Source organism: Sphingomonas pseudosanguinis (assembly GCF_014196255.1).
GTDB classification, from domain to species: domain Bacteria; phylum Pseudomonadota; class Alphaproteobacteria; order Sphingomonadales; family Sphingomonadaceae; genus Sphingomonas; species Sphingomonas pseudosanguinis.
The window spans coordinates 57,672-147,232 of record NZ_JACIDH010000009.1 but is presented as its reverse complement, the minus strand read 5'-3'; the positions used below and the strand labels follow the sequence as shown (position 1 = coordinate 147,232).

The 89,561-nt window shown below is 65.3% G+C and carries 88 protein-coding genes, 11 pseudogenes and 1 other annotated feature (1 of these 100 only partly in view); of the genes and pseudogenes, 44 read left to right on the top strand and 55 right to left on the bottom strand.

All coding sequences use genetic code 11. From position 1 onward, the window contains the following. Nucleotides 1-280: 280 nt before the first annotated feature. The 5 genes from ppdK to lldP form a co-directional block, all read right to left on the bottom strand. A complete protein-coding gene (ppdK, locus tag GGR48_RS11415) occupies nt 281-2,986 on the bottom strand; it encodes a pyruvate, phosphate dikinase (protein ID WP_076711937.1) in 2,706 nt (901 codons plus the stop codon). Nucleotides 2,987-3,088: 102 nt separating this feature from the next. Continuing rightward, the gene (locus GGR48_RS11410) at nt 3,089-4,531 is read right to left on the bottom strand and encodes a DcaP family trimeric outer membrane transporter (protein ID WP_234422624.1); all 1,443 of its coding nucleotides are present in this window, start codon (nt 4,529-4,531) and stop codon (nt 3,089-3,091) included. A gap of 50 nt (nt 4,532-4,581) precedes the next feature. Continuing rightward, complete coding sequence (gene lldD, locus GGR48_RS11405; protein WP_076711936.1) at nt 4,582-5,715, bottom strand: FMN-dependent L-lactate dehydrogenase LldD; 1,134 nt, start codon at nt 5,713-5,715, stop codon at nt 4,582-4,584. Continuing rightward, nucleotides 5,712-6,491 (bottom strand): FCD domain-containing protein, encoded by a 780-nt coding sequence (locus GGR48_RS11400; protein WP_234422623.1) that lies wholly within the window; start codon nt 6,489-6,491, stop codon nt 5,712-5,714. Before GGR48_RS11400 ends, lldD begins: the two co-directional genes overlap by 4 nt. Continuing rightward, entirely contained in the window at nt 6,488-8,161 is a 1,674-nt protein-coding gene (lldP, locus tag GGR48_RS11395) for an L-lactate permease (RefSeq protein ID WP_076711934.1), read from the bottom strand. Before lldP ends, GGR48_RS11400 begins: the two co-directional genes overlap by 4 nt. On the opposite strand from lldP, the gene GGR48_RS17940 reads away from it, so the two are divergent. The 5 genes and pseudogenes from GGR48_RS17940 to GGR48_RS11375 all read left to right on the top strand — a co-directional run bounded on the left by GGR48_RS17940 (nt 8,160) and on the right by GGR48_RS11375 (nt 11,321). Further along, nucleotides 8,160-8,504 carry a hypothetical protein gene (locus GGR48_RS17940; protein WP_158069235.1) on the top strand — a complete coding sequence of 115 codons (345 nt, stop codon included), beginning with the start codon at nt 8,160-8,162 and terminating at the stop codon, nt 8,502-8,504. The genes lldP and GGR48_RS17940 overlap by 2 nt on opposite strands. Before the next feature lie 38 nt (nt 8,505-8,542). After that, nucleotides 8,543-9,310 (top strand): annotated as a pseudogene (locus tag GGR48_RS11390) (IS110 family RNA-guided transposase); the annotation flags it as partial. Between the two features lie 50 nt (nt 9,311-9,360). Further along, a pseudogene (locus tag GGR48_RS11385) lies at nt 9,361-9,573 on the top strand (IS21 family transposase); the annotation flags it as partial. Continuing rightward, nucleotides 9,570-10,238: pseudogene (gene istB, locus GGR48_RS11380) on the top strand (IS21-like element ISSsp5 family helper ATPase IstB); the annotation flags it as partial. The pseudogenes GGR48_RS11385 and istB, both read left to right, overlap by 4 nt. A gap of 267 nt (nt 10,239-10,505) precedes the next feature. Further along, nucleotides 10,506-11,321, top strand: a complete 816-nt coding sequence (locus GGR48_RS11375) for an IS256 family transposase (RefSeq protein ID WP_206362499.1) — start codon at nt 10,506-10,508, stop codon at nt 11,319-11,321. Here GGR48_RS11375 and GGR48_RS11370 read toward each other — a convergent pair. From GGR48_RS11370 to GGR48_RS11355, 4 genes are all read right to left on the bottom strand, one after another. Further along, nucleotides 11,296-11,544 (bottom strand): hypothetical protein, encoded by a 249-nt coding sequence (locus GGR48_RS11370; protein WP_076711786.1) that lies wholly within the window; start codon nt 11,542-11,544, stop codon nt 11,296-11,298. The two genes, GGR48_RS11375 and GGR48_RS11370, sit on opposite strands and share 26 nt — an antisense overlap. Before the next feature lie 295 nt (nt 11,545-11,839). Further along, entirely contained in the window at nt 11,840-12,583 is a 744-nt protein-coding gene (gene tpiA, locus GGR48_RS11365) for a triose-phosphate isomerase (protein WP_076711785.1), read from the bottom strand. Next, nucleotides 12,580-14,079 carry a glycerol kinase GlpK gene (gene glpK, locus GGR48_RS11360; protein WP_183952008.1) on the bottom strand — a complete coding sequence of 500 codons (1,500 nt, stop codon included), beginning with the start codon at nt 14,077-14,079 and terminating at the stop codon, nt 12,580-12,582. Before glpK ends, tpiA begins: the two co-directional genes overlap by 4 nt. Nucleotides 14,080-14,096: 17 nt before the next feature. Next, the gene (locus GGR48_RS11355) at nt 14,097-14,909 is read right to left on the bottom strand and encodes an MIP/aquaporin family protein (RefSeq protein WP_076711783.1); all 813 of its coding nucleotides are present in this window, start codon (nt 14,907-14,909) and stop codon (nt 14,097-14,099) included. A gap of 156 nt (nt 14,910-15,065) precedes the next feature. On the opposite strand from GGR48_RS11355, the gene GGR48_RS11350 reads away from it, so the two are divergent. Continuing rightward, nucleotides 15,066-16,628, top strand: coding sequence for a glycerol-3-phosphate dehydrogenase (locus GGR48_RS11350; RefSeq protein WP_076711782.1), 1,563 nt, complete (start codon nt 15,066-15,068; stop codon nt 16,626-16,628). 12 nt (nt 16,629-16,640) lie between these two features. Beyond that, a complete protein-coding gene (locus GGR48_RS11345) occupies nt 16,641-17,447 on the top strand; it encodes a DeoR/GlpR family DNA-binding transcription regulator (protein WP_083748311.1) in 807 nt (268 codons plus the stop codon). Nucleotides 17,448-18,142: 695 nt separating this feature from the next. Here GGR48_RS11345 and GGR48_RS11340 read toward each other — a convergent pair. Both GGR48_RS11340 and GGR48_RS11335 read right to left on the bottom strand, forming a co-directional pair. Further along, nucleotides 18,143-18,502, bottom strand: a pseudogene (locus GGR48_RS11340) (DDE-type integrase/transposase/recombinase); the annotation flags it as partial. 18 nt (nt 18,503-18,520) lie between these two features. Then, a pseudogene (locus GGR48_RS11335) lies at nt 18,521-18,958 on the bottom strand (IS5 family transposase); the annotation flags it as partial. 67 nt (nt 18,959-19,025) lie between these two features. Between GGR48_RS11335 and GGR48_RS11330 the strand changes: the two are divergent. From GGR48_RS11330 to GGR48_RS11320, 3 genes and pseudogenes are all read left to right on the top strand, one after another. Beyond that, a pseudogene (locus tag GGR48_RS11330) lies at nt 19,026-19,391 on the top strand (IS110 family transposase); the annotation flags it as partial. 53 nt (nt 19,392-19,444) lie between these two features. Further along, nucleotides 19,445-20,673 (top strand): IS3 family transposase gene (locus tag GGR48_RS11325; protein WP_089413675.1). Its coding sequence is split into 2 segments (ribosomal slippage): nt 19,445-19,733 and nt 19,733-20,673, totalling 1,230 coding nucleotides; the frame shifts between segments, so codons are not numbered across the junction. After that, nucleotides 19,726-19,842 (top strand) — a sequence feature (AL1L pseudoknot). It overlaps the preceding gene by 117 nt. Before the next feature lie 39 nt (nt 20,674-20,712). Further along, a pseudogene (locus GGR48_RS11320) lies at nt 20,713-21,375 on the top strand (IS110 family RNA-guided transposase); the annotation flags it as partial. A 240-nt stretch (nt 21,376-21,615) separates the two neighbouring features. On the opposite strand, the pseudogene GGR48_RS11315 reads toward GGR48_RS11320, so the two are convergent. From GGR48_RS11315 to GGR48_RS18430, 4 genes and pseudogenes are all read right to left on the bottom strand, one after another. Continuing rightward, nucleotides 21,616-21,954: pseudogene (locus GGR48_RS11315) on the bottom strand (transposase); the annotation flags it as partial. A 58-nt stretch (nt 21,955-22,012) separates the two neighbouring features. Beyond that, nucleotides 22,013-22,372 (bottom strand): annotated as a pseudogene (locus GGR48_RS11310) (IS6 family transposase); the annotation flags it as partial. A 38-nt stretch (nt 22,373-22,410) separates the two neighbouring features. Beyond that, on the bottom strand, nt 22,411-22,674 hold the full coding sequence (locus GGR48_RS17935; protein WP_206362492.1) for a hypothetical protein: 264 nt from the start codon (nt 22,672-22,674) through the stop codon (nt 22,411-22,413). Between the two features lie 253 nt (nt 22,675-22,927). Next, a pseudogene (locus GGR48_RS18430) lies at nt 22,928-23,023 on the bottom strand (integrase catalytic subunit); the annotation flags it as partial. Nucleotides 23,024-23,308: 285 nt separating this feature from the next. Here GGR48_RS18430 and GGR48_RS11300 point away from each other — a divergent pair. After that, entirely contained in the window at nt 23,309-24,451 is a 1,143-nt protein-coding gene (locus GGR48_RS11300; RefSeq protein ID WP_231733184.1) for an MFS transporter, read from the top strand. Between the two features lie 122 nt (nt 24,452-24,573). Here the strand turns inward: GGR48_RS11300 and GGR48_RS11295 are convergent, their stop codons facing one another. Beyond that, the gene (locus GGR48_RS11295; RefSeq protein ID WP_231733182.1) at nt 24,574-25,230 is read right to left on the bottom strand and encodes a recombinase family protein; all 657 of its coding nucleotides are present in this window, start codon (nt 25,228-25,230) and stop codon (nt 24,574-24,576) included. Between the two features lie 66 nt (nt 25,231-25,296). Here GGR48_RS11295 and GGR48_RS11290 point away from each other — a divergent pair, with 66 nt between their 5' ends. The 3 genes from GGR48_RS11290 (at nt 25,297) to GGR48_RS11280 (ending at nt 29,013) form a co-directional block, all read left to right on the top strand. Beyond that, complete coding sequence (locus GGR48_RS11290) at nt 25,297-28,194, top strand: Tn3 family transposase (protein WP_183952007.1); 2,898 nt, start codon at nt 25,297-25,299, stop codon at nt 28,192-28,194. A gap of 44 nt (nt 28,195-28,238) precedes the next feature. Beyond that, nucleotides 28,239-28,421 (top strand): hypothetical protein, encoded by a 183-nt coding sequence (locus GGR48_RS11285; protein ID WP_244954860.1) that lies wholly within the window; start codon nt 28,239-28,241, stop codon nt 28,419-28,421. A 208-nt stretch (nt 28,422-28,629) separates the two neighbouring features. Beyond that, on the top strand, nt 28,630-29,013 hold the full coding sequence (locus GGR48_RS11280; RefSeq protein ID WP_183952006.1) for a hypothetical protein: 384 nt from the start codon (nt 28,630-28,632) through the stop codon (nt 29,011-29,013). 124 nt (nt 29,014-29,137) lie between these two features. Here the strand turns inward: GGR48_RS11280 and GGR48_RS11275 are convergent, their stop codons facing one another. From GGR48_RS11275 to GGR48_RS11255, 5 genes are read right to left on the bottom strand one after another with little or no spacing between them, the layout of a single operon-like run. Beyond that, nucleotides 29,138-30,469, bottom strand: coding sequence for a sensor histidine kinase (locus tag GGR48_RS11275; protein WP_183952023.1), 1,332 nt, complete (start codon nt 30,467-30,469; stop codon nt 29,138-29,140). A gap of 2 nt (nt 30,470-30,471) precedes the next feature. Next, nucleotides 30,472-31,149 carry a response regulator transcription factor gene (locus tag GGR48_RS11270; RefSeq protein ID WP_183952005.1) on the bottom strand — a complete coding sequence of 226 codons (678 nt, stop codon included), beginning with the start codon at nt 31,147-31,149 and terminating at the stop codon, nt 30,472-30,474. Nucleotides 31,150-31,156: 7 nt separating this feature from the next. Then, nucleotides 31,157-32,533, bottom strand: a complete 1,377-nt coding sequence (locus GGR48_RS11265) for an efflux transporter outer membrane subunit (RefSeq protein ID WP_183952004.1) — start codon at nt 32,531-32,533, stop codon at nt 31,157-31,159. Beyond that, complete coding sequence (locus GGR48_RS11260) at nt 32,530-35,652, bottom strand: efflux RND transporter permease subunit (protein ID WP_183952003.1); 3,123 nt, start codon at nt 35,650-35,652, stop codon at nt 32,530-32,532. The genes GGR48_RS11265 and GGR48_RS11260 overlap by 4 nt, the downstream gene beginning before the upstream one ends. Beyond that, nucleotides 35,652-36,629 carry an efflux RND transporter periplasmic adaptor subunit gene (locus tag GGR48_RS11255; RefSeq protein ID WP_183952002.1) on the bottom strand — a complete coding sequence of 326 codons (978 nt, stop codon included), beginning with the start codon at nt 36,627-36,629 and terminating at the stop codon, nt 35,652-35,654. The genes GGR48_RS11260 and GGR48_RS11255 overlap by 1 nt, the downstream gene beginning before the upstream one ends. Before the next feature lie 135 nt (nt 36,630-36,764). On the opposite strand from GGR48_RS11255, the gene GGR48_RS11250 reads away from it, so the two are divergent. From GGR48_RS11250 to GGR48_RS11235, 4 genes are all read left to right on the top strand, one after another. Beyond that, complete coding sequence (locus tag GGR48_RS11250) at nt 36,765-37,550, top strand: COG4705 family protein (protein WP_183952001.1); 786 nt, start codon at nt 36,765-36,767, stop codon at nt 37,548-37,550. Nucleotides 37,551-37,788: 238 nt separating this feature from the next. Beyond that, nucleotides 37,789-38,478, top strand: a complete 690-nt coding sequence (locus GGR48_RS11245; protein ID WP_240456054.1) for a hypothetical protein — start codon at nt 37,789-37,791, stop codon at nt 38,476-38,478. Nucleotides 38,479-38,901: 423 nt separating this feature from the next. After that, a complete protein-coding gene (locus GGR48_RS11240) occupies nt 38,902-39,243 on the top strand; it encodes a hypothetical protein (RefSeq protein WP_183952000.1) in 342 nt (113 codons plus the stop codon). Nucleotides 39,244-40,333: 1,090 nt separating this feature from the next. Then, the gene (locus GGR48_RS11235) at nt 40,334-41,017 is read left to right on the top strand and encodes a helix-turn-helix domain-containing protein (protein WP_183951999.1); all 684 of its coding nucleotides are present in this window, start codon (nt 40,334-40,336) and stop codon (nt 41,015-41,017) included. Between the two features lie 123 nt (nt 41,018-41,140). Here GGR48_RS11235 and GGR48_RS11230 read toward each other — a convergent pair whose 3' ends face one another. The 13 genes from GGR48_RS11230 to GGR48_RS11170 all read right to left on the bottom strand — a co-directional run bounded on the left by GGR48_RS11230 (nt 41,141) and on the right by GGR48_RS11170 (nt 53,039). Beyond that, nucleotides 41,141-41,371 (bottom strand): helix-turn-helix domain-containing protein, encoded by a 231-nt coding sequence (locus GGR48_RS11230; RefSeq protein WP_183951998.1) that lies wholly within the window; start codon nt 41,369-41,371, stop codon nt 41,141-41,143. Nucleotides 41,372-41,496: 125 nt separating this feature from the next. Further along, complete coding sequence (locus GGR48_RS11225; RefSeq protein WP_183951997.1) at nt 41,497-41,943, bottom strand: hypothetical protein; 447 nt, start codon at nt 41,941-41,943, stop codon at nt 41,497-41,499. 39 nt (nt 41,944-41,982) lie between these two features. Further along, nucleotides 41,983-42,327: a hypothetical protein gene (locus GGR48_RS11220; RefSeq protein ID WP_183951996.1), complete on the bottom strand. Its 345-nt coding sequence runs from the start codon at nt 42,325-42,327 to the stop codon at nt 41,983-41,985. Between the two features lie 52 nt (nt 42,328-42,379). Beyond that, nucleotides 42,380-42,934: a helix-turn-helix transcriptional regulator gene (locus GGR48_RS11215; protein WP_206362494.1), complete on the bottom strand. Its 555-nt coding sequence runs from the start codon at nt 42,932-42,934 to the stop codon at nt 42,380-42,382. Between the two features lie 23 nt (nt 42,935-42,957). Beyond that, nucleotides 42,958-43,584 (bottom strand): SOS response-associated peptidase, encoded by a 627-nt coding sequence (locus GGR48_RS11210; protein ID WP_183951994.1) that lies wholly within the window; start codon nt 43,582-43,584, stop codon nt 42,958-42,960. 223 nt (nt 43,585-43,807) lie between these two features. Continuing rightward, a complete protein-coding gene (locus GGR48_RS11205) occupies nt 43,808-44,443 on the bottom strand; it encodes a hypothetical protein (RefSeq protein WP_183951993.1) in 636 nt (211 codons plus the stop codon). 307 nt (nt 44,444-44,750) lie between these two features. Continuing rightward, the gene (locus GGR48_RS11200) at nt 44,751-45,266 is read right to left on the bottom strand and encodes a Ros/MucR family transcriptional regulator (RefSeq protein ID WP_183951992.1); all 516 of its coding nucleotides are present in this window, start codon (nt 45,264-45,266) and stop codon (nt 44,751-44,753) included. A 148-nt stretch (nt 45,267-45,414) separates the two neighbouring features. After that, nucleotides 45,415-45,753 carry a hypothetical protein gene (locus GGR48_RS11195; protein WP_183951991.1) on the bottom strand — a complete coding sequence of 113 codons (339 nt, stop codon included), beginning with the start codon at nt 45,751-45,753 and terminating at the stop codon, nt 45,415-45,417. An 83-nt stretch (nt 45,754-45,836) separates the two neighbouring features. After that, nucleotides 45,837-46,079, bottom strand: a complete 243-nt coding sequence (locus tag GGR48_RS11190) for a hypothetical protein (protein ID WP_183951990.1) — start codon at nt 46,077-46,079, stop codon at nt 45,837-45,839. Nucleotides 46,080-46,139: 60 nt separating this feature from the next. Further along, entirely contained in the window at nt 46,140-46,976 is an 837-nt protein-coding gene (locus GGR48_RS11185; RefSeq protein WP_183951989.1) for a CsgG/HfaB family protein, read from the bottom strand. Nucleotides 46,977-47,270: 294 nt separating this feature from the next. Then, nucleotides 47,271-50,504: a MobF family relaxase gene (mobF, locus tag GGR48_RS11180; protein ID WP_183951988.1), complete on the bottom strand. Its 3,234-nt coding sequence runs from the start codon at nt 50,502-50,504 to the stop codon at nt 47,271-47,273. Beyond that, nucleotides 50,504-52,849 carry a type IV secretion system DNA-binding domain-containing protein gene (locus GGR48_RS11175; protein WP_183951987.1) on the bottom strand — a complete coding sequence of 782 codons (2,346 nt, stop codon included), beginning with the start codon at nt 52,847-52,849 and terminating at the stop codon, nt 50,504-50,506. Before GGR48_RS11175 ends, mobF begins: the two co-directional genes overlap by 1 nt. Continuing rightward, a complete protein-coding gene (locus GGR48_RS11170) occupies nt 52,839-53,039 on the bottom strand; it encodes a hypothetical protein (RefSeq protein ID WP_221211486.1) in 201 nt (66 codons plus the stop codon). The genes GGR48_RS11175 and GGR48_RS11170 overlap by 11 nt, the downstream gene beginning before the upstream one ends. 660 nt (nt 53,040-53,699) lie before the next feature. Between GGR48_RS11170 and GGR48_RS11165 the strand changes: the two genes are divergently transcribed. Next, nucleotides 53,700-53,921: a hypothetical protein gene (locus GGR48_RS11165; protein ID WP_183952024.1), complete on the top strand. Its 222-nt coding sequence runs from the start codon at nt 53,700-53,702 to the stop codon at nt 53,919-53,921. A 179-nt stretch (nt 53,922-54,100) separates the two neighbouring features. On the opposite strand, the gene GGR48_RS11160 is transcribed toward GGR48_RS11165, so the two are convergent. Then, nucleotides 54,101-54,286 (bottom strand): hypothetical protein, encoded by a 186-nt coding sequence (locus GGR48_RS11160; protein ID WP_183951986.1) that lies wholly within the window; start codon nt 54,284-54,286, stop codon nt 54,101-54,103. Next, nucleotides 54,283-54,501 carry a hypothetical protein gene (locus GGR48_RS11155; protein ID WP_183951985.1) on the bottom strand — a complete coding sequence of 73 codons (219 nt, stop codon included), beginning with the start codon at nt 54,499-54,501 and terminating at the stop codon, nt 54,283-54,285. The genes GGR48_RS11160 and GGR48_RS11155 overlap by 4 nt, the downstream gene beginning before the upstream one ends. Before the next feature lie 588 nt (nt 54,502-55,089). Here GGR48_RS11155 and GGR48_RS11150 point away from each other — a divergent pair. From GGR48_RS11150 to GGR48_RS11140, 3 genes are read left to right on the top strand one after another with little or no spacing between them, the layout of a single operon-like run. Next, nucleotides 55,090-55,416, top strand: a complete 327-nt coding sequence (locus tag GGR48_RS11150; protein WP_221211485.1) for a hypothetical protein — start codon at nt 55,090-55,092, stop codon at nt 55,414-55,416. A 9-nt stretch (nt 55,417-55,425) separates the two neighbouring features. Further along, nucleotides 55,426-57,261 carry a cation:proton antiporter gene (locus tag GGR48_RS11145; protein WP_183951983.1) on the top strand — a complete coding sequence of 612 codons (1,836 nt, stop codon included), beginning with the start codon at nt 55,426-55,428 and terminating at the stop codon, nt 57,259-57,261. Continuing rightward, entirely contained in the window at nt 57,258-57,902 is a 645-nt protein-coding gene (locus GGR48_RS11140) for an OmpA family protein (RefSeq protein ID WP_183951982.1), read from the top strand. The genes GGR48_RS11145 and GGR48_RS11140 overlap by 4 nt, the downstream gene beginning before the upstream one ends. 168 nt (nt 57,903-58,070) lie before the next feature. Here GGR48_RS11140 and GGR48_RS11135 read toward each other — a convergent pair whose 3' ends face one another. The 3 genes from GGR48_RS11135 to GGR48_RS11125 all read right to left on the bottom strand — a co-directional run bounded on the left by GGR48_RS11135 (nt 58,071) and on the right by GGR48_RS11125 (nt 60,435). Beyond that, nucleotides 58,071-58,649: an FKBP-type peptidyl-prolyl cis-trans isomerase gene (locus GGR48_RS11135; RefSeq protein ID WP_183951981.1), complete on the bottom strand. Its 579-nt coding sequence runs from the start codon at nt 58,647-58,649 to the stop codon at nt 58,071-58,073. Nucleotides 58,650-58,851: 202 nt separating this feature from the next. After that, nucleotides 58,852-59,319, bottom strand: a complete 468-nt coding sequence (locus tag GGR48_RS11130) for a YaiI/YqxD family protein (RefSeq protein ID WP_240456056.1) — start codon at nt 59,317-59,319, stop codon at nt 58,852-58,854. Between the two features lie 54 nt (nt 59,320-59,373). Then, the gene (locus GGR48_RS11125) at nt 59,374-60,435 is read right to left on the bottom strand and encodes an SDR family oxidoreductase (protein WP_183951980.1); all 1,062 of its coding nucleotides are present in this window, start codon (nt 60,433-60,435) and stop codon (nt 59,374-59,376) included. A gap of 92 nt (nt 60,436-60,527) precedes the next feature. Here GGR48_RS11125 and GGR48_RS11120 point away from each other — a divergent pair, with 92 nt between their 5' ends. After that, the gene (locus GGR48_RS11120; protein WP_183951979.1) at nt 60,528-60,908 is read left to right on the top strand and encodes a winged helix-turn-helix transcriptional regulator; all 381 of its coding nucleotides are present in this window, start codon (nt 60,528-60,530) and stop codon (nt 60,906-60,908) included. Here the strand turns inward: GGR48_RS11120 and GGR48_RS17930 are convergent. The 3 genes from GGR48_RS17930 to GGR48_RS11110 are packed head-to-tail and all read right to left on the bottom strand — an operon-like array spanning nt 60,877 to nt 62,119. Beyond that, nucleotides 60,877-61,041 carry a hypothetical protein gene (locus GGR48_RS17930; protein WP_221211484.1) on the bottom strand — a complete coding sequence of 55 codons (165 nt, stop codon included), beginning with the start codon at nt 61,039-61,041 and terminating at the stop codon, nt 60,877-60,879. The two genes, GGR48_RS11120 and GGR48_RS17930, sit on opposite strands and share 32 nt — an antisense overlap. Nucleotides 61,042-61,049: 8 nt before the next feature. Continuing rightward, nucleotides 61,050-61,469, bottom strand: a complete 420-nt coding sequence (locus GGR48_RS11115; protein WP_183951978.1) for a hypothetical protein — start codon at nt 61,467-61,469, stop codon at nt 61,050-61,052. 32 nt (nt 61,470-61,501) lie between these two features. After that, nucleotides 61,502-62,119 carry a TetR/AcrR family transcriptional regulator gene (locus tag GGR48_RS11110; RefSeq protein ID WP_183951977.1) on the bottom strand — a complete coding sequence of 206 codons (618 nt, stop codon included), beginning with the start codon at nt 62,117-62,119 and terminating at the stop codon, nt 61,502-61,504. 108 nt (nt 62,120-62,227) lie between these two features. On the opposite strand from GGR48_RS11110, the gene GGR48_RS11105 reads away from it, so the two are divergent. From GGR48_RS11105 to GGR48_RS11085, 5 genes are all read left to right on the top strand, one after another. Then, nucleotides 62,228-63,055: a hypothetical protein gene (locus GGR48_RS11105; protein WP_183951976.1), complete on the top strand. Its 828-nt coding sequence runs from the start codon at nt 62,228-62,230 to the stop codon at nt 63,053-63,055. A gap of 2 nt (nt 63,056-63,057) precedes the next feature. After that, nucleotides 63,058-63,891 carry a MipA/OmpV family protein gene (locus GGR48_RS11100; RefSeq protein ID WP_183951975.1) on the top strand — a complete coding sequence of 278 codons (834 nt, stop codon included), beginning with the start codon at nt 63,058-63,060 and terminating at the stop codon, nt 63,889-63,891. A 166-nt stretch (nt 63,892-64,057) separates the two neighbouring features. Further along, nucleotides 64,058-65,062, top strand: coding sequence for an SDR family oxidoreductase (locus GGR48_RS11095; RefSeq protein ID WP_183951974.1), 1,005 nt, complete (start codon nt 64,058-64,060; stop codon nt 65,060-65,062). 20 nt (nt 65,063-65,082) lie between these two features. Beyond that, entirely contained in the window at nt 65,083-65,307 is a 225-nt protein-coding gene (locus GGR48_RS11090) for a hypothetical protein (protein WP_183951973.1), read from the top strand. Between the two features lie 9 nt (nt 65,308-65,316). Further along, nucleotides 65,317-65,517 (top strand): hypothetical protein, encoded by a 201-nt coding sequence (locus tag GGR48_RS11085; protein WP_183951972.1) that lies wholly within the window; start codon nt 65,317-65,319, stop codon nt 65,515-65,517. Nucleotides 65,518-65,614: 97 nt separating this feature from the next. Here the strand turns inward: GGR48_RS11085 and GGR48_RS11080 are convergent, their stop codons facing one another. Continuing rightward, entirely contained in the window at nt 65,615-66,484 is an 870-nt protein-coding gene (locus GGR48_RS11080) for an MBL fold metallo-hydrolase (RefSeq protein ID WP_183951971.1), read from the bottom strand. Between the two features lie 71 nt (nt 66,485-66,555). Here GGR48_RS11080 and GGR48_RS11075 point away from each other — a divergent pair, with 71 nt between their 5' ends. From GGR48_RS11075 to GGR48_RS11035, 9 genes are all read left to right on the top strand, one after another. After that, complete coding sequence (locus tag GGR48_RS11075) at nt 66,556-66,870, top strand: ArsR/SmtB family transcription factor (RefSeq protein WP_183952019.1); 315 nt, start codon at nt 66,556-66,558, stop codon at nt 66,868-66,870. Nucleotides 66,871-66,874: 4 nt separating this feature from the next. Further along, nucleotides 66,875-67,393, top strand: a complete 519-nt coding sequence (locus tag GGR48_RS11070) for a rhodanese-like domain-containing protein (RefSeq protein ID WP_183951970.1) — start codon at nt 66,875-66,877, stop codon at nt 67,391-67,393. Between the two features lie 7 nt (nt 67,394-67,400). Beyond that, nucleotides 67,401-68,180 carry a sulfite exporter TauE/SafE family protein gene (locus GGR48_RS11065; protein ID WP_183951969.1) on the top strand — a complete coding sequence of 260 codons (780 nt, stop codon included), beginning with the start codon at nt 67,401-67,403 and terminating at the stop codon, nt 68,178-68,180. Nucleotides 68,181-68,434: 254 nt separating this feature from the next. After that, entirely contained in the window at nt 68,435-68,803 is a 369-nt protein-coding gene (locus tag GGR48_RS11060) for a nuclear transport factor 2 family protein (RefSeq protein ID WP_183951968.1), read from the top strand. A gap of 101 nt (nt 68,804-68,904) precedes the next feature. After that, nucleotides 68,905-69,393 (top strand): MarR family winged helix-turn-helix transcriptional regulator, encoded by a 489-nt coding sequence (locus GGR48_RS11055; protein WP_183951967.1) that lies wholly within the window; start codon nt 68,905-68,907, stop codon nt 69,391-69,393. A gap of 2 nt (nt 69,394-69,395) precedes the next feature. Next, complete coding sequence (locus tag GGR48_RS11050; protein ID WP_183951966.1) at nt 69,396-70,262, top strand: SDR family oxidoreductase; 867 nt, start codon at nt 69,396-69,398, stop codon at nt 70,260-70,262. A gap of 77 nt (nt 70,263-70,339) precedes the next feature. Beyond that, the gene (locus GGR48_RS11045; RefSeq protein ID WP_240456057.1) at nt 70,340-72,364 is read left to right on the top strand and encodes a glycoside hydrolase domain-containing protein; all 2,025 of its coding nucleotides are present in this window, start codon (nt 70,340-70,342) and stop codon (nt 72,362-72,364) included. Nucleotides 72,365-72,469: 105 nt separating this feature from the next. Beyond that, complete coding sequence (locus GGR48_RS11040; RefSeq protein WP_183951965.1) at nt 72,470-74,989, top strand: TonB-dependent receptor; 2,520 nt, start codon at nt 72,470-72,472, stop codon at nt 74,987-74,989. A 5-nt stretch (nt 74,990-74,994) separates the two neighbouring features. Then, complete coding sequence (locus GGR48_RS11035; protein WP_206362496.1) at nt 74,995-76,083, top strand: YdcF family protein; 1,089 nt, start codon at nt 74,995-74,997, stop codon at nt 76,081-76,083. A 25-nt stretch (nt 76,084-76,108) separates the two neighbouring features. Here GGR48_RS11035 and GGR48_RS11030 read toward each other — a convergent pair whose 3' ends face one another. Continuing rightward, a complete protein-coding gene (locus tag GGR48_RS11030; protein ID WP_183951964.1) occupies nt 76,109-76,438 on the bottom strand; it encodes a hypothetical protein in 330 nt (109 codons plus the stop codon). A gap of 137 nt (nt 76,439-76,575) precedes the next feature. Here GGR48_RS11030 and GGR48_RS11025 point away from each other — a divergent pair, with 137 nt between their 5' ends. Then, nucleotides 76,576-76,833: a hypothetical protein gene (locus tag GGR48_RS11025; protein ID WP_240456058.1), complete on the top strand. Its 258-nt coding sequence runs from the start codon at nt 76,576-76,578 to the stop codon at nt 76,831-76,833. A 115-nt stretch (nt 76,834-76,948) separates the two neighbouring features. Here GGR48_RS11025 and GGR48_RS11020 read toward each other — a convergent pair whose 3' ends face one another. The 4 genes and pseudogenes from GGR48_RS11020 to GGR48_RS11005 all read right to left on the bottom strand — a co-directional run bounded on the left by GGR48_RS11020 (nt 76,949) and on the right by GGR48_RS11005 (nt 78,214). Then, nucleotides 76,949-77,293, bottom strand: a complete 345-nt coding sequence (locus GGR48_RS11020; RefSeq protein WP_183951962.1) for a hypothetical protein — start codon at nt 77,291-77,293, stop codon at nt 76,949-76,951. A gap of 4 nt (nt 77,294-77,297) precedes the next feature. Continuing rightward, nucleotides 77,298-77,588, bottom strand: a complete 291-nt coding sequence (locus GGR48_RS11015; protein WP_183951961.1) for an I78 family peptidase inhibitor — start codon at nt 77,586-77,588, stop codon at nt 77,298-77,300. A gap of 199 nt (nt 77,589-77,787) precedes the next feature. Then, a pseudogene (locus GGR48_RS18390) lies at nt 77,788-77,997 on the bottom strand (DUF3253 domain-containing protein); the annotation flags it as partial. Then, nucleotides 77,894-78,214 (bottom strand): hypothetical protein, encoded by a 321-nt coding sequence (locus tag GGR48_RS11005; RefSeq protein WP_183951960.1) that lies wholly within the window; start codon nt 78,212-78,214, stop codon nt 77,894-77,896. The pseudogene GGR48_RS18390 and the gene GGR48_RS11005, both read right to left, overlap by 104 nt. Before the next feature lie 133 nt (nt 78,215-78,347). On the opposite strand from GGR48_RS11005, the gene GGR48_RS11000 reads away from it, so the two are divergent. The 3 genes from GGR48_RS11000 to GGR48_RS10990 all read left to right on the top strand — a co-directional run bounded on the left by GGR48_RS11000 (nt 78,348) and on the right by GGR48_RS10990 (nt 80,612). Then, complete coding sequence (locus GGR48_RS11000; RefSeq protein WP_183951959.1) at nt 78,348-78,815, top strand: hypothetical protein; 468 nt, start codon at nt 78,348-78,350, stop codon at nt 78,813-78,815. Between the two features lie 255 nt (nt 78,816-79,070). Then, complete coding sequence (locus tag GGR48_RS10995; RefSeq protein ID WP_183951958.1) at nt 79,071-80,048, top strand: hypothetical protein; 978 nt, start codon at nt 79,071-79,073, stop codon at nt 80,046-80,048. A 33-nt stretch (nt 80,049-80,081) separates the two neighbouring features. Further along, nucleotides 80,082-80,612 (top strand): hypothetical protein, encoded by a 531-nt coding sequence (locus tag GGR48_RS10990; protein WP_183951957.1) that lies wholly within the window; start codon nt 80,082-80,084, stop codon nt 80,610-80,612. A 513-nt stretch (nt 80,613-81,125) separates the two neighbouring features. On the opposite strand, the gene GGR48_RS10985 is transcribed toward GGR48_RS10990, so the two are convergent. The 4 genes from GGR48_RS10985 to GGR48_RS18145 form a co-directional block, all read right to left on the bottom strand. Further along, a complete protein-coding gene (locus tag GGR48_RS10985) occupies nt 81,126-82,358 on the bottom strand; it encodes a replication initiator protein A (RefSeq protein WP_183951956.1) in 1,233 nt (410 codons plus the stop codon). Nucleotides 82,359-82,488: 130 nt separating this feature from the next. Further along, complete coding sequence (locus tag GGR48_RS10980; RefSeq protein WP_183951955.1) at nt 82,489-83,538, bottom strand: ParB/RepB/Spo0J family partition protein; 1,050 nt, start codon at nt 83,536-83,538, stop codon at nt 82,489-82,491. A 65-nt stretch (nt 83,539-83,603) separates the two neighbouring features. Then, nucleotides 83,604-84,800: an AAA family ATPase gene (locus GGR48_RS10975; RefSeq protein ID WP_183951954.1), complete on the bottom strand. Its 1,197-nt coding sequence runs from the start codon at nt 84,798-84,800 to the stop codon at nt 83,604-83,606. 86 nt (nt 84,801-84,886) lie between these two features. After that, nucleotides 84,887-85,186: a VapC50 family PIN domain-containing toxin gene (locus tag GGR48_RS18145; RefSeq protein ID WP_240456059.1), complete on the bottom strand. Its 300-nt coding sequence runs from the start codon at nt 85,184-85,186 to the stop codon at nt 84,887-84,889. Between the two features lie 34 nt (nt 85,187-85,220). Here GGR48_RS18145 and GGR48_RS18140 point away from each other — a divergent pair, with 34 nt between their 5' ends. After that, a complete protein-coding gene (locus tag GGR48_RS18140; protein ID WP_240456060.1) occupies nt 85,221-85,361 on the top strand; it encodes a hypothetical protein in 141 nt (46 codons plus the stop codon). A gap of 109 nt (nt 85,362-85,470) precedes the next feature. On the opposite strand, the gene GGR48_RS10965 is transcribed toward GGR48_RS18140, so the two are convergent. Both GGR48_RS10965 and GGR48_RS10960 read right to left on the bottom strand, forming a co-directional pair. Beyond that, the gene (locus GGR48_RS10965; protein ID WP_183951953.1) at nt 85,471-85,926 is read right to left on the bottom strand and encodes a helix-turn-helix domain-containing protein; all 456 of its coding nucleotides are present in this window, start codon (nt 85,924-85,926) and stop codon (nt 85,471-85,473) included. Nucleotides 85,927-86,017: 91 nt separating this feature from the next. Then, on the bottom strand, nt 86,018-86,578 hold the full coding sequence (locus GGR48_RS10960; protein WP_183951952.1) for a GNAT family N-acetyltransferase: 561 nt from the start codon (nt 86,576-86,578) through the stop codon (nt 86,018-86,020). On the opposite strand from GGR48_RS10960, the gene GGR48_RS10955 reads away from it, so the two are divergent. After that, entirely contained in the window at nt 86,577-86,870 is a 294-nt protein-coding gene (locus GGR48_RS10955) for a DUF6916 family protein (protein ID WP_183951951.1), read from the top strand. The two genes, GGR48_RS10960 and GGR48_RS10955, sit on opposite strands and share 2 nt — an antisense overlap. Nucleotides 86,871-86,921: 51 nt before the next feature. Here the strand turns inward: GGR48_RS10955 and GGR48_RS10950 are convergent, their stop codons facing one another. Further along, entirely contained in the window at nt 86,922-87,503 is a 582-nt protein-coding gene (locus GGR48_RS10950; protein WP_183951950.1) for a phage tail protein, read from the bottom strand. A gap of 488 nt (nt 87,504-87,991) precedes the next feature. Here GGR48_RS10950 and GGR48_RS10945 point away from each other — a divergent pair, with 488 nt between their 5' ends. Further along, on the top strand, nt 87,992-89,561 hold the beginning of the coding sequence (locus GGR48_RS10945) for a putative Ig domain-containing protein (RefSeq protein WP_183951949.1). 9,740 nt of this gene lie beyond the right edge of the window; 1,570 of the gene's 11,310 nt are visible here — the first part of the coding sequence; it begins with the start codon at nt 87,992-87,994; its stop codon lies beyond the right edge, outside the window.

The window sequence follows — 89,561 nt, the reverse complement described above, 5'->3', positions numbered from 1 at the left end:
TCGAGAAAGCGCAATCGGGAACAGGTTTTGGGAAATGGTGCCGCCCGAGAGGTGAAGTGCCCTCCCTCACCTTCTGTGATCCTGGCTGGGGTTCCCAATTGAGAATGCCGACCAGCGTCAAAGAGCCTTTTCATTATCAGTCGAACCACATACGAGTCAGGCGGTTATGGTAAGATGACCACTTTGGTCGATCCCTACCGTCCAAGACGGACGGGTCGAGGTTCTTTGGAGCGGGCACCACCCGCACGCTGCACCAGCAGATACGGCTTGCGGCAAACGCTCATCCAGGAACGGATGAGTCAGACCGAACCCGGACTACATTGCAGCTTCTAGCCAAGGCTACCTGCGCCGCCGCGAGCCTTGCGATCGGGACGCGGTAGGGGCTGGCCGAGACGTAATCGAGCCCGACCTTCTCGCAGAAGGCAATCGACGCCGGATCGCCGCCATGCTCGCCGCAGATGCCGAGCTTGATGTCGGGGCGGGTCTTGCGGCCGCGCTCGGCGGCGAGTTCGACCAGTTCGCCCACCCCCTCGACGTCGAGGCTGACGAACGGGTCGCGGGCATAGATGCCCTGTTCGACATAAGCACCGAGGAAGCGGCTGGCGTCGTCGCGGCTGACGCCCAAGGTCGTCTGGGTCAGGTCGTTGGTGCCGAACGAGAAGAATTCACCGGCTTCCGCGATCTCGCCGGCTTTCAGCGCGGCGCGCGGCAGTTCGATCATCGTGCCGACCAGATACTCGATGGTCCGCCCCTTGTCAGCGAACACGTCCTGCGCCGCCTTGTCGACCACCGCCTTCATCAGTTCCAGCTCGCGACGGGTGGCGACCAGTGGGATCATGACCTCGGGGATCGGGGCCTCGCCTGATTTCTCGGCGACGATCACCGCCGCCTCGAAGATCGCGCGCGCCTGCATCTCGTAGATTTCGGGATAGGTGACGCCCAGGCGACACCCGCGATGGCCGAGCATCGGGTTGAATTCGTGGAGCTCGCCCGCGCGGCGCTTCAGCTGATCGACGCCGATCCCGGCGGCCTCGGCCACTTCGGCGAATTCGGCTTCCTCGTGCGGCAGGAATTCGTGGAGCGGCGGGTCGAGCAGGCGGATGGTGCAGGGCAGCCCGACCATCACCTCGAAGATTTCGACGAAGTCGCTGCGCTGTTCGGGCAGCAGCTTGTCGAGCGCGGCGCGGCGGCCCGCCTCGTCCTCGGCAAGGATCATCTGGCGGACCGACGTAATGCGCGACTGTTCGAAGAACATGTGCTCGGTGCGGCACAGACCAATGCCCTCGGCGCCGAAGTCGCGCGCGGTGCGGCAGTCGAGCGGGGTTTCGGCATTGGCGCGCACCTTCAGGCGGCGCACCCCGTCGGCCCATTCCATCAGCGTGCCGAAGTCGCCCGCCAGTTCGGGCTGCACGGTCGCGACCGCGCCCGCCATCACCTCGCCGGTCGCACCGTCGATCGTGACGATATCGCCCTCGCGGATTTCGCGGCCGGCGACCTTCATCACCCCCGCCTTCGCATCGATCGAGATGCTGCCCGCGCCCGAGACGCAGGGACGGCCCATGCCGCGCGCGACGACGGCGGCGTGGCTGGTCATGCCGCCGCGCGCGGTCAGGATGCCGCGCGCCGCGTGCATGCCATGAATGTCTTCGGGCGAGGTTTCGGTGCGGATCAGGATCACCGCATCACCCGCGTTCGAGCGGCGCTCGGCGGTGTCGCTGTCGAACACCGCGATGCCGCTGGCGGCACCCGGCGAAGCGGGCAACCCCTTGGTCAGCACGTCGCGGGTCGCATTCGGGTCGAGCGTCGGGTGGAGCAGTTGGTCGAGCGCCTGCGGATCGACGCGGGCGATCGCTTCCTCGCGGGTGATGAGGCCCTCTTCAGCCATGTCGACCGCGATCTTCAATGCGGCCTTGGCGGTGCGCTTGCCCGAGCGGGTCTGGAGCATCCACAGCTTGCCCTGCTGCACCGTGAATTCGATGTCCTGCATGTCGCGGTAGTGCCGCTCGAGCCGGTCGAACACGGCGGCGAGTTCGGCATAGGCCTCGGGCATCGCCTCTTCCATCGACAGCGGCTTGGCCGATGCCGCCTCGCGCGCCGCCCTGGTCAGATATTGCGGGGTGCGGATGCCCGCGACCACGTCTTCCCCTTGAGCGTTGATGAGGAATTCGCCGTAATAGGCATTGTCGCCCTTCGACGGATCGCGGGTGAAGGCGACGCCGGTGGCCGAGGTGTCGCCCATGTTGCCGAACACCATCGCCTGCACGTTGACGGCGGTGCCCCAGTCGCCCGGAATGTCGTTCAGCCGGCGATAGACCTTTGCCCGGTCCGCCTGCCACGACCCGAACACCGCACCGATCGCGCCCCAGAGCTGGTCATGCACGTCCTGCGGGAACGGCTTGCCCCACAGTTCGACGACGATCTCCTTGTACTGGCCAACAAGCGCGCGCCAGTCGTCGGCGGTGAGGTCGGTGTCGAGATAATAGCCGCGATCTTCCTTGGCGATCTCCAGCGCTTCCTCGAACCGGCCGTGGTCGAGTTCGAGCACGACGTCCGAATACATCTGGATGAAGCGGCGATAGCTGTCCCACGCGAAGCGCGGATCGTCGGATACCTTGGCGAGCCCCTCGACCGTCGCGTCGTTGAGGCCGAGGTTCAGCACCGTGTCCATCATGCCCGGCATCGATACCCGCGCGCCCGAGCGGACCGAGACGAGCAGCGGGTCGGCCTCGTCCCCGAAGCGCTTGCCCGTGATCCCCTCGATATGCGCGATGCCGGTCGCGACCTCGTCGCGCAAGCTGTCGGGGAAGGTCTGGCCGTCCTCGTAATAGCGCGTACACATCGTCGTCGCGATGGTGAAGCCCGGCGGCACCGGCAGGCCGATCGACGCCATTTCGGCAAGGTTCGCGCCCTTGCCCCCCAAAAGCGTCTTGTCGCCCGATCCCCCGTCCGACACCCCGCCGCCGAAGCGATAGACATATTGCGTCATTGCTCGTTCCCCATGCTCTCCGCGCGGGTGGTCCCGCGTCGGGGTATCTGATTCAATCGGCGGTCGTATTTCGTTCGGCACACGAACCGTCGACCGGCCGGTTCAAAATCCTTGTTTCACCGTAAAGTGCAGCCGTTCGAGCATGCCGCTTGCGCCGTTCACAAGTTCGCGGTGCGACACGCGCAGCTCGACGCCGAGGTCGAGGCGTGGCAGCGGCGACACGAACAGGTTGACCGCGGTGTCCCACACCTGGCGCGTCGACAGCGGCGAGGCCGTGGCCGGGTTCCAGATCCGTTGGAACGACCCCATCCAGGTACTGCGCAGCGTGCCGATCCAGAAATGGCGGACCCCGGCAAAGCCTGCGAGCAACGGAACCGGCACGAGCCGATCGTTCACCGTGTCGTAGATCGCATCGGCCGCGACGTTGGCGCCGACATAGCGCCCCAGCCCGCGACCGCCGGTCATCATGAAACGGATATCGTCGCCCTTGCCGGTCGGCAGCGGTGCAATCCCGGCCAGCGACACTCCATAGCCCTGTGCCGTTACCGCCGGTCGACCGTTGGCGGGGTCGACCCGCATCGATCGAAACAGCCCGGTCAGCGACAGGCTGGCCCCCTTCGCCGACCAGAGCAATTGTCCGGTCAGGTCGGGAACGCTGTCATCGTCATTGTCGGCCAGTGCGGGCGCACCGGCCATCGCCGACACGGTTTCCGGGTTCTCGATCGAAGCGGAGATGGTCCACCCGTTGCCGACCGGATGACTGTAGCGCAGCAGCATCTGCCGAACCAGCACGGTGCCGTCGGTTACCCCGACGAAATCGGCCGTTTCAGGCAGGGCGGCAACATATTGAAAGTTGCTCCAGTCCTGCCCAATCGCGAACCCGCCATAACCAGCGACCGCGCGACGCAATCCGAAGGTATAGGGGTTGAGCGCGCGCTCGCCGCCGGACACCGCCGGAGCAACCTGAAAGTCCGCTTCGATCAGCGTCGTCAGCCACTTCTCGCCGATCGGCGTCGCGGTCTGGAACGCGATCCGCGACTGTTTGGCCGACGCATCGGCGAGAATGCCAGATCGCCGCCCACCGACCGGGATCGATTGCGGCAGCGACAGTTCGCGGCCCAGCGGATTGGTTGCAGTGTCGCCATTACCGTAACGGCTGAAGATCAGGTCGCCCTTGATGAAGCCGCTGATGTGAAAATTGGTTTCGCCGATGCGGAAGCCGTATCCGGCGGGTAGCGCCGATGGTCCGCCCTGCGCCAAGACCGACGGCGCACCCGCCGGCCGGTGCAGCGGGTCGGAGAGGCCCTGCTGCCGCGGCGCGTCGGTGGCCGGAGGCGACGCGGCGGCCATGACCGGCGGCGTTCCGCGCGGCTCCTTCGCGGTCAGCGCGCGTTGTACCGTGTCGAGCTGGCGCTGCAACTCGTCCACCTTGCTGCGCAGCGCCTTATAGTCTGCGGCGGTCTGCGCAACGGCAGGCGTCGTGCCCGCCAGCATCAGCCCCGAAAGCAAGACGGCACGGGTCGTCCGCTGCCTGAAATGCGGCATCCTGTATCCCCTGTACTGATGGTCCGGCGCCCGCGCCGGTGAGATCCGCGTCAGCGCGCGATGATGGTTGAATCGATTTCCGCGATCGTCCGTACCCCGGTCAGCGCCATTGCAACGCGCATCTCCCGGTCGAACAGTTCGAGGAGGTTGGCGACACCGGCCTGCCCGTCGGCGGCGAGTGCATAGATGAACGCGCGGCCGAGCATCGCGGCATCCGCGCCGAGCGCCAGCATCCGCACGACGTCGAGCCCCGAGCGTATCCCGGAATCGGCTAGGATCGACACCTGCCCCTTTACCGCATCGGCGATGGCGGGCAGCGCGCGCGCCGACGACAGCACGCCGTCGAGCTGCCTCCCGCCATGGTTTGACACGACAATGCCCTGCGCGCCGAAGCGCACTGCTTCCCGCGCATCCTCGGCGTCGAGGATGCCCTTAATGACGATCGATCCTTTCCAGGTATCGCGAATCCATTGCAGGTCGCGCCAGCTGATCGACGGATCGAAGTTCGCGCCGAGCCACCCGATGTAATCGGCAAGCCCGGTGGCGGCCCCGCGATAGGCCGAGATGTTGCCCAGATCGTGCGGTCGCCCGTGAATCCCGACGTCCCATGCCCAGCGCGGATGGGTGACCGCCTGCAGCATCCGCCGCCACGCAGCATTGGGCCCTGACATGCCGGAATGCGCATCGCGATAGCGCGCGCCCGGCACCGGCATGTCGACCGTAAAGACCAGCGTCTCAACCCCCGCCGCCTGCGCGCGTTCGAGCGCGTCGCGCATGAAGCCGCGATCCTTCAGCACATAGAGCTGGAACCAGATCGGCGCACTCGACTGGCGCTGCACCTCGTCAATCGCGCAGACCGATACCGTCGACAGGGTGAAGGGCACCTGCTTGGCCGCTGCCGCGCGCGCGGCCTGAACCTCACCGCGTCTCGCATACATGCCGGTCAGCCCGACCGGAGCCAACACCACCGGCATACCAAGCGACTGGCCAAACAGGGTAGTGGAAAGATCGATGTCGGCAACATCGCACAGCACCCGCTGGCGCAGCGCCACGTCGGACAAGTCGGAGACGTTATGGCGAAGCGTATGTTCGGCATAGGCGCCACCGTCGATATAGTGGAACAGGAACGGCGGTAGACGACGGCGGGCCGCTTCGCGATAATCGGTGGTGGCAGAAATAATCATCGGATCGTTCCCAGATCTGGTGCGGCGGCGGCGCGTTCGGCGCGGGCAAGGTCGTCCTCGACCCGTCGGACCGTCGTGCGCACGAATTCGAGATGGACGTCGGCGGCATCGCGCGCGCCCTCGGCATCGCCAGCGACGATCCGCTCCATGATCGCGCGGTGCTGCGCCGACAATTCCTCGAAGGTGCGCGGCACCGCGTAGATTTTTTCGCGGGTCTGCGAGATGCTGGTATGGAGCAGCCCGAACAGACTCGACATGACATGGGTCAGCACCGCGTTGCGTGAGGCATGCGCGATGGCGAGGTGGAACGCGGCGTCGGCATGCGCCTCGGCAGCGACATCACCGGCGGCATGCAGCTTCTCCATCGCGTCGAACCGGCGGCGGATACGGTCTTTATCGACTGCGTCGGCCCGCCGTGCGGCGTGATAGGCGGCGGTGCCGTCCAGCGACTCGCGCACCTCGAAAATGTCGTGGCCGTAGCCCGGATTGCCCTCGACCAGCGGAGCGAGCGGTTCGGCGATCATCGCCTGCGTCCACTGCGCCGACGGTTCGGCGAGGATTGCGCCGGCGCGCGGGCGGATGATGATCCGTCCCCGCGATACCAACCGGTTCATCGCCTCGCGCAGAATGTTGCGCGATACCCCAAGCGTGTCCGCCAGCGCGCGTTCGGACGGGAGCCGCGCTCCCGGTAGCAGCTTGCGCTCGACGATCAACGCCTCGATCGCGGCTTCGGCCCGGCCCGATGCGCTGGGTGCTGCGTTCCCGACCGCGCTCACGGGATCATCCATGGCACGAGGTACGCCTGGATCGTCGTGATGACCCCTACCAGCGCGCACAGCGGCAGGCTGTGGCGCACGGTGAAGCGAAACAGGTCCGACTCCTTGCCCACCAGCCCGACGGCAGCACAGGCGATCGCGATCGACTGCGGCGAGATCATCTTGCCGGTGACGCCGCCGGTGGTGTTGACCGCGACCAGCAGCACGTCGCTGACCCCGATCTGATGCGCGGTATTGGCCTGGAGCGCGGCGAACAGCGCGTTGGCCGAAGTATCCGATCCGGTCAGGAACACGCCCAGCCATCCCAGGAACGGCGAGAAGAAGGTAAACGCCGATCCGGTATGCGCCAGCGCCAGTGCCAGGGTCGCCGACAGTCCCGAATAATTGGCGAGGAACGCAAAGGCGAGGACCATGCCGATCGAGTAGATCGGAATTGCGAGGCTTTTCAGCGTATCGCCGAACGTCCGCACGGCCTCTGCGGGCTTCATCCGCAGGAAGGCGATGGTGACGATCGCCGCCAACATGATCGCGGTGCCGGTCGCCGACAGCCAGTCGAACTTGTAGACCGCTTCGTACGGCGTGACCTGCTTCACGATCGGCGGCACCTTGGCTACCAGCTTGTCGAGAAAGGGTACGTGCAGCTTAAGGACAAGATGCGCGAGCGGTCCGTCGGCGGCGAACAATGCCTTGACCGGGGCGATGCTCCACAGCGTCACGAACACCGTTAGGATCAGGAACGGCGACCATGCCCAAGCGATCTTCGCCGGCGAATGGCGCACGGTCTGCGTCGTGATCGGTGCGACCGGTACCGCGCCGTCGGCGGCGACCTCGGCCGCATCAAAGCGGAAGATGCGCTTGGGCTGCCAGAAGCGCAGGAACACCGGCAGCGCGATCAGCGAGGCGAGGGCGGCGGTGATATCGGGCAGTTCCGGCCCGATGAAGTTGGCGGTCAGGAACTGGACGATCGCGAACGAACCGCCCGCGACGAGGATGGCGGGCCATGTCTCGCGCACGCCGCGCGGACCATCCATGATGAGGATCAACCAGAAGGGCACGATGACCGAGAGCAACGGCAACTGCCGCCCGGCCATCTGTCCGATCAGGAACGGATCGATGCCGGTCACCTGACCCGCGACGACGATCGGAATGCCCATCGCTCCGAACGCCACCGGCGCGGTATTGGCGATCAGGCACAGCCCAGCGGCATAAAGCGGGCGGAACCCCAGTCCGACCAGCAGCGCCGAGGTAATCGCGACCGGCGCACCGAACCCGGCTGCCCCTTCGAGAAATGCACCGAACGCGAAGCCGACCAGCAAGAGTTGCAACCGCTGATCCTCGGTCACGGTCAGGATCGACTGGCGGATAATGTCGAATGCTCCGGTCGCGACCGCGATCCGGTAAAGGAACACCGCGCCGAGGATGATCCACGCGATCGGCCAGAGACCATAAAAGAACCCGAACACGCCAGCGGCCAGCGCACTGTTGATTGGCATGCCATACAGCCCGATCGCGACCGCCAGCGTCAATGCAACGGTGATGGTGCCGGCGATATATCCTTTCAGGCGAAAGACCGTCAGCGCCAGAAAGAAAAAAACGATTGGAATAGCCGCGACCATACTGGACAGCCAGATATTACCAAGCGGATCGTAGTTCTGTGCCCAGACTCCCATGGCATCCCTCTCCTTGAATCTGGTAGTACCAGAAATTTATTTTCAAAGGAAAAATTGGGCATTTTGTTGGGGCAGTCAATTACGTCTGCTGATAACCTATTTCTTTCTGGTACTACCATTAGGCGGCATCAGCAATGGCGGCTTATGCGTGGAAGACCGACAGCGTCATTGGGATTGCTCCTCCTGTATCCGTAAGGGAGGCAACATCGAAGCGATCATTCCGGTCTTGGAACGGGTGGCAACTGGCGACCCGTTGAAACGGATTTTCGAAATGCCATCCCAATCGGGACGGTCGCCGGGCTTAGACCCCATGACTGCCGGAGCCTCGGAGGCTCGAATCTGAGATGCTGATGATGGATTTGTCAGCAGCGGAGACGAGTCATGACGGAGGCAGTGAAATACGTTGGTCTGGACGTTCATAAGGAAACCATCGCGGTCGCGGTTGCCGATGGGGAACGCGGAGGCGAGGTACGTTTCGTCGGCACGGTCGCCAACGAGGACGATGCGATCAGGAAGCTGGTCAAGCGGCTGACTGGACCGGGCGTGACGTTGAACGTCTGCTACGAAGCTGGTCCCTGCGGGTATGGCTTGCATCGGCTGCTGACGAAGCTGGGACAGAATTGCATCGTCATCGCCCCCTCGATGATGCCGCGGCGCCCAGGTGACCATGTAAAGACGGACCGGCGTGACGCGATGACCCTGGCGCGGCTGCTACGCGCTGGCGAACTCACCGCAATCTGGATACCGGACGAAGCGCACGAGGCGGTACGCGATCTCATCCGCGCGCGACGCAGCGCGCAAGATGATGCCATCGGAGCCAAGCAGACAGTGCGCAGCTTCCTGTTGCGTCATGATCGTCGTTTCGGCGGCAAGGCGGCCTGGACGAAAATGTACTGGCGGTGGTTGTCCGAGCAGCGGTTCGATTTTCCCCACCAACAGCTGGCATTCGAGGAAATGCAGAAGCGGGTGCTGGAGGCGCAGGCACGGGTTGGGCGCTTAGAAGCGGCGCTGACTGAAGCGGTGGACGCATGGTGTTTTGCGCCGCTGGTCCGCAATCTACAGGTCCTGCGCGGTATCAGGCTGGTCAGCGCTGCGACGCTGGTCGCTGAAGTAGGCGATCTCACCCGCTTCGACAATCCCAAGCAACTGGACACCTCGAAGAACCGTGTGATTTCGGCATGATGGAGGCGTGAAGGCTCACCCTCGCCGATCTCCAGGCGGCGGTCGAACAGGCCATCGATCTTGGCGCCATCGGCTTCGATGCCGTCAAGCACCTCGTCCTGTGCCGGATCGAACGCGTACCGCCCAGGCTGGACCTGGACGTCTATCCCTTCCTGCCACGCACCACGGTCGAGAAGACCTTTGCCAGAGCCTATCTGAGCCTGCTCTCCGACCGGCAGGAGGCCGCATGAGCGATCAGGCCCCGGAGATCCTTCTCGCTCACCATCTCAAGGCGCTCAAGCTGCCTACGTGCCTGCGTGAGCATCACAAGCTCGCGCGGCAATGTGCCGCTGAAGGCGTCGATCATATCCGCTTCCTCGCCCGCCTCGTCGAGATGGAAATGATCGACAGGGAGCGTCGCATGGTCGAGCGGCGCATCAAGGCCGCGCGCTTCCCCGCCGTCAAAAGCCTCGACAGCTTCGACTTCGCCGCCATCCCCAGGCTCAACAAGATGCAGGTGCTCGAGATGGCGCGCTGCGAGTGGATCGAGCGGCGTGAGAACGCCATCGCTCTGGGGCCATCAGGCACCGGAAAGACGCACGTAGCGTTGGGGCTCGGACTGGCAGCATGCCAGAAAGGACTGTCGGTGGGCTTCACCACCGCGGCAGCGCTGGTCAGCGAAATGATGGAGGCCCGCGACGAGCGCCGTCTTCTGCGCTTCCAGAAGCAGATGGCCGGATACAAGCTGCTCATCATCGACGAACTGGGCTTTGTGCCGCTCTCCAAGACCGGCGCCGAACTGTTGTTCGAGCTGATCTCCCAGCGTTACGAACGCGGCTCCACCTTCATCACCAGCAACCTGCCCTTCGACGAATGGACCGAAACCTTCGGATCTGAGCGTCTCACAGGCGCGCTTGGCCGGCGTGCCGCGGGCACCCGACTGTGATGGGCAATCCACGGTGTACGGTGGGGCAGGTTCGTCCGATGCCCGAGCTTAGACGGAGGATAGGCCCAGCGACGGATACGGGTAGTGCGGTGACCAATCCGCGGATGAGAGCTTGATCAATCGTCGTCGATCAGGAGTCCGCGGCACACCCGCCAAGGTTCAAACAGTCGCTGGCGTTGACGTCAGCGGAGGAGTAAACTCGGCCAACATCTCAGATGGCAGTCATGAGAGGGTGTCATTCCGCCCTCAGCCGGAACCGACCCCAACCTGTCTTCATCCCAGGTCAGCCGCGCCGCAGCCCTGCTCGATGAGGAGCTGGAGGCATGGCGCAATCGCCCGCTCGGTGAGATCCGCTACCTGATCCTCGACGCCCGCTACGAGAAGATGCGCGCAGGAGGCATCGTGCGCGACGCAGCCGTCCTCTCGGCAATCGGTATCGGCCCCGACGAACGGCGACGGGTGCTCGGCGTCAGCGTCGCCCTGTCGGAGGCCGAGGTCCACTGGCGTGGCTTCCTCGACGACCTGGTCGCACGCGGCATGCGCGGTGTGGAGTTCATCGTCTCCGACGATCATGCCGGTCTGCGTGCCGCCCGCCGCGCCGTGCTCGGTGCCGCTACCTGGCAGCGCTGCCAGTTCCATCTGGCCGCAAACGCCGTCCACCATGCCCCCAACATCGCCATCCGCGAGCGTATCGGTGCCGAACTGCGCAGCATCTGGAATGCACCGACGCTCGCCAAGGCCCAGGTCGCGCTCGACGAGCTCGTTGCCGGCTACCGCGATACGGCCCCCAGTCTCGCGACATGGCTGGAAAACGCCGTTCCCGAAGGCCTGGCTGTATTCACGCTGCCCGAACATCATCGCCGACGCCTGCGCACTTCGAACCTCATCGAGCGCGCCGTCCAACAAGAGCTCAAGCGGCGCACCGTCAAGGTCCGGGTCTTCCCCAACGACCAGGCGCTCCTACGCCTCGTTTCCGCCGTTCTCGTCGAGATCGACGAAACATGGGCCTCCGATAATAAGGCCTATATCAAATGGGAATGCCGGAATGGGTGATCATGCCCCGCGGCAATTTCCAGACGTCAGGTTGCACAATCTCGCGCGCGGCCAGCTTCAGCCATTCGTTCAAGGCAAAGACTTCGGCGGCCGCCGTCTTGTCGCCCTTGATTTCCTTCAGCCTTGCCCTGGCGGCCTTGTCGCTAATGAGCAGCTCACCGTCTTCGGCCAGTTCGGCAAACAATCCGTCCTCACTGCCGTGCTCTTCTTCCATTGCGAGCATGTCGGCAGCAACCCGCGGATGAGAGCGTGATCAATCGTCGTCGATCAGGCGCCCGCGGCACACCCGCCAAGGTCAATGCGACCGCTGGTCTTGTGGCCAGCGAAGGAATAAACTCGGCCAGCGTCTCGGATGGCAGTCATGAGAGCGTACGTTTCCGAACATCCTCTCACCGGCCCCCTCTGAGTGTTTGCGCCATCGTGAACTGGTCGCATCGAGCCCGCGCAATGATCGTCATCATGAGGCCGAAGGACCGGGAACGCCGTGGCAGGGGTCGTCGTGGTCATTCAATGCCGGGTCACCGGAACGTGACGGTAGCGGATACCGCGGCGATGATGGCCTGGAATGCCTCGCGGTCCAGACTGGCGCCACCGACCAGCACGCCGTCGACATCCTGTTCCCGGGTAAAGGCCGCGGCGTTGGCCGCATCGACCGAGCCGCCGTACAGGATCGGCACCGCCCTCCCGGCGACATCGCCCAAGGCCGCGATCAATGCCGCGCGCAGGGCGGCATGGACCGATGCGACGCGCGATGGCGCGGGTGTCCGCCCCGAACCGATCGCCCAGACGGGTTCGTACGCGACGACGATGCCCGCCGGCGCACCACCGGGCAGCGACGCGCGCAACTGCGCCGCGACCGTGCCGGGATCCTCCCCCTCGTCCTCCTCGCCGACGCAGATCAGCGGGCCCAGCCCTGCCGCCACGGCGGCGGCCGCCTTGCGGGCAACCAGCGCGTCGCTTTCGTTGCATTGGCGGCGGCGCTCCGAATGGCCGACGATCACCAGCCGCGCGCCCGCCTCCGCGATCAGCGCCGCCGAGACCGCGCCGGTATGCGCCCCGCAAGGTGCGGCGTGGCAATCCTGCGCGCCGACGACGATGCCCGCGACGCCCCGGTCCACAGCCAGCGCGATCAGCGGGAACGGCGGACACACCGCCACTTGGACACCCGGCCCCGCCGCCGCGGCAAAGCGGGGCAGTGCCGAGAGAAGCTCACGCGATCCGTTCATCTTCCAGTTGGCGACGACGAGCTTATTCATGCTCATGCCCGCGGCCCGGTCAACGTCTTCGCCAGCGCCGCGTGCCAGCCGGCGACCAGGGTCGCACGCGCGGCCGGACCCATTCTGGGCTCGAAACAATCGCCGCGCACCCAGGTCCTGGCCAGCGCATCGAGGTCGGGCCACACGCCGGTGGCCAGACCGGCGTGGAACGCCGCGCCCAGTGCCGTCGTCTCCAGATGCCGCGGCCGCTCGACCGGCACGTTCAGCATGTCGGCGAGGAACTGGCACAGCCAGTCGTTGGCGGCCATGCCGCCGTCGACCCGGATCATGGCGGGCGGCGCGCCGCCATCGGCGATCATCGCATCGGCCAGGTCCATCGTCTGATACCCGACCGCCTCCAGCGCCGCGCGCGCCAGATGCGCCTGGGTCGTCCCCAGCGTCAGGCCGAAGATCGCGCCGCGCGCATCCGGATCCCAATGCGGGGCGCCTAGCCCGACGAACGCGGGGACCATGAAGACGCCGTGGCTGTCGGGCACCTGCGTCGCCATGTCGTTGGTCTCGCGCGCATGGGTGATGACGCCGATGCCGTCGCGCAGCCACTTCACCGCCCCGCCGGCGATGAAGATTGATCCCTCCAGCGCATAGGTGATCCTGCCGTTCAGCCGATAGGCCGGCGTGGTCAGCAGCCGGTTTCCGGAGGCCACCGCCTGTTCGCCGGTATTGAGCAGCATGAAGCAGCCGGTGCCGTAGGTCGATTTGGCCATGCCGGTTTCGAAACACGCCTGGCCGAACAGCGCCGCCTGCTGATCCCCGGCGATGCCCGCCACCGGGATCGCGGCATCGAACAGGCCGTCGGCGGTGTGGCCGAAGATGTGGCTGTTGTCGTGCACCGCCGGCAGCAGCGCCATCGGCACGTCGAACAGGGCGCATAATTCCGGATCCCAATGCTGGGCATGGATATCGTACAGCAAGGTGCGGCTGGCGTTGGTCACGTCGGTGGCGTGCACCGCGCCGCCCGTCAGCCGCCACAGCAGGAAGCTGTCGATCGTGCCGAACGCCAGCTCGCCTCGTTCCGCGCGCAGACGGGCACCGTCGACATGGTCGAGGATCCAGGCCAGCTTGGTCGCGGAAAAATACGGATCGAGCAGCAGTCCCGTCTTCGCGCGCACGGCCGGTTCATGCCCTTCCCGCTTCAGCCGCGAACATAGATCGGCGGTCCGCCGGTCCTGCCACACGATCGCGTTGTGGATCGTTTCGCCGGTCGCGCGGTCCCACACCACCACGGTCTCGCGCTGGTTGGTGATGCCGATCCCGGCGATGCCGGCCGCGCCGACGCCGCTTTGCGCGATCGCGTCCCGCGCGGTCGCCAGTGCGTCGCGCCAGATGTCTTCCGGATCGTGCTCGACCCAGCCGGGGTGCGGATAATGCTGCGCGAACTCGGTCTGCGCGGTGGCGACCGGCTGCGCATCGGCATCGAACACGATCGCGCGGGTGGAGGTGGTGCCCTGGTCGATCGCCAGGATGTGCTTGGGGCCGGCCATGTCTCTCTCCTTGAAGGTCATGCCGCGACGCTCGTGCGCGGCGGCAGATAAGGCTTCACCAGATACTGGTACATGCCAGCGCCGATCACGCCGCCCAGCAGCGGTCCGGCGATCGGCACCCACCAGTAATTGTCCGGTCCCGGCAACGCGGCGTCGCCCCACCCGGTCAGCCAGCAGAACAGCCGCGGTCCGAAATCGCGCGCCGGATTGATCGGCCAGCCTTCCAGATAGCCGGCCGCCGCGCCGATGCAGGCGACCAGCAGTCCGATGACGAGCGCGCTGGCGTTGGCCATCGGAGCGGAGGTATTGAATTCGTCGGTGATCGCGAAGATGCCGAGCAGCAGAATGCCGGTTAGGATCACCTCGTCCCAAAAGGCGTGGAGCGGCGTGATGTGCGCGCCGGGCGCGGTGAAGAACACGCCGGCGGCACCGCCGCCCGCACGGGTCAGCCCGTGAGTGACGTTGTAGGCGTCGATCACCGGCCCGAACAGCTGATGGACCAGCGCCGCACCGATCATCGCCCCCACCACCTGCGCAACGACATAGGGCAGCACCTTGGCGCGCGGAAAGCCGCGGAACAGCGTCAACGCCAGCGTCACCGCCGGGTTGGCATGCGTGCCCGATACCGCGCCGGTGACGTAGATCGCGATCGTCACCGCCAGCCCCCAGGCGATGCAGACGCCCCAATAGGCGGTGGCATAGGGACTGGGATCGTAGAGGATCAGCATCGCCGCCGCCGAATCGCCCAGCGTGATGATGATCGCCATCGCCAGCGCCTCGGCGATCAATTCGCCCCTCAACGTGGTGCCTGCCATTGCCTGCCGGGTCATGCCGCTCTCTCTCCCACATCGAGTTCGTAGCTCGTGACCGGATTGTCACGCTATTTCGATCGAACGTCAACACTTTCGTTTGAAAGTTCGTATTGGCAGGTGCATATTCGTTTTCAGACATCCCTGCCGGTCGATCCGGCGATGAGGAGGCGATCAGTGGTTTACCAGACAGCATCCACACAAAGTTCACGCGCACGGCACGACGTCGATCTCCTGATCGTCGGCGGCGGCATCAACGGCGTCGGCATCGCCCGCGATGCGGCGGGGCGCGGCCTGTCCGTCGCGCTGGTCGAGAAGGACGATCTCGCCAGCCATACTTCGTCGGCATCGACCAAGCTGATCCATGGCGGACTGCGATATCTGGAATATTACGAGTTCCGGCTTGTGCGCGAGGCGCTGATTGAACGCGAGCGGTTGTGGGCCATGGCCCCGCACATCATCTGGCCCCTGGAGTTCGTGCTGCCGCAAGGCCAATCGCCGCGTCCGGCCTGGATGGTGCGGCTGGGGCTATTCCTCTACGACCATCTCGGCGGTCGCAAGAAGCTGCCAGCGACCCGCACCGTCTCGCTGGATCGCGATCCGGTCGGCAACGGGCTGAAGCCGGGTTCGCCGCGCGCGTTCGTCTATTCGGATTGCTGGGTGGAAGACAGCCGGCTGGTCGCGCTGAACGCCCGCGACGCGGCGGATCGCGGCGCGACGGTGTTGACGCACACCCGGCTGGCCGCGGCACGCCGCGAGGGTACAGGCTGGATCACCACGATCGAAGATGCGCACGGGACGCGCGATCTGACGGCGCGCGCGATCGTCAATGCCGCGGGGCCATGGGTGGCCGATGTGCTGGGCGACGTGCCCGACGCGCGCCGGGATCGCGGCGTCCGGCTCATCAAGGGCAGCCATATCGTCGTGCCGCGGCTTTACGAGGGTGCCCACGCGTTCATGCTCCAGAACCCCGACCGGCGGATCGTCTTCGCCATTCCCTATCAGGAGCGGTTCACGCTCATCGGGACGACCGACGAGGCATGGGAAGGCGCACCGGGGCGCGCGACGATCGGCCAGGGCGAGATCGATTATCTGCTGGAGACGGTCGCGCGCTATTTCGAGCGGCCGGTCGCGCAGGCCGATATCGCCTGGACCTATTCGGGCATCCGCCCGCTGTACGACGATCATGCCGCCAACGCATCGGCGGTGACGCGCGATTATGTGCTGGATCTGGACGGCAGCACCGATCGCGCGCCGATGCTAAGCATCTTCGGCGGCAAGATCACGACCTATCGCAAGCTTGCCGAGCATGCGATGGGCGAACTCGCGCCCTTCTTTCCCGAAGCGGGCAAGGCGTGGACGGCGGGCGCCGTCCTGCCGGGCGGCGACATGCCGGACGCCGATTTCGATCGCTACGTAACCACGCTCGTGGCGCGCTATCCGGCGATGCCGTCCGCGTTGCTGCGCCGGCTCGCGCGCGCCTACGGCACCTGCACCGAAACCGTGATCGGCGATGCGCAGACCCCCGCTGATCTGGGCGAAGATTTCGGGGCCGGGCTGTACGCGCGGGAGATCGACTATCTGCGCGACCGCGAATGGGCGACCAGCGCGGAGGACATATTGTTCCGCCGCGGCAAGCTGGGCCTGCACGTCGCCGAAGGTACCGCCGAACGGATCGACGCCTATCTGGCGGATCGGCTAGGGTCGGGTGCGAGCAACCGGATGTCGGCTGCATCCTGACGGAGAACATGTGTGGAAACGACCGGTCGCGACGAGCAGGACGTAACCGCGGACGGCATTGTCGCCCGGCACTTCCAGATTCTCGAACTCGCACGCAGCGCCGGGAAAGTCGCGGTGGAGGAACTGGCCGACCGGCTTGGCGTCACGCCGCAGACGATCCGCAAGGATCTGAACATTCTCGCGCGCAAGTCGATGCTGTCGCGCGTCCATGGTGGCGCAGTCGTAACATCGGGTGTCGACAATATCGACTATGTCACCCGCCGCGCCGTCGCTACCGGGGCGAAGGCGGCGATCGGCAGGGCCGCGGCCGCGCTGATCCCCAACGGGGTGTCGCTGTTCATCAACATCGGCACCACGACCGAGGCGGTGGCTAACCACCTCGTCCACCATCGTGACCTGATGGTGATTTCGAACAACCTCAACGTCGTGGATATCCTGGCCGACCGCGACGGAATCGACATGGTCGTGGTCGGCGGCCAGGTCCGTCGCCACGACCGTGCGGTCGTCGGTGCGCTCGCGATGAACTTCATCCGCGCGTTCAAGGTCGATTATGCGCTGATCGGCATCTCCGCGATCGACCCGGACGGCAGCCTGCTGGATTTCGCGGTGGACGAAGTGCAGGTCACGCGAACGATCATCCAGCACGCGCGCAAGGTGATCCTGGTAGCTGATTCGAGCAAGGTCGGGCGTCCCGCGCCGGTGCGTGCCGGCGATCTGCACGACATCGATTATCTGGTGACGGACAATCTGGTCGGTCCCGCGCTGACCGCGGCGTGCGGGGAAGCGGACGTGAAGGTCATCGAAACGGATGATCGTTGAACATAGCAGCTGGACCACGCTGCAGTCATGACGATGTATCGCCGAACGCACATCGTCGCGATGATATGATTATGGTGACGATAGGGGTCGAAGGCGGACAGCATTGCCGACGCGATGTCGCTTTTCGACAACTCGGCGGGTGTGGCTTGACCGTCGCGCTGCTGCGGCAAGTTCGTGTCGTAGGCGGTCTGGATGCGACCGCCCCCCCGTGCCGCTGCGAGCGTTGCCCATGCGGCATCGGCGGCGCGCGTAGCTTCGCGTACCGCGGTATCGATCTGGAACCGTTCGGCGCGGTATATCGCCTCCGCTTGTGGTACGCGGGAGGATACCAGCGCGCCGGTCAGCAGGGGAACACACGTTACGCAGCGGCGACGGTCGCCAGCATCTCTTCGCATCGGCAAGGTTGACAACGACGCTGGCGCGCTGCGCCTCCAGTTGCGCCACGTCGCTACGGGTGGCCTGACCCAGCCCCCAGCGCGCGCGGATTGCGGACACCCGCGCGTCGAGCCGGTAGATGCCAACCCGCGCGACCTCGACCGCCTGCGGGTTGTAGAGTAGATCGGCATAGGCGGTAACGACACTTTCAATGATGACGCCTCGGTATCGCGTTTGCCGCGCTTCTCGCCGGATACTCGGTGCAGGGCTCTGTTGCAAAAAGCTGGCGGGTCTGAGCGCGGCCGTTGCCCCGATCGGTTTCAGGTGGTGTATACGTTGAACTGTCTCTCGATCAGACGCACTTCTCCCATGATGCCGCCGCCATATTGGAAGATGGCCGCCTGACCTTTGCGAAGGGCGTGCATGACCTCGAATCCCTTGATCGTCGCATAAGCCGTTGTCAAAGTCTTGAATCCGCGCACTGGCTTGATCAGCTGTTTTAGCTTGCCGTGATCAGCTTCGACCACGTTGTCGAGATATTTGACCTGCCGGTGCAGCGTCTCCTCCGGCAGCTTGCCTTCCTTCTTGAGGTCGGCGATCGCCGGACCATAGGTGGGCGCTCTATCGGTGTTGATCTTCAAAGGCTTTTCCCAATCCTTCAACCGTTGAGGGCCTTGCCCAGGGTCACGACTCATTGATCAGAGCCAGAAGATGACGGTGGCGGCGAGGGCGATAGCGGAAAAGAAGACGGTCGGGCATCGATCGTAGCGGGTAGCGACGCGGCGCCAGTCCTTCAGACGACCGAACATAATCTCGATACGGCTCCGGCTTCAGTAGCGGCGCTTGTCATATTTGACGGGGATGATCAGGGATTTTCGCCCCGGAATGCAAGGCGTTATGCCCTTTGCCTGAACGGCATCCCTGTACCATTCTGCGTCATAGCCGCGGTCGCCCAGCATCCACTGCGCCTTGGGTAGATCGTCAAGCAGCGCGGCAGCGCCGGTGTAGTCGCTGACCTGGCCCGCGGTCATGAAGAAGCTGAGCGGTCTGCCTTCTGCATCGGTGACGGCGTGCAGCTTCGTATTCATACCGCCTTTGGTGCGACCGATGAGGCACCCAAGGCCCCCTTTATGGATGGCTCGCCCCTTATCCGAATCGTTGTCATCCTACGACAGCAGGTCGTTTGAGGAAGGAGCAAAGGTCATGGACGTATCGGTTCTGGGAATTGATCTAGGCAAGAACAGCTGCAGCGTGGTTGGGCTGGATGCGACCGGCAAAGTCGTCGTCCGCCGACGGATGCGCCGCGACACGGTCATCACATACGCCGCAGGCCTGCCGGCTTGCGTCGTAGCGATGGAGGCCTGCTGCGGAGCTCATCACATGGGACGGGCGCTGGCACGACAAGGCCATGCCGTTCGGCTGATGTCGCCGGAATATGTCCGTCCATACGTTAAGGCGCAGAAGAACGACGACCGCGACGCTGAGGCAATCGCGGAAGCGGCAACACGGCCGACCGTGCGGTTCGTCGAGTTGAAAACCGAGGAACAACTCGACATGCAAACGCTGCATTGAAGCGTCCCGGATTTCCTGGAGGCTCCCACTTGTGAGTAGGAGCATCGAGAATGAGCAAGACGACAAACAAGTTTTCGCCTGAGGTCCGCGAGCGGGCTGTTCGGATGGTGAGCGAGCACCGGGCGGATCACCGTTCGGAATGGGACGCGCTGGTGTCGATCGCCGGCAAGATCGGCTGCACGGCGGAGACGCTGCGGCGTTGGTGCCGCGACGACGCTGGCCGGCGCGCGGAACCAGCGGCACTGGCCGATGATGACCGTGCCAGATTGAAGTTGCTCGAGCGGGAAGTGAAGGAGCTCCGCCGGGCAAACGAGATCCTTCGGAAGGCGTCGGCATATTTTGCGATGGCGGAGCTCGACCGCCCCGGGCGATGAAGATGGCGTTCACCGACGCTCATCGGGAGGAGTTGGGGATCGAGCCGATCTGCCAGGAACTGGCGGTCGCCCCCTCCTCGTATCATCAACACGCCGCGCGCCTGGCCGATCCGGGCAAACGTTCTCCTCGCGCCCGGCGTGACGACGAGCGGAAGGACCATATCCGGCGCGTCCACGAGGCCAGCTTTGGCCTTTACGGATCGCGCAAGGTGTGGCGGCAGCTGCTGCGCGAGGGCGCCACCATCGCCAAATGCACGGTCGAGCGGCTGATGAAGGCGATGGGGCTGGCCGGTGTCCGGCGTGGCAAGTCCTGCATCACCACGGTTCCGGATCGCAAGGCTCCATGTCCACTCGACAAGGTCAATCGGGAATTCAAGGTCCAGCGCCCGAATGCCTTGTGGGTCGTGGACTTCACCTACGTCCACACCTGGGCGGGGTTCGTCTACGTGGCGTTCGTCATCGATGCGTTCGCCCGCCGGATCGTCGGATGGAAAGTCAGCAGCCGTGCTACCGCCGGCTTCGTGCTGGATGCCCTCGAGCAGGCCATCCATGCCCGGCGTCCCACCGCCGACGATGGTCTCATCCATCATTCCGACAGGGGCTCGCAATACCTCGCCATGAGCTACACCCAGCGCCTGGCAGAGGCAAAACTGGTGCCCTCGGTTGGCAGCGTCGGGGATTCCTACGACAATGCTCTCGCCGAGACGATCAATGGCCTGTTCAAGGCCGAGGTCATCTGGCGGCAGCGCTCATGGCCGAGCCTCGCCGCTGTCGAGATGGCGACGTTGCAGTGGGTGGACTGGTTCAACAACCAACGCCTCTTCGGCCCGATCGGCTACGTCACGCCTGCCGAGGCCGAAGCTGAATACTATGCCGCCCAGCAGGAAACCGCTATCGCGGCGTGACTCAAACCAAACTGCCTCCGGAAAATCCGGGACGCTTCATACCGCATCCGTGACCAGCTTGTCGGTGATCGCACCTCGTTGATGAACCAGATCAGGAGTCTTCTTCTGGAGCGCGGCTACATAGTCCCGCAAGGACGCGCAAAGCTTGCCGTCCGGCTGGGTGAGATGCTCGATGGTGACGAGCCAGTGCTGGGCTCTCGTATCCATCGGCTCGTCAGTGATATGCGCCTGCTCTGGATTGCCCTTGATGACCGGATCGCAGATCTCAATGCCGAGTTTACCGAGGCTGCCCGCTCGGATGAGCGAACGCGGCGCCTCCTGACTATTCCTGGTATCGGCGCGCTGAACGCGACGGCGCTGGTAGCTGCAGTTGGCGACGCTCGAACTTTCGCACGGGGCAGGGATCTTGCCGCCTGGCTTGGGCTCGTGCCGCGTCAAGCAACGACCGGGGGTAAACCGCGATTGCTCGGCATCACCAAGCGCGGAAGCCGCTATCTGCGGAAAAACCTGATCCAGGGTGCCCGGGCATCACTACCGACGATGAGCAAGAGCGACACACGACTCGGCGCCTGGCTGCGCGGCCTTTTGTCGCGTTCCCATCACAACACCGTCGTGGTGGCGCTAGCGGCCAAGATGGCGCGCATCGTCTGGGCGCTCCTGCGTCATGAGCGTACTTACGATCCAGCCGCACAAGCGGCGTGAACGAGATCAGCCGATGCACCTTGCACCGGCTGGATGATGTCTGCGGGAGGTAAGTGAAAGATGGCCTGACAGTCGACCGGTGACCTGGAACCCTATGGCTTAAAATGGCACTCGATGCCGGCCCCTTTATGAGGACCAGGACGCGCGGATCTCCATCTTGGCCAACGACCTCGCGTCGAAAGGCCGGATACGTTTTCGCAGACTGCTCAGAACATCAGACACAAACCGCTTGCCGACGGGGCGAGCCATACGTTTAACCCGCAGGCTGGACGCCGTGCGGTGCGCCTTCAGATAGGTCGCGTCGATCATGATCGTCTTCGGCGTGGCGCTCGCGGCTGCCAGTCCTTCCATTATGCGGAGGAAGACACCCCTTTCGCCCCATCGCTTCCACCCGTTGTAGAGCGTCTTGTGTGGGCCATACTCCCGAGGGGCATCGCACCAACGCAGCCCGTTGCGGTTGACGAAAACGATGCCGCTCAACACTCGCCGGTCATCAACCCGTGGCTTGCCGTGGCTCTTGGGAAAATACGGTTCGAGCCGCGCCATCTGCTCGTCCGTCAGCCAGTACAGGTCGCTCATCCTCTGTCTCCTCACGGAGCCTGAATCAGATCGAGCCGCTCAGATCAATGGGTCCTGACCCCAGGAAGCGCCTGGCGGCTTTCATATTCCGCGTCGCCGACAGGTAAAAGTCGATGGTGTCGCCCTCCTTGTCGACCGCTCGATAGAGGTAGGCCCATTTGCCTTTGACCTTGATGTACGTCTCGTCGACGCGCCAGCTTCGTGAAAGCCCCGGCCGCTTCCAGTACCAGCGCAAACGCTTCTCGATCTCGGGCGCATAGTGCTGAACCCAGCGGTACAGCGTTGTGTGATCGACACTGACGCCCCGTTCCTCCAATATTTCCTCAAGGTTCCGGTAGCTGATGCCGTATTTGCAATACCAACGAACGCCCCAGAGAATGATCTCACCCCTAAAATGCCGCCATTTGAAATCGTTCACGCCCGCTCCGCCTCCAGCTCAAAGCCGCCAGATCGGCATCACGCCAATTTTTGCAACAGAGCCCCGATAAGCGCTTCTTCCTCGATACCGCGGGTTGCACGGGCGTAGCGCTGCCGCTTGACCCGGTCGATTATGCCGAGGTTTTGTCGATCCTGCTCGACAACGCCGGCAAACCCGTTTCGTGGCATCAGACGAAACAAGGGCCGCAAAATCGAGCGCTTCCTGAGTGAGGACGAAATGGCGCGGCTCGGGAAGGCGCTGGCTGACGCTCGTGATAAGAAGCCGTTGGAGGTCGCGGTCATATCGCTGCTGGCGCTGACGGGCTGCCGGCGCGGCGAAATTCTCAATCTGACTTGGGGCGAAGTTCAAGGGCGGAAGCTGAAGCTGACAGACTCGAAAACGGGTCCGCGCATCGTGTGGCTAGGTCATGAGGCGAGAACGGTGCTCGATAGTTTGCCGCAAGGTAAAAAGGAGGCGCACGTATTTGCGTTTGAAGTCCGGTCGTCTTCGGCAGTCGATGGTGACCGGCCCCCACTGAGTGGTCCGTGATGATTGTTAGTGCATTGTCGCCTCCGTTGCCATTGGCGCCTGGAGGTGGAGCGAAGCGGAACCGGAAGGCGGCAATGGCGGCGAAGCTGCTTCTGGGGTCGGTTCCGGCTGAGGGCGAAATGACACCCTAAGCGAAATGGCCGGGTTTGGCTGGAGAACGGACTGGTGGCTTTCCGACAGCGATCCTCTACTCGCTGCCATCTCGAGTTCGCCCGGTTTTTCTGTACGCAGCGGGCTTTGCGGAAGCACTGCCCTGAATATCTTCCGGTCGAGCGCCCGCCGGGCAAATAAGTTGCTTCAGCACCCGGCCTCAGACAAATGCCTGTTATGGAGGGACCCGGGACGGTAGCTGTACGGATCAGATCGGGCTGGGGCTGGCTTGTGCTGGTGACCTTAACTGTCTCCACCATTGGTGACGAGATCTCCCTCATCACTCTGATGTTTCGGGCTGCCGAGAACGAGACGCGTTTTGCCGTGCCCATGCTGCTGATTGCGCAGCTGCTACCTGGTTTAATCGCTGCTCCGTTCATCGGTCGCTTTGTCGATAGGCGTGATGCTGGCAGAATACTTGTCGTCACCGGCCTAGCACAAGCGGCGCTTCTCGCCTGGATTGCCGGCAACACGGCGATGTTGCCGACGCTCGTTGGCGCAAGCGTGCTCAGCATCTGCTTCGCCATCAGCGGAACGGCGACCTTCGCGCTTATACCCGTACTGGCGACAGCACTTGGCATGCCGCTCAGCCGCGCGAATTCCGTGCTTGAGCTTGTGCGCGGTGTTGGGATGCTTGCAGGTCCGGTAGCGGGCGGTATCCTGATTGCGTGGATCGGCGCGCGCAGTGCTTTGCTCATTGATGCTGCCAGCTACGTCTTGCTCGCCACCGTGATCCTGGCCAGCGGCTTGCGCCGGCCGATAGCGCCGGATGAGCAGGAACCTCGTACATTGCTCGCCGAGTACTGGCCGATCCTCCGCAACCGGCGGATCACGGTGATGACAGGATCGCTGGCTTTGGAGGTCTTTGCCTCTGCCATCGCAGATGTAGCATTCGTGTTCCTGATCACAGTGACGCTGAAGCAAGGCCCCCTCGCATTTGGCCTGGTAACCGCTTGCTGGGCCGCCGGCATGATCCTGGGCGCTCTCGCGGCAGGTGCGCGGCCGATGCGCCGACCTGCTCCTTTGGCTTTCGTTGCGGCCACTATGATTGGCGTAACCATGCTGGTGATCGGCAGCGCCGCTTTGGTCGGCGCGGCCACCATCATGTTGATCGGGATGGTTTTCGTATTCGGCGGAGTTGCCAACAGCGTGCACAATGTGGCGGTACGCACGATGCTGCAAAACGAAACGCCGACCGACCACCATGGGAAGGTTGCAGCTATTTACGGCGCAGTCACGAGCAGCGCCGTCATCATTGGCTATGTCACGGGTGGGCTGTTCACCCCGAGCAACGCGGTCGGTGCTTATCTGATTGCCGGTACGCTGGGTACAGCCGCCGGCTTGGCGGGATGGGGGTTGTTCAGCAGGTTTGCCCGTTAGACTGGCGTCGCGTCCGACAAGCGGCACCCAATCTGCTGGTCGATGAATGTACGGCAGCTTCAGCGACAGGCCGATATGGGGCGACTGGCGCCCTCTCGGCGGGGGCGGGAGGTGAAAACTGATTACTCTGCTATTTCAATGTCAGGGGCCGTGTCCAACCGCGCCCGCCCCACGATCGCGGCGACGGTGTTCTTGCTGAGGCCGAGGTCGCGCGCGATCCAACGATAGCTGCGACCTTCGGCAACGAGCGCCAGCACCTTGGGGGCGAGCCGGTCGGACTTGGGGCGGTCGCCGGACTGTCGCCCGAGTTTGCGACCCCGCGCCCGCGCCGCGGCGAGACCGGACCGAACGCGCTCGCTCAGCATGTCGCGCTCGAATTGCGCGATGCCGGCGAGCATCGTAGCCATCATTCGCCCGTGCGGTGTATCGACCTCGAACGTCATGCCGCTCATCGCGACTACCGATACCCGCCAACCCGACAGCCGGTTCAGCGTATCGAGCAGGTCCTGGGTCGAGCGTCCCCACCGGCTGAGTTCGGTGACAAGGATCGCATCGATGTGGCGGGCCTGCGCCAGTTTCATCACTTCGGCGCGCGCCGAGCGGTTGGCCTTCATCCCTGAGGCGGTTTCGCGGAAAACGTCGATGACCTCATAGCCGCCACGCTCGGCGAAACCGGCGAGGTCACGCAGCTGCCGCTCACACGACTGGTCGGCGGTCGAGACCCTGGCGTAGATGGCGGCGCGTTGTCCCAATTGAACCTTCCTGAAATCAGGCTTCAAAAACCCTTGATTTGCGTGGGGTGAGTGTTGTCCAAAACAGACTTCTGTTCAACCGGGACACTGGCCATGCCGCGCCGCCATATCCTGAGTGCCCGGCAGCAGTCGGTGCTGCTTGACCTGCCGACCGACGAAGCGTCGCTGCTGCGGCACTACATCCTGGCGGATGACGACCTGATCCATATCGACCGGCGACGCCGCCCGGAGAACCGGATCGGCTTCGCGCTGCAACTCTGTGCGTTGCGCTATCCCGGCCGGATGCTGGCACCGGGCGAGGTCATCCCGCTGGCGGTGTCCGCCTTCCTCGGTGTCCAGCTCGGCATCGTCGGCGACACGCTCGTTCGCTATGCCGTCCGCCGCCAGACCCGCCAACAGCACATGGAAATGCTGCGCCGGACCTACGGCTACAGGACGTTCCCCGGTCAGGGCGTACCGGCACGCGTGTTCCGCGACTGGCTGCTCGCCGAAGCCGAACACGCGCGCTCTAACGACGATCTCGCCCGGCGCTTCATCGCCCGCTGCCGCGATACCATGACCATACTGCCGGCGATCACCACCATCGAGCGGCTGTGCGCCGACGCGCTGGTCGCGGCCGAGCGCGGTATTGAGAAGCGGATCGCCACGCGCCTCGATCGCGTCGCCTGTACCCGGCTCGATCGACTGACGACCGAGATGCTGCCGGGCGCGATCAGCCGCTTCATCTGGCTGCGCCGGATCGAGCCGGGCAACAATTCCGCCGCGGCGAACCGGCTGCTCGACCGGTTGGAGTTCCTGCGCGCGATGAACCTCGGCGCTGACCTGATCGCCGGCGTCCCGCCGCACCGCGTCGCCCGGTTGCGCCGGCAGGGCGAACGCTATTTCGCCGATGGCCTGCGCGATCTGAACGCCGACCGGCGTCGCGCCATCCTCGCGGTCTGCGTCATCGAATGGGCCGCCGCGACCGCCGACGCGGTGATCGAGACGCATGACCGGATCGTCGGCCGGACCTGGCGCGAGGCGAAGCAGCTGCACGATGCGTGCCTTGCGGAAACCAGAGGCGCGGTCACCGCGACGCTGGACGGGTTCGCGGCGCTCGGCCGATCGCTGCTCGACGCGCATGGCGACGGCGCGTCGCTGGAAGATGCGGTCGCGCGCGTCTCGGGCTGGGATCGTCTCGACCATCTCGTCGCGACCGCCAGGACGCTGACCGACACGCTGGGCGACGATCCGCTGACCCATGTCGATCGGGGCTATCACCGCTTCCGCCGCTATGCGCCGCGTATGCTGCGCTGCCTCGACCTCGCAGCCGCCCCGGTCGCCCGGCCCCTTCTCGACGCGGTGACCGCCATCGCCGCCCGGGGTGAACTCCCGGCGACCGACGATTTTCTGCGCCCGCATTCCAAATGGCGTCGCCAGTTGCGGATGAAGGGCGGTAACGATGCGCGTCTCCGCGAGGTGGCGGTGATGTTCCACCTGCGCGACGCGCTGCGCTCGGGCGACATCTGGCTCGACCGTTCGCATCGCTACGGCGACCTGCGGCATGTCCTCGTCCCGATGACGGTCGCGCACACCATGAAGCTGGCGGTCCCACCTGACCCGCATGTCTGGCTCGCCGATCGCCAGGCGCGGCTTGCCGATGGCCTCGCCCGCCTCGGTCGCACCGCGCGCAACGGGACGATCCCGCATGGCAGTATCGAAGGCGGCACGCTGCGCATCGACCGCCTCACTGCCGACCCGCCGGACGGGATCGAGGAGCTGGTGCTCGACCTGTACCGCCGCCTGCCGCCCGTCCGCATCACCGACCTGCTGCTCGAAGTCGATGCCGCGCTCGCCTTCACCGACGCCTTCACCCATCTGCGCACCGGCGTGCCGTGCGGCGACCGGATCGGCCTGCTCAACGTCCTGCTCGCCGAGGGGCTGAACCTTGGCCTGCGCAAGATGGCCGAGGCCTGCAACACCCACGACTATTGGCAACTTTCCCGCCTCGCGCGCTGGCATGTCGAGAGTAAGGCGATCGACCAGGCACTGGCCGCCGTGGTCGCCGCGCAGGGCGACCTGCCGATGGCGCGGATCTGGGGCATGGGCACCACCGCGTCCGCCGATGGTCAGTTCTACCCTGCCGCGCGGCAGGGCGAGGCGATGAACACGATCAATGCCCGCTACGGCAACGACCCCGGCATCAAGGCCTATACGCACATCAACGACCGCTTCGCGCCGTTCGCGTCGCAGCCGATCCCCGCGACCGTCAGCGAGGCACCCTATCTGCTCGACGGTCTGACGATGAACGAAGCGGGGCGGCGGATCGAGGAACAGTATGCCGACACCGGCGGGTTCACCGACCACCTGTTCGGGATCAGCGCGATGCTCGGCTACCGCCTCGTGCTGCGCATCCGCGACCTGCCGTCCAAGCGGCTGTACGTCTTCGATCCTGCCGCCACGCCGACCGAGCTGCGCCCGCTGGTAGGCGGCAAGGCACGCGAGGCGCTGATCGTCTCCAACTGGCCCGACCTGTTCCGCTGCGCCGCCACCATGAGCGCCGGCCAAGTCGCGCCGAGCCGCATCCTGCGCAAGCTCGCCGCCTATCCGCGCCAGAACGACCTGGCCGCCGCGCTGCGCGAGGTCGGTCGGATCGAACGTACGCTGTTCATCATCGAATGGATTCTCGACACCGGTATGCAGCGGCGAGCCCAGGTCGGCCTCAACAAAGGCGAGGCGCACCATGCGCTGAAGAACGCCCTGCGCATCGGACGTCAGGGCGAGATCCGCGACCGTACCACTGAAGGCCAGCACTACCGGATCGCGGGCCTCAACCTGCTCACCGCCATCATCGTCTACTGGAACACCCTGCACCTCGGCCATGCCGTCGAGGCCTGGCGTCGCGAGGGGCTGGATACGCCGGACCATCTGCTCGCCCATGTTTCCCCACTCGGATGGGCGCACATCCTCCTCACCGGCGAATATCTCTGGCCCAAGGACGCAAACGCTTAGGGTGTCATTTCGCCCTCAGCCGGAACCGACCCCAACCGGTCGGGATGCTGGGCGATATCACCCCGCGTGCGGCCGCCAAGACCGCCGCAGGCCGCGATCGTCTTGCTGTCTGGCTCAAACACCTCGAAAACCGCAGCGGCGCAAAGCCCGATCCGAGCGACCCGATGGCGACCTACGACTGCAAATGGATGTGGCGCGAACTTGGTATCGAGAAACTGCGCCGCTAACTGCCCGCTGACGCTTACCGTGAATCTGTGTCCCTACAATGCACAGGGGCCTGATTAAAAGCGATGCTCGTCGAAGTTCCTGGCCACCACGGCCCCCCCCACAAACGAACGGCCAGCGAGACGGCAGGGGCAGTCCCAATGGGATCATGTATCGGGAATTATAAAAGGGCGAAGCCAGCGGTTAACCATTCGATTCTATGATCGGCCGATGGCTCAAACGCTCGACGAACATCATCGGCAGATCGCGGCGGGTATCGCTGAGGTTCGTGAGCATTGCAGCCGGCCCATCCCTGACATAGCCGCGCTCAGCACGGCTCGCCTGCGCCTCAGCCGGACAAGCGCAGCACGATCACAGTATGTGCGCGATGTCTTGTTTCCCAAGCTGCGGGCGGGGGCTGACGGCGTCCTGCTTTCGCAACTTGATGACATGCAACGTGCATTTGCTGCAAAGCGACTCGCATCGAGTGAACACGTCACCACTTGGAGCAGCAAGGCTATCGCCGAAGATTGGGAGGGATACCGCCAAGCCGCTCGCCGCATCTGGGCTATGATGGAAGAACAAATGGATCGTGAGCGCAGAATATTCGGATAGCTCGCCCGCATGACCGGAGTGCGGCAGGTACATTTCCATTGGGATGGTGAATTGGGAAAGGCCGGTCGTTCTCAAAACCCGGTTCTGACGGGATTTCGAGAAACCTTGAGGGTCGGAATCATCCTCATCGACCGCCCGCAAGGCGAATGGTGACGCCGAACCCGCTTCCGCTCTCCGACAGGATGGCATTGCCGCCATGCCCGACAGCGATCGCACGGACCAGCGCGAGGCCAAGCCCGTGCCCATCGGTGGTACGCGACGCTTCCGCGCGGGCGAAGCGCTGGAACAGGCGCTCCGCGTCGGCGGGAGAAACGCTTGGTCCGTCGTCCTTCAGCGTCACCTCGATCGCGTCGCGCGTCGTTCGGGCGGACAGCGTTGCCGTTGTGCCGGCCGGGGTATGGCGCAGCGTGTTCTCCAGCAGATTCGATAGCGCCTGCGCCAGCAGGCGACGGTCGCCCTCGATGCGAAGACCGGGAGCGACATCGGTCTCGAGGTAATGACCGGTGGCTTCGAAGTCGGGGCGGTACGTGTCCGCCATATCGTCAAGCAGCGCCGACAGGTCGATCGCGGCGAACGCGCGGCGTTCCGCCAGTCCTTCCACCTCGGCGATACGGAGCAATGCGGCGAAGATCTCCAACAGGTCGTCGGCTTGCCGGCGGGCGGCATTGATCGCCTCCGCATCCCCGGCCGCGGCGCGATCCAGCTGATTGCACAGGCGGGTGAGCGGCGTGCGCAGGTCATGCGCAACGTCGGTCGAGACCTGCCGTAGATTGTCCATCAGCGCCGTTATGCGGTCGAGCATCCGGTTGAGCGTCGCGGCAAGGCGATCGAACTCGCTGTCGGACCCGTCGCGCGGTACCCGCTGCGTCAGGTCGCCGGCGATGATCGCCTGCGCGGTGGCATCGATGCGTGACAGGCGCCGCCGCGTCAGCCATCCGACCAATATCGCCGCGCCGATCCCCAGCGCCAGCACCGCGCCCAGCGCGCCCGCGAACAGCAGCGCCAGCGTCCGATCGATCGCGGCCAGGTCGTGGCGGTCGGCGACGACGACTAGAAGCCCGCCGGCCAAGGGCGTGGCGAGGGCCTGGCCGACGCCGGTGGTATTGCCGCGGCGAAAGCCGAAATGCTCCTGGTAGCCGGGTTCGGGCGGCGCGAGCGGGGCGATGGTGGCGGCGACCGTCCGCCCGTTGCGGTCGACCAGCAGATAGTCGAGACTGGCTTCGTTCCGCGCATCCTCGCGCAGGCGGATGGCTTCGGCCACCCCCGCCAGTCCCGCTTCGCTCGCCTCGGCAGCGAGCGCGCGCGTTTCCACCGCGACGCGGTGGTCGAGCTGTTCCTCCAGCGCCTCGTGCGTCACCTCATAGGCGACCCCTCCGATCGCGAGCGTCGCCGCGGCGAAGGCCAGCGCGACCAGCACGACGATGCCGAAGGTGGAGCGCCACAGGCGGCGGATCATCGTCACGCGTCCCGGATCATGTAGCCCGCGCCGCGCACCGTCTCGATCGCGTCCATGTCGAACCCGGCGTTGAGCTTGGAGCGCAGTCGGCTCAGATGCGTCTCGACGATGTTGGTCTTGGGGTCGAAGTCGAAGTCCCAGACGCGTTCGAGCAGCATGGTCCGCGTCATCACCCGCCGGGGGTTGCGCATCAGCTCGGCCAGCAGCGCGAACTCGCGCGGTTGCAGGGTCACACGCCGTCCGGCCCGTTCCACCGTGCGACGGTGCAGGTCGAGCACGATGTCGCCGACCCGGAGCAGGTGCGCGTCGTCGCCGCGCGGTGCCGGCCGGCGCGCCAGCGCGTTGAGGCGTGCGGCCAGCTCGGAAAAGGCGAACGGCTTGACCAAATAGTCGTCGGCGCCGCCCTCCAGTCCCTCAACCCGATCGGCGATTCCGCCGACCGCGGTCAGCATCAGGACCGGCGTTGCGTCACCGGCCGCGCGCAACGCCTTGACCAAGGCGAGGCCGTCGAGGCCGGGCAGCATCCGGTCGACCACGATCGCGTCGAACCCGCCCCCGGTCGCCTGGAACAGCCCGTCACGGCCATCGGCACTGACCGCGACCTGGTGCCCGGCCTGGCCCAGCCCCTGCGCCACGAAGGCGCGGGTGTCGGCATCATCCTCGACAATCAATATCCGCATCGCCCGGTTATCGCGTGCCGGCGTCGGTTCGCCAACCACCGCCCAGCGCACGGAACAGCGCCACTTCGTTCTGCGACACCGCCAGATCGGACTGGACCTGTTGCAACGTCGCCGACGCTGTAGCCCGCTGCGCATCGACCTGAAGCAGTCCGGGCGCATCGCCGAGCCGAACACGCGCAGCGGTACGCCGGGCATAGGCCTGCGCCTCGCGCGAGGCGGTTGCCAGATCGAGGTTACGGCGAGTCTCAGCATCATAGGCCGCCAGCGCCGTCTCAACCTCGCGCAGAGCACGGAGGACGGCCACGTCCCATCCGGCGAGCGCCGCGCGCTCGGTCGCGCGGGCCTGCTCCAGGCGAGCGCGGGCGGGCGCCTGATTGGGGAACGCCCAGCTGACGAGCGGCGACGCGACGGCCTTGAACCCGCCCGACAGCAATCCGATCGCTCCGCCCAGATTGACGCGCGGGTAGAGGTCCGCCCGCGCCACCCCGATCCGCGCCGCGGCTGCGGCAAGGCGTCGCTCCGCCTCGCGGACGTCAGGGCGCCGGAGCAGCAGCGCGGTCCCGTCGCCGATCGGCGCGGCCGTCCTGAGGCGCGGCGCGGCGGTGCAGGTGAACGCATAAGCACGCGCTTCCGCCGGGGGGCGTCCCTGCAACGTCGCGAGCCGATACAGCGCGTTCGCCCGCTGCGCCTCGAACGGCGCGATGGCCGCGCGAGTGGCAGCGGCAATGGTCGCGACCTGTGATACTTCCAGCGGCGACACCTCGCCCGCCCGAAACTGTTCGCGCACGAGCGCGACCGACCGGTCCTGTGCCGCCGCGACTTCGCGCGCGGTCGCGATGGCGCGGGTCGATCCGCACAGGTCGACATAGGCCAGCACCGTGTCGGCCACCACGGCGACGTGCAAGCCGTCGACGACGGCGGCCTGCGCTTCGGCATCCGCGCCCGCCGCGGTCGCGGCCGATCGCAGCCGGCCGAACAGGTCGAGATCCCAGCTCGCCGTCGCGGCGATATCGTAATCCGTCGTCGGCACGTTGCCCGACGCGCTCGGTTGCGAGGCGGGGTTGTCGACCCCCAGCGCGCTCTCGACCGTCGTCTGCGGTAGCCGCGCCGCCCGTGCCTGCCGCAGAGCGGCGCGCGCGCCGTCCAAATTGGCGTAGGCGACACGCAGGTCGGCATTGGCGGCGAGGGCCGATCGCACCAGTCCGTCGAGGACAGGATCGTCGTAGAGCCGCCACCAGTCATCCGGCACCGGTGCGATCGACGCGACGGAAAGCCGGACGAACTCGCCCGTCGCGCTGGGCGGGGCGATCGTCGGCGGAGGTGTGGGCACGCTCATGCACGCGGAGGCGAGCAGCGCGACGGCGGGAGCGAAGCGACGGATCATGCCAGCACCTCCTTCGGTGCTGTGGCTGGCGGCACGGCGCGGTCCTCGCCATAGCGGGCATAGAGCGCGGGCAGCAGCAACAGGTTGAGCGCGGTCGACGAAATGAGGCCGCCGAGGATCACGATCGCCATCGGATGCTCGATTTCATGCCCCGGCGCGTTGCCGGCGACAATCAGCGGCACCAGCGCGAGGCCGGCACAGGCGGCGGTCATCAGGATCGGCACCAGTCGTTCCTCGGCACCGCGCAGCACCAGATCGCGCCCGAAGGTCATGCCTTCGTGCCGTTCGAGATGCTGATAGTGCGACAGCAGCATGATGCCGTTGCGCGCGGCGATGCCGATGACGGTAACGAACCCTACCAACGAGCCGAGCGACAACACCCCGCCGGTGACGGCAACGGCGACGACCCCGCCGACCAGCGCGAACGGCAGGCTGACACCGACCAGGGCGGTGATCCGGCGCGAACGGAACTCCATCCAGACGAGCAGCAGGATGCCGACGAGGCACAGCGCCCCGATGCTCCAGAGGCGGCTGCGCGATTCCTTCAGTGCGGCATATTCGCCGAGCACCTGCGGATGATAGCCGGTCGCGAACGGCACCCTGGCGACCGCGGCGTCGACCGCCTGCGCGACCGTGCCGAGGTCCGCGCCCGCGACGTTCATCGTGACGTCGAGCCGGCGCTGGCCGTTCTCGCGCTTCACCTCGTTGGGCGCAGGGGCGATCTCGATATCGGCGATGTCGCCGAGCCGCACCGGCGCCCCGGCAGCTCCATTGCCCGGCGCGGGCACCTGGATCATCAGGTCGCGCAAGGCGTGGACGCTGTTACGCACCGCCGGCTCGCCCCAGACCGCCACGTCGAAGGCACGCTGGTCGCGGTAGATTTCGCCGACCTTGGCCTGTGCGACCAGCACCTGCGCCTGGCGGCGCACCTCGCCCGCGGTAAGGCCGAACCGCGCCAGTTCGCCCGCACGTGGCCGAATGCGGATCTGCGGCACCAGCACCTGCGATTCCAGCTTAAGGTCGGACACGCCCGGAACCCCACTGATCGCCTCACGGACGCGGGCACCGGCCGCGCGCAGCTCCGCCTGGTCCGGGCCGTAGATGCGCACGACGATCGTCGCGCCGGCGCCGGTCAGCACCTCCTTGATCCGCTCGCGCAGATAGGTGAGCACGTCGCGATAGAGGCCGGGGTAGCCCTCGACCACTTCCTTGATCCGCTTCACCGACGCATCGTAATCGGCGTTCTCGTCGAGGCTGATCCAGAGTTCGGTGAAGTTGGGGCCGACCACCTCGTCGGCCTGTTCGGCGCGGCCGATATGCGCGCCGAAGTTGCGGACGCCGGGGATCGCGCGCAGCTCCTTCGACGCGCGGATCGTGATCCGGTCCATCGCCTCGATCGACGTCCCCGGCTTCTCGACGAAGTGCATCAGGAAGTCGGTTTCGCGGAAATCGGGCAGGAACTGGTCCTTGAACGTCGCATAGCCGACACCAGCGAGCAGCAGCCCGCCCGCGACGATCCCGACCGCCATCGCCGGCCTCGCGACGACGCGCGGCAGGAAGCCGAGATAGCGGCGCTTCATCGCCGCGACGAAGCGGGTGTCGCGCTCCTCCTTCAGCGGCGCGTTGGGGAGCAGGAGCAGGCACATCGCCGGCGTCACTGTCAGCGCGACCAGCAGCGACATGCCGATCGCCAGCACATACGCGATGGCGAGTGGCTGGAAGAAGGTACCGGCGACCCCGCCCAGGAAGAAGATCGGTACGAACACCAGCATCACGATCAGTGAGGCGAACACCACCGCCGAGCGAACCTCCAGCGACGCCGCCAACACCACCGCGAAGGCGGGCTTCGGATCGGCCGCCTCACGGTTCAACCGCAGCCGCCGCGCGATGTTCTCGACGTCGATGATCGCATCGTCGACCACCTCGCCCAGCGCAATGACGAGGCCGGCGATAATCATCACGTTGATCGTCGCGCCCGACCAGAGCAGCATCAGACCCGCGCCGAGCAGCGACAGCGGGATCGCGACGAGGCTGATCGTCGCCTGCCGCCAGTCACGGGTGAACAGGAACAGCACCGCCGCCACGAGCGCGCAGCCGATCATCAGCGCGCGGGTGAGATTATCGATCGAGCGTTCGATGAAGGTTGCCGGCCGGAAGATGGTCGTGTCGACCTTCACGTCCTTGAGACCCGGCTTCAGTTCGTCGAACGCGGCCTCCACCGCGCGGGTCAGCTCGAGCGTGTTGGCGGTCGGCTGCTTCTCAACGATCAGCATGATGCCCGGGCCGTCGTCGATGATGGCGTTGCCGATCGGCGCATTGAAGCCGTCGACCACGCGGGCGACGTCGCCGATCCTGACCGGTGCTTCGCCCGCCTGCCTGACGACCGCCTGTGCCAGCTCGGCCGCGGTCTGCACCGTGCCCGTCTGCTGGACGGCGAGGCGCTGGTGGGGGGTGTCGACGAACCCGCCACCCCCCACCAGCACCGCGTCGCCGGCGGCCGCGCGCACCTCCGCCAGCGTCACGCCGGCCGCGCGCAGGCGGTCGGGATCGACCAGCACCTGCAACTGCCGGTCGCGCTGGCCCCACACCGCGACGTTCGCGACGCCGGGGACGGCCATCAGCCGCGGGCGGATCGTCCAGCGAACGAGCTCGGACAATTGCATCTGGTCGAGCTTCGTCGACGACAGCCCGACCTTCATCGCCCGGCTCGTCGACGATAGTGGCGGCATTAGCACCGGCTGACGTGCCGCGAGCGGCAGGCGCGGCTGCACCTGCGCGATGCGCTCGCCGACCATCTGGCGGGCGCGGATCACGTCGGACCCGCGCTCGAAGAGGATTTGCACCGACGACAGGCCCAGCACCGACTTCGATCGCAGCGTCATCAGGCCGGGCACGCCGTTGACCGCCGTCTCGATCGGCACCGTCACCAGGCTCTCGACCTCCTCGGTCGACAGCCCCGGCGCCTCGGTCTGGATTTCCACCATCGGCGGGGCGAACTCGGGGAACACGTCGAGCGGCACGTCGCGCCCGGCGCGAACGCCGAGCACGACCAGCAAGGCGGCGAGAGCGAGGACGAGGACCCGCTGCGCCAGCGCGAAACGAACGAGCCGACCCAGCATCAGTGCGCCGCCCCGAACTCGGTGCCGAACAGCTCCGCTGCGCCATTGGTCACGACCTGCGCCCCAGTGGACAGTCCGCGCGCTAACAGCGCCCGTCCGCCGCTCTCCGATGCCACCTCCACACGCTGGCGGACGAAGGTGTCCGGCGCGGTCTTCTGATAGACCCACTCGCCGCCATGAATATCACGAAGGATCGCAGCAGACGGCACCGACAATCCCTCGGTCTGCCCGGCGAGCGGCAGGTCCACCGCGACGCGCTGGCCGACGCGGAAGGCGCGGTCGCGATTGTCGATGGCGAAATACAGGTCAACCGTGCCCGCGACGGTGTTGGCCGATGGGGGCGCCTGCACCGGACGGGCGCTGCGTGGCGCGCCGGCGTCGCCGAGCGTGCGGACCATCGCGGCGGCCTCATGGCGCACATTCCCCATGTCGCTGCCGAACACCGAAGCGCGCACCCACAGCACCGCTTGCGAGCCGAGCGAGGCAACCGCAGGCCCAAGCAAACGGCGCTGCTGTCGTGCCGCGCCCAGCGCCGCCTGCGCTGCTGCGAGGGCTGCTGCGGCTTCGTCGCGCGCCCGGACACTGCCGGCTTCCTCGCGCACCAGGCTTTCGGCGCGGTCCAGCGCGATCCGGGCGAGGCGGGCCTGCGCCGATGCTCGCGCCAGTTCGGCATCGGCCGCAGCCTGCTGGCTGCCGATCTGCTGGAGATTGGTCGTCGAGTTGACCGGCACGCCATTGGCGCTGATCGGGGGGACCACGATTTCGCCGGCTACCTCACGCGCTGCGGTAGCCGATCCTCCGCCGACGCGCACCAGGCTGATGCCCAAGCGATGCTGCGCCTCGGGCGTCAGCGTCAGCTTTAGCAGCTCGCTTTCGTGCGCGATCATCTCGGCATGGGCAGGCGGTGCCGGCGGCTTCGCGGTCTTCTCGCCGCAACCGGCGAGCAGGATCGGGATCAGAAGGAAGGTCTGGCGCATCGTGACGGCCTAGTCACGAAAGAGTGGGCGCCGCTGGAGCCGACTATACAAAGTCCCAATATTGCCGACGGTTCACGAGTTTCGATTTGAATTTGATGCTCCGACCTGATGATCGTTGGCTCTGGGGGTGTGCGTATGGAGACGGTCGACGTGACGAGAGAACATCCTGCCCGCAAAGTTGCTGAAATCACCCTCGGCTTTTGGCTGGCCAAGGTCGTCGCCACTACATTGGGTGAGGTTGCGGGCGACGCCATCGCTCAGACGCTGAACCTGGGCTACGTCGCCGGACTTGCCATCACCCTGGCCCTTCTAGCGGCCTTCCTCGTCGCGCAGGTTCGTGCCGATCGCTATCATCCTTTTCTGTTTTGGGCGACGATCGTAGGTACGACGACGGCGGGAACAGAAATAGCTGATCTTTCGACGCACACCCTCAACCTTGGCTACAACGCGACCTCGGCCATCCTTTTTGGTGGCATGTTGCTGACCCTCGGCATTTGGTATCTCAGGCGGGGCACCTGTGACGTGAGCGCTGTGGTCGATCGTGAGAGCGAATTGTTTTTCTGGGGCGCCGTTTTATTCTCGAACAGTCTCGGCACCGCGTTTGGCGACGGACTCGTCTATGTTTTTGGCCTTACCTATACGACGGGGTCGCTCGTCTGCATGGCGGTGATCGGCGTGGTATTGCTTCTGCACTATGTCGCTCGGGTCAACGCGGCATTTATATTCTGGGCGGCATTCGTTTTCACCAGGCCGTTCGGTGCCGACTTTGGGAACCTGCTCACGAAGGAAGCTGTCAAGGGCGGATTTGGCCTCAACACGTTTGCGACTGCGTTGGTCTGCGTCCTGTTGCTCACTGGGGTTGTCGTGTTCTTCGAACGTCGGCAGCACCTTGTGAATGGACGTAGTCGCACCGCCGCCTGAACAGCCAAGCAGATACGACTTCGGCCTGATCCCCTTTCTCAATTGGGAAGGATGGTTGGGACGGCTGCCGGTTGCAAAGGCGCGCTGAACGGCAAGGAAGTAACCGTCTTCCCAAAATATGTTCCCGATTGCTCATTCCCGAAATGGACGGTTAGAGATGGAAAAACGGGACGGTCCAGCCGCAAAGGGGAGTCGCCTTTGGCATCGACACCAGTTCGTGATTGGGCGTGAGGGCTAGATGCAAAATTTTTGTGGGGTGCCGGTGGACTGGTCAGCAACCGGCGACATGATGGCCGGAGCGGGCGCGATCATAGGCGCGGGAGCGGTGATTTGGGCGGCAAAGGTCGGGCGCAGCACGTTTAATGATTGGAAACGACAGAAGAACGAGGGGCGTCGCATCGACCTTGCAGAACAGCTTCTCGCGCTCGCCTACAAGCTGAGGCGCGCCTTTCAAGGTATCCGCTCTCCAGGGATGCTCGGCTGGGAGATCTCCGAAATGGAGAACAAGCTGACGGAGAGCGGCATGATTGATGCGCAAACGCCCCACCATATTAAGTCGGGGCTATCAACGGCCCAGGCCACGTTGTCGCGGACCGAACACTACAAGCCCCTATTCGACGAGCTGCTTGACACGATCCCAGTGGCGAAGGCGATTTTCGGCGAGGAGATGGAAGAGGCGCTGAATACGTTTTGGGTGCAGCGCGCCAAGGTCGTCGTCGCTGCTCAAACCTACGCAGACATCATCCGCCGCAACGAGCCTAGAGACGAACGGCGCCTAGATGAATTGATGGCACGTCGCGATCGCACGGAAGGGGTATTCTGGGAAGGAGGTGGTCCAGATGGAGTGGATTCGGTTGCGAATGCGATCGTGGCGGCGATCACGACCATGGAAGCCCGACTATTCCCGATCATCCGGCACGAGGGCTGATTGATCCTGCGAACGGCGGCCAGAGTATCTGCGATAGCGGTGGTTAGCCTATCATGCCGCGATCCGGTTCTTCTGAATGAGCATCGGCAAGCATGAACGTCCAAAGCGGGGCGGAACGGCAAAGGCTGAGCGACGGTGGAAGGAATACTTTTTGGGCGCAGCGGCTCAGGCCGGACGCATACGACTGTCCTACCGATCGTCAACGCATGGACCACTTGCTCATGGTCAGCTTTGAGTTCGCAGTCTTCACAGGTGCTGCAAGCTGCTCTTGTGGCGGTTCGGCAGCCGGCTCATACCTTCGTCATGTCTAGTGCACTTATCTCGACTGTAGGCCTATGCGCTGACGCCTTGGGGGCAGGGCTGCTCGGCTTCGATCTCGTGCGATTGCAACATCGACTCCGCCGAGAGGCAGCTGATCGCAGATTGGCGATCGAAAGTATGGCGGATGAGTATGGTGGGATTGCTTCGTGGGCTGAGGAGATCAAGCGCAATGCCCGCTACATCCCGCAGAGAGCATACGAGCGCTATCATGCCCAAGACCCGGTTTCCTATAATGTCGAAAATCTGACGGAGCGTGCTCAAGAGCTAGGCGAGTGCGTTAATGGTTTGGGTGAACACCTTGCAAAGGTTACGACCTATTTAGGTGATGCCGCCGATGCAGATAATGCCACGGCAGCACTGTCGATCCGCTACAGCATTACGGGTCTAGTGCTGCTATTCGGCGGCTTCGTACTACAAACCTTGGGCACCAATCTCACGTTTTAAATTGACAACAAATCTGGTGGCCGCTAACGCAAAGACGGCCCGCGATCGAGCGATCACGAGCCGTCCCATGGTTGACCTTAGTCCCGTGATCCCCGCCATGTTTGCACGCATGGCGGGGGATTCCCGTTGAAACGAACTAGCAGTAGGTTGCACCCTACTGCGCGGTCTGATCGGCCTATAAGGCCCAGATCGCCCCCCGTCAAGCGCACCACAAGTAACTACCCATTTTTCGCAAGATGCGAATTGACGGGACGGTCATATATCTAGAACTCCACCCGGCTTGAAAGGCACTCAACATTTTGTTGAGTCTGATAAGCCGCATTTAAAGGCATATCTAATGCCAGTCACCACGTTGACGATGCCGTCAACACGTACGCCAAATATGCCAACGAATATGTACCACTAATATGTAAACTGAAAGCCAACCTGAAAAAGTACGTCAAACGACCGCTGTAAACCGGCGTACAGAACCACGATCGAAGTGGCGTACGAAATCATTTCCGTAGAGCGATCGAATGAGCAACGAGGCCACGCAATCTCCGAACCGCAATCCGAAAGCCGATAACGTTGGCGTCGAGTATCCCGGCGCTTTGCAACCGGGTGCAACAATCGCTATCACAGCAATACCGGCATCATATCGTCCAATCGCGCCGCAGAGCATGGTGACAAATTTCGCCGTTGCGTGACCCTCGGCCGGCATAAATTCGGCGAGTTTGGCGGCCTCAATCCTGTAAACTCAGTTCACCAAATGGCTTTCGTGAACTGAGTCGATACCTTCCATAGCTTTGCGATTTTGGTCGTATCACATTGTTTTTAAATGGATTTTTGAGCTTTTATCAGGGGGCTTTGGGAAAACTGTATCTAGAATAGACTGGTTCGACATGCGAAATTTTGCCGACTGAATGAATTTTGGAGTTTTCGCCATGCCTGCCCTACCTGATGTCCTTTCCGCCCTTCCTGCCATTCCGCTCCCCCATCTGCTGATTGTTATGGTCCTGGGTGGGTTTGCCCTTGCTGGTTTCGCCATCCATGCGGTGCTGTCTGTCGCGAAAGGGCGTGACCGGTGAGCCCCCCTTGGTCCCAGCCTAGAATGCCGCAATGGGTCCGCCTGCCTTCCAAATGGATTGAGGCTGGCGGGCTGCGTGCATTTCGATGGAAAGCGGAGGAGGGTGGCCGCGAAACTGCCGCGCTGTTGATCTTGGCCGTGATTGCTCATCATTCTGTGGATGGCATTGCCAAGCTCACCTACGAAGAGATGAGTGGGAAGGCGGGGATCAGCCGTGCCATGGTGTCGGCCGCGCTCGACATTTTGGAGCAGCGCGAGGTGATCGTACGCAAGGTTGCCGGTCGTGGCACATTCGGTCTGATCGCTTACGATCCAGCGTCGGGATGGGCAAAACTGCCGGTAAAAGGCCTATACAGTGGCGGTGTCGTACAGGCGTTTCAGCACCTGACATTGCGTCATAAGAACGAACTGGTTGCCTTGAAGCTCTACTTCCTGTTCGCTGCGATGCGCGACAATGATTCCAATTATGCACATATCAGTTACGATAAAATTATTGAGCGCACGGGCGTCAGTCGGGATGCGATCCGTTCGGGTATTTCCATCCTGGCAAGTTTAGGACTTGTGCATATCGAGAACGCCCCCTCGATCGGTTCGTTTTCCGGCGTCAGTCAGGCTATGTACAATCGTTACCGATTGACGCATCTCGATAGTTATAAGCACGCAGGTACGTCTGGCCGTGCCGAGATTGGCGCTAGCGACATTTTTTGACGGGATGCCGATAGTTTCTCCGCGCCTCTATGTAGGCCTGACAGGAAGAGGGGAAGGCTTTCGCACAGCCGCTCCCCCAAGATCACGCCGCTTCCGATAGCCTTCCCAACCCGGGATGATTTGTCAGAGGCAGTGGTCGATCCATTCGCTGATCCGGGCAAAGGCGCTGTCGGACAGATCGAGGAACGTCCGGCGCTGATCCGCTGGATCGGGGGTGCGGTCGATCTCGCCGTTCTCGACCAGCTCGGCGATGTGGCGAAGCGCGGTCGTCGGCGGGATATTGGCCGCGACGCATAGCGACGTCACCGGTACCCTGGTGCCTTTCAGCCGTGCGACATACAGATCGAGCAGCATGTCCCAGCGCGGTTCGACGAACAGGTCCGGCCGCAGATAGTGGCGCCGCTTGGCCCTGGCCTGGATGACGCCCTCGATCGTGCTCAGCCGCTTGGCCGTGCATGGCGGCAGTTCGAGATAGTCCCTTACGAGGTCGCTGAGCTCATCGATGCGCTTCGCGATCGCTGCTGCCGCACTGAGACGATCAGGATCAAGAGCATTATATAGACCCACAGCTGCTCGGCCACAGCATAGGCCATGGGCACCGTCTGTGGCTTTATGAACCGCGCCAGATGGGTCATCACCGCGATGTTCTGAAGGGCTGTGATCCATAACGGCCAAAATCTCGTGCTTTTTGCCATGATAACGATGAACGCGACCAGGGTCGCGACATCGACCACGAAGATGCCCACCTCTGCTTCATACCATGCCGGTCCCTTGTTTGCGGCGAGCCCGGTGGCAAGCGAACCGATGGTGATGGCGATGATGCACGCGCGTTCCGCGCGTTCGCCTCTCACGCCGATATAGACCAGCGCTGCGGCAAGAATGCAGAGGTAGAGGAGGGGGACGAAGGTCAGCACGACGGCGAGCATCGCTCAGATAGGGGCCGGATCGCCGTCACGCCAATCATCTCAGGCGGCCATCGTGATGGTGTCGGCCTGGACCGCCTCGACCGGCGGGCAGCCCGGCAGGCTTCCGATCGCGGTCTCCTGAAGGCCGAGCTTGGCGCGGGTCTGGATGAGCTCGCGGCGGGTGGCCGCCATGCTGTTGCGGACCTCGGCCAGTGCGGCGACGGTGGCGAAGGTGTTCATCATCGCGGAGTGGGTGGGCAGGGGGCCGACCTGCGCTTCGATCGTGCCTTCCGCCAGCGCGGCGAGGAAGCGGCCGGCGCGGGCGATCGCCACGTCGACGGCGGTTTCAAACGGTGCGAGATCGGACACGACGGTACGGGCGGCTTCTTGGACGATGTTCGGCATGATGTCTCCGGGGCGCGGGTGGCGCTGCGAATGGACCAGCCGATTGGGCCGGTCAGAATAGTTCGGAAAGGCCGCTCAGGGCTGCGATCGAGCCCCCGAAGACGAGGGCGATGAGTGCGGACAGCACGAGCGAGTAGATGAGCTTGCCTGCAAGCGTCAGGTCATTGATCGGCCTCCCCTGGGTCGGGAACGGCAAAGGGAAACCCACCGTCCGGTCCAGGGTCGATGCGTCCGCCGGCTGTGGTTCGGCCACTATCAACGGCTCATATATAGCGGAATCATATATGCCGCCCTCATGCTCGAAGAGCAGGCGCGCGGCTTCCGCGCTGCGGCCGACGCCCAGATGCTGCCGAGCCAGCGCCAGGCGCTGATTGACGGTCACGGGACTGCGTCCGATGTGCCGTGCGATGTCCTTGACCTCCCAGCGGGCATGAAAGAGGCGCAGGCACTCCTTCTGGCCGTCGGTGAGAAGATCGAATCTATTGTCCCCCATATCGGACGTTTTTAGCGCCGGAATGGAGCGGGACAAACATGGCTGACGCTTTCCGCGACAGGACCGATCTCCGGTTCGTTTCAACCGGCCCGCGGAACCCCAGTCGGCAGTCATCGCCGGATCAGCTGGCGACCATGCTAGGAGACTGACATGAGCTGGGACGGATAGGCGGCCAACAGCGACAGAGCCTCCTCGACGGGCGCGGTCAGCCATCGCTCCTGATCGTCCGCCAGCAGGATGACCGGCATCGCTTTGGGATGCTTGGGCGCGACCAGTGGGTTGGGCTCGGTGGTGCAAAAGGCATAGACCCGGTCGTGATCCTGATCGAGCTTCCACAGTCCGGCAAAGCACGGCATCGCCTGGTCCTCGACGCTGAACCACCAGTTGGTATCACGCGGGTTCTGGCGATCGGCCGCAGCTTTGGGTTCGGCAAAACGGGTGAACGGGACCAGGCAGCGATGCTCGGTCCGCATCAGCCAGGGCTTCCACATATTGCTCTGCATATTCCGCGCGTTCGTCCACCAGTCGTAGAGGAACGGCAGCTCGCCTTCGCGGGCCGGGCGCTTCCGCGGTTTGCGCGTTGGGAAGCCCCAACGCATGGTGCTCAGCACCCGCTCGCCAGCCTCATGACGCACCACATAACCGGGCTTGCCGGGCGCTGCGTAGTCCTTCTCAACCGCAAGCGTATTGGCTGGGTCGGCCGCCGCATCGAAAAGCTCGAAATAGGATCTCGCTTCGGGATTGAGGTTGTAAAGATTGCACATACGCCCTTTCGATCATGAACATTATGACCATGCAAGCTATTGATGATTGGCAACGGCAAGGGGGAACTGAGCCCCCCTATACATGCGGCTTGTGCGATCTAATATATAAACAAACTTAATATTACAAACGGCGTTTATTAAAATGCTCACGCCATAACGCGCATAATCCGGATACGTAATATTCTGCCGATGTGAAAATAAAACATCGTAATGCCACGTTTTTCTATTCACACATCGATATTATATCGTCTATGACCTGCCTTGCTTCTGATCTCTTCATTTCATCACTTGACGTCAAAAGAATGTTCGACGATATTATTGCTGTCATTGCTCGAACAGCATCAGAGCGAGCTTTGCCCATGTCATTTTCATCCCACAAAGACAATCCAGACCGCATGGTGTTCTGTATCTCTATGGCATCGCCCTCATCTATTTTGACGGCCTCAACCGCTGCCACTATTGACTCTGATGTGTCATTCAACGATTCCTGGTCCATCAAAACTATGTAGTCCGGGAATTTGTCGTCAGTTGCCCATAGGCTATTGACTAGCACATCGCGTCCCTGCCTAGATTGGGTAACAGCATCTAAAGACCACTCTATACGACTTAAGTCAGAAGGATCTACAGACACCTTAGCAACATGACGGAAACTTTTTTCTTTCTCACCTATACTTCCAAACCCATAGGCCTTTTTCCTGCCTAGCAAACCGCTAAATACATTCAACAGCAGCGCTTCCACCATGGCGTGGGTGTTAATAGCTGCCAACCCGTTTAAAGCCGCATTGGGGTGAGTGCTAACGACGTTTACTGGGTCTACTTGGACGTTGGGAAGCACCGTTGATGGATATGTGCGAGGCATCGGTGAGCTCTCCAGAAAATACCACGAGGCATTTACGCATACTGAGCCCCACCTCGGCAAGTGGCGCTACGACGCCAGAAATGGCCAGTGAAGTTTCACTCAAAAGATTTGATATATGACCCCTCTGCCCGCCCTATTCGTGCTTTAAAGCTGCGGGAGGCGATCCTCGGTGTTTCGACAGGCGAGAGGGAATGTTATATTCTATCTTGGACACCCGAAAACAGACGTACAATTTCCACCTCTCGCGGACGGTCCGCTTAGGCCGCTGACATCGCAGGGCCGACGATGGCCGGCCCTGCACCGAGCATTACTCGCCCGACAGATGCGCTTGGGCGGCATCCTTAGCCGAGCGGGCGTTCTTCGCCTTGGCCGGGGTGCTCGCGACCTTCTGGCCGGGCTTGCGACCGAGACCGATCTTCTTGGCCATGGCGCGACGGCTCTCCGAATAGCTTTGCGAGACCATCGGATAGTCCGCCTTGAGGTTATAGCGCTCGCGATATTCCTCGGGCGTCAGGCCGTTGGTCGACAGATGGCGGCGCAGCGTCTTGTAGGGCTTGCCGTCGATCATCGAGATGATGTGGTCGGGCGAGGCCAGCGACTTCCGCACCGACACGGCCGGGACATAGTCCTGAGGCGCTTCGGCTTCCGGCGCGGCCGCCTGGCTACCGCCGGCGAGCTGCTGGAGGGCGGCGTGCATGCTGTTCAGGAAGGCGGGCACATGCTCGGCATCGGTGCGGGTGTTGGGGTTGCCCAGCCACGCGATGGTCAGTTCGGTGGCGAGCTCGACGGCGTTGATCGCGTCCTGGTTGTTTTCGTCAGACATGATGGTTCCTGATGGGAGAGGAAGGACCACAGATGATCATCGATCAGCTATGGTGAAACCGACGCCCATGTGAATGCGATGCCCGCTATCTGCAATAGCAATCTAGTAGCTGTCACGGATTTAATTTCTTTCCGCGCTTTGCTCTCGATCAAAGTCCGATACCGATCGCGGTCAACACCAGTGCGGCAAGACCAACCATGATCTTGGCTGCGCCCAATGCCTTGGCGATCCGATCACGCCTGACGCGCGTGCCGGTTTTGTCTAACCCGGTGGTGATCCCGAGAATGCCATCGGCGCACAGGATCGAGCCGATCACGAACAATAATATGGCGATCAATCGCAAATAGCTGAGAAGATCCATAAAACCGACAAGCGCCATGCCGGTCAGCACGACCATCGCCACCATGTAAGCGAGCCAGCCGAGCTCGAAGAGGCCGTAAAGCCGCATGGGTCCGTGCCAGTGCCGGAGCGAGCGCAGCAGGACCATCGGCCGCTCGCAAGTGGGGCAGGGCTCCAACCGGCGCGAACCCGGCCATTCCACCAGCGTCGTGCGGCAATAGGGACAGTGCATCAGGCCGCATCCTCCCTGGCGGTGGCGAAACAGGCCGGGTCACAGTGAAGGAGCGGCGCCCCCCGGCAGGTCGCCTGAAAGCCGCCCATCATCACCGGCCGCACCGCCAGGCGTTGGCAGCGGCGGTTGTGCCGATCGACAAAGCCGCACGGTATGGCGAGCGCCGGCCGGGCAGGCTCGTCGTCATGCTCTTCGTCGAGCGGCCGGGGGCTTGCGGCGAAGAAGTCAGGTTGGTGGATCACCGCTCACATCCTCAGATCGAGGGGAAGGGGGGTGCCGCGACGGCGACACCCCAACCCTTGTCAGCGCGCCCCGACGAGCGGCGCGGTGGCGATAGCGCCAGCGACGGGGGCGGCGCCGGCGGGCGGGACGGCTGCCGCCATCGGCGGCATCGTCGCGCGCACATCGGTCAGGAGCTTGCGCATCGCATCGAGCAGCGCCAGGCTCGTCACCTTGCCGATGTCGGTGCTGGTGTAAGCGCCGCCCAGCGCGCCGACGCCGGCATTGGCGAGGATGCCGCCGCCCAGGATCGACAGATCCTTCTTGCGGGCCGAGCCGGTGGCGACTGCGCGCTGGATGCCGGTCTTGACCTCGACCAGGGTGAGGATGGTCTGGCTCTCCATCTTCTTGGTCTTGAAGCCGAGACCACCGGGGAGCAGCCCGCCGATCGCGCCGCCATTGCCGCCCGCGTTATTGTCCGAATAGACGACCTGGGCGGTCAGCAGAAAGTCGGCCGCGCGCAGGCTGGCCGCGTTGCTGCCGGCCGCAACCGAGCCGCCCGCCGCCAGCTCGCGCTCGCGCTGGAGGGCGGTGAAGCCCTGGCCGCGATCGACGATCTGGAAGCAGTTCGAGCGCGCGGTCAGCAGCTTCAGGAGCGGCAGCGGATCGACGCGGGCACCGCCGCCATTTTGCTGTTCGGCCATCCGCACCAGCGCGCGGAGGCCGGCCGGCAGATCGTCGGTGCCGCGCTGGTCGGTGGCGCTGCGGTCCTCGACCAGCGCGACCGTGCCGATCATCGCGGCGCATTGCGGCAGCTCGGACTGCTCGTCGACGCCGACACCGCCCTTGCCGAGCTTCTGCGCGCTCGCCGGCGCAGTCGCCAGCGCCATGATCCCGAAAATGATCGCAATAGTCTTCATGATGTTCGTCTCCCTGATGATCGATGTCGGCCAGCATCCCCGTGGCCGTGGTGGCGGGGTTTATTTTGCTTATGTGACGCCATGACAGTGGGTTGAGGCGCACCCCTTCGCCTCACTTTTGAACCTGCTCACGGCTCTCCTTAAAACTTCCTCCCTTTTCTCTTTGGATTGGTCGGATCTGGATCATTCCTCGATCGCTCATGTCTCATGAGAGATGATCAGTTCGCGCGATGACCCCGATGAGCCTGCCCGCGTGGATTCTTGCCAAGCTGAAGGCATGGGCGAGGAGCTGGCTCACAGTTCGAGACCGAGATTCTTCTCAGGGACCGGCAGCAATTGCTCGCCCCGCGCCGGCATCGGCGGATCGGCCTCCGGCTTGCCCGCGCCCGGCAGCAGCGGATCAAGCGCGTCCCCCCGGGCCAGAGGCACCGCCTCGTTCCCCGGCAGCGGCCAGCGGACGCCGGTCAGGTCGTCGCCTGCGCTCAGCCCACGCAGGCCGTCATCGCTCGCGTAGCGGGCGGCGTCCTCGCGGCTGAAGGCGGGCATCGGCGGCAGGTCGCTGAGATCGATCGGTTCGCGCGCGCCCACGATCGCCGAGGCCGCGCTGTCGCCCTGGCGCGACTGGGCGGCTGCACCGCGCGGCTGCGAGGTGGTCGGGGTGGTGCGGGCACCCGGCCCGTCGATGTCGAGCCGGCCGAGCGTCTCCAGCGCGGAGGTCTTGTTGCCCGCATTGCGGTCGAGCCTGGCCATCAGCTTCTTGCTGTCATCGACGACAACGGTGAGATCGTCGCGGACACGCGTCACCCCGACGTTGAACAGCCGCTGGTTGGAGAGGTTCTGCTCATAGCTCGCCATGACGGTGATCGCCTTGTCGGTGGTGATCCCTTGCGCCATGTGCATGTTGAGCGAATAGGCGAGGTCAAGCCGGGCCAGCATCGGATCGCCCGGCGCCAGCGTGACGACATCCTTGTTGGCCAGTTCGACGGTGATGTGACCGTCCTTGGTGCCCAGCACGCGGGCGAGCGCGGAATTGAGCATGCCGCGCGCCTTGTCATTGGCGGTCCAGCGGATGCGCTCGCCCTCATGCAGGGTGATGTCGGTTTTGGTGGAGAGCTGCAGCCGCTCGATGGTGATGCGCGGATCGATCTTGGCGGGCTCGAAGCGGTGGCGCCGGCCATTGCCCTCGATCTCGATTTTGCCATTGGCAAAGGTGCGGGTGACCTGAAAGGTGCCGCGCCGCAACGACACTTCGGGAACGTTGCCCGTCACATGCAGCGTCTGGCCTTGCTTGTAGGTATGGGCGTAGCGCAGCTCCTCGCGCGTGGCATTGACGCTCTCATAGACGCTGACCGTCTCGCCGCTGCCGGTCAGCGCCCCTTCCTTGCGCAAGCCCGCCTGGATGTCGGCGTTGATCGTCTGGCGTGCGACGCGGCCCGAGGCAAAGACGGCGGTCGCCTCACGCTCGGCCGGGGACAGGTTCAGCCAGCGCTCGGCGGCATGCGCGGCGGGATCTTCCCCCTTGGTCTCGATCACCCGGTCGCCGAGCACGCGCAGCGCCTGCGATGCCTTGCCGACATTGGCGAGGGCGGCAACCGTGCGCAGCGTGTCGGTGCGCTGGCGGATATTCATGTCCATGCGCGCGGTCGCGGCACCGCCCGCCTGCAGCATGGCGAACGCCTTGCCGGCGTCGATCGAGGAGAGCTGCTGGCGATCGCCGACCAGCGCCAGCCGGTCGATGCCCAGTGTCTCGGTGATCCGGACCAGCTTCAGCATATCGGCGCTCGACACCATCGAGGTCTCGTCGACGGCGATGATGGTGTTCTTCAGCTCGTCGCGGCGCAGCCTGGCAGCGGCACTGTCGGGTTCGACGAGGAAGCGCTCATTGGCCCAGATGAAGGACGCGATCGTCTGCGCCTCGATGCCGGCTCCCTCCTTCAGGTCGGCGACCATCTTGTTCTGGAAGGCGAGACCCAGCACCTTGCGTCCTTCCGCCTCGGCGACGCGCGCGACCGCCTGGAGCATGGTCGACTTGCCGGCACCCGCGACGCCCTGGACAACGACGATGCGGTCCTCGCTGGCGACGATCATGGTGGCGGCCGCGAGCTGGCCGGGATTGAGTTCATGCGGTGAGGCGGCCTGCAGCCGGTCGGGCGCGTCGGCCGCAGCGACGATCGCGCTGGCCGTACCACGACCGCGCTCCATCTCGCCCAGGATACGCTCCTCGGTCACCAGCCCTTCGCGGGTGGTGACCGCCGTATAGGTCGTCTCATGATCGCGCACCTGGCCCGGGATGAGCAGCCCCTTGCCGACAAGCTGGGTGATGCGGTTCTCGATATGCTCGATCGTGACGCCCTTCAGGTGCAGGTCGAGCGCGGTCTTGCCCAGCCGATCGGTGTCGAAGGCGGCTTCGCGCTGGGCATGGATGCGCACCGCCGAGGCCACGGCGAACTGTGCGCGCGCGGCGGCCGGCGAGACGACGATGCGCGCGACCGCGCGGTCGACCAGCGGATCGGGGGTGGCGAGGAGGTGGCCGACAAGCGCGCGCGCCGACTGCACCGCCTCGCTGATCATCTGATAGCCGCGATCGAGCGGGCCGCTCACCACATGGCTCTGGCCTGCGACCTCGCGTTCGGCATCGCGCAGGATCTGCTTGCCATCGAAGCCGAGCCCGGCCGCCTTGTCCTGCCAGTCCCTCTGCAGGCCAGCGCGGTCCTCGACATTGAGCTTGGGATCGCGGGTGCGTGCGGTGACGCTGCGCAAGCCTTGCGCGCTTTTCAGCCCGAGACCTTCGGCGGTCGCCAATATGTCGGCGCGGCGCTGGCTGAAGGCGTCGATGACGTCCTTGGGCACGCCGGCGATCTCGAAGGTGCCGTGCTTGCCGGTCGCCTCGATCTTATAGCCGAGCTTCTCCATCTCGCTGCGTAGATAGGCATGATAGATCGAGCCGATGACGGTGTTGCCGGCCCAGATTTTGTCGGCATGCAGCGCCTGCCATTTGCCGTCCGGCATACGGGTCATGTTGGCGATGACCGCATGGATATGCGCCTGCGGGTCGAGCGCGCGGCTCGTGTCGTGCTGGAACAGGCCGTAGGTGAGGTTGCCCGACGCGATCGGTACTTTCCGCCCGTCTATGTCCTTGCGTCCTTGCGTGAGGTTCTTCTCGACCCAGGCCATGGTCTGGCGGACGGCGGCCATATGCGCGCCGTCCTTGCCGAGGATGCGCTTGTCGCCGGCGACATAGGCCGTGAGCGAGACCGACTTGGGTGCCGAGAAGGTCAGGTCGATGCCGGCGCGCCGGTTCTCGACCTGGCCGACCTTCTCGCCCGAGGGCAGCTCGCCATTGAGCGTGCGCTCCAGGTCCGCCTTGCCGACATCGCCGGTGAGCCCGACCGCTTCGGCGCCAGCGCCCGCCCAGATGCTGACCTCGCCGGCGTCCTTGCCGGCATAGTAATCGGCGGAGGCGAAGTCGTCCTTGCCATAGTAATTGGCCGCGCCCGAGGCGGAGCGCACGGATGCAACGGAGAGCATCAGTCGCCCATCCCCATGCCATCGTCACTGCGCTCCGCGGTGGCCTGCCGCATCTCGACCAGCGCCTGATCCTCGACCGGAGCGGGGGCGGTGGTGGTGACGCCGACCACGCCATCGAGACCGTTGGAGCGGGCCACGTCCGAAGGAGGGGCGGCGACCGGTGCAGCAACCGGTGCCGCAACCGGCTGGATGGGCAGATCGCGCGGCTGCTCCGAGACACTCGTGTCCGCTTTCGAGGGTGTCTCGGCAGGCGCGACCTGATCATTGGCAGCCTGCTGATTTTCGCTCGGCGCCGACAGGATATTGGCCGCCTGGAGATTAGCGATATTGGCGGCAGCACTCCCCGGCTCGATCGCCGCCTCCGCCAGTGCGGCGGGGGCCTGCGCCGCGCCATCACGCCCGCCGCCCTCGCTTCCTCCCCCGGCAGGCGGTCCCCCCTCACTTCCGCGTTTGGCGATCCCCGCCGGGCTTACCCGGCGGGTGACGAAGCCCTCGGCGACCTTGGGGTAATGCTGCCATTCGAGCACGACCCTGGCGGCTGGAAAACCATCGGGATATTTGAGGAAGCCGTGCATCGAGGGCAGGTTGGTGATGTCGTCGGGGATGACGAGCGGTTCGACCTGTTTTCGCGGCGTCAGGGTCGAGGCATCACGGGTGGAATTATGGCCATAGCTATAGGCCTCATCCATCTGCCGGACCTCGCGGTTGCCGATATAGCGGCTGCACTGTTCGGCGGTGTCGAGATCGGCTGCTGCCAGGATCAGTTTGTTGCGCGCCAGCGAGGACAGGTTGCGGGCATTTTCCTGACCATAGATCTGCACCAGCTTCTCGAACGAGTGCAGCCCCAGGATCATCGCACCACCGAAATTGCGCGCGGTCTGGAGGCCCTGTTCGATAGCAGGCAGACGATGGAGCGCGCCCAGCTCGTCGAACATGAACCAGGTGCGCAAAGCGTGGCTGCGCGGCATGGTCATGAGGGCGTGGATGGAAAGGTTGGTCCACAGCGTCAGCAGCGCCCGGTTCATCTCCAGATCGGGATATTGGCTGGTGATGAAGAGGATGGCGCCGGGCTGCTTTTCGCCGGTGATCCATTCGCGGATCGAGAACCGGCGGCCGGTGTCGGGCAGGAAGCGCAGCACCTGCGCGTTGGTGTTGAAGACCGCGCGGATCGACTCCGCCATGCGTGCCGCCTCGGGCGCGGTCAGCGGGTCGGCGATGGTCTTGGCGAGATAGGCGTGAACCTTCTTCAGGTCGGCGGTCATCAGGTTCTGGGCAAGGGCTGCATTGCTCGTCTGGCCGTGCTCGATGAGCTTCATGCACATCTCGACGAACAGGGTGCGCGCCGCCATCGCCCAGAACGGATCGGTCGCCCCGCCATCCGATGGAATGAGCGCGGAGGCGGCCGCGACGAAGTCGCTATAGCTGGTGCAGTCATTGAAGATCGACCAGGCCGGGCAGCGCTGGTCGAAGGGGTTCAGGATGGTGTCGCGCGCGGGGTCGTAGAACGCCTCGACATAGGCCCCGGTGAGATCGAAAATGACCGCGGTGTCCTGGCGCTCGCGCATCTGCGCGATGAGCGCGCGCAGCACGCTCGTCTTGCCCGCACCGGTCGTTCCGATGATCATGGTGTGCGACTGTTCGAGCCGGTGCGGATAGGGGATGCCGGCCAGCTTATAGGGGTGATGAATGCCCGCTGCCTTGCGTGCATCGAAGGGCATTTTCAGCACCGCGTCGGGGTCGTAGCCAGGGAAGAAACGCGCGGCATCGGCGACGAAGGATTTGCGGTTATGGCTGGCGACCGCGTGATACAGCACGTCGCGTTCGACTAGCATGGCGCCGCGCTCGTGATGCTCGTCGAGGATCTCGGAGCCACGCTGTTTGGCGTAGTCGATATACCAGATGGCGAGCGGTACGGCGACGAAGGTGGCGAGCAGGAAAGAGCCGATGAGCGCCCGCTTTGCCTTCGCGCAAGCGGCCATCACCTCGGGCACGTAAGGCACGTAGCCCATCGCGGTTTGGCGGATCGAATTATCGGGCAAGAGGAGGTGGACGCGCTTCATCAGATCGAGGCCGCACCAGTCCCAGAAACCCGCCAGGACGCGCATGCAGATGAGCTGGAAATTGTTCTCGCTGAGCGTCACCGATAGGATGATGGTGTAGGTCAGCGCCAGGCAGACCGCCCAGACGATGAGCGGCTTTTTCGCGCCTGACAGCCACATGAGAATCTCATGGCTGAGGAGCTGGCTGCCGCGGGTGAAATTGCCCGAATTGCGCGTGACCTCGCCGCGCGCGGAGGCGTGCTTCAGGGGCACGGCACTGCCGTCGGTGCGGATGTCATTGGCCATGATATTGGACCATGCGCTCGTTGGTTTTGGCCACGATCACATCGCGTAATTCGGGGTAGGTTTTGGCGATGATCGTATCGAGCGCGATCTGCGAGTATTCGCTCAGCTGGCGGACACGAAGATCACTGGCAGACAATTGTCGCTCGTCTGCTAAATATGCGTCGACGGCACGGCGGACCAGTTCGGACACGCTGCATTTCTCGGCAACGGCTCGCACCTTTAGCCGAGCAGATCGCTCTCCATCCACACGGATAGAGCAATGCTGGTGTTTGATACTCAAGACCGCCTCCTAGCAGGGAGGCTGGTGGGCATTGAAAAGGCGGTCTGACCTTATCCCAAGACGTACACCCTGGCAAGGACCACACCGCCATCAATCTTATGCATGTACGACTTTGTGTTACGGATAACGTATTGTTCTAAATGGCAAAAGGTGAATGTGTTACATTATGCAGCACCCATGTGTTACATTGTGCAGCAAATGTAACACGATTTGCAGCACTCCAATATCATGCTAACATACTGTTTTAAGGTCTGTTTCTGTGGCACAACGTGCGTACGGTGTGCATCCTGTCCCCTCGAAATCCCATGTGATGCCAGGGTCAGCCCAGCCCCTCGGCGGTTCGCAGACCGGCTCCGGTTTTTCGCGGGGCACCGGCCGCCGTGAGGCGGAACAGCATCGATCCGCGGCCCCAGATCGCGGGGCACCGTCGGCCGATGCGTAGCCAGGGGACCCTCACAGGGGCCGAACCCAGACAAGCGAGGCGGACGCGACCAGGGGTTTGCCGAGCGATCGCCATCGACTACACCGAGCCGGTTCAGAGCCCGATCAGTCCGACCGAAAGGCAAGACTATGGCGAAGTCATTGGACGTAGAACTGGCCGCGATCGGCGCGGTGGAAAGGGCAGGGCTTTTCAAGCTGCCGCTCACCCGGTTGGAGCCGCTCAGGAAGGCGGTGAAGGTCCTTGAGTTGGACGAAGTCGAGAGCCGGCTTTTGGCGTCAGCCAAAGGCGGCTTCGCCTCTGCCTCGCGCAAGCTGGAAGAGGTCGAGAAGGGGCTCACGGCGTCAGCCTGAGCCGATCACGACCGACATCTTTTCACGATGGCCGGGCAGGGCTGCCACCCTGCGCGGCCATTCGTTTTCTAGCGAGATCGAGGCGCAGCCGTCTTGGCGGTATGAAGCAAAAAAATGGGCAAGCGCTGACGCAGCCGGCGCTTGCCCATGAATGGCGATAAGGTCTCGTTTGGGGTGTTCTATTTCACCGCTGACCAGGACAGGTCACCCAGCTGATCGTCGGCGAGCCGCATCGAAAGCGAGGCCTGCGCATCGCGATCGATGGTCACCGGCCGACGTTGGAATTGTGCCTCGTGGATGATCGCGATGACGGCCGGATCATAGTCGAACAGGACAGCGATCGCGGCGAGCGACAGGTGCGTCACTGACGCCTCCAAATGTAGTCACACATGGCCGGACGTCCGCGCTGAGCGATGATGCCGTCATCAGACTGACCGCCGTTATTGCGGCGGAGCAGACGCTCGAAATCGCGAGCCTGGGCAAGGCTGATCGCAGCTGGTGATGGATGCGTTTCGCTTAGCAATTGGCAGGCGATGACGGCGTCGATGCGGGCAGGCTGGACGGCATGATGGAGGAACATGGAATGCTTCCTCGCTAAGGCAGTGACACCCACGCTTTCTCCCTCTCTCCTCTCTGGTTGACCTGGTGCGTGCGTAGCGGATCAGAGGCCCGACGATTGCCAGCTTGCAACCCCTTTTCCGGGTCGCCGCGCTAGCAGCGCCGCGGCGGGCTCGATGCCCGGCGCGGCGCTTCCCCGGCCCCAAATTTTCGGGTTAGAGAAGCGGGCCGCATAGCAGCCGATGCGGCTGGTCGAGGCGTAGCCAGGGGAGGCCCGCAGGGGCCGGACCGATGCGAGCGAGTGACCGGCCGCGCGGGGCTGGATGAACGCCTGGCGGTGGGCGTAGCGCGGCGATCAGGCAGGCGGCAGCGCCTTACCGGAAGGGGAAGGCGAGCCGGCGTGGGGGGAACCCTGCTGGTTCCCCCTACTCCACCGGTCATGAAAAAAGGCCTGCGGCGGGGCGGTGCCCGGCGCTGGCCTAGTTGCTTCCTGCCAAGGAGAGAATGGGGGCGGCGCTGGTGTGCGCCGCCCGGTAGCCAAGCAAAGGCCTTGTGCTTCAGCACGGGCAGCGGGGCCTGTGGATCGATGCGAAAAGCGTGTGTCGGCACGTTGGCTTACTTCAATGCTGCGAGAAGGTTGGATTCCCGCATCGAAGACTGGATGGACAGCGTCAGTCGGACGCAGCCGGACGACAAGAAGCGGCAGCTGCACCGGATTCAGATCGGCGATGTCGAGCCCTGTCTCACCACGAAGAACGACCGGCGCTTCACCCTGAGCCGGTCGGAAGAAAAGGCCTTGCGAAAACCGCCCCGGGGCAGCGAACAGCGTCACCGCTTCGTCTATGCTTTGAGCAGGGACAGGACAGGGTGCGACACGCCCGCTCGCGCCCACCCCAATAAAGGTGCGGCGGTTACCTTTGCGGGCATCAGGGGTTAAAGGCCCCCTATGGAACAACAAGCTCTCGTTTTCGCGCTGATCGGTGTTCTGGGGATCGGGGCGCAGTGGATCGCGTGGCGCACCGGCTGGCCCGCCATCGCGCTGATGCTGGCCGCCGGCGTCATCGCCGGGCCGATCACCGGCCTCATCATCCCCGAACACACCTTCGGCGATCTGCTCGAGCCGATGATCTCGGTCGCGGTCGCGCTGATCCTGTTCGAGGGGGGGCTGAGCCTCAACTTCCGCGAACTGCGCAAGACCGAGGGGGCGGTGACGCGGTTAATGGCGATCGGTATTCCGCTCGGCTGGGTGCTGGGGGCGCTGGCCTGCTATTATGTCGCGGGGCTGGTCTGGCCGGTGGCGATCCTGTTCGCCGGCATTTTGGTCGTGACCGGGCCGACCGTCGTCATTCCCCTCCTGCGCCAGAGCAATATCGCGGCGCGCCCGCGCGCGATCCTGAAATGGGAAGCGATCGTCAACGATCCCTTCGGCGCGTTGTGCGCGGTCATCACCTATGAATATCTGCGCCGCGTCGACGAGGGCGGCACGCTGCTCTCGGTCGTCATCGCGCTGCTCGGCGCGGCGGTGGTGTCGGGGCTGATCGGCTATGGCATGGCGCGCGCCATCGCCTGGGCGTTCCCGCGCGGCCATGTGCCCGAGTATCTGAAGGCCCCGGTGCTGCTGGTCGCGGTGATCGGCACATTCGTCCTGTCCAACCTGGTGCAGCAGGAAACCGGGCTGCTGGCGGTGACCGTCATGGGCATCGCGATCGCCAATATGCGGCTGGATTCGCTGCGCGATATTCACCCGTTCAAGGAGAATGTGACCGTCCTCCTCATCTCGGGCGTATTCGTACTGCTGTCCGCCTCGCTCGATTTCGAGGTGTTGCGCCTGTTCGAGTGGCGCTTCGCCGCCTTCCTGTTCGCGCTCCTCTTCCTCGTCCGCCCGGCGACCGTGCTGATCGCGCTGGCGTTCAGCAAGATTCCCTGGAACGAGCGGCTGCTCGTCGCCTGGATCGCGCCTCGCGGCGTCGTCGCGGTCGCGGTGTCGGGGCTGTTCGCGCTGCGCCTCGACCAGCTCGGCTATGGCAATGGCAATATCCTCGTCACCCTGTCCTTCGCCGTCGTGGTCGCGACGATCATCGCGCACGGCTTCTCCATCCGCCATGTCGCGCGCTGGCTGAAGGTGACGGGGGCGACGCAAAAGGGTCTGCTCGTCGTCGGCAGCACGCCGTGGAGCATCTCGCTCGCCCGGCAGATCCAGTCGCTGGGCCTGCCGGTGATGATCGCCGACACCAGCTGGCAGCGCCTGTCGGCCGCGCGCCAGGCGGGGATCGAGACCTATCATGGCGAGATCCTGGCCGAAACGACCGACGAGCGGCTCGACCTCACCCAGTTCCAGGTGCTGGCCGCCACCACCGAGAACGAGGCGTATAACGCGCTGGTCTGCAGCGAGTTCGCGCATGATATCGGTCGCGACTCGGTCTATCAGCTGGGCGGCACCGGCGATGACGAGGATCATCGCAGCCTGCCCGAGGCGCTGCGTGGCCGCGCGATGTTCACCGCCGGGCACGGCGTCGAGGACATTCTACGGCGCGAGGCGGCGGGCTGGACCTTTCGCAAGACGCGGATCAGCGAGCAATTCAAGTTCGACCAGGCCCGCTCGATCCTGCCCGACGAGGCGGATATGCTGTTCGTCCTGCGCAAGGACGGGCGCATCCGCTTCTTCACCCATGCCGCGCGGCCGGTGCCGCAAAGCGGCGACGTCGTCGTCTCCTATGGCCCCTCGCGCCACGGCGATCCCGACGCTACCCTGTCCTTCCAAACCGGAGAGGCCGTCGCATGACCCTGACCAAATGGAACGCGCACGCCGTGCGCCTGATCGCGGGCGCCGCAATCGGGCTTGGCCTGACCGCCTGTCAACCCGCTAGCGACCGCGCGGCGAACGACACGGCGGAGGCACCAGCCAATCTTACGGCAGAGAGCAATGCGGTGATGGCCGACAACGCCATCGCGGTGGAGGAAGAGGCCAAGAAGTCGATCATCCGCCCCGAGATCGAACCCTCACCGACCCCGACCCCGCCCGCCGAGCCGGTCGAGCGGACCATCCCCTTCCCGGCCAAGGGCACGCAGCCCGATCCGGCCGGCCTGGCGCAGCTCGACACGCTGCTCGCCGATCCGGTGCTGGCGCTGGGCGGGCCGATCACCATCTGGGGGCATAGCGATTCCGCCGGCTCGGACGCGGTCAACCTGACCGCCTCGCGCAAACGGGCCGAGGCCGTGCGCGACTATCTGGTCGAAAAGGGCGTCACGGCGGAGCGGATCACCGTCATCGCACTGGGCGAGGCGCGCCCCATCGCGCCCAACCGCAAGCTGGATGGATCGGACGATCCGGAAGGGCGCGACAAGAACCGCCGGGTCGAAATCAAGGTCGATCTGCCCACACCCGCTCCGTCTCCGCCGGCGGAGACACCAGCGGCTCGGTGAGCCGACGCGGTGAGCGAAACCCACCCCCTCCCCTTTAGGGGAGGGGGTGGGGCGCTTCGGCAAGCGCTACGCCTGTGGAGAAGCCCCACCCCAACCCCTCCCCTGAAGGGGAGGGGCGCACTTAGTCGCAACAGTGTTCGCTTTACATTTGGCGGGGATATCGCCCGCTCAGGGCTGGTTCGAGCCCGGCGCAGGCGGAGCCGCCCCGGCGGCCTTGCGCAGTTCCTCGATCTCGGCCGCCGTCTTGAAATCGAGCAGTTCGATCTGGAACACCAGATCGGCATTGGCCGGGATCGGTCCCGACGCCTGCGCACCGTAACCCAGCGCCGGTGGCACGCACAGCCGCACCACGCTGCCGCGCGCCATCAGCTGCAAGCCCTCGGAAAAGCCCGGGATCAGCCCGCCGACCGGCATCGGCGTGCGCATCGCCTGATCGAACACCGCGCCACTCGCGTTCAGATAGCCGATATAGTTGACCAGCACCGTCGCATCGGCGGCCGGCTTGGCCCCGGTCCCCGCCCGCAGCACGGTGTAACCCAGCCCCGACGGCGTGCGCATCGCGCAGCTCCGCTGCGCGGCGGGCACGATCGGCATCAGCGGCAAGGGAATGATGCCCGCCCCCGACGCCGCGCCGCCATTGGCGGGCGCGCCGGCTGGCGCGGTCTGGGCGGTCGAGGGGCTGGCGACCGGCAGCGCGGCCAGCAAGGTGGCGGCGATCGGGCGGAGGGCGAGGGGGGACATGCTCATGCCCCGGCGGTAATCGCCTTCGCCCCGTCAGATCAAGCCGGTGCCAAGGCCAATCTCCATTCCCCTCATTCCTCCCCTGCAAGGGGAGGTGGCAGGCCGAAGGCCTGACGGAGGGGTGTCCCGGTCCGAGAGATGGGACGTGGGAAACCCCTCCACCCTCCTTCCCCGGAAAAGTAGGTGAGTCGGCCTGTGTCAGTCCGACCTAGCGCCGCAGCCGCATCACCGCGCTATCCAACGCGGACAGGAAGCGCGAGCGATCCTCCTTGCCGAACGGGGGCGGCCCGCCGATCCGGTCGCCGCCCGCGCGCAGATCAGCCATGATCGCGCGTACCGCGACCGCATTGCCGATCGAACTGGTGGTGAACGGCCGGCCATTGGGCGCGATCACGGTCGCCCCCGCCTTCAGACAGCGATCGGCGAGCAATATGTCCGCCGTGATGACGATCGTCGCCGCATCCGCCCGCTCGGCGATCCAGTCATCGGCGGCATCGAAGCCATCGCCGACCACCGTCCGCGCGATCAGCGGATGCGGCGGCACGCGCAGCGGCGCATTGCTGACCACCATCACCGGCACCTCCAGTCGATAGGCGACGCGGTAGATCTCCTCCTTCACCGGACAGGCGTCGGCGTCCACCAGGATGTGCGGGCGATGTTCCATGACGGCGGCCATGCCATGACCGCCGCCCCCGGCGCAAACGCCCGCGCCGCTCCCGCGCCCCTGATGTCAAGGGATCAGCCGTTCGGCCCGCAACCGCTCGAACAGCGCGAAGAAGGCGTCGTCGGTCGGCTGGTAGCCGGTGAAGCCGAGCCGCCGGCTCTTGCTCATGTCGGTCACCACCTCGATCGGCCGCCCCAGATCGGCATCGGTATGCCAGGGCGAGGCGAGCCGAGTGAGATCGGGCTCGGCTAGCCCCTCGCGCGCGGCGATGTCGCGCCACAGATCCATATCCCCGGCCATCTGCTCGGCGAGCGGACGCACAACGCCGTCGAACGGCGCGGACTCGACGCCGAACCATTGGGCGAAGCGCGGCCACATCCACTGCCACCGGAAGACATCGCCATTGACGACGTTGAAGGCTTCGTCATGCGCCGCCTCGGTCTCCGCCGCCCAGAGCAGATGCCGCGCCAGCTGGCCGGCATCGGTCATGTCGGTCAGTCCCGACCATTGCGCGGCCGAACCGGGAAAGACGAAGGGCCGCCCGCGCTCGCGACACAGCGTCGCATAAACGGCCAGCGTCGTGCCCATGTTCATCGCATTGCCCACGGCCAGCCCGATCACGGTATGCGGGCGATGCACGCTCCAGGAAAAGCCGTCGCGTGCGGCGGCCGCGAACAGCTCGTCTTCCTGCGCATAATAGAAATTCTCGACGTCCAGCCGCCCCTGCTCCTCGCGAAACGGAGTCTGGGGCAGGGTGGCTTTGCCATAGGCCTCGAACGGGCCGAGATAGTGTTTCAGGCCGGTGACCAGCGCGACATGGCGCGGTCCCCGCGGGCGGGGCAGCGCGGCGAGCAGATTGCGTACCATCGCCCCATTGACGCGGATATTCTCCGCCTCGCTATCCTGTCGCAGCCAGGTGGTGATGAACACCGCATCGGGCGCGAGATCGCGCAGCGCGGCCTTCGTCGCGGCCGCATCCTGCAAGTCGGCGACGACCGGGCGCACGCCGGGCTGACCGGTCGGACGCCGGGCCAGCCCGTGCACGGTCCACCCCTGTTCCACCAGCAGCCGCGCCGTTGCGCTGCCGACGATCCCGCTCGCGCCCACCACCAATGCCGTCTTCGTCATGCCTGTCTCCTTGTCGGAGCCCGAGCTAGGCATGGCCGCACCGGCTTTGTAGACGGCACTATGTCCACCCCCAGGCACCAGAAGGTAACCACATGCGACCCGGAACGCCCGACGAGGCCTGGCGTGAGGATTGCGCGCCGCGCCGCGTGCTCGAACTGTTCGCGACCAAATGGACCAGCATGGTGCTCCACACGCTCCACGCCCGCCATGACGGGGTCGCGCGCACCGGCGTATTGCTGCGCAGCCTGCCGGGCATATCGAAGAAGATGCTGACCCAGACGCTGCGCGACATGGAGGCGAGCGGCCTGCTGAGCCGGCATGTCGAAAGCGTCATGCCGCCGATGGTCGAATACCGCCTGACGCCGCTGGGCCAGCGCTTCGTCGAGCCGGTGGAGCTACTCTACGCCTGGGGCCGCGCCAACCCGGACGCGCTCGACCAGCTCATTCCCCGCCCGCGTTCGCGGCGCGGGTGATCGCCGACACGCGGAGAACGTTCAGAACAGCCCGCCCGTCCCCCTCCACGGGCACCAGCGGACCGCCGGAGCCGGGCTGGCACGCCGTCAGCCACAGGGCGACCGCGTCGACGGCCATAATCCTTCTCGCCATCAACGTGGTCAAAACGGAATGGCCCCGCTGCGATAGAGAGCGATGACCTGATCCCGGTCGACACGATCGCGGCGCCGGTCGATCTCCTGATCCCCGAAGCGACGGTGCAGGGGCGCGTCGTCGACGCCCACAATCTGCTCCTGACCTTCGAATTGATGCGCCGTCAGATCATAGCGCCAATCGCCGACCGCGACCCAGAAGTGGTGCTCATAAGGCTCTGCGCTCGTCCCCATGATCAATTGCGCGTTCGAGACGCCATATCTCTCCTCGATGAGAAACAGCAGGATCAGCGAGACGCTTTCGCAGCAATTGTGCGGATAGGATGAGCGAAAGGGATAATCCAATGTCCCTTCCCGCCGGTTCACATCCAGAAAGTCCGCCAGCCTCCGGACCGATGCGTCGAGTGCGCCTTTGGAAAAGTGCGCCATCGCTGGTTTCCCTTCCGTTTGAACGACGCCCGTTACACCCGATAGGCACGCACGAACGCGGCGATATGCTCCGCCAGGAACGCCTCCTGGTCGAGCGGACGGGTCTGGGTGCCGCCCAGTTCCTGCTGATGGAAATGCGCGATGACCAAGGGCGACAACAGGCCGATCGCGGCGGTGCGCGTGCAGCCGGGGCGCATTTCGCCGCAGTCCTGATGCTGGTGCAGGCGGGTTTCGATCGCCAGGATCGTCGGCTCCAGGATTTGGAGCAGATAGGCGGGGCCGAGCCGGTCGTGGCGCAGTCCTTCGCGCAGGCCCATGGCGTGCAGCTCCGACACGCCCATCGCCAGCCCGACCATGATCGCGCGCACCAATATGTCGATCGACTCAGCAAAGGGGCGGTCGGCCAATCGCGCCTGCACCAGATGGGGTTCGCCGACAATGCGGAAATCCTCCATCACCGCGACGATCAGGTCGTCGCGCCGCCCGAAATAATGCCGCACCGTCGGCACCGTCACGCCCGCCTCGGCGGCCAGCTCGCGCAGGCTGGGCGGGGGCAGATTGCGCGCGGTCAGCCGCTCGCGAAAGCGGCGCAACAGCTCGGCGCGCTTTTCGGCATGGCCGCTGCTCCGGGCGCCCTTCGTCTTTGCCATGGCCGGCATGTGACAGAGGCACGGAGGCGGGGCAACCACCGCACCATTATTCTATTGCATGTGATATAGAATATGACATGATCGTCATGTCAGCCATGGGAGTACGGCATGAACGGGCGGTTTGGCGATATTGATCCGGGAGCGGGGCGGGACCAGGCCGGTGCGGACCGGCTGGCCGTGCTGGGCGCGGCGATCTTTCAGATCCTGACGCCGATTCTGCCGCTGCTCGGCATCGGCCGGCCAATCGGCGACCAGTCGACCTCGGTGCAGACGCTGATCACGCCCGCCGGCTGGGCCTTTTCGATCTGGTCGTTCCTCTATGCGGGATCGCTGGCCTATGCGGTCTATCAGGCGCTGCCGGCGCAGCGCGACAATCGCCTGCTGGCGGGCTTGCGCTGGCCGAGCGTCGGGGCCTTTCTCGGCAATGGCCTCTGGGCGCTCTATACCCAGCTCGACGAACTGACCTTCCTATCCGTACTGATCATCGCGACGACGCTGACCTGTCTGGTGTCCGTCTATCGCCAGTTGGCGGATGCGCCCCAACTGACTCGGGGCGAGCGATGGTTCGTCGCGCTGCCGCTGAGCGCGCTGACCGCCTGGCTGACTGCGGCCACGATCGTCAACATCGCCGCCAGCCTCAATTATCATGGTTTCGCGCCCGAGATGGATCGCACTATTCTGGCCGGTGCGGTCATCCTGACGGGCGGCGTCATCGCCTCCGCCGTAATCCGGCGGGGGGCCGGCAATCCCTGGTACGCGCTGGTCTTTCTCTGGGCATTGGCCGGGATCAACGCCCGCAGCGGACAGTTCGCGGTGATCGCCGCGAGTTGCGCCATCGCCGCGCTGGCGGTGATCGTCACCACCGTCTTCGGCCTGCGCCAGCCCTACGCGCGCGCCCACTGGTTCGGCACCACGCCCGGTCGCGAGGGCTACTGAGCATGCGCGCCGTCCCGATCCTGTTCGCGCTGCTCGTCGCCCAGCCGGCTCTTGCCCAGACCGCCGGCCATCCCGCCGGTCCGCCCGGACGCCCGGTCCCCCCTCGCGACGAGGGGTGGAGCGTGACGGTCGGCGCCGCCTTCGTCGTCAGCCCGGTCTGGCAGGGGTCGCGCGACACCGCGCTGTCGCTCTTCCCCGACCTGCGCGTCCGCTACAAGGACAGCCTCTTCGCCTCGATCCCCGACGGAGTCGGCTGGAACGCGGTCAACCGCGATGGATGGAAGGCGGGGCCGATCGGCAAGCTGCGCTTCGGCCGCAACGAGACGCGCGGCGGATCGCCCTTCCTGATCGCCGGGGGCAGTGATGCGCTGATCGGGCTGGGCAATATTGGCGCGGCGTTCGAGCTGGGCGGCTTTGTCGAGAAGCGGATCGGCGCGGTTCGCGGCCGGGTTGAGCTACGCCAGGGCTTTGGTGGGCATGAGGGCGTCGTCGCGGACCTGTCGGCCGGCTATCAGCAGCGGCTGGGTAGGACCATCGTCAGCATCGGCCCGCGCGCGAGCGTCGCCAGCATGGCGTTCATGAACACCTATTTCGGCATCGACGCCGTCCAGTCGCAGCGCAGCGGGCTGGTGCGCTATGCGACCTCGGGCGGGCTGGTCTCTTACGGCGTCGGGACCTCGGTCATCCATCCGCTGAACCGGCGCAGCGCGCTGACGCTGTTCGCTGGGGTCGACCGGCTGGGCGAAAAACCGGGCCATTCCTCACTGGTCGTCGAGCGCGGCCGACGAATGCAGGCGACCGCTGGCCTCGGCTATGGGTTCCGCTTTGGTCTATAGCAGGGCAGGCCCACGCCATGGCATAAGATCGATAATATTTCTTATGTTAAATATAAGCGATGGTTCCTCACCAATATCATAGCCCTGCATCAAAAACCTGTCCCACCCCATGGCAACCATTCCCCGCCACGCGCGTCCGGCAAGGGCAATGGGATAAGGATCGACGATGACAGGCACGGCGGTGGTGACGGGCGGCAGCGCGGGCATTGGCCTGGCGACTGCGGAGCGGCTGGCGAAGGCCGGATGGAATGTCGCGATCTTGGCGCGCGACACCCGGCGGCTGGAAGAAGCGCGGTCGATGCTCGCCAAACATGGCGGACAGGTGCTGGCGATCAGCGCCGATGTCGCCGATGCGGGCGCGGTCGATGCCGCGGCGGACCGGATCGAGCGCGAGCTGGGGCCGATCACCGCCTGGGTCAACAACGCCATGTCGACCGTGGTCGCCCCGGCCGACAAGATCAGCGCCGAGGAATATGCGCGCGTAACCGCGACCACCTATCTCAGCCAGGTGCACGGGACGCTAGCGGCGCTGCGCCATATGAAGCCGCGCCGGCGCGGCGCGATCGTCCAGGTGTCGTCGGGCCTCGGCATTCGCGCGGTGCCGCTGCAGGCCGCCTATTGCGCGGCCAAGTTCGCCGTGTCCGGCTTCACCGACTCGCTGCGTGCCGAGCTGATCGCCGACAAAGTGCCGGTCACGCTCAGCGTCGTCTATCTGCCCGCCGTCAACACGCCGCAACCCGGCTGGGCGCGCAACCATACCGGGCGCGAGCAGATCCTGCCCGATCCGCTGTTCGATCCCCGGCTCTGCGCCGAGGCGATCGTCACGGCGATCGACAAGCCGGAGCGGGAAATCTGGGTCGGCCGCTCGACCTTCCAGATGGCGGTCGCACAGGCGCTCGCCCCCGGCTTCGCCGATCGCCAGGCAGCGAGCTTCGCCGAGGATCAGTTGGGCGTTCCGATCGGCGCAAAGCCCGGCAACCTGACCGAGCCGGTCCCCGGCCCCGCGCGGATCGATGGCGATGCGACCGACCGCGCGATCGATAGCCGTCGCGAATTCTTCACGTCGCGCCAGCGCGACCTGTTCAAGCTGGGCATAGCCTCGGGCCTGGCGGGGGTCGGTGCGCTCGCGGGATGGGGTGTCTCGCGCCTCACGCTCCCACGTAAATCCTGATCGACCAAGGAGCCATTCCGATGACCGACCCGACCATACAGACCCGCCAGCGCGAGATCGCGACCGAGCATCTGCTGTTCAAGACGATGGAATATGTTGAGGCGCAGCATCCCGGCCTGCTCGACTTCCTGGAATCCAGCCTCGACCATCTGGGCGACCCGACCCACGGCGCGGACAAGGATGACGATGCGGTGCGCGACATCGCCCGCCGCATGATCACCGGCGCGCGCCGCCAGGGCGTCTAAGCCCTCGCCATGGCCCTGCACTTCGTGGGTTTTCGCGGCGACGAATATACCCCCGCGGTGCAGGTTTTCGGCCAACCCGACTTCATCCACATCGGCTGGGACCGCTGGGCCAAGGCGGAGGTGTTCCCGGGCGATGTCGCCATCTTCGCCACCGGCACGGCGGAGGACGAACCGTCCGCCTACAGCTATCCCGATATCCGCGAGGGATAGGCCCCTGCCCTGTCGGTTCGAGACCGCTGCGGACGGTTTCGATGCGATGGTGTCGACCGCACCCATATTCCAGTTGGATTGGCCAACGCGAGCATCCTCATGCCGCTTTCCATTTCACCGGGATACGAAGATAGGTGACGCCGTTCGCCTCGGCCTTATCGAAATGACCCGCGCGAATATTGACCTGGATCGAGGGCAGCAGCAGCCTGGGCACGGATAGCCCGGCGTCGCGCCGCTCGCGCATAGTGACGAACGTGTCCTCGGTCACGCCGTCATGAACGTGAACGCTCGACCGGCGCTGATCGCCCACCGTCGTCTCCCAGCGATAGTCGTCGCGACCCGGCGCCTTGTAATCGTGACACAGGAACAGCCGCGTCGCGTCCGGCAGCGCCAGCAACCGGCGGATCGACCGGTAAAGCGTACGCGCGTCTCCACCGGGGAAGTCCGCACGAGCGGTGCCATAGTCGGGCATGAACAGCGTATCGCCGACGAACGCCGCATCGCCGATCCGATAGGCGACATCTGCGGGCGTGTGGCCGGGGACGTGCAGCACCTCGACCTCCAACGCGCCGATCGCGAAACGCTCCCCATCCTCGAACAATCGGTCGAAGTCCGATCCATCCGTCTTCAGGTTGTCCATCGCAAATACGGGGCGGAAAATCTTCTGCACGTCGCGGATATGCGCGCCGATCCCGATCCAGGCACCGGTCTGCGCCTTGATGAAGGGGGCGGCCGACAGGTGATCGGCATGGGCGTGCGTCTCCAGCACCATCGCGATCCGCCAGTCCTGCGCGCGGGCGAAGGCGACGATGCGTTCGGCCGAGCGCGTATCGGCGACGCCGCTCGCCATGTCGAAGTCGAGCACCGGGTCGATCACCGCCGCGGTCCGCGTCGCAGGGTCGCCGACAAGATAGCTGCTCGTGTTGGTCGGCTCGTCGAAGAACGCCTCGATGAGGGGCTGGGTCATGATTTCCTCCGTTAGCGCTTGCTAATATATTAGATGATGCTACATAAGCAATATCTAATGGAGTTATGACGATGCTCAAACCGCCGATGGACTTGGCGACCTTCGAGGCGAGGGCCGGACAGGTCGCCGACACGCTGAAGGCGATCGGCAATGCGCGGCGGTTGATGCTGTTGTGCAAGCTGGTCGAGCATGGCGAAGTGACGGTCGGCGACCTGGCCCGCGATGTCGGCCTGTCGCAATCGGCCTGTTCTCAGCACCTCGCCAGGATGCGCGACGAAGGGCTCGTCACCTACCGGCGGGAGAGCCAGACGCTCTGGTACGCCATCGCGGACACCCGCGTCCAAACGCTGCTCGCCACCCTCTATCAGCTCTATTGCAAGGATTGATGCGATGACGCTTGTGACCCTTTCTCCCGCCGATACCCGCACCGCGATCGATGCCGGTGCGCGGCTGATCGACATCCGCGGTGCCGACGAACATGCGCGCGAGCGTATTCCCGGCGCATTGAACATACCACTCGACCGGCTCGGCGATCTGCCGCGCGACGGCCGCCCGGTCGTCTTCCATTGCAGGTCGGGTATGCGCACCGCCGCCAATGCGTCCCAGCTGGGCGCGGCAGCGGGTGGCGCGCCGGCCTATATCCTCGGGGGCGGCATCGCGGCGTGGCGGCAGGCCGGACAGCCCATCATCGCCGACCGGTCGCAGCCGCTGGAGATCATGCGGCAGGTCCAGATCACCGCCGGTGTCCTGGTCGTGTCTGGCGTAGTGCTCGGCACGTTCGTCGCCCCCGGCTTTTTCGGTCTATCGGCCGTCGTCGGCGCCGGGCTGATGTTCGCCGGTGCGACGGGCTGGTGCGGCATGGCCAATCTGTTGCGCGTCATGCCCTGGAACCGGCGCGCAGCCGCTTGAGGCGATCATGGGGAGCGCCGCCATCCTTGCCGCACTTGTGTCGGGCGGCGTCATCGGCCTGATCCTGGGCTTGGTCGGCGGGGGTGGGTCGATCCTCGCCGTGCCGCTCCTGATCTATGTCGTCGGGGTGGGGTCGCCGCACGCCGCGATCGGGACAGCCGCTGTCGCCGTCACGGTCAACGCACTGGCCAGCCTGATGGGCCACGCCCGCGCCGGCCGCGTGAAGTGGCGGTGCGCCAGCGTGTTCGCGGTGTCCGGCATGATCGGCGCGGCGCTGGGTGCGGAACTGGGCAAGGCGTTCGATGGCAAGCGGCTGCTCATCCTGTTCGGGCTGTTGATGATCGGCGTCGGCCTGTCGATGTTGCGCCAGCGCCGCATGGCGGAAGCACCCGATGTACGGCTGACCCGCCACAGCGCCGCGACCCTGCTGCCACGTCTGGTGCCAATCGGGCTGGCCGTCGGGCTGGCTGCCGGGTTCTTCGGAATCGGGGGCGGGTTCCTGATCGTGCCGGGACTGATCCTGGCGACCGCCATGCCCCTGCCCTTCGCCATCGGCACGTCGCTGGTCGTGGTTAGCGCGTTGGGCCTGACCACCGCCACCTCCTATGCGCTGTCAGGGCTGGTCGATTGGCGCATCACCGCGTTGCTGGTCATGGGCGGCATCGGTGGGACGATCGGTGGCATCGCTTTGGGCAAGGTTCTCAGCGGTCGCAAGGGGCTGCTCGAACGGGGCTTTGCCGCCGTGGTCATCGCGATCGGGGCCTACATCGCTGCGTCATCGATCTAAGCCCCCCTTCTCGAATGCGAACGGCCGGTACGTCCGCCGAAGAAGGTCGCCAGTTTCGGTTGAGACGGCCTGGCCGCTTTCCCAAAGCATGCCCCCAGCGGCGCTTTCTGAATACCGGCCATTGGACAGGGCCAAACCCGATGGAACACACGGAACCAAGACCCACCGCACCCATTTTGACAGTATGCTGTCAACTACACCCCAAGCCACATGACCCCCACCACCCCTTCCCGCCAACCGCTCACCCCCCGTCCGTGTCGCTGATCGAACGCTATATCGCGGCCTGGCGGGAGCATGACGTGGCGGGCATTCTCGACACGCTGACCCGTGATTGCCTCGTCATCGAGAGCTTCGGGCCGGTCTATCGCGGCCATCATTGGATCGAACAATGGGTGCCGACCTGGTGCGGAGAGGGCGGGCGAGTCATCGCATGGACGATCCGCGATCTCCGCTGCTTTCCCGACATCGAGGTCGCCGAGTGGCACTTTCACTATAGCTGGCGGGGTGAGGAACAGCGCTTTGACGGATCGACTATCGCTAGGCTCCGTGATGGGAAGATCGCCTATCTGCGCGAATATGCCACGACCGCAGACCTCTATGACTGGCAGGGCCGATTTCGCTGACGCCGTGGGCACGTCCCGATAAGCGCCCTCGACGATGCGCGCGGAACCATCGAAGGCGCAGGCCATTTTGACAGTATGTTGTCAATTCCACCCCAAGCCGCATGACCCCGGCCGCCACATCGGACGTGCGCGAACTCGCGCTGGCGGTGTTCGCCGCCAATGGCCGGCTGGTCAGCGCGGGCAATGAGCTGGTCGCGCATCTCGGGTTGACCAGCGCCTGGTGGCAGGTGCTGGCCGCGCTGCGCTATGCGCCGGGACCGCTGGCGGTGGCCTCCATCGCGCGCAACATGGGGCTGACGCGCCAGGCGGTGCAGCGCATCGTCGATCTGCTGGCCGACCAGAAGCTGGTCGATTTTCGCGACAATCCGCACCATCGCCGCGCGAAGCTGGTGGTGCTGACCCCGGCGGGTGCGGACGCGGTGGCGGGCGCCGAGCAGGCCGTCGCGCCGATCGACCGGGCCATTGCCGAGGGGATCGGCGCCGCGCGCATCCGCGATGCCATCGCCACGCTCCACGCAATGGTCGCGCTGATCTCCGAACGGCTCGACCAGCCCCCCTCCCCTCTCCCCTCCGACGAAAAGGATGCATGACCATGATCCTGATCTCTGGCGCCACCGGCGGCATCGGTGGCGAAGTCTGTCGCCTGCTGCACGAAGCCGGCACCCCCTTCCGCGCCATGGCCCGCCGCCCCGAACAGGTCGAGGCGCTGCGCCAAAAGGGCATGGACGCGGTGCTCGGCGATTTCGATCGGCCCGACACGCTGTCGGCCGCGATGCGCGGCTGCGACGCGCTGTTCCTGATCACTCCGCCCACGCAAAGCCAGTTCGCGCAGGAGACCGGCGCGATCGACGCGGCCAAGCGCGAAGGCGTCCAACGGATCGTCAAGATCTCCGCCTCCGACGGCAATATCCATTCACCGGTGCCCTGGGCGCGGACGCATGCGCGCATCGACCATCATCTGCGCGCCTCGGGCGTCGACTGGACGATCCTGAAGCCCACCGCCTTCATGCAGAATTTCCTGTGGTTCAAGGACCCGGTCGCCAGGGGCCTCCTGCCCCAGGTCGCGGGCAAGGGATCGGTATCCTGGGTCGACACCCGTGACGTCGCGCGCGTCGCCGCGACGGTGCTGACCCAGGACGGCCATGTCGGCGCGACCTATTTCCTGACCGGCCCCGAAACGCTCGACATGAAGGAGGCCGCCGCGCGCCTTAGCGAGGTGACGAAGCGGCGCGTGCGCTATCTGAACCTGCCCAAGCCGCTGTTCGCCGCCCTCCTCCGGTTGACCGGCAATTCGCGCTGGATGACCAGGGGGCTGGTCGTCCAGTTCGCCGATGTGGTGGCAGGCCATCACGACATCGACCCGACCTTCGAGATCGAACGGCTGACCGACCATCCGCCGCGCGACTTCCGGACCTTCGTCCGCGATCACCGCGCGGCCTTTGCGGGCGGGGATGAATAGAAGCCTTCGCGTCATGTCCCTGTAAAGATGGCGCTTCATGAGGCCGCGCTTGGCTCGGCAAACAAGGGATCGGTCGGATGACATGGATGATGGCGGCCGCGCTGGCCCTGGGCGCGGCCCCTGCCCCGGGCCGCGAGACGCCCGCCGATCTGGTCGATCCCCTTGTCGGCACGCTCGCCGATTTCGGCCAGCTGACCCCGGCCGCCGTCGCGCCGTTCGGCATGGTCCAGCTCGGCCCCGACACCGATCCCGCCAACCATGCCGGCTATGACTTCGCCGCCACGCGGCTGCACGGCTTTTCCTTCACGCGCGGGGTTGGGGTCGGCTGTGGCGGCGCGGGTGGCGACCTGCTCGTGTCGCTGCGCAGGGCGGGCAGCATCGGCCCCGCGCCGATGGACAAGCGCAGCGAGCGAGCGCGCGCCGGCCTGTACCGCGTGCGCTATGGCGACGGCGTAACGGCGGAGGCGACCGCGACGCGCGGGGCCGGGCTGCTGCGCTTTTCGGTCGAGCGGACAGGCACGTTCACCCTGCGGCTCGATGCGCAGCACAGCTATGCCAAGCGCGCCTCCGCCACCTGGCACACCATGTCGAGCGAAGACCTACGCGCCGACATGATCGCGGGCACGGTCTGCGATCAGGGCCGTTATCGCCTCTTCTCGTCCAGCCGGCTGACGCTGAACGGCCGTCCGCTGGGCCGCATGGTCACGGTGCAGGGCGGCGTCGCGACGCTGGACCTTACCCTCAAGCGCGGCGATGTGATCGCGCTGGCGACCGGCCTGTCGAGCGTCGACGGCGAGGGCGCCGCCAGCGTCCGGGCCCACGAACTGGGCGATCGCGGGTTGGAGGCTATTGCCGAAGAGACGCGCGCCGGCTGGAACGCCGCGCTCGGCCGCGTCCAGCCGGAGGGATCGCGCGCCGAGCGCGCGCTGTTCTACACGTCGCTGTTCCGCGTGTTCCAGACGCCGGTGGCGATCGACGATCCCGATGGCCGGCACCGCGAGAATGACGGCAGCATCGTGCGCTCGCCCGCCGGCCAGACCCGCTATGCCAGCTGGTCGCTCTGGGACAATTACCGCACGCAATTGCCGCTGCTCGGGCTGCTGCAGCCCGAACGCGCGCAGGACATCGCCCGCTCGCTCGCCGATCTCTACACGCGCGGCAAGGCGCAATGGGCGACGCCGAGCGAACCGTTCCTGACGGTACGCACCGAACATGCCGGGATCGCGCTGCTCGATATGCGGCGCAAGGGGATCGCCGACTTCGACGCCGCGGCCGCGCTGAAGGGGATGGTCGCCGACAGCGCGACGCTGCAACGCGAGACGCCCGACCAGCAGATCGAGGCCGCCTATGACGATTGGGCGACCGCACAACTCGCCCGCGACCTGGGTGACAACGCGCTGGCCGCCCGCTTCCTGACCCGGTCGCAGGGCTATCGGACGATGTGGCGATCGGTGTTCGAGACGCCGGGCGCGGACGGCGACACCGTCAAGGCGCGCGGCCTGTATCAGGGGACGCTGTGGCAATATCGCTGGGCGCCGGTCTTCGATCTCGACTGGATGATTGCGACCACGGGGCGTGGCGCCTGGCTGGCGCAGCTGCACCATTTCTTCGACGCCGGCCTGTTCAACATGACCAACGAGCCGGACATCCATGTCCCCTGGCTGTTCGGCGCGGCGGGTGAACCGCAGGCGACCGCCGATCTGGTCCGCACGATCCTCACCCGGCCGATGGCGCATCCCTATACCAATGCGGGCAAGCTGCCCCAGCCCTTTGTCGGGCGCAGCTTCGCGCTGGCGCCGCAGGGTTTTGCCGATGGCATGGACGACGATGCCGGCGCGATGACCGCCTGGTATGTCTTCGCCACGCTCGGCCTCTATCCGCTGGTGCCGGGCGAGCCATGGTATGCGGTCAGCGTGCCCGCCTTCGCGCACACCACGCTCGATCTGGGCGGTGGGCGGCGGATGACCGTGCGCCGGGTCGGTCCGCGCGACGGCCTGGTCGTGCGTGCCGACTGGAACGGCCGCCCGCTGGGCGACTGGCGGGTGACGCACCAGGCGCTGATGGAAGGTGGCACGCTGACCGTGACCACGCGTCCTCGTTGATCTGGCTCCTTGATCTGGATCGCTCGATAAAAGCTGAGGAAATTCACAAAACTGTCGTGCAATACCGCCATGGGAGCCGCCAATAGATCCAAATCGGGGGAAATCATGACCTTTGGCAAAGCCGCGCTGCTCCGCGCCACCATCCTCAGCGCCGTGTTGACGGCGGTGCCGCAACTGGCCGCCGCGCAGACGACCGCCACTGACGCGGCCGAGGCGCAGACGCAGGCCGACGCCGATGCGCAGGAGCTGACCGGCGAAGAGGTGATCGTCACCGGCTCGGCCCGTCGCCAGCGCCGTTTCGACGTGTCCTATGCGGTCAATTCGCTCGGCCAGGACGATGTGAAGCGGCTCGCCCCTCTCAACTTCGCCGACCTGCTCGGCAAGCTGCCCGGCATCCAAGTCGAGGCGACCGGTGGCGAGGTGCAGAACGTCACCCGCGTGCGCGGCATCCCGACCGATGACGGCTATTCCGTGTTCCAGCAGGACGGCCTGCCGCTGTTCCACGACATCAACGGCAATTTCTTCCGCGGTGACAGCCTCAACCGCTACGACCTGATGACCGAGCGGGTCGAGGTGGTGCGCGGCGGCCCGGCGCCGATCTTCGCCAGCCAGGCCGCCGCGATCGTCAACTCGATCACCGTGACCGGCACCGACACCACGCGCGGCAAGGTGCAGGCGACGCTGGGCACCACCGATCTCTATCGCCTCGACGCGATGCAGGCCGGGCCGCTGGGCGAGCGGACCTATTATGCGATCGGCGGCTATCTGCGCCGCGACGGGGGACAGCGCAACAACGGCTTCCCCAATGATCGCGGCGGCCAGATCCGTGCCAATATCAAGCGCGACCTGGACAATGGTACGCTGAAGATCAGCGTCAACTATCTGAACGACCACAACACCTTCTATCTGCCGATCCCCGTGGCCGATCCGCGCAACCCGTCGGTGTCGCTCGATCCGTATATCGACTTCTTCCGGGGCACGCTGAACTCGCCCGCCTTTCGCGGCGTGACGCTGAAGTACCGCGATGCGGCCGGCGTGGTGCGCAGCGAGACGCGCGATCTCGCCGATGGCCGCCACATGGAATATGGCAATATCGGCCTGCAATATGACGCCGAGTTCGGCGGCTGGCAGTTCGCGGCCAAGGCCGGCTACACCCAGGGCAAGCTGCGCTTCGACGCGCTCTATTCGACCTCCAACCCGGTCGACGCCAACAGCTTCGCACGCGGTTTCCAGAGCGCGGCGACGACCGCCTTCGGCGCGGTCGCGCGGCTGGGCTATGCGCTGTCGGGCACCAACGGTGCGACCGCCTATGATCCCTATTCCGCCTCGGGCCTCGTCGTGCAGGGCCAGTATCGCGGCGTCGACTCCAACTTCTATTCGGGCCAGGGCGATGTCAGCGTCACCCGCAAGTTCGACACCGGCTTCGGCACCCACGACCTGCGCCTGGGCGGCTATGCCTCCGCCTACGGTCTGACCAACAAGGCAGTCTATCAGGACTATTTGATGGAGGTGCGCGGCCAGCCCCGCACGCTCGACCTCGTCGCCTATTCGGCGACCGGCGCGGTGCTCGGCTCGGTCACCGACAAGGGCGTGCTGCGCTATGGCACCACGCTCAACCAGGGCGATGTCGATTCGACCGTCTATGCGGTCTATGCCAACGACACCTGGGAAGTGACGCCCGGCCTGCGCATCGATGGCGGTATCCGCCACGAATGGTACAATATCAGCGGCTATGGCCTGACCTCGACCTCGGTCAATCTGGGCGATCCCGCGACGCTCGCCGACAATAGTGTGCGCAGCTTCGACGGCGCGCGACAGACCCGCAAGGACAGCCCGGTCGCGACCAACTGGACGGTCGGCGTCAATTACGACGTCAGCACCCATTTCGGCGGCTATCTGCGCGCCTCGCATCTGGAAGTGCCGCCCCAGTCGGCCAGCTACTACAATATCAACCCCGTGCTGGTGAAGACGCAGGCCGACCAGTATGAGGCCGGGCTGAAGGCCTCGTTCGGCCGCAACTATCTGTACATGACCGGCTTCTATACGAAGTTCGATCCGTTCAACGCCTCGTTCGTGGCGTTCAACCCGACCACCGGCCGCAACGACCAGGCGGTGCCCTTTATCGGCCAGGCCGAGGTCAAGGGCGTCGAGGTCGACGGCATGCTGGCCCCTGCCCCCTGGTTCTTCGTCTCCGGCTCGTTCACCTATCAGGAGCCGAAGTACAAGAATCTACAGAACAGCGCGGGCGCCGATCCTTCGGCGGTCAATGGCAAGCAGATCATCCGCGAGCCCAAGGTGTTCGGCAATATCCGCCCGACCTTCGCCTTCGACGCAGGGAGCGACCAGGTCGAGGTCTATGGCCGCTACGAATATGTCGGCCGGCGCTATGTCGATCTGTTCAACAATACCGGCCTGCCCGCCTATAACACGTTCGGCCTGGGCGCGACGCTGACCCATGGCGGCTTCCAGTTCCAGGTCGTCGGCGACAATATCTTCAACAACAAAGGCCTGACCGAGGGCAATCCGCGCACCGACCAGCTTGACGGCCAGACCTCGCGCGATGCGATCTATGGCCGCCCGATCTTCGGCCGCACCGTGCGCTTCATCCTCAGCAAGTCCTGGTAAGTCGCATGGCGCGGATCATGGCGGCGGCCATCCTTCTCGCCATGACCGCGCCCGGCGCGGCCGACGCCGAGACGCCGGTGCGCGACGCCCGGCTGGCGGCGATGGCGGCGCGGCTGTTCCCCGCCTTGGGCGGGCACCGGCTGGCGGGTGCGGGCCGGGAGGCGCGCGTCGCCGCCTGCGCCGGGGTGCCCGCCTGTATCGTCGCGGCCGCGACCCTGGGCGATGACGAACGCGAGGCGCTGGCCGCCCGGTCGCCCGAGCGCGCCGATGACGTGCGCCGGCAGGTCGACGGACTGAACGATATCCTGCGGGTCTACGGCGTCGGCAAATTGCCGCGCTATCCGATGATCGACGGATCGGACGCGCCCTTTGGCAGCGAGGCCTTCGCTGCCAAGGTCGCCGATGCCGTCACCCTGGCGGGCGCGCAGCGGGACGATCCGGCGGTGGCGGGCGACATCAGCCTGTCGCTCGCGCTCGCGCTGCTCGACGCCAATTCGCGAGACGAGGCGGTCGCCTTCGAACCGCTCGACCAGCGGCACAATGCCGCCGCCTTCGCCCGCGCGCGCGGCATCGACTGGGGCCGCTATCGCTACAGCGCGATCCTGGTGCTGGGCGTCGGGCCGGACGAGCCGACCACGCCGCTCAGCGCCAAGGCCAAGGTGAATGTCCGCACCGCCATGGGCTATTACGCGCAAGGCCTCGCCCCCTTCCTGATCGTCAGCGGTGGGGCAGTCCATCCGCGCGGCACCACCCATGTCGAGGCGCTGGAGATGCGCCGCGCGCTGATCGAGCGCTATGGCGTTCCGGCCGACGCGATCGTGATCGATCCCTATGCCCGGCACACCACCACCAATGTACGCAACGCCACCCGCCGCCTGATCGCGATGGGCGCACCGCTCGACCACGACATGCTGGTCGTCAGCAACGCCGCCCATATCGATTCGATCGCCAGCCCCGCCTTCGCGGCGCGCAACACGCGCGAACTGGGCTATCAGCCCGCCACCCTGTCCGCGCGCATCGCCCCGACCGCCGTCGCGCTGCGCCCATCGCGCGACTCCTTGCGCATCGACCCCGCCGACCCGCTCGACCCTTGAGGGCGCGAGCAGGTCGGCGCCTCGATCACGCCGGCACGGCCCGCGCCGCCTGAATACGCCGCCACAGGCGATAGGCGCGCCAGCCATTCTCCATCCGGCTCATGCGGATATTGTCGCGGTGCCCGGCATAGCTCGCCACCCCATGGACCATGATCGCCACGACGAACAGCGCCAGCAGGATGTGCATCGTGCTCTCGATCTTGTGATCGGAGTTGATCGTCACGCCCAGCAGATAGGCCAGCGCGGTCACCACCAGCAGCCGCACCGCGAGGCGGCGCACCCGGCGCTTGCTGATCTCCAGGATCGCGTTGAGCACCACGACCGGCCAGCGGTAACCGGCTCCAACCTTCTTCATCGATTCGCTCCCTGGCGCGAGCATCGCACCGGGCTTGAGATAGGATGGCAGGCCCCCGCGTCCAGTGGAACGATCACGTGATGCGGCGCGCCGCCATGCGGCGAAACCGTCAGCCCCTGCGTTAGCTGTGCAGGAGAATGACCATGCACGACCTGTCCAACCTGCAACTCGGCATCCGGCGCTCGGCGGAGATGGCGGCGGTCTTCATGATCGGTGACGGTCTGCTCGGGTTGCTCCAGCCCAGACGGCATGTCGATCTCTGGCGATCCGAGGTCGAAGCCGTCGACCTGCTCGTCCGCCCCTTCGCCGATCATCCGGGACGCAGGCGGGCGTACGGCCTGCTACAGCTCGGCGCCGGACTGCTCCTAGCCGCCACGCTGACGCGGCGAGCCTAGAGCAGGGTGACATGGACCCACCCCTCCCCTTCAGGGGAGGGGCCGGGGGTGGGGCGCTTCGACGGGCGGGCCGTTTGAGGCGATGCCCCTCCCCAACCCCTGCCCTGCCCTGCCGCTACAGCCCGCCCTGAAAATCAAAGGTAAACCGATACGGCCGCGCCGTCGCCGCCACCAGCGTCAGGCGGCCATCGGCGACGACTACGGGCACGCCGGGTTCGAGGTCCATCACCCGCGACCAGCCGCCCCCGAACACCGTCACCCGCACCACCAAGCGCCCCGCCTGGACGCACTGGACATCGGCGGGGCAGCGGCTGTCCTCGATCACGCGGTCCGCCCGCACACGCGGCCCGTTCACCGCCGCCATCTGCCCCAGCCGCACCGGCCCCTCGACCGGGCGGGTGGTCGTGCAACCGCCGAGGAGCAACAGGAGCGCGACCGCCCCCTCCCTGCCCCAGCCCATGCGATCAGCCACAGGACGCGGCCACCACCTGTCCATCGGCGACCGTCACCGTAACGCGGTTGATCCGATAGTCCTTGGTGGTCGCGTCGCCCGGCGCGATCCGCCGGAGGAGCGTGCTGCCCGTGCGCTTCAGGATCGTCGCATCGTCGGGCGCGGGCTGGCCGACCAGCGCGGCGGCCCCTTGCGGCCGGCAGGTGCCACGCCCGGCCACGGCCTCATCCGTCGTCGTGCAGGCCCCCAGCACGCCCAGTCCGGCCACCACCGCCAGCATTACGATCCCGTTGCCCGTCATCATCATCTCCGTCCTTACGCCATCCCGGCCAAACCTTGGACGGAGCCGATGTGCCACAGCCTTGGCCGATCAGGCCCGGCGGATGCGATAGGGACCGGCCCGCGCCGCCAGCCCCCGCCCCTTCCAGCTCAGCGCCACCCGCCCCCTCGCCCAGCAGCGTATCGACCGCATCATGGACCGCCGGCATCGCCGCGCGCCAGTCGCCCCCATCAGCCAGCGCCCGCGCGACCTCGCTGGGGCAGATCGTCTTGCCCGACGCGCGCTGGGCCAGCAGCGCCAGCACGGTGTCGCGCGCGGACGACACGCCCTCAATTGCCGTCGGCGTCGACCATGAACACCACCGGCTTGCCGCGCGAGGTCGGGTCCCAGCCGGCACCGAGCGCGGCCCGGACGCAGCGCAGGATCGTCGCATCGTCCAGCTGCAACCGCCCGCGCGGCAGGCCCTTGAGCAGTCGCTTGGGCGCGGGAAACTCCAACCACGCCGCGCGCTTGGCATCCTGCTGGAGCACGGCGATGGTCATCCCCTTCCACCCCTCATGATCCGACTGATGGGGTTCGCTCTGGAGGTGCCAGTCATAGGAAACGCCGTCGAGCGTCACGCTGCCGGCCGTGCTTTGGGTCTTTGCCATGGCCGCGCCCCTAGCATGCCGTGGCCGTCATCGCACGGGGGCGTCGTTCCTGTCGCAAGGATCGCAAACAAAGCGCATACAAATCGGGAATATAAGGCTTTTCATTCGGGACGCGCCGAATCATAGTCGCGCCATGCCGATCCGCGCCGAAAATCGCTGGCTCTATCCGATCGACTGGGCGCAGGTGTCCGCCGCGATCCGGTTCGGCCGGGCCGAGGGGCGGTGCGAGCAATGCCGGCGGCCGCATCTGGCGCGGGTGCCCCATCTGGGCGACGGTCGCTGGTGGGATGCGGAGGCCGGCTGCTGGCGCTCGCCGCGCGGACGCCGGATCACCGTGCGGCAGGTGCCGATCGCGCAGGTCCGCCTGACCCGCGTGGTGCTGGCCTGCGCGCATCTCGACCATGATCCGGGCAATAACGAGCCGCGCAACCTGGCCGCGCTCTGCCAGCGTTGCCACATGATCCACGACGCGGCCGAGCATCGCTGGCAACGCTGGTGGACCCGGTTCCGTCGGCGCGCGATCCGCGACCTGTTCGACGACCCGCGCAGCCTGCATGCCGTTCACCGTGCCAATGCCCTGCGGCGCCTGTCACGACGATAAGTACATTAATATTATATGTCATGATCATGACGCCGTTATGTCATTATTTGCGGATCACAACCATAATGTCGCGGTGAACGCTCTGCCATGAATATTATGTCATATCGGCGATCTCATCGGAATCGGCGGTAACATCGCCTCCTATTCTTATCCCAGATGGTATGCCCCGCACCAATTCGGAGGCAACCGCGCTCTTTCCGAAGATCGCGCTCTGATACGCCGCGCTTGCGAATATCTCGCATGGAGTGGACTGTCATGGGTAAGAGCGACACGATCAAAGACAAGGAAAAGCAGGACCAGGAATTCCGGCAATATATGGAAAAGCTGGATGCCGAATCCAAGGCCGAGGAAACGAAACTTCTCGGAGAAATTCGTGATCTGGTGAAGGAACATTACGACGCGAATAAATGGGATCATGCCCGCCTGTTCGGCGAGCGGCGCAGCGATTATCAGAATTACAGCGACTGGGGGCTGGAGCGGGTCAACGCCATTATCGAGTCGATCGGCAACGCGCTGAAGACCGGCGATTATCCCTCCGCCAAGGTGCCGGGATCGGAAAGCGCCGAACCCTCGACCATCGAAAAGGCCAAGGAGTTCCTCGGCATCTTTGCCGGCGACTATTCGCTGATCATCGCGCGGGTGCAGGCGCTGATCTCGGGTGCGATCAGCCAGTTCTCGGTCAAGTCGGACGCGACCCGCAAGTCCGAGCTGCGCGACATGCCGCTATCGGGCGGGTTGCACCTGTTCTTCGCCTCGTCGGGCAAGGTCTATAAGGAGCAGCGCTTCTTCAGCAACCAGTTCATCGGCTCGTTCCAGATCGTGTTCGAGACGCATATGAGCGTCGACGAGGCGCGCTATCTGGGGCTGCAGCAGATCCTGGCGACGACCGAGCAGGAGCTGGCGATCCTCAACGACCTCATCATCTCTATCCGCAAGAGCCAGGCCGAGAGTCTGAAGGAGATCATGAAGAAGGACATCAAGGACTATGTCTCGACCAAGGCGGCCTATGACGAGGCCCTCGACGCTACCAAGGCGGATCGCGACAAGCTGGTCGAGCAGTACAACAAGTACAAGTCGGTGACCGACACCGTCGATGCCCTCCACGACACGCTCGACCTGACCGCGTTCGGCAAGCCGGCCGCGAGCCATCAGGCGCTCCAGCTCGAACATCTGTTCAATCCGTGGGAGGCGGAGATCGCACACCGCTATCTCCGCGAAAAGCACGCCGCCTGAGCCCCCCTGCCCTTCTTTCTCGGGAGATAAACCATGCCACTGACTCCGGCCGAGGCGAATTTCATCGCCATTCACAAATTGGGCTGCCGCTATGGCCATACGATCGATGGCGCGGCCTATGGGTTCCTCGATATTCTCGGCGATGGCCGTGATGGCGGCAATGTCACGCCGATGGACATATTCCGCTGGACGGTGAACCCCGACCAGCCGGCTTATGAGCCGCGTTGGCACGATCGCTTGTGGAACACCTGCGGGACGATCGTCGGCCTCAGCGGCGCGGGCAACGTCATGCTGGTGACGCTGGCCTCGCCGACGGCGGAACGGTATCTCTTTCCCTCGCCCGCCGCGCGCGGCGACGGCTATTCCTTCCGCAAGTGCAACAGCCTGCCGCCCAATGCGCAGATCCTGGCCAACATCCCCTATGGGGCCGGCCATGCGGCGCCCGAACAGGCGGACATCGTTGCGGTCGCGAATGGCGCGGACGTCGACCTCAAAACGGTCGAGCAGCTCTATGACTCGATCCTGATCGGGATCAAGACGCTGGTGAAGACTGCACTCGCCTGATCCCCTGCCCCCGTCCGCTGGCGGATCGTCGGCGGACGGGGCACTTCTTCCCTTCTCTTCCAAAAAAGAAAAACCTCTCACCCCCCGGTTAGACGGTTTGTTTAAGGTTAAGCAGTTAAACTAGCCGCCACCGGGGCGATTCTGGCGGAATCCCGCGATTCGCGGCGTACCTCCCGTTCCCGAAAGATCGACGGATCGTTCCCGAAGGATCGAACATGGCGTTCCCGAAGGATCGTCGATCCGTTCCCGATGGGTCGCGAGCCGTTCCCGGAGTGTCGAAGGCCCCATTCAGCCCCTGTTTGGCGCCGGCGAATTGAATCACTTTGTGCGGGCATTGCGCGGGGGACGTTCAATCCGGAAATGCTGGCGCGGCGCGGATCGGATTTGTCGGGAAGGCCGGCGCGACACCCGACACTTCGGGAACGCGGTGATGCCGGCCAAAGGGGCAAGGCGAGCGCCCTCCCCTCCCCCGCGCGCGGGTCACGAAGCCGTCAGGCCCCCGCCGTCCGCGTATCAGCGACCCAGTTCGTGGCGGTGCTTGGCGTCCCAGCGGCGGACATAGCCGATGAACGCCGCCTGATAGCTGACCGGCGTACGCGCGGGATCGGCGTCGATCCAGGCGCGAAATTCGGCGTGCAGTGTCTGGTAATCCCAGCCCGGACATTCGGCGCGCAGCGTTGCCAGTGTCGCGGGCGTGATCTCGCCATCGGTCGCGCGCGTCGCCAGGCTCTTGACGCTGCGCCGGATCATGGCGGCCGCATCGATCAGCTCCTGCGTGCGCTCGGGCAGCTTGGCGGGCACCGGTTCGGCCGGCGGAACGTCAGGCGAAGGGGGCGGGGACGGGGCAGGGGGCGCCGTCCCGACCGACACGGCGCGCTGGGGTGCCTCGGGCCGGCGTCGCATCCGCAATTGCGGCTCGCGCTTGTCGGCGGGTTGCTCCAGCGTCAGCGTATAGCCGGGCAGCTCGTTGCGTTCGGCGATCTTGGCGATCTCGAACTTGAAGCGGCGATATTGCCCCTCGGCGCCCGATTTCTCGAACAGCGTCGGCATGGAGATGGCGAAACCGGTCTCGCCCGCCCCGCCGGCATGTTTGCGCGCGACGCGGTAGAGCCAGCGTTCGCGCCCGCCGGTCAGGTCGAAATAGGCGCGGTCGATCGACAGGACGCCGCCCGTCATCATCACGCCTTCCCAGAACCAGTTGGACAGCTCGATCGTCATGCCGCGCGAGCGTTCGGTCTTTTCGTCGACCAGCTGGGTCCAGCCATCGAGCCAGGAAAAGGTCGCCTCACGCCGTCCGCGCGCAGCGGCGGGCTGGCCGGCATCGGCGCGGATATTGGTCTTGATCGTCGTCGCGACCAGCCGGTCGAGCGCCTGCCCCAGCAGCTCATAGGCGCGGCCCGTCGTCGGCCGCCCGATCGCGCGCAATAGGTCATAGGGCATCAGGTGCAGCTTGCGCGGCACGTCGTTGATCCCGCGCCTGGCCATGTCGGCGAGCACGCTGGCGCAATAGATCAGGATGTCGGCATCCCAGATCGTCGCCATGCCATAATCGGCATTGGCCGAGACATGGACCCACAGCTTGCCGTCGGGGCTTTTATAATCGATCGGCTTGACCCGTTTCGACTTGGCCAGGCTGAAAAAGGGCCGCTCCATCATCTCGCGCTGGTCGCGCAAGGGCAGGTCGGCGAGATAGGGGAGAAACAGGTCGAACTGTTCGGACACCTTCTCGGAGGTGGCGCGCGTCATCGTTCCCACCCCGCAGGACGTAAAAGTTTCCCCGGGGAAACTTTTCGCCCGACGTCGGACAAGGGCAGGGGAGCACCCCGCCCCGCCGCCCGATGTTTCCCCGGGGAAACTTTTCGCCCGTGCGCCCGCATCACCGTTGCAACCCGCGCCCTTCGGCCTCCAGCTCGGTCAGCGCCATGCGGAGGATGTCGGCCACTTCCTCGGGGTCCATGCCGGTGCCCGCATGCAGGCGGATGGTCATGCCCTGGCGATTGTTGGACTGGACGGTCAGGACCTTGCGGCCATAGGGCGTCTTCCATTCGTAGCGCGGCGGCTGCGGCTCGGCGATCACCGGCGCGTTGAGCAGGCTGCGCACCACCTCGGCGGCCGGCAAAGCGGGGCGGCCTTCGTCGCGCCGGGTCTGCTGTTCGCGCGCCAGGGTGACGGCATAGGTCAGGATGCGATCGACCTTGCTCTCGTCGCCCAGCGCCTGCGCCAGCGCATAGCCGCTCTTCAACTGTACCTCGGCGGGCGAGGCGAAGGCGGCGATCACCGGTTCGGGCAGGCTGGCGACCTTCAACATCTTGGACAGCCAGCCCTTGGACAGCTTCAGCCGCTCGGCCATGCGGGTGGCGTGGTTGCCATAATGGGTCTTCAGCGCCTCGGAATAATTGCGGGCGCGTTCCAGGTCGGACACGTCGGCACGCGCCCGGTTCTCCAGATCGGCGAGGCGGAACGCCGCCTCGTCGTCGAGCACCGCGACCTGCGCGACGAACATCATGTCGGGATAGCTGTGCGCGCGCAGCCACGAGATCGACCAGTGCCGCCGCGTGCCGGCGATCACCTCATAATCATGGTCGGCATCGCCCTCGATCCGGCGGACGACGGCGGGGACCTTCTGCCCCCCTTCGGCGATGATCGAGTCGATCAGCTCGCGACAGCTCGCCTCGGTCAGATGCGCATAGGAGCGCGCATTGCCCGGCCATATGCGCACCCGCGCCGGGTCGAGCAGCAGCTGCGTGACCTGACGCACCTCGCCCGAGGCAACCCGCGCCAGCGCCGATTCGCGACCCAGCAATGTGGTGCCGCGCAGCCGCTCGGCGGGGCGCTCGCCGGGCGTGGGGGCAGGGGGGCTGTCGGTGCCCGAAGCCGCTTCGTCGGCCAGCAACGCCGCCAGATAATCGGATTGTTTACGCGCCATGATCGTCTCCCGCGCGGAACATAGGGGAAACGCGCAGTTGTAGGAAAGGGGGGTAAAGGGCGATTTCAGGCCGAGGCATAGAGCACCGCCTCATCCGCCGGGGTCACCCGGCCCCAGCCCTGCCGGACCAGCTGTTCGATCTGCCCCATCGCCTCGTCCAGATTGGCGCGGCAGCGCTTGTGTGTCTTCGAGGTGCCGATCGGCTTGTCGAGTTCATAGACGGTCATCATCCGCATCGCGGCATGGCTGATCTCCGCCGACTCCAGGATCGGTACGGGAAGGAGCGCGGGGCCGAAGCTCTGCTCCATGATCGCGCGAACCATGGAGTGGCTGGGGTCGTTGCCGTCGAACTTGGAACAGATCAGCCGGACGAAGCTGTAATCCACCTCGATCCCGGCGCCCGCCAGCTGCTGCAGCACCTGGTCCATCATCGACAGGAACTGCACGGTCGAGCAGAAATCGGGTGTCGTCGCGGCGAGCGGCACGAGCAGCGCATTGGCCGCCTGCATCACCGCCAGGCTGATCGTGCCCAGTGCGGGCGGCGGGTCGAGCAGGACGATGTCATATTCGCCCGCCAGCGCGATCAGTCCCTGTTTCAGCTTGCGGAACCGCGCCGCCAGCACCGACTGGCCATCCGATCCGGCCGCTGCCAGTTCGTACTCGACGTCGAACAGCTCCAGGTTGGACGGGATCAAGTCGACATTGGGCCAGGGGGTCGGCTTGACCGCATAGGACAGGTCGGTCTGGGTCGGGTCGATCGACAGATAGGAGTAGAGCGTCTCCTCGCGCGTGATGTTGAAATGCGGGTTGAAGCCGAACAAGGTCGTCGTCGTCGCCTGGCTGTCGCAATCGACGACCAGCACGCGGTAGCCCTGCACCGCGAAATAATGCGCCAGATGGGTGGTGACGGTCGACTTGCCGACGCCGCCCTTGAAATTCTGGACCGCGATGATCGCGGGCACGTCGAGGGGGGCGCGGGCAGGCGAGGCGCCCAGCACCTGGCGCATGTTGAGCAGCTCGGGCACGCTATAGCCCAGACGCCGGCCATTCTCGGCGGCCGGCGCGGGGGGAAGGCGGCCATCCTCCTCGGCCATGCGGATGCGGTTGGTCGAACAGCCGAGCAGCTGCGCGGCCTCGGCGATGCCGAAGCGGACGTTCAGGCCCTTGCGGCTTTCGGGCAGGAAGGCCTTGCGGCGCAAACGCTCGATCATCCGCTCGCCAGCCTCCGCCAGATCGCCGATCTGAGAGACGATTGCATTCATGTCAGGGTCCGATCGCCGAATTGAAGCTTATTGGCCTTTATATGTCATGGCGAGCTTCATTCGGGCAAGAGGTAATGCACCCGCGCTCAGAGCGATCCGGCATGTGGCGCGAGCACGCCGACGGTTGCGACAAGGCCGCGCGCTTCCATGTCGCGTAGCATCGTCTCCGCCGTCATGGCGGGGCGCTGGAAGCGCTGGCGCATCCGGCGGATGGCGGGAATGGCGCGGCCCGTATCGAGCGCGATCGTATCGGCGATGAAGTCATCGGCGGAGCACGCCTCGATGCCCAGCGGCGCCAGGATCGCGGCGGGGAAGTCGCGCAGATTTTCGGTGACGATGGTCTGCGCCTGGGTCTTCAGCGCCCAGAACATGGTGATCGCCGGCATCGGGGAGTCCGGTCGCGCTGGGGAGCAACAGCGCATGCCCCTCGACCATCGCCTCCTCGAAGGCGGCTTCCATGGCGCGACGCGCGCGGGCTGCGCGCCCGGAGGCATCCGCCAGCCCCTTTTGCGCGGCCATGCCGGCGATGGCGCGTTCGGTCTCATCCAGGATGGTCGCTGACCAGCGTACCCGGAAGAACTCCGCCTCGCCAATGTCAGCAGCAGGTTGCGGCGGAATACGTCCGCCAGCGTGCAGGCATCGATCAGCGCGGTATAGCGGTTGGCGAACATCAGAGCAGGTCGGCATCCCCCGCCGCCATCGCCGAGAGTTCTCGGGCGCGGGAGGCGTCGCGGCTGGCCTTGTAGGCGAAGACGTCCTCGGCGCGGATGCGGCGGTGCCGCCCGGTGAAGCTGTGCGGGATCACTCCCTTGTCGAGAAGCCCGATCAGATAGGGGCGTGAGACGTTAAGCAGGTCGGCGGCCTGCTGCGTGGTCAGCAATTCGCGGATCGGCACCAGCGTAACAGCATGGCCGCTGCTGATATGGCGCAGCAGGTCGAGCAGCAGGGCGGAGGTGTCGGGGGTCAGGACGATGTCGACCGGCTTGCGCGTCTGCTCGTCGAACACCTTGAGCGTATCGCCGCTGGCATGGGCGGCGATGATGCGACGCAACTGGTCGGCGGACTGGCGGTCGGCGGGCGTCGGCAGGCGCTCTCCGAAGGGTTCGGCAAAGGCGGGCAAGGTCATGGGGGTGTGCTCTCCGGGCAGCAATCCTTTTACGCGATATTCGCAATAAACGCAACGGATGACACGAAGGTTGCGGAGGGTCAGGCACCGGTCAGGCGGGCGTTTGCCGATTCCGCCACATCATGCGCGGATGCGTCGCGCTGTCGCCACCGGCGGGGATGAAGCCGGCGCGGTGGTAGAGGGCCTGGGCGCGGGGGTTGTCATGGGCGACGTCGAGCATGAGGGCGGCGTTGGCGGAGGCGGCTTCGGCCTTCAGCCGGTCGAGCACGGCGCGGCCGATGCCTTGGCCGGTTGCCTCGGCGACCAGCGCCAGGTCGATGATGTGCCAGGGCAGGGTGGTGCGGTCGAGGCAGAGGCGACCGACCGCCATGCCGTCCGCAAGGATCATCCGCCGCTCGGCACCGGGATGGCGGCTCGCGATATGGCGCTCCTGGCCTGCGTGCTGCTGGGCGAGCAGGGTGGCGAGCATCGGGGCGGGGAGGGCGAAGCCGGCGGGGGCGCGCCAATGGCCGGTATGGGCGCGGGCGATCAGCGCGGCATCGTCCGGGGTTTCGGGCCGGAACATGATCCGATCAGGTGCCATGCCGGGGTCCGCCATCTTGTCGGCGCCGCCCCGATCGGGAATGGTGGCGGGCGAGGAAGGATCGTGCATGCGCTTGATGACCCCGGAAGATTTCCTGCCCTGGGTGGGCAAGACGGTGAAGGTGAACACGCTGCCTGAGGCGGTCGAGGTGCGGCTGGACCGCGTCGAGACGTCGCCGCGCCTGCCCGATGGACTCGATTTCCGGCAGCCCTTTTCGCTGTTCTTCGAAGCGCCGCTTAGCGTCGTGCTGCTCGACCTGGCCTATGAGTTCGATTGCGGGCGCGGCGGGCCGCACAGCATCTTCATCAGCCAGTGCCCGCCGCTGCGCGATCGGCGCGTCTATCAGGCGGTGTTCAACTGATCGAAAAGGGGCTAGCACCCTGTCCCGAGGGGTAGGGTGCTGGCCGATTGATCAGTCGCGCGGTGGGTAATAGCCCTCGATACAGATGACCGCGTTCATCGCCAGATAGGGCTGCATCAGGGACATGGGCTGGCTGCCGCCGGCCAGACCGGTGTTGCCCGCCGGCGTACCCGCCAGGTTCACCGTCGCGTTGCCCGATCCCGCCGGTACGTAGATCGCGGCACCGCTGGCATTGGGATCGATCAAATTGCCCAGACGCGCGCCGGCCGAGGCCGAGGCGGTGCTGTCGTCGGCCGTATTGTCGGTGACGATGGCCATGCCCGGCTGTGCGGGGAATGCATGAACATGCGCGGGCATTTGCGTGGTGAGGATGGTGGTCTGCTCGGTGCCGGCCGCTTCGCCCGCCTGATAATTATGGCTGACACCAGGTGCCTGGCCGGTACCGACGGGCACGCGACCGCCCAGATGCGGCAATCCGAAGGTCTGCTGGCCATTGCCGCCATAGGTGATGCCGAGCAGCGAGAAGAGCGCGGAATTCTGCGCGATGCTCAGGAGCTGTCCCTGGCATAACGACCAACCGCGCGGGGCATAGCTGCCCGCAGTAAACATCACGTATCCGAGATATGCTTCCATGTCCGCTCCCTTGAGGGCGCGCCAATTCGCAATGTCGCGGCGCGCCGCTTTCATTGTTGACCGGGCGAAATCGGAAAACAAATCCATAATGGTTGTATTGCAAATATAGACAATGTCCAAAATGAGCATTTATTCTGTTCATATCGGAGATAACGCGTGCGTAACGATTAGGCGTAAGTGGTTTTTCTCATGATATATATCAAGATCGTCCGGTAAAAGGACGATGGTCTGTCTCATCGATGAAACCGGATCTTTAAAACATTGACTCATCTTTGATTCTGTCGTCCGGTGAAGCGTTCGTCACCGATCGGGGATGATTTCGGGGGCGAGCCGGGGGGCTATAGACCATGTTTGGCGCGTTTATTCGTGCGCTCGGCCGTGTCGTGAAGACCGGCGTCACTGTCGATACGGCGCCGGGAGTCGCTTTATCGTCGGACCAATTTGCGTCGGATAAGACGGATGTCGCGTCGCGCGCCTCGCATCGTATCGTGCGACCGACGATCGCCCTGTCGGCGCTTGCCATCGCGGCGATGCCCTGCGCGGCGGCTGCCGAGAGCGCGGCGTGCACGGCCATCAATAACGGCGAACTGAACTACTCCGCCAATTTCAGTTCGACGGCTGCACCCAGCCCCAAGGGCCGTACGGCTGGCCCCTCTGCCACCGCTTCGGGTATCCGATCCGCATCCTATACCACGACCATCGGCACCTATCGGGCCGACTACGCCGGCTTCAGTCCGACGCTGTATGATTTCGACGCGAACGAACGGATCACGTTCACCGTGCAGACGATCAGTGTATCGGGCGGCAGTTTCCGGGCATTTTTTCCGGTGTCCAACACCACGCCCGGATCGGCTGTAAGCGCACCCGGTATTCTGCTCGCGTCGGCAGGGACCATAACGGAAACCCTGACGACTGACGCGGGGACCAATGCGCTCCTTGCGCGCATTCAGCGCGGTTCTACCGCCGATACCGGTTCGTTCACTATGTCGGCCACCTGCGTCGGCACGCCGCCCCCCGCGATCTCGGGCATCACGCCGACCTCCGGGCCGACGGCCGGCGGAACCTCGGTCGCCATCAACGGCAGCAACTTCACCGGCGTCGATCAGGTGCGGTTCGACACCACCCTCGTCTCGGTCACGCCGGCATCGGACACGCAGATCGTCGCCACCGCGCCCGCGCATGCGGCGGGCACGGTCGGCATCGCCGTCGTGAAGAACGGAACCGCCTCGGCGACCTTCACCGGCTATACCTATATCGCCGCACCGGCCGTGACGGCGGTCGCGCCCGCTTCGGGAGGAGCGGGGGGCGGCAACAGCGTGACCCTGACCGGCACCGGCTTCACGAACGCGACCGCGGTCAGTTTCGGCGGCAGTCCCGCGTCGAGCTACACCGTCAACAGCGCGACGCAGATCACCGCGACCGCGCCCGCCGGGTCGGGCACCGTCAATGTGACGGTCACCACGCCGGGCGGCACATCGGCGACCGGGGCGGGCAACCAGTATCGCTATGTCGCGGCACCAACGATCAGCGGAATCTCGCCGACCGGCGGGTCGAGCGGGGGCGGCACGCCGGTGACGATCACCGGCACCGACTTCGTCAGCGGCAACAGCTATAGCGCCAGCTTCGGCGCGACGACGGTCCCGGCGACCTATGCCAGCGCCACGACGCTGACCGCGACCACGCCGGCGGGGGCCGGCACCGTGGCGGTCGGTGTGACCGACGCCACCAACGGCCAGGCGAGCACGGGCAGCGTCAACTACACGTTCGCCGCGCCGACCGTGACCGCGCTGAGCGTCACCTCCGGCCCGGCCAATACGGCGCGCAATGTGGTGATCACCGGCACCAATTTCACCCCGGCCGCGACCGTGGCGATCGGCGGCACCGCCGCGACGGGCGTCACCTACACCAATGCGAACCAGCTCAGCGCGACGCTGCCCGCCAGGGCGGCGGGTACCTATGACGTGCAGGTCACCACCGGCAGCGTGACGAGCGCGGCCGGCCCGGGCTCGCAATATAGCTATATCGCGGCGCCCACGATCACCGGTGCGACGCCCGGTA

Excerpts from the sequence above, each read along its gene's own strand:
- GGR48_RS11085 (WP_183951972.1), top strand. The coding sequence starts at position 65,317 with ATGGCCCTGCACTTCGTGGGTTTTCGCGGCGACGAATATACCCCCGCG.
- GGR48_RS10985 (WP_183951956.1), bottom strand. The coding sequence starts at position 82,358 with ATGACGCGCGCCACCTCCGAGAAGGTGTCCGAACAGTTCGACCTGTTT.
- GGR48_RS11140 (WP_183951982.1), top strand. The coding sequence starts at position 57,258 with ATGACCCTGACCAAATGGAACGCGCACGCCGTGCGCCTGATCGCGGGC.
- GGR48_RS11260 (WP_183952003.1), bottom strand. The coding sequence starts at position 35,652 with ATGCTGGGTCGGCTCGTTCGTTTCGCGCTGGCGCAGCGGGTCCTCGTC.
- GGR48_RS10995 (WP_183951958.1), top strand. The coding sequence starts at position 79,071 with ATGGGTAAGAGCGACACGATCAAAGACAAGGAAAAGCAGGACCAGGAA.
- GGR48_RS17940 (WP_158069235.1), top strand. The coding sequence starts at position 8,160 with ATGGCATCCCTCTCCTTGAATCTGGTAGTACCAGAAATTTATTTTCAA.
- GGR48_RS10955 (WP_183951951.1), top strand. The coding sequence starts at position 86,577 with ATGCGCTTGATGACCCCGGAAGATTTCCTGCCCTGGGTGGGCAAGACG.
- GGR48_RS11110 (WP_183951977.1), bottom strand. The coding sequence starts at position 62,119 with ATGGCAAAGACGAAGGGCGCCCGGAGCAGCGGCCATGCCGAAAAGCGC.
- GGR48_RS11090 (WP_183951973.1), top strand. The coding sequence starts at position 65,083 with ATGACCGACCCGACCATACAGACCCGCCAGCGCGAGATCGCGACCGAG.
- GGR48_RS11225 (WP_183951997.1), bottom strand. The coding sequence starts at position 41,943 with ATGCTCGCCGTCGTGCTGACCTTCGTCCCCCTCCTCTACCTCTGCATT.
- glpK (WP_183952008.1), bottom strand. The coding sequence starts at position 14,079 with ATGGCCGGCCCCAAGCACATCCTGGCGATCGACCAGGGCACCACCTCC.
- GGR48_RS11065 (WP_183951969.1), top strand. The coding sequence starts at position 67,401 with ATGGGGAGCGCCGCCATCCTTGCCGCACTTGTGTCGGGCGGCGTCATC.
- lldD (WP_076711936.1), bottom strand. The coding sequence starts at position 5,715 with ATGATTATTTCTGCCACCACCGATTATCGCGAAGCGGCCCGCCGTCGT.
- GGR48_RS11255 (WP_183952002.1), bottom strand. The coding sequence starts at position 36,629 with ATGCGCCAGACCTTCCTTCTGATCCCGATCCTGCTCGCCGGTTGCGGC.
- GGR48_RS11035 (WP_206362496.1), top strand. The coding sequence starts at position 74,995 with ATGGCGCGGATCATGGCGGCGGCCATCCTTCTCGCCATGACCGCGCCC.
- GGR48_RS11355 (WP_076711783.1), bottom strand. The coding sequence starts at position 14,909 with ATGACCCGGCAGGCAATGGCAGGCACCACGTTGAGGGGCGAATTGATC.
- GGR48_RS10990 (WP_183951957.1), top strand. The coding sequence starts at position 80,082 with ATGCCACTGACTCCGGCCGAGGCGAATTTCATCGCCATTCACAAATTG.
- ppdK (WP_076711937.1), bottom strand. The coding sequence starts at position 2,986 with ATGACGCAATATGTCTATCGCTTCGGCGGCGGGGTGTCGGACGGGGGA.
- GGR48_RS11185 (WP_183951989.1), bottom strand. The coding sequence starts at position 46,976 with ATGAAGACTATTGCGATCATTTTCGGGATCATGGCGCTGGCGACTGCG.
- GGR48_RS11165 (WP_183952024.1), top strand. The coding sequence starts at position 53,700 with ATGGCGAAGTCATTGGACGTAGAACTGGCCGCGATCGGCGCGGTGGAA.
- GGR48_RS11095 (WP_183951974.1), top strand. The coding sequence starts at position 64,058 with ATGACAGGCACGGCGGTGGTGACGGGCGGCAGCGCGGGCATTGGCCTG.
- GGR48_RS11125 (WP_183951980.1), bottom strand. The coding sequence starts at position 60,435 with ATGACGAAGACGGCATTGGTGGTGGGCGCGAGCGGGATCGTCGGCAGC.
- GGR48_RS11370 (WP_076711786.1), bottom strand. The coding sequence starts at position 11,544 with ATGCTCGCAATGGAAGAAGAGCACGGCAGTGAGGACGGATTGTTTGCC.
- GGR48_RS17935 (WP_206362492.1), bottom strand. The coding sequence starts at position 22,674 with ATGACCGCGACCTCCAACGGCTTCTTATCACGAGCGTCAGCCAGCGCC.
- GGR48_RS11105 (WP_183951976.1), top strand. The coding sequence starts at position 62,228 with ATGAACGGGCGGTTTGGCGATATTGATCCGGGAGCGGGGCGGGACCAG.
- GGR48_RS11115 (WP_183951978.1), bottom strand. The coding sequence starts at position 61,469 with ATGGCGCACTTTTCCAAAGGCGCACTCGACGCATCGGTCCGGAGGCTG.
- GGR48_RS11135 (WP_183951981.1), bottom strand. The coding sequence starts at position 58,649 with ATGAGCATGTCCCCCCTCGCCCTCCGCCCGATCGCCGCCACCTTGCTG.
- GGR48_RS11145 (WP_183951983.1), top strand. The coding sequence starts at position 55,426 with ATGGAACAACAAGCTCTCGTTTTCGCGCTGATCGGTGTTCTGGGGATC.
- GGR48_RS11080 (WP_183951971.1), bottom strand. The coding sequence starts at position 66,484 with ATGACCCAGCCCCTCATCGAGGCGTTCTTCGACGAGCCGACCAACACG.
- GGR48_RS10980 (WP_183951955.1), bottom strand. The coding sequence starts at position 83,538 with ATGGCGCGTAAACAATCCGATTATCTGGCGGCGTTGCTGGCCGACGAA.
- GGR48_RS10965 (WP_183951953.1), bottom strand. The coding sequence starts at position 85,926 with ATGACCTTGCCCGCCTTTGCCGAACCCTTCGGAGAGCGCCTGCCGACG.
- GGR48_RS11130 (WP_240456056.1), bottom strand. The coding sequence starts at position 59,319 with ATGGCCGCCGTCATGGAACATCGCCCGCACATCCTGGTGGACGCCGAC.
- GGR48_RS11290 (WP_183952007.1), top strand. The coding sequence starts at position 25,297 with ATGCCGCGCCGCCATATCCTGAGTGCCCGGCAGCAGTCGGTGCTGCTT.
- GGR48_RS11175 (WP_183951987.1), bottom strand. The coding sequence starts at position 52,849 with ATGGCCAATGACATCCGCACCGACGGCAGTGCCGTGCCCCTGAAGCAC.
- GGR48_RS11280 (WP_183952006.1), top strand. The coding sequence starts at position 28,630 with ATGGCTCAAACGCTCGACGAACATCATCGGCAGATCGCGGCGGGTATC.
- GGR48_RS11220 (WP_183951996.1), bottom strand. The coding sequence starts at position 42,327 with ATGCCGAACATCGTCCAAGAAGCCGCCCGTACCGTCGTGTCCGATCTC.
- GGR48_RS11000 (WP_183951959.1), top strand. The coding sequence starts at position 78,348 with ATGCCGATCCGCGCCGAAAATCGCTGGCTCTATCCGATCGACTGGGCG.
- GGR48_RS11005 (WP_183951960.1), bottom strand. The coding sequence starts at position 78,214 with ATGGCAAAGACCCAAAGCACGGCCGGCAGCGTGACGCTCGACGGCGTT.
- GGR48_RS11155 (WP_183951985.1), bottom strand. The coding sequence starts at position 54,501 with ATGTTCCTCCATCATGCCGTCCAGCCTGCCCGCATCGACGCCGTCATC.
- GGR48_RS11215 (WP_206362494.1), bottom strand. The coding sequence starts at position 42,934 with ATGACTGCCGACTGGGGTTCCGCGGGCCGGTTGAAACGAACCGGAGAT.
- GGR48_RS11100 (WP_183951975.1), top strand. The coding sequence starts at position 63,058 with ATGCGCGCCGTCCCGATCCTGTTCGCGCTGCTCGTCGCCCAGCCGGCT.
- GGR48_RS10960 (WP_183951952.1), bottom strand. The coding sequence starts at position 86,578 with ATGCACGATCCTTCCTCGCCCGCCACCATTCCCGATCGGGGCGGCGCC.
- GGR48_RS11040 (WP_183951965.1), top strand. The coding sequence starts at position 72,470 with ATGACCTTTGGCAAAGCCGCGCTGCTCCGCGCCACCATCCTCAGCGCC.
- GGR48_RS11270 (WP_183952005.1), bottom strand. The coding sequence starts at position 31,149 with ATGCGGATATTGATTGTCGAGGATGATGCCGACACCCGCGCCTTCGTG.
- GGR48_RS10950 (WP_183951950.1), bottom strand. The coding sequence starts at position 87,503 with ATGGAAGCATATCTCGGATACGTGATGTTTACTGCGGGCAGCTATGCC.
- GGR48_RS11120 (WP_183951979.1), top strand. The coding sequence starts at position 60,528 with ATGCGACCCGGAACGCCCGACGAGGCCTGGCGTGAGGATTGCGCGCCG.
- GGR48_RS11205 (WP_183951993.1), bottom strand. The coding sequence starts at position 44,443 with ATGCCTCGCACATATCCATCAACGGTGCTTCCCAACGTCCAAGTAGAC.
- GGR48_RS11030 (WP_183951964.1), bottom strand. The coding sequence starts at position 76,438 with ATGAAGAAGGTTGGAGCCGGTTACCGCTGGCCGGTCGTGGTGCTCAAC.
- GGR48_RS18140 (WP_240456060.1), top strand. The coding sequence starts at position 85,221 with ATGCCCCTCGACCATCGCCTCCTCGAAGGCGGCTTCCATGGCGCGACG.
- mobF (WP_183951988.1), bottom strand. The coding sequence starts at position 50,504 with ATGCTCTCCGTTGCATCCGTGCGCTCCGCCTCGGGCGCGGCCAATTAC.
- tpiA (WP_076711785.1), bottom strand. The coding sequence starts at position 12,583 with ATGAGCATGAATAAGCTCGTCGTCGCCAACTGGAAGATGAACGGATCG.
- GGR48_RS11410 (WP_234422624.1), bottom strand. The coding sequence starts at position 4,531 with ATGCCGCATTTCAGGCAGCGGACGACCCGTGCCGTCTTGCTTTCGGGG.
- GGR48_RS11230 (WP_183951998.1), bottom strand. The coding sequence starts at position 41,371 with ATGCTGCTCGATCTGTATGTCGCACGGCTGAAAGGCACCAGGGTACCG.
- GGR48_RS11265 (WP_183952004.1), bottom strand. The coding sequence starts at position 32,533 with ATGATCCGTCGCTTCGCTCCCGCCGTCGCGCTGCTCGCCTCCGCGTGC.
- GGR48_RS10975 (WP_183951954.1), bottom strand. The coding sequence starts at position 84,800 with ATGAATGCAATCGTCTCTCAGATCGGCGATCTGGCGGAGGCTGGCGAG.
- lldP (WP_076711934.1), bottom strand. The coding sequence starts at position 8,161 with ATGGGAGTCTGGGCACAGAACTACGATCCGCTTGGTAATATCTGGCTG.
- GGR48_RS11285 (WP_244954860.1), top strand. The coding sequence starts at position 28,239 with ATGCTGGGCGATATCACCCCGCGTGCGGCCGCCAAGACCGCCGCAGGC.
- GGR48_RS11055 (WP_183951967.1), top strand. The coding sequence starts at position 68,905 with ATGACCCCGGCCGCCACATCGGACGTGCGCGAACTCGCGCTGGCGGTG.
- GGR48_RS11025 (WP_240456058.1), top strand. The coding sequence starts at position 76,576 with ATGACCATGCACGACCTGTCCAACCTGCAACTCGGCATCCGGCGCTCG.
- GGR48_RS11250 (WP_183952001.1), top strand. The coding sequence starts at position 36,765 with ATGGAGACGGTCGACGTGACGAGAGAACATCCTGCCCGCAAAGTTGCT.
- GGR48_RS11070 (WP_183951970.1), top strand. The coding sequence starts at position 66,875 with ATGACGCTTGTGACCCTTTCTCCCGCCGATACCCGCACCGCGATCGAT.
- GGR48_RS11195 (WP_183951991.1), bottom strand. The coding sequence starts at position 45,753 with ATGGTCCTGCTGCGCTCGCTCCGGCACTGGCACGGACCCATGCGGCTT.
- GGR48_RS11200 (WP_183951992.1), bottom strand. The coding sequence starts at position 45,266 with ATGTCTGACGAAAACAACCAGGACGCGATCAACGCCGTCGAGCTCGCC.
- GGR48_RS11245 (WP_240456054.1), top strand. The coding sequence starts at position 37,789 with ATGCAAAATTTTTGTGGGGTGCCGGTGGACTGGTCAGCAACCGGCGAC.
- GGR48_RS11235 (WP_183951999.1), top strand. The coding sequence starts at position 40,334 with ATGCCGCAATGGGTCCGCCTGCCTTCCAAATGGATTGAGGCTGGCGGG.
- GGR48_RS11275 (WP_183952023.1), bottom strand. The coding sequence starts at position 30,469 with ATGATCCGCCGCCTGTGGCGCTCCACCTTCGGCATCGTCGTGCTGGTC.
- GGR48_RS17930 (WP_221211484.1), bottom strand. The coding sequence starts at position 61,041 with ATGGCGAGAAGGATTATGGCCGTCGACGCGGTCGCCCTGTGGCTGACG.
- GGR48_RS11015 (WP_183951961.1), bottom strand. The coding sequence starts at position 77,588 with ATGATGACGGGCAACGGGATCGTAATGCTGGCGGTGGTGGCCGGACTG.
- GGR48_RS11050 (WP_183951966.1), top strand. The coding sequence starts at position 69,396 with ATGATCCTGATCTCTGGCGCCACCGGCGGCATCGGTGGCGAAGTCTGT.
- GGR48_RS11020 (WP_183951962.1), bottom strand. The coding sequence starts at position 77,293 with ATGGGCTGGGGCAGGGAGGGGGCGGTCGCGCTCCTGTTGCTCCTCGGC.
- GGR48_RS11045 (WP_240456057.1), top strand. The coding sequence starts at position 70,340 with ATGACATGGATGATGGCGGCCGCGCTGGCCCTGGGCGCGGCCCCTGCC.
- GGR48_RS11075 (WP_183952019.1), top strand. The coding sequence starts at position 66,556 with ATGCTCAAACCGCCGATGGACTTGGCGACCTTCGAGGCGAGGGCCGGA.
- GGR48_RS11210 (WP_183951994.1), bottom strand. The coding sequence starts at position 43,584 with ATGTGCAATCTTTACAACCTCAATCCCGAAGCGAGATCCTATTTCGAG.
- GGR48_RS18145 (WP_240456059.1), bottom strand. The coding sequence starts at position 85,186 with ATGCCGGCGATCACCATGTTCTGGGCGCTGAAGACCCAGGCGCAGACC.